At 66.4% G+C, this 115343-nt stretch carries 82 protein-coding genes, 1 tRNA gene and 1 pseudogene (2 of these 84 only partly in view); 47 read left to right on the top strand and 37 right to left on the bottom strand.

The genetic code is table 11. The features are described 5' to 3' along the window. A protein-coding gene (locus OIE68_RS34025; protein ID WP_327095064.1) for a GGDEF domain-containing protein crosses the window boundary here: on the top strand, positions 1-293 show its 3' end. 832 nt of this gene lie to the left of the window's left edge; only the last 293 of its 1125 coding nucleotides appear in the window; the start codon falls outside the window, past its left edge; it ends in the stop codon at positions 291-293. Between the two features lie 348 nt (positions 294-641). Here OIE68_RS34025 and OIE68_RS34030 read toward each other — a convergent pair whose 3' ends face one another. Next, entirely contained in the window at positions 642-2477 is a 1836-nt protein-coding gene (locus OIE68_RS34030; RefSeq protein ID WP_327095065.1) for an acyl-CoA dehydrogenase, read from the bottom strand. Positions 2478-2790: 313 nt separating this feature from the next. On the opposite strand from OIE68_RS34030, the gene OIE68_RS34035 reads away from it, so the two are divergent. Next, a complete protein-coding gene (locus OIE68_RS34035) occupies positions 2791-3387 on the top strand; it encodes an alpha/beta family hydrolase (protein ID WP_327095066.1) in 597 nt (198 codons plus the stop codon). A gap of 331 nt (positions 3388-3718) precedes the next feature. Here OIE68_RS34035 and OIE68_RS34040 read toward each other — a convergent pair whose 3' ends face one another. The 4 genes from OIE68_RS34040 to OIE68_RS34055 form a co-directional block, all read right to left on the bottom strand. Further along, positions 3719-4420, bottom strand: a complete 702-nt coding sequence (locus OIE68_RS34040) for a class I SAM-dependent methyltransferase (protein WP_327095067.1) — start codon at positions 4418-4420, stop codon at positions 3719-3721. Positions 4421-4772: 352 nt separating this feature from the next. Beyond that, entirely contained in the window at positions 4773-6020 is a 1248-nt protein-coding gene (locus OIE68_RS34045) for an erythromycin esterase family protein (protein ID WP_327095068.1), read from the bottom strand. A 122-nt stretch (positions 6021-6142) separates the two neighbouring features. Then, entirely contained in the window at positions 6143-7252 is a 1110-nt protein-coding gene (locus OIE68_RS34050; RefSeq protein ID WP_327095069.1) for a DUF4185 domain-containing protein, read from the bottom strand. 180 nt (positions 7253-7432) lie between these two features. Next, positions 7433-8182: a crotonase/enoyl-CoA hydratase family protein gene (locus tag OIE68_RS34055; RefSeq protein WP_327095070.1), complete on the bottom strand. Its 750-nt coding sequence runs from the start codon at positions 8180-8182 to the stop codon at positions 7433-7435. Between the two features lie 111 nt (positions 8183-8293). On the opposite strand from OIE68_RS34055, the gene OIE68_RS34060 reads away from it, so the two are divergent. From OIE68_RS34060 to OIE68_RS34070, 3 genes are read left to right on the top strand one after another with little or no spacing between them, the layout of a single operon-like run. Beyond that, positions 8294-9826 (top strand): acetyl-CoA acetyltransferase, encoded by a 1533-nt coding sequence (locus OIE68_RS34060; RefSeq protein ID WP_327095071.1) that lies wholly within the window; start codon positions 8294-8296, stop codon positions 9824-9826. After that, entirely contained in the window at positions 9823-10638 is an 816-nt protein-coding gene (locus OIE68_RS34065; protein WP_419150603.1) for a crotonase/enoyl-CoA hydratase family protein, read from the top strand. The genes OIE68_RS34060 and OIE68_RS34065 overlap by 4 nt, the downstream gene beginning before the upstream one ends. 4 nt (positions 10639-10642) lie before the next feature. After that, positions 10643-11290 (top strand): TetR/AcrR family transcriptional regulator, encoded by a 648-nt coding sequence (locus tag OIE68_RS34070; RefSeq protein ID WP_327095072.1) that lies wholly within the window; start codon positions 10643-10645, stop codon positions 11288-11290. Here the strand turns inward: OIE68_RS34070 and OIE68_RS34075 are convergent. Beyond that, a complete protein-coding gene (locus OIE68_RS34075) occupies positions 11274-12062 on the bottom strand; it encodes an alpha/beta hydrolase (protein WP_327095073.1) in 789 nt (262 codons plus the stop codon). The genes OIE68_RS34070 and OIE68_RS34075 overlap by 17 nt on opposite strands. A 105-nt stretch (positions 12063-12167) precedes the next feature. Between OIE68_RS34075 and OIE68_RS34080 the strand changes: the two genes are divergently transcribed. The 3 genes from OIE68_RS34080 to OIE68_RS34090 all read left to right on the top strand — a co-directional run bounded on the left by OIE68_RS34080 (position 12168) and on the right by OIE68_RS34090 (position 13120). Beyond that, a complete protein-coding gene (locus OIE68_RS34080; protein WP_327095074.1) occupies positions 12168-12392 on the top strand; it encodes a hypothetical protein in 225 nt (74 codons plus the stop codon). After that, the gene (locus OIE68_RS34085; protein WP_327095075.1) at positions 12379-12675 is read left to right on the top strand and encodes a hypothetical protein; all 297 of its coding nucleotides are present in this window, start codon (positions 12379-12381) and stop codon (positions 12673-12675) included. Before OIE68_RS34080 ends, OIE68_RS34085 begins: the two co-directional genes overlap by 14 nt. Before the next feature lie 115 nt (positions 12676-12790). Then, a complete protein-coding gene (locus OIE68_RS34090; protein WP_327095076.1) occupies positions 12791-13120 on the top strand; it encodes a hypothetical protein in 330 nt (109 codons plus the stop codon). A 649-nt stretch (positions 13121-13769) separates the two neighbouring features. Here the strand turns inward: OIE68_RS34090 and OIE68_RS34095 are convergent. Further along, positions 13770-13840, bottom strand: a tRNA-Gly gene (locus OIE68_RS34095). A 564-nt stretch (positions 13841-14404) separates the two neighbouring features. Between OIE68_RS34095 and OIE68_RS34100 the strand changes: the two genes are divergently transcribed. The 3 genes from OIE68_RS34100 to dcd all read left to right on the top strand — a co-directional run bounded on the left by OIE68_RS34100 (position 14405) and on the right by dcd (position 32912). Next, entirely contained in the window at positions 14405-31564 is a 17160-nt protein-coding gene (locus OIE68_RS34100; RefSeq protein ID WP_327095077.1) for a non-ribosomal peptide synthetase, read from the top strand. Continuing rightward, a complete protein-coding gene (locus OIE68_RS34105; RefSeq protein ID WP_327095078.1) occupies positions 31561-32235 on the top strand; it encodes a DUF6875 domain-containing protein in 675 nt (224 codons plus the stop codon). Before OIE68_RS34100 ends, OIE68_RS34105 begins: the two co-directional genes overlap by 4 nt. Before the next feature lie 104 nt (positions 32236-32339). Continuing rightward, complete coding sequence (gene dcd / locus OIE68_RS34110; protein ID WP_327095079.1) at positions 32340-32912, top strand: dCTP deaminase; 573 nt, start codon at positions 32340-32342, stop codon at positions 32910-32912. Between the two features lie 295 nt (positions 32913-33207). On the opposite strand, the gene OIE68_RS34115 is transcribed toward dcd, so the two are convergent. Next, positions 33208-33657: a hypothetical protein gene (locus OIE68_RS34115; protein ID WP_327095080.1), complete on the bottom strand. Its 450-nt coding sequence runs from the start codon at positions 33655-33657 to the stop codon at positions 33208-33210. Positions 33658-33890: 233 nt separating this feature from the next. Between OIE68_RS34115 and OIE68_RS34120 the strand changes: the two genes are divergently transcribed. The 3 genes and pseudogenes from OIE68_RS34120 to OIE68_RS34130 form a co-directional block, all read left to right on the top strand. Beyond that, a complete protein-coding gene (locus OIE68_RS34120) occupies positions 33891-35231 on the top strand; it encodes an XRE family transcriptional regulator (protein ID WP_327095081.1) in 1341 nt (446 codons plus the stop codon). Positions 35232-35577: 346 nt separating this feature from the next. Next, positions 35578-36834: a pyridoxal phosphate-dependent aminotransferase gene (locus OIE68_RS34125; protein ID WP_040697080.1), complete on the top strand. Its 1257-nt coding sequence runs from the start codon at positions 35578-35580 to the stop codon at positions 36832-36834. Positions 36835-37290: 456 nt separating this feature from the next. Beyond that, positions 37291-38559 (top strand): annotated as a pseudogene (locus OIE68_RS34130) (YibE/F family protein); the annotation flags it as partial. Between the two features lie 478 nt (positions 38560-39037). Here the strand turns inward: OIE68_RS34130 and OIE68_RS34135 are convergent. Together OIE68_RS34135 and OIE68_RS34140 are read right to left on the bottom strand one after the other, a co-directional pair. Beyond that, complete coding sequence (locus OIE68_RS34135; protein WP_327095082.1) at positions 39038-40372, bottom strand: Hsp70 family protein; 1335 nt, start codon at positions 40370-40372, stop codon at positions 39038-39040. 151 nt (positions 40373-40523) lie between these two features. Continuing rightward, positions 40524-41846: a UDP-glucose/GDP-mannose dehydrogenase family protein gene (locus OIE68_RS34140; protein ID WP_327095083.1), complete on the bottom strand. Its 1323-nt coding sequence runs from the start codon at positions 41844-41846 to the stop codon at positions 40524-40526. Positions 41847-41995: 149 nt separating this feature from the next. Here OIE68_RS34140 and OIE68_RS34145 point away from each other — a divergent pair, with 149 nt between their 5' ends. From OIE68_RS34145 to OIE68_RS34155, 3 genes are all read left to right on the top strand, one after another. Next, entirely contained in the window at positions 41996-42541 is a 546-nt protein-coding gene (locus OIE68_RS34145; RefSeq protein WP_327095084.1) for a YdcF family protein, read from the top strand. A 120-nt stretch (positions 42542-42661) separates the two neighbouring features. Continuing rightward, positions 42662-43891 (top strand): acyl-CoA dehydrogenase family protein, encoded by a 1230-nt coding sequence (locus tag OIE68_RS34150; protein ID WP_327095085.1) that lies wholly within the window; start codon positions 42662-42664, stop codon positions 43889-43891. Continuing rightward, positions 43891-45039, top strand: a complete 1149-nt coding sequence (locus OIE68_RS34155; RefSeq protein ID WP_327095086.1) for an acyl-CoA dehydrogenase family protein — start codon at positions 43891-43893, stop codon at positions 45037-45039. Before OIE68_RS34150 ends, OIE68_RS34155 begins: the two co-directional genes overlap by 1 nt. Positions 45040-45209: 170 nt before the next feature. On the opposite strand, the gene OIE68_RS34160 is transcribed toward OIE68_RS34155, so the two are convergent. Further along, complete coding sequence (locus tag OIE68_RS34160) at positions 45210-48332, bottom strand: (Fe-S)-binding protein (protein WP_327101918.1); 3123 nt, start codon at positions 48330-48332, stop codon at positions 45210-45212. A gap of 464 nt (positions 48333-48796) precedes the next feature. On the opposite strand from OIE68_RS34160, the gene OIE68_RS34165 reads away from it, so the two are divergent. Continuing rightward, the gene (locus tag OIE68_RS34165; protein ID WP_327095087.1) at positions 48797-49546 is read left to right on the top strand and encodes a hypothetical protein; all 750 of its coding nucleotides are present in this window, start codon (positions 48797-48799) and stop codon (positions 49544-49546) included. 52 nt (positions 49547-49598) lie between these two features. Here OIE68_RS34165 and OIE68_RS34170 read toward each other — a convergent pair whose 3' ends face one another. The 6 genes from OIE68_RS34170 to OIE68_RS34195 form a co-directional block, all read right to left on the bottom strand. Beyond that, positions 49599-50483, bottom strand: coding sequence for an NRDE family protein (locus OIE68_RS34170; protein WP_327095088.1), 885 nt, complete (start codon positions 50481-50483; stop codon positions 49599-49601). A gap of 177 nt (positions 50484-50660) precedes the next feature. Continuing rightward, positions 50661-51971 carry a S1 family peptidase gene (locus OIE68_RS34175; protein ID WP_327101919.1) on the bottom strand — a complete coding sequence of 437 codons (1311 nt, stop codon included), beginning with the start codon at positions 51969-51971 and terminating at the stop codon, positions 50661-50663. 112 nt (positions 51972-52083) lie between these two features. Continuing rightward, on the bottom strand, positions 52084-53448 hold the full coding sequence (locus tag OIE68_RS34180) for a S1 family peptidase (RefSeq protein ID WP_327095089.1): 1365 nt from the start codon (positions 53446-53448) through the stop codon (positions 52084-52086). 89 nt (positions 53449-53537) lie between these two features. Then, positions 53538-54668, bottom strand: coding sequence for a hypothetical protein (locus OIE68_RS34185; protein ID WP_327095090.1), 1131 nt, complete (start codon positions 54666-54668; stop codon positions 53538-53540). A gap of 44 nt (positions 54669-54712) precedes the next feature. Next, positions 54713-57448 (bottom strand): LuxR C-terminal-related transcriptional regulator, encoded by a 2736-nt coding sequence (locus OIE68_RS34190; protein ID WP_327101920.1) that lies wholly within the window; start codon positions 57446-57448, stop codon positions 54713-54715. Further along, positions 57448-59259: an Hsp70 family protein gene (locus OIE68_RS34195; RefSeq protein WP_327095091.1), complete on the bottom strand. Its 1812-nt coding sequence runs from the start codon at positions 59257-59259 to the stop codon at positions 57448-57450. Before OIE68_RS34195 ends, OIE68_RS34190 begins: the two co-directional genes overlap by 1 nt. A gap of 289 nt (positions 59260-59548) precedes the next feature. Between OIE68_RS34195 and OIE68_RS34200 the strand changes: the two genes are divergently transcribed. From OIE68_RS34200 to OIE68_RS34215, 4 genes are all read left to right on the top strand, one after another. Further along, complete coding sequence (locus OIE68_RS34200; RefSeq protein WP_327095092.1) at positions 59549-62974, top strand: IniB N-terminal domain-containing protein; 3426 nt, start codon at positions 59549-59551, stop codon at positions 62972-62974. 32 nt (positions 62975-63006) lie between these two features. Then, the gene (locus OIE68_RS34205; protein WP_327095093.1) at positions 63007-64872 is read left to right on the top strand and encodes a dynamin family protein; all 1866 of its coding nucleotides are present in this window, start codon (positions 63007-63009) and stop codon (positions 64870-64872) included. Then, positions 64869-66431: a dynamin family protein gene (locus tag OIE68_RS34210; RefSeq protein WP_327095094.1), complete on the top strand. Its 1563-nt coding sequence runs from the start codon at positions 64869-64871 to the stop codon at positions 66429-66431. The genes OIE68_RS34205 and OIE68_RS34210 overlap by 4 nt, the downstream gene beginning before the upstream one ends. A gap of 348 nt (positions 66432-66779) precedes the next feature. Continuing rightward, positions 66780-67421, top strand: coding sequence for an endonuclease (locus tag OIE68_RS34215; RefSeq protein ID WP_327095095.1), 642 nt, complete (start codon positions 66780-66782; stop codon positions 67419-67421). A gap of 3 nt (positions 67422-67424) precedes the next feature. On the opposite strand, the gene OIE68_RS34220 is transcribed toward OIE68_RS34215, so the two are convergent. Next, positions 67425-67697 (bottom strand): helix-turn-helix domain-containing protein, encoded by a 273-nt coding sequence (locus OIE68_RS34220; protein ID WP_327095096.1) that lies wholly within the window; start codon positions 67695-67697, stop codon positions 67425-67427. 66 nt (positions 67698-67763) lie between these two features. Here OIE68_RS34220 and OIE68_RS34225 point away from each other — a divergent pair, with 66 nt between their 5' ends. After that, positions 67764-68372, top strand: a complete 609-nt coding sequence (locus tag OIE68_RS34225; protein ID WP_327095097.1) for an NUDIX hydrolase — start codon at positions 67764-67766, stop codon at positions 68370-68372. A 3-nt stretch (positions 68373-68375) separates the two neighbouring features. On the opposite strand, the gene OIE68_RS34230 is transcribed toward OIE68_RS34225, so the two are convergent. The 3 genes from OIE68_RS34230 to OIE68_RS34240 all read right to left on the bottom strand — a co-directional run bounded on the left by OIE68_RS34230 (position 68376) and on the right by OIE68_RS34240 (position 71717). Next, complete coding sequence (locus OIE68_RS34230) at positions 68376-69536, bottom strand: zinc-binding dehydrogenase (RefSeq protein WP_327095098.1); 1161 nt, start codon at positions 69534-69536, stop codon at positions 68376-68378. Positions 69537-69709: 173 nt separating this feature from the next. Further along, positions 69710-70006, bottom strand: coding sequence for a hypothetical protein (locus tag OIE68_RS34235; RefSeq protein ID WP_327095099.1), 297 nt, complete (start codon positions 70004-70006; stop codon positions 69710-69712). Position 70007: 1 nt separating this feature from the next. After that, a complete protein-coding gene (locus OIE68_RS34240) occupies positions 70008-71717 on the bottom strand; it encodes an MFS transporter (protein WP_327095100.1) in 1710 nt (569 codons plus the stop codon). A 116-nt stretch (positions 71718-71833) separates the two neighbouring features. Between OIE68_RS34240 and OIE68_RS34245 the strand changes: the two genes are divergently transcribed. Next, entirely contained in the window at positions 71834-72319 is a 486-nt protein-coding gene (locus OIE68_RS34245) for a MarR family winged helix-turn-helix transcriptional regulator (protein ID WP_327095101.1), read from the top strand. A gap of 2 nt (positions 72320-72321) precedes the next feature. Here the strand turns inward: OIE68_RS34245 and OIE68_RS34250 are convergent, their stop codons facing one another. Continuing rightward, positions 72322-74022: an FAD-binding oxidoreductase gene (locus OIE68_RS34250; protein WP_327095102.1), complete on the bottom strand. Its 1701-nt coding sequence runs from the start codon at positions 74020-74022 to the stop codon at positions 72322-72324. 408 nt (positions 74023-74430) lie between these two features. On the opposite strand from OIE68_RS34250, the gene dnaK reads away from it, so the two are divergent. From dnaK to OIE68_RS34275, 5 genes are all read left to right on the top strand, one after another. Next, a complete protein-coding gene (dnaK, locus tag OIE68_RS34255; RefSeq protein ID WP_327095103.1) occupies positions 74431-76278 on the top strand; it encodes a molecular chaperone DnaK in 1848 nt (615 codons plus the stop codon). Continuing rightward, entirely contained in the window at positions 76275-76925 is a 651-nt protein-coding gene (gene grpE / locus OIE68_RS34260) for a nucleotide exchange factor GrpE (RefSeq protein ID WP_327095104.1), read from the top strand. The genes dnaK and grpE overlap by 4 nt, the downstream gene beginning before the upstream one ends. A gap of 24 nt (positions 76926-76949) precedes the next feature. Beyond that, a complete protein-coding gene (gene dnaJ, locus OIE68_RS34265) occupies positions 76950-78113 on the top strand; it encodes a molecular chaperone DnaJ (protein ID WP_327095105.1) in 1164 nt (387 codons plus the stop codon). After that, positions 78113-78514 (top strand): heat shock protein transcriptional repressor HspR, encoded by a 402-nt coding sequence (locus tag OIE68_RS34270; protein WP_327095106.1) that lies wholly within the window; start codon positions 78113-78115, stop codon positions 78512-78514. The genes dnaJ and OIE68_RS34270 overlap by 1 nt, the downstream gene beginning before the upstream one ends. Before the next feature lie 648 nt (positions 78515-79162). Further along, the gene (locus OIE68_RS34275) at positions 79163-80332 is read left to right on the top strand and encodes an FAD-binding oxidoreductase (protein WP_327095107.1); all 1170 of its coding nucleotides are present in this window, start codon (positions 79163-79165) and stop codon (positions 80330-80332) included. 443 nt (positions 80333-80775) lie between these two features. On the opposite strand, the gene OIE68_RS34280 is transcribed toward OIE68_RS34275, so the two are convergent. From OIE68_RS34280 to OIE68_RS34295, 4 genes are all read right to left on the bottom strand, one after another. Further along, positions 80776-81552: an FAD-binding oxidoreductase gene (locus tag OIE68_RS34280; RefSeq protein ID WP_327095108.1), complete on the bottom strand. Its 777-nt coding sequence runs from the start codon at positions 81550-81552 to the stop codon at positions 80776-80778. An 8-nt stretch (positions 81553-81560) separates the two neighbouring features. Further along, the gene (locus OIE68_RS34285; protein WP_327095109.1) at positions 81561-82718 is read right to left on the bottom strand and encodes an FAD-binding oxidoreductase; all 1158 of its coding nucleotides are present in this window, start codon (positions 82716-82718) and stop codon (positions 81561-81563) included. 207 nt (positions 82719-82925) lie between these two features. Beyond that, complete coding sequence (locus OIE68_RS34290) at positions 82926-83825, bottom strand: LLM class flavin-dependent oxidoreductase (protein WP_327095110.1); 900 nt, start codon at positions 83823-83825, stop codon at positions 82926-82928. A gap of 73 nt (positions 83826-83898) precedes the next feature. Beyond that, a complete protein-coding gene (locus OIE68_RS34295; protein ID WP_327095111.1) occupies positions 83899-84834 on the bottom strand; it encodes an NADP-dependent oxidoreductase in 936 nt (311 codons plus the stop codon). Positions 84835-85067: 233 nt separating this feature from the next. Between OIE68_RS34295 and clpB the strand changes: the two genes are divergently transcribed. From clpB to OIE68_RS34330, 7 genes are all read left to right on the top strand, one after another. Continuing rightward, on the top strand, positions 85068-87626 hold the full coding sequence (gene clpB, locus OIE68_RS34300; RefSeq protein WP_327095112.1) for an ATP-dependent chaperone ClpB: 2559 nt from the start codon (positions 85068-85070) through the stop codon (positions 87624-87626). Between the two features lie 584 nt (positions 87627-88210). Further along, complete coding sequence (locus OIE68_RS34305; protein WP_327095113.1) at positions 88211-89044, top strand: DUF5666 domain-containing protein; 834 nt, start codon at positions 88211-88213, stop codon at positions 89042-89044. 56 nt (positions 89045-89100) lie between these two features. Beyond that, the gene (locus tag OIE68_RS34310) at positions 89101-90234 is read left to right on the top strand and encodes a hypothetical protein (RefSeq protein WP_327095114.1); all 1134 of its coding nucleotides are present in this window, start codon (positions 89101-89103) and stop codon (positions 90232-90234) included. 64 nt (positions 90235-90298) lie between these two features. After that, positions 90299-91132, top strand: coding sequence for an SDR family oxidoreductase (locus OIE68_RS34315; RefSeq protein WP_327095115.1), 834 nt, complete (start codon positions 90299-90301; stop codon positions 91130-91132). Positions 91133-91137: 5 nt separating this feature from the next. Continuing rightward, positions 91138-91704 (top strand): orotate phosphoribosyltransferase, encoded by a 567-nt coding sequence (pyrE, locus tag OIE68_RS34320; protein WP_063044806.1) that lies wholly within the window; start codon positions 91138-91140, stop codon positions 91702-91704. Between the two features lie 148 nt (positions 91705-91852). Then, positions 91853-92911, top strand: coding sequence for a beta-ketoacyl-ACP synthase 3 (locus tag OIE68_RS34325; protein ID WP_327095116.1), 1059 nt, complete (start codon positions 91853-91855; stop codon positions 92909-92911). A 2-nt stretch (positions 92912-92913) separates the two neighbouring features. Then, positions 92914-93648, top strand: coding sequence for a lysoplasmalogenase (locus tag OIE68_RS34330; protein ID WP_419150604.1), 735 nt, complete (start codon positions 92914-92916; stop codon positions 93646-93648). A 61-nt stretch (positions 93649-93709) separates the two neighbouring features. Here OIE68_RS34330 and OIE68_RS34335 read toward each other — a convergent pair whose 3' ends face one another. The 3 genes from OIE68_RS34335 to OIE68_RS34345 form a co-directional block, all read right to left on the bottom strand. After that, the gene (locus OIE68_RS34335; protein WP_327095117.1) at positions 93710-94162 is read right to left on the bottom strand and encodes a DUF3592 domain-containing protein; all 453 of its coding nucleotides are present in this window, start codon (positions 94160-94162) and stop codon (positions 93710-93712) included. A gap of 182 nt (positions 94163-94344) precedes the next feature. After that, a complete protein-coding gene (locus tag OIE68_RS34340) occupies positions 94345-94998 on the bottom strand; it encodes a response regulator transcription factor (RefSeq protein ID WP_327095118.1) in 654 nt (217 codons plus the stop codon). Further along, positions 94995-96359 carry a sensor histidine kinase gene (locus OIE68_RS34345; protein ID WP_327095119.1) on the bottom strand — a complete coding sequence of 455 codons (1365 nt, stop codon included), beginning with the start codon at positions 96357-96359 and terminating at the stop codon, positions 94995-94997. Before OIE68_RS34345 ends, OIE68_RS34340 begins: the two co-directional genes overlap by 4 nt. A 95-nt stretch (positions 96360-96454) precedes the next feature. Between OIE68_RS34345 and OIE68_RS34350 the strand changes: the two genes are divergently transcribed. The 3 genes from OIE68_RS34350 (at position 96455) to OIE68_RS34360 (ending at position 98806) form a co-directional block, all read left to right on the top strand. Then, entirely contained in the window at positions 96455-96793 is a 339-nt protein-coding gene (locus OIE68_RS34350; protein ID WP_040696923.1) for a hypothetical protein, read from the top strand. A 126-nt stretch (positions 96794-96919) separates the two neighbouring features. Further along, the gene (locus OIE68_RS34355; protein ID WP_327095120.1) at positions 96920-97600 is read left to right on the top strand and encodes a TrmH family RNA methyltransferase; all 681 of its coding nucleotides are present in this window, start codon (positions 96920-96922) and stop codon (positions 97598-97600) included. 117 nt (positions 97601-97717) lie between these two features. Continuing rightward, positions 97718-98806: a glycoside hydrolase family 76 protein gene (locus OIE68_RS34360; protein ID WP_327101922.1), complete on the top strand. Its 1089-nt coding sequence runs from the start codon at positions 97718-97720 to the stop codon at positions 98804-98806. Positions 98807-98809: 3 nt separating this feature from the next. Here the strand turns inward: OIE68_RS34360 and OIE68_RS34365 are convergent, their stop codons facing one another. Beyond that, positions 98810-99493, bottom strand: a complete 684-nt coding sequence (locus OIE68_RS34365; protein ID WP_327101923.1) for a DedA family protein — start codon at positions 99491-99493, stop codon at positions 98810-98812. Positions 99494-99512: 19 nt separating this feature from the next. Further along, on the bottom strand, positions 99513-100169 hold the full coding sequence (locus tag OIE68_RS34370; protein WP_327101924.1) for a DedA family protein: 657 nt from the start codon (positions 100167-100169) through the stop codon (positions 99513-99515). 324 nt (positions 100170-100493) lie between these two features. Between OIE68_RS34370 and fbaA the strand changes: the two genes are divergently transcribed. Together fbaA and OIE68_RS34380 are read left to right on the top strand one after the other, a co-directional pair. Further along, positions 100494-101528 carry a class II fructose-bisphosphate aldolase gene (fbaA, locus tag OIE68_RS34375; protein ID WP_327101925.1) on the top strand — a complete coding sequence of 345 codons (1035 nt, stop codon included), beginning with the start codon at positions 100494-100496 and terminating at the stop codon, positions 101526-101528. Between the two features lie 31 nt (positions 101529-101559). After that, on the top strand, positions 101560-102678 hold the full coding sequence (locus OIE68_RS34380) for a BTAD domain-containing putative transcriptional regulator (protein WP_327095121.1): 1119 nt from the start codon (positions 101560-101562) through the stop codon (positions 102676-102678). A 4-nt stretch (positions 102679-102682) separates the two neighbouring features. Here the strand turns inward: OIE68_RS34380 and OIE68_RS34385 are convergent, their stop codons facing one another. Together OIE68_RS34385 and OIE68_RS34390 are read right to left on the bottom strand one after the other, a co-directional pair. After that, positions 102683-103015, bottom strand: coding sequence for an excalibur calcium-binding domain-containing protein (locus OIE68_RS34385; protein WP_327095122.1), 333 nt, complete (start codon positions 103013-103015; stop codon positions 102683-102685). 43 nt (positions 103016-103058) lie between these two features. Then, positions 103059-103598: an excalibur calcium-binding domain-containing protein gene (locus OIE68_RS34390; RefSeq protein ID WP_327095123.1), complete on the bottom strand. Its 540-nt coding sequence runs from the start codon at positions 103596-103598 to the stop codon at positions 103059-103061. Positions 103599-103625: 27 nt separating this feature from the next. Here OIE68_RS34390 and OIE68_RS34395 point away from each other — a divergent pair, with 27 nt between their 5' ends. Continuing rightward, positions 103626-105080: a DUF4185 domain-containing protein gene (locus OIE68_RS34395; protein WP_327095124.1), complete on the top strand. Its 1455-nt coding sequence runs from the start codon at positions 103626-103628 to the stop codon at positions 105078-105080. Between the two features lie 10 nt (positions 105081-105090). Here the strand turns inward: OIE68_RS34395 and OIE68_RS34400 are convergent, their stop codons facing one another. Together OIE68_RS34400 and OIE68_RS34405 are read right to left on the bottom strand one after the other, a co-directional pair. After that, positions 105091-106161, bottom strand: coding sequence for a fused (3R)-hydroxyacyl-ACP dehydratase subunits HadA/HadB (locus OIE68_RS34400; RefSeq protein ID WP_327095125.1), 1071 nt, complete (start codon positions 106159-106161; stop codon positions 105091-105093). Positions 106162-106277: 116 nt separating this feature from the next. Further along, on the bottom strand, positions 106278-107390 hold the full coding sequence (locus OIE68_RS34405; RefSeq protein ID WP_327095126.1) for a hypothetical protein: 1113 nt from the start codon (positions 107388-107390) through the stop codon (positions 106278-106280). A 1249-nt stretch (positions 107391-108639) separates the two neighbouring features. Between OIE68_RS34405 and OIE68_RS34410 the strand changes: the two genes are divergently transcribed. The 3 genes from OIE68_RS34410 to OIE68_RS34420 all read left to right on the top strand — a co-directional run bounded on the left by OIE68_RS34410 (position 108640) and on the right by OIE68_RS34420 (position 111147). Next, the gene (locus tag OIE68_RS34410; RefSeq protein ID WP_327095127.1) at positions 108640-109290 is read left to right on the top strand and encodes a hypothetical protein; all 651 of its coding nucleotides are present in this window, start codon (positions 108640-108642) and stop codon (positions 109288-109290) included. A gap of 201 nt (positions 109291-109491) precedes the next feature. After that, positions 109492-109941: a DUF3151 domain-containing protein gene (locus tag OIE68_RS34415; protein WP_327095128.1), complete on the top strand. Its 450-nt coding sequence runs from the start codon at positions 109492-109494 to the stop codon at positions 109939-109941. 30 nt (positions 109942-109971) lie between these two features. Further along, a complete protein-coding gene (locus tag OIE68_RS34420) occupies positions 109972-111147 on the top strand; it encodes an FUSC family protein (RefSeq protein ID WP_419150605.1) in 1176 nt (391 codons plus the stop codon). Between the two features lie 294 nt (positions 111148-111441). On the opposite strand, the gene OIE68_RS34425 is transcribed toward OIE68_RS34420, so the two are convergent. After that, positions 111442-112227 (bottom strand): site-2 protease family protein, encoded by a 786-nt coding sequence (locus OIE68_RS34425; RefSeq protein WP_327095129.1) that lies wholly within the window; start codon positions 112225-112227, stop codon positions 111442-111444. 2 nt (positions 112228-112229) lie between these two features. Beyond that, positions 112230-112904, bottom strand: coding sequence for a hypothetical protein (locus tag OIE68_RS34430; protein WP_327101927.1), 675 nt, complete (start codon positions 112902-112904; stop codon positions 112230-112232). A 518-nt stretch (positions 112905-113422) separates the two neighbouring features. On the opposite strand from OIE68_RS34430, the gene OIE68_RS34435 reads away from it, so the two are divergent. Then, on the top strand, positions 113423-114712 hold the full coding sequence (locus OIE68_RS34435) for an adenylosuccinate synthase (protein ID WP_327095130.1): 1290 nt from the start codon (positions 113423-113425) through the stop codon (positions 114710-114712). Positions 114713-114793: 81 nt separating this feature from the next. Continuing rightward, positions 114794-115343: the 5' portion of a LuxR C-terminal-related transcriptional regulator gene (locus OIE68_RS34440; protein ID WP_327095131.1), read on the top strand. The gene runs 2060 nt beyond the window's last position; 550 of the gene's 2610 nt are visible here — the first part of the coding sequence; the start codon lies at positions 114794-114796; the stop codon falls past the right edge of the window.

Below are 115343 nucleotides of genomic sequence, written 5' to 3' on the forward strand. Positions count from 1 at the left end.
CGGTGGTCGATCAGTTGGATCGCGCGGCCGCGCTGAGTCTGGGCGAGCGATTGCGCCTTGCCGTGGCGGAGACGCCCGGCATATCCGTCACCGTCACAGCCAGTGTCGGTGTCGCGGTGTGCGACGGCGGTACGGACGCGGGACGGCCGCGATTGCTGCTGCGGTGTGCTGACAACGCGATGTATCAGGCGAAACGGCTGGGCGGCAATACCGTTGTGCTGGCGGAGGATCCGGAACAACCGACGATCCATCTCGCTGAGCCCGCCCGAGAGATGGTGCACCGCACCAAATAACAACAGCGGCCCCGGAGACTCCGGGGCGGCTGTGTGCGAAACCTATTGGTTGACTTCCTCCCTACGGCTGAAGCCGGGGGATTCCAACCGGCGCTAGAACCAGTTGGTACGGTACTTCCTCGCGGGTTCCCGCTGGTTCCTGCTTCGCAGACCACCCAACGGCGAGGTCTCCACAGGCTGTCACCACCTGCCCGGCGGCGAGAACACCGACCTCGACTTGGCTATCGCCGAATACCGATGAGCGAATCGGAGGCTAGTAGAGAAACCCATTGCGGGGCAAGAACATGCGGGATCGATGCGCTTACCCCACGGATGAATCCGGGGGGTAAGCGCGCTACATTTCTCCGATCAGAACGCCGCTTCGTCCAGCTCCATGATGTCGTTGTCGAGGTTGGACAGGATGGCGCGGGTCGCGGTCAGCTCCGGCAGCACATTGCGTGCGAAGAACTGCGCAACGCCGACCTTGCCCTTGTAGAACGCCTCATCGGCACCGGTCGCGCCATTGTCGAGCGCCTTGATGGCGATGTCGGCCTGACGCAGCAGCTGCCAGCCGATGAGCAGGTCACCGACGGAGAGCAGGAAGCGCACCGAACCCAGACCGACCTTGTACAGCTCGGACGGCTGCTCCTGGGCGCCCATCAGGTGCCCGGTCAGGGTCGCGGCCATGGCCTGCACATCCTCGAGCGCGGTGGCGAGCAGCTTGCGCTCGGCCTTCAGCCGGCCGTTGCCCGCCTCGGACTCGATGAACTTCTGCACCTGGCCGGCCACGTGGGCCAGCGCGACGCCGCGGTCACGGGCGATCTTGCGGAAGAAGAAGTCCTGCGCCTGGATCGCGGTGGTGCCCTCGTAGAGCGAGTCGATCTTCGCGTCGCGGATGTACTGCTCGATCGGGTAGTCCTGCAGGAAGCCGGAGCCACCGAAGGTCTGCAGCGATTCGGTCAGGTACTGGTAGGCCCGCTCGGAACCGACACCCTTGACGATCGGCAGCAGCAGATCGTTGACGCGGAAGGCCAATTCTTTATCGGCACCGGAGACCAGTTCGGCGATATCCGCATCCTGATGCGCGGCGGTGTAGAGGTAGATGGCGCGCAGACCCTCGGCGTAGGCCTTCTGCAGGGCCAGGCTGCGGCGCACGTCCGGGTGGTGGGTGATGGTGACGCGCGGGGCGGCCTTGTCGGTCATCTGGGTCAGGTCCGCACCCTGGACGCGCTGCTTGGCGTAGTCCAGTGCGTTCAGGTAACCGGTCGACAGGGTCGCGATGGCCTTGGTGCCGACCATCATGCGCGCGTTCTCGATGACATCGAACATCTGCGCGATGCCGTTGTGCACCTCGCCGACCAACCAGCCCTTGGCGGGCACGCCGTGGCCGCCGAAGGTGACCTCACAGGTGGCCGAGACCTTGATGCCCATCTTGTGCTCGACATTGGTGACGAAGGCACCGTTGCGGTCGCCCAGGGTCTGGGTCTCGAAGTCGAAGTGCCACTTCGGCACGTAGAACAGCGACAGGCCCTTGGTGCCCGGACCAGCGCCCTCAGGGCGGGCCAGCACCAGGTGCATGATGTTCTCGAACAGGTCGTCGGAGTCACCCGAGGTGATGAAGCGCTTGACGCCCTCGATGTGCCAGGAGCCGTCCTCCTGCTTGATCGCCTTGGTGCGGCCGGCGCCGACATCCGAACCGGCATCCGGCTCGGTCAGCACCATGGTGGCGCCCCAGTTGCGATCGGCGATGATCTGCGCCCACTTCTTCTGCTCATCGGTGCCGTTGTTGTAGAACACCTGCGCGAAACCCGCACCGGCGGCGTACATCTGAGCCGGCGGGTTGGCGCCGAGGATCATTTCACCGAGCGCCCAGGAGACGGCGCTCGGTGCGCCCAGGCCACCCAGCTCCTCGCGGACGGCGACCTTGGCCCAGCCGGCGTCTTCCAGCGCGCGGTAGGACTTCTTGAACGATTCGGGGAGAGTGACCGTGTGGGTCTCGGGATCGAAGGTCGGCGGGTTGCGGTCACCGTCGACGAACGAATCGGCCAGCGGACCCTCGGCCAGGCGACGCACCTCGTTGAGCATCTCCTTGACGGTCTCGGTGTCGAGATCGCCGTAGGCGTCGCTGTCGAGGACGGCGCTGAGGCCGAGTACCTCGAAGAGGTTGAACTCCAGGTCGCGTACGTTGCTCTTGTAGTGGCCCATGTCTGTTACTCACTCTCCGTTGAGTTGGTGCGGTCGGTTGGTTGCCGTTCCCGCCCGTTGTCCGTCCACCGGGTAGCCGTGCCGGTTTCTCCGCATGCTACTCGCGGGTAACTTATGTGCCATATTACCGGTCGGTAATGGGGTCGCAAAGGCTCGAGCGGGCAAATGTGATGTGAAAAACACTCGAAGGCGTTGCCGTTCGTCTACGGCTCGCGTAGTAGACGATCGAGCCGGGTTTGCCGGCGCATTCCTGGCGGCCGACGCGCAGCGGGTGGCTGGGCGTCTCCGGATAGCTGGGGACTACCGTGGAAATGTGCGAATCGAGACGAGCGCCGGGCCCGCGGAGATCGAGCTCGACAAGCCGCGCAAAGCGGCGTTCCTACTGCTGCTCACGCACGGATCCGGCGGCGGCGTCGACGCGAAAGACCTGCTCGCCGTGCGCGACTGCGCCTACGAACTGGGCGGCGCGGTGGCGCGGGTGGTGCAGCCGTACCGAGTCGCCGGACGACGCGCCCCCGGTTCCGCGGTGAAGCAGGACGAGGCGTGGCTCGAGATCGCGACCGACCTGCGCAAGCGAGTGAAGAAGGTCCCGCTGATCCAAGGCGGGCGCAGCAATGGGGCTCGGGTGGCCTGCCGCACCGCCATTGCCGCCGACGCGCGCGGCGTGCTCGCGCTGTCCTTCCCGCTGCATCCGCCGGGTAAGCCCGAGAAGACGCGTCGCGAGGAACTACTGGCTACGGGCGATATCGAAGTCGTCGTGATCAACGGCGCGAACGACCCATTCGGGATCCCCGACCCCGCTGATGCCGCCGAGGTGCGGGTAATCCCTGGTCAGCCGCATTCGTTCCGGTCGGGATTCGATGTAATTGCCGACACGGTCGCTCCCTGGTTGCAGCGCTGGTCCCAGTAGCGCACGGTCTGGGCGTGGCGGCCGCGTGTGTACGGCCGGGCGCGACGGGCCGCTGACTGCTCCGATCTGCTCGCGTGCGGGGCCGCAGCAGGCCACTTGCGATGGTTCGATCGCCTTGCCCGGGAACGCTTCGAAGACCTGCAGATTGCGTTCGACGACCAGCGGCACCGCGCGGCCCTAGGCCATCGGGGTGCCGCGGCGTGCTCGTATGCGGCCAAACGTGTGCGGGACGTCTCGGATACCGCGCCTGCATTTGTGCGCCGCGCATGAAATGTTCGGCCGAAACGTGCGCGGCGCGCAGAGACGTGCGCGGCGCGGGCGGCAGGCTCGGCTAGCTGGGCGATGCGGGTTCGATGGCGGGCGGGTCTGCCGGGGGTTTGGTGGCGATGACCAGGGCGTCGATAGCGTCGCGTTCCTCGGTGGGGCGGTAGACGCGGTCGGCGAGGCGGACTCGGATGCGTTCGGGGTCGGTGCCGAGTTCGGCGATTATGTCATCGGGGGTGAACAGGACCGACGGGTCTTTCGGGCCGCCGAAGCCGTCGGTGAGATTGGTGGTGTCGTGGCCGAGGATCAGCAGGGTGCCCTCGGGGGCGAGCAGATCGGCGAGGCGGCGGACCAGCAGGCGGCGTTGTTCGGCGGGCAGATGCAGGAAGACCATCAGCACGAGCTCGTACGGGCCGGTGATGCCCGCGGCATCCAGATCGGTGACATCGGCGCACTGCCAACTGATCCGGCTGCGGACCGAGCGGGACAGCCTGGTCGCGATGGTGCGGCCCTTATCGACGCCCACCTGTGAATAGTCGACGGCGTGCACCTGCCAGCCGTGCGTCGCCAACCACAGCGCGTTGCGCCCTTCACCGCAGGCGAGATCGAGGGCACGCGGCAGGCTGGGCGGATCGCTGTCGGGAGTGTCCGGCACCAGCGGGGCGATCCGCTCCAGTCCGTAGACATGCTCCACCACAGTACTGTTCGGCGGTGCACCCCAAACCAGTTCACTCTGCGCATACCGCGTGTCCCATTCGGTCGCGTCCATATGCGCGAGTGTATTTCCCCCCGCACCTTGCGACCGCCGCGTATCTCGGAACTCGCCGCGCACCTTGCGACCGCTGTGCGCCTTGCGACTGCCGCGTATCTCGGAACTCGCCGCGCACCTTGCGACCGCTGTACGCCTTGCGACCGCCGTGTACTTCGCGACCGCCGTGTACTTCGCGCATCTCGGAACCGCCGCGTACCTCGTGACTGCCGCGCACCTTGCGACCGCTGTGCGGCTCCGCGATGGCTGTGCACCCTACGACCGCCGCGCGCCGCGTACCCGCCGCGCGCCGCCTACCCGATCGCGAATCCCGTCTGCCTGCGACGGGGATTATCGCGGGCGGTCGCGAGGTCTAAGAAGTTGCTTGCGGCAACCAGTGCACCGGCGAGGTCTCGCGGATGTGGACGAGCAGGTCGAAAGCATCCAGGAGGGATCGGACGCTCGTGTGGGCGGTGGCATCCTTGGCCGGATCGTAGATGCCGCTGATCGTGCGCAGCTTCGCTGGTCCGCGCAGCCACTGCTGCACCGATTCCGGTGCGTCGCTGTGTAAGTCGACGTAGAAGGCGGGCAGGTCTACCTCACCCAGCGCCGCATCGACCAGGTCAGGTAGCGGTTCCGGTGCCACCGCCATACCGAGATTTCCGTGATGGAACCCGATGGCCACCGAGATGTACCGAGCACCGAAATGTTCGCGCAAATAGCTACCGGTACCGCGGAATTCGGCGGTCTCCGCGGGACCGTCACCGAGGGGGAGGGCCGCGGTGTGGGCGATGCCGTCCCAATACACGATCTTCGCGCCGCTCTCGCGCTGCCATTCGATTACTCGGTTCGCGGCGGGTCGCTCGTCGCGCGCGAAACCACCCTGCCCGGCAACGCTCTTCTCGTGGAATTCGACGATGAGCCGCAGATGCGTCAGTGCGTTTTCGAATCCTGTTGTCACCGGGAGCTTTTCGAATAATGCCAAAGCATCGCGGGCGTCGTCGATGAACGGGCGGCCGGGGTGAATTCCCTGATGGCGCTGCACATGTTCATCTACTTGGTGCGCGGTGCGTATCGGAGCGAGGTGGGATTCTATGGCAGCCAACCGATCCGGTGCCTGCTGCCGAATATAATCCAGCACCACGTCGTAATCCGACGGTTCCGCACGCGGCGGTTCGACGCCGAAAATCCGCACGGGATCGTTCGGGTGCTCCCTGTTGAATTCGCGAATCCACACCAGTGCCGCCGCCATTTCGCCGGTACGGGTCGGCCGCCATGCACCCGCGAGCACCGATTCGGGATCACCAGCGCCGTTCCCTGCATAGGCATCGAGTCGCTCACCGGAACGCGCACTGTCCTGCACGGCGAGCGCGCGGAAACCGTATTCCTCGACAAGTACCCGGAATACCCGCTCCCGCAGTCCGAAAGTCTGTCGAGAGAACCGGGTCGACTCACCGAGTCCGACCACGGTCGCCGATCCCAGCCGCTCGGTTAATGCCGCAATATCCGATCCGGTGCTATTCGAATCCGTATCGGAAATCGGCCGCGCCTGCGCACGCAGCCATTCACGCAAATCCGAAGTGCCGGTATCTGATTCGCTGGATGCGATGGTGGTGCCCATGATCTCTCCCGAAGCTCGACTACTCAACGCGACCCAGCTTCATACCTGAAGTGCCATTGAGGTCAAGTCGGGGAACGCGAGCAACGGCACACGGCCCGCGGCCATGTGCCGTTGCGGAGGGACTAGAGGGAGGTGCGCATCAGGACGACGTTGTACTGGGTGTGAACCGTGGTGACGAAGTACAGGTCGCGTCCGGTTTGGTACGGGAAGATCGATGGAGCGTATGCGGCCGGCAGTTCACGAGTGTCGATCAGCACCTCGGGATCGCTCCACGGACCCGTGGGCGAGGAGGCCCGTCGCATGACCACCGAGTTGAACGGATCGGTGGTGAGTGAGATGAACTGGCCGAGGTACTCGTTGTACATCACCGATATCTCACCGACGCCCCACATGATCGGCGCCGCGGCATCGACATCGCCCTTCTTGCTCCAGTGCTCGCCGTCCCAGTACTCGTACTCGCCCAGGTTCGTGATACCGCCTTCGCGGACCCGCCCGACATACGCCGCCCGGTTGCGCCCGGCCTGGGTGCCGTATTCATAGACGTACCCGCCGTTCTTGACGAACGCGTTCATCTGGAAGTTGGCGTTACCGCCCTCATTCGGGCGTCTGGTCTCGGGTAGCTCGGCCCAGCTCTCGCCGTTATCGCCGGAAACAGCGAGTCCGGAGAAATTCGTGGTCCACCGGCCGACATCGTCCCAGCTCTGCACCGACATCAGGCTCATGTACTGAACGCCGCCGGCCGAAATGCCCGCGGTGGGGATCCGGCTGATCTCGATGAATGGAATCTTCGGGCTCGGAATCAGATCGCGCGCCTGGCCGAAGATATCGCGCACGACGCTGTCGAAGTAGATGCCGCTGGACGGATCGTGGGTGTGGCTGCGCACCAGAATATTGCTGCGCCACGCCCAGGTGCTGCCCGCGAGCAGATTCGGCAGGCCGAGTCCGGCGGTATCGCCGAATGCGGTCAGCATTTCGCCGTCGCCGTTGTCCCACATGATGCCCAGATCGGTGCCGAGCACGTTATAGGCCTGGGTGTTATTCGGGCTGGCCATGCCGGTCACCTGGAATATCGCCTTGGTTCGGCCGAGCAGGTTGGGGAGTCCATTGGTGCCGTTCAGCACCGGGATCGGGTTGATCGCATTGGGGTTTGCCGTGGCTGGGGTAGTCGCTACGAGGAGCAGGGACGAAGCTCCTGCCAGTGCCGAGAGCAAGGCGGACGCGGTCTTGTGCAAGTCTCAAAGCCCTCCGGTTCTGGCCGAAGTGGCACGATACGCACGCCCCCCACCTCGTGTGTCGTGCCACATTTCGGCTGGCTGGCAAATCGTTCAAAATGCTAACAGCGAAACCGGGGAAATTGGTGGCTTGTGCGATTGGTCTGGAAAGTTGTAAGCGCAGCGCTACCTGATTTGTGATCAGCGACTACGAGATATGGCCTGCCGCAGGATCAATGGCAGCTGGGTGGCCCGCTCGACGGCGAAGGTACGGCGAGCCGAGGCGTGCCAGGAGCGATCGAAGAGTTGTTTGGCTCCCGCGACGGCGTGCGGGGAGCGAATGGCGATGCGATCGGCGAGCTTTTCCGCCGCCGCGACCGGGTCCGCGGTCACCTCGGTGACCAGGCCGATCCGCTCGGCGTATGCGGCGTCGACGATATCGGCGGTCATGGTCAGCAGCAGCGCCTTGTCGACGCCGATCAGCCGGGACAGCGTCGCCGCGCCGGTCATATCCGGGACCAGACCGTACTTGGCTTCCATTACCGAGAATTCGGCGTCGGGGCTGGCTAAGCGGACGTCGGCGGCCAGCGCGATCTGCAGCCCGCCGCCGTAGCAGTGGCCGTGTATCGCGGCGATCACCGGCACCGATAGCCGACGCCAAGCCCAGCAGGCTTCCTGGAAGGTATTGGTGCCGCGCCAAGGCAGCGGGATGAAGCCGCGAATGACGGCCAGCGGATCGCGGCTCGTCCCCGCGATATCGAGGCCGCTGCTGAAACTCGGACCGTTGCCGGACAGGATGACCGCGCGGACTTCCTTGTGATCTGCGACGGTATGCGCGGTCGTGATGAGATCGCGCAGCATCTCGATGGTCAGGCCGTTGTGCTTATCCGGCCGGTCCAGCGTGACGTAGGCGCGGTCGTCGACGAACCGCAGCGCGATATTCGAGGTCATTCCTGGATCTTACCCGCGAGTCAGTTACCGGGCCATTGCTTGGGCGCATGCGCGTTTGTTCTAATCGAACGCAAGTTACCGTCAACATTGACGGTAAAGAGTGGAGGAACCATGCTGCCACCCGGATTGGATCCGCGCACGCCGGTACTCGTCGGCGTCGGACAGGTCGTGCACCGCAGCGGCGAGCCCGGTCCGTCCGGACCGGTCGAACTCGCCGCCGAATCGCTACGCTGCGCGGGCGCCGATAGCGGCACCGGGGATCGGCTATTGCGCTCGGCCGATCTGATCGCGGCCGCGGCCCCGGTCAGCAGGCCGTATCCGGATCTCGGCGCGTTGGTCGCGGCGGAACTGGGCGCCGTGCCGAAGCGCACGCTGCAATCCGCGCGATTCGGCGGTGACGCGCCGCAGCGCCTGGTCAATACCGTCGCGCAGGCCATCGTCGACGGAGGGTGCGAGGTCGCGCTGATCACCGGGGCCGAATCGGTCGCATCCTGGAATGGGGCCACCCGCATCGGCGCCGCGCTCGACTGGCCCGAGCAGGGCGAGGATGTTCGGCCGACCGAGATCATCGGCACCGAACGCGGACCCAATACCGAGATGGAGACCGCGGCGGGACTGTGGGGGCCGATCTATTTCTATGCGCTGATGGAGACCGCGCTGCGCGGACGGCTCGGCCTGAGCGAGGCCGCGCATCGCGAGCGCATCGGCGGACTGTGGTCGCGGCTCTCGGCGGTGGCGGCCCAGAATCCGTATGCGTGGCAGCCCGCCGAACAGTCGATCGAGGATCTGGTGACGCCGTCGCGCGCGAATCGCATGGTGTCGTCGCCGTATCCGAAGTTGCTCGTCGCGAATCTGTCCGTGGATCAGGGAGCGGGACTGATCCTGTGCAGTGCGGCGGCGGCCGATGCCGCGGGCGTGCCGAGGGACCGCTGGGTGTTTCCGCACGGTGGGGCGAACGCCACCGACGAGTGGTTCGTCTCCGAACGTGCGGAGATGTCCAGTTCACCGGCCATCGCTGCGGCCGGGCGGGCCGCACTGTCGGGTGCGGGTATCGGCATCGACGATGTCGCGCATATCGACCTGTACTCGTGCTTCCCGGTCGCCGTGCAGGTCGCGGCCGAGGCGCTGGGGCTGCCGATCGAGGATCCGGCGCGGCCGCTGTCGGTCACCGGCGGACTCACCTTCGCGGGCGGCCCTGGCAACAACTACGCGACCCATTCGATCGCGACGCTGGCCGGTCGGCTGCGGGATGACCCATCGGCCTACGGCCTGGCGAGCGCACTCGGCTGGTACATCACCAAGCATGCCATCGGCGTCTACTCCGCTCGACCGCCCGCGCGACTCTTCCATGCCGACGAACCGGAAGTGCCTGTGGCACGGCGCGATACGGCGCCCGGCTACACCGGACCGGCCACCGTCGAGGCTTACACCGTCGCCTATCGCAAGGGCCCCGCGCCCGAACACGCCGACGAACCCGAGGCCGTGGTGATCAGCGCGTTGACTCCGACCGGTGCCCGCATACTGATTCGAGCGTCCGATTCGGAAACCGTCGCGGCGTTCACCGACGGCGACCCGATCGGCACGGAGGCCGATGTGACCGCCGCCGATAGGCTCACCTTGCTCACCGAGAGGACCGTCAAATGAATGCATCGCACAGCGACTCCATGAGGGGTGGTGGCCGGGAGGCGGGTGGGCCCGATCTCGTGCTGGTCGAAAAGCGCGACGCGATAACGCTGTTGACCGTCAACCGTCCGGAAGCCCGCAACGCCATCAATTTGGCTACCGCACAGGCCATCGAGGCGGCGGTCGACGAATTCGAGGCCGACGATGCCGCGCGCGTGCTCGTGCTCACCGGTGCGGGCGGAACCTTCAGTGCCGGAATGGATCTCGTCGCGGCATCGAAGGGGGAGATGCCGATAACCCCCAAGCGTGGTCCGCTGGGCATGGCCGCGAAACCGCCTGTCAAGCCGATGATTTCGGCCGTAGAAGGTTTCGCGCTGGCCGGTGGTTTCGAACTCGCGCTCTCCGGTGATCTCATTGTCGCCGCGAAAAATGCCCAGTTCGGTATTCCGGAGGTCAAGCGCGGTCTGGTCGCCGCGGGCGGCGGCGTACTGCGGCTGACCCAGCGGCTGCCGCGTCCCATGGCCGCGGAGCTGGCGCTCACCGGTGGTCGCATCGATGCCGAACGGCTCTACCAGCTCGGACTGGTCAACCGGGTCACCGAACCCGGTGCGGCACTGGACGGTGCGTTGGCCCTGGCGGCTGAAATCGTCGCGGCCGCACCGCTTTCGGTGGCGGCGAGTAAGCGGATCATCGACGAATCGCCGGATTGGTCCGTCGCGGAGGGTTTCGCCAAGCAGGGCGAAATCGCGCTGCCCGCGCTGTTCTCCAAGGATGCCGCCGAGGGTGCGCTCGCCTTCGCGCAGAAGCGCGAACCCCAGTGGCAGGGACGCTGATCCGATGCCCGAACGCGTCCGGGAGACGCAGGCGCAGCGGCGCTCGCGCATGCGCACGCGGCTCCTGGACGCCGCGGTGGAGAGTCTGGTCGAGGTCGGCTACGCGGGTACCACCACGCTCGAGGTGCAGAAACGGGCCGGGGTTCCGCGCGGCACATTGCAACACCACTTCCCGACCAAGGCAGACCTGCTCGCCGGTGCCGTAGAACATCTGGCCGAGCGTCGATTATCCCAGCTGGCAAGGGAATTCGAGGCGATCGCGGCCGATGCCGATCGCCTCGAAACGGCGGTCGAGCTGACCATGCGCATGTTCACCGGGCCGTCATTCTGGGCGGCGCTGGAGATGTGGGTCGCCGCGCGCACCGATCCGGAACTGCTCGCGGCCTTCCTGCCGTTGGAGTATCGACTATTCGACCTGATGCACAACAGCATTCGCGACATCTTCCGTCAGGAATTCCCGGACGATCCGCGCGTGCCGACCATTACCGAATTCACCATCGAGATCATGACCGGCCTCGCCATGCGTGTGCTGCTCACCGGCGATCTGGACCGGAACCGAATCCTGCAGCACCGCTGGGGAAATGCGGTCCGGATCCTGCTCGGCGAGGCGGATCCGGCAACGCTGACGCGAGCGGTCAGGGACGTGGGCTGATGGTGTCGAGCAGAACCTGCGCGCAGCCGGCCGGATCGTCGAAGAACGGGGTGTGGCCGCTGCCGTGCAGCGTGACGTGGCGGGCATTGGGCAGTACGGCACGTGCCTTCCTGCTCTGGGTGACGTAGGTCAGCAGGATATCCCGGTTGCCCCAGGCGATGGTGACGGGAATGTCGGCCAGCGCACCGATTTCGTGGAATTTCGCATCGGTGAAGGAAGCGAGGGCAGGCTCGAAGCCGGGTGCGTCGGCCGCGTCGGCGGCGGTGTCGATGGCCACCTGTGGATCGAGCGCCCACGGCTTGCCGAAGATCAACGTCAGGAATGTGGTGCGGCCTGCGGCGGTGCCCAGCACGTCGGGCAGCCACCGACGCAGGACCCGGGCGAGTTGGCGGGATCTGCCGAGCGACTGTTGGCACCACACGCGGCCCGGGGTGTCCCAGAATCCGATCGGCGAAAAGGCCGTGACCGAGCGGGCCGCCCCCCGTGCGCCGAGGTTCAGGCTGATCAGTCCGCCCATCGAATTGCCCGCCAGGTGCGGGCGCTCGATGCCCTGTTCGCGGAGGAAGTCGGCGAGCGCTTCGGTGAGGGTGTCGACGGTGGTGTGCTCGATCGGCGCGGACCCCGCGAAGCCGGGCAGATCGACGGCGATGACGTCGAAGGATTCGGCGAGGGTGCCGATGATCGGCTCCCACACCTGCCAGCGGCTGCCTACGCCGTGCACCAGGACCAGCGGTTCCCCCGCTCCCACCCGGTGGTGGTTCAACGTCGTCATATCTGTGACCGTACAGCGATTCGCAGCCGTCGGACCGAGATTTCCGGCCACGACCGGACCAGATTTCCGCTGGCAGTCGGCCGAAACGCCGGTACGATAAATGGTATGGCAACGCGTAAGGTCACCCTTTCGCTGGACGAGGCATCCTGGGCCTTCGCCGAACAGGCGGCGGCCCGCGCGGGGATGTCGCCCTCGGCGTGGATATCGAAGGCAGCGCGCCGCGAGGCCGTGCGGACCGGTGTCGGTCCGGCACCCGACGTGACAGCCCTGGCCGCGGCGGACGAAGCGGAGCTGGCCGCCGCCGAGGAGGCGATGCGTGCGCAGGGGTGAAATGTGGCTCTATCACCCACACGGTTCGCCGCGGCGCCGTACCGTCGTGCTCATCAGCAGTGATGGCATCAATGAATCACCGAGGCAGTGGCTGATCGCCGCCGAGGTCGTCGACGAGGATCCGCAGGACATTCTGGCTGTGCCGGTCAAGCGGCACGGTTGGGTGCATGCCGGGAATATCGGTCGAATCTATCGCGGCTGGCTGGCCGAGCCCATCGATGAGATGGAAACGGATGCGCTGGATCGGTTGGATACCGCATTGCGCGCGGCCATGGACCTTTAACCCACTTCCTGATTGGGAAGCCGATCGCTCGGCTACCGCTAGGCGTCGTACGGCATTATCGTTGCGGCGCCACCGCGGTGGCCGTAGATACAGACTGAATCGAGAAGAGGAATCAGTGCGGACCTTCCTGATCGCCGCAGCGCTGGTCGCGCTGCCGGTACTGGCGGCGTGCGGTAACGACAAGGCCGCGGACCAGCCCGCGGTAACCCAAACGGACCTCTCCAAGTCGCTCCAGGACAAGGGACTCAAGGACAAGAGCCTGGCCGACTGTGCCGCCAAGCTCTATGTGGACCAAGGCATTTCGCAGGAGGGCCTGCGCAAGATGGTCAGCGACGAATACGACGCCAAGGCCGCCGACGCCAATAACTTCGGCATGAGCCAGTCCGATGCCGACAAGGCCCGCGAGGCCAACACCAAGATCTTCACCGAATGCCGCTCGAAATAACGGGTTGATCAGCCATTACGCGCCCCGACCAGCTGGTTCGGGGCGCGTTCGGCCGACCGATCAGGCGGCCGGGCAGTGTGTGGACGGTGCCGGAATGGCCAGGTCGATGAGATAGCGGTCGGCCGGATCGCTGGATTGCACCGGGTCACCGGTTGAGCGGCCAATGCCTGCAGATCGACGGTCGACCCCGACCAATCGGGGCGGTAAAGCCGTTGTGTCACTTTGATACTCAGATCGATCGGGCCCAATGCCCGGTTCGGATTGGCCAAGTCGCGCAGCGTTCCCTGTGCGGCCCGGTCGCGGCTGCGAAATCCCTTGTACAGGAACGAACTTCGTCGAGCTGACCATCGAGGTCGGGCATATTCGGCCGGTGCGCCGCAAGTCCGCCGTCGCAGCGCAGCAGGGGACTGCGCTGCACCCCACGCGGATCGACGCTGCTGTCGTGCGGCGGAAGACGATAACGCCGGTCGCCCAGGTGGTGCGCGTTCTCGAGGGCGCCACCCACATCCCTCCGTCGAGCCATCCCCGCACTGACACCCCGGTACTGCCGGGGGGATCCGAACGGGCTGAATCTGCTGGTGGGGAAGGGTTTTGGTGACGGTAGGCGCATAAGAAAAGGCTCCCGGCAAGTTGCCGGGAGCCTTGTCCGAGCCGATGACGGGAATCGAACCCGCGCTGTCTGCTTGGGAAGCAGAAGTTCTACCATTGAACTACATCGGCAGACCCCGAAGGGTACGTCCGAGACTGTAGCAGAATCGTCCGGTGGCCGGTAAAAGTCCAGGTAGATTTCGCTGGCCCGCTCTGAGGCGGATAGGCGGTGGCAACCCGCCGGTGGCCACTGGATCGTGGTCGTCACCGACACACCGCCGCGATGCGCAGCGAACTCACCGCGTTCGACACCGATGTGATGAAATATCTCTTCGACACCGATTCGCCGATTTCGACGAAAAAGCTAATATCGCAATGCGGCTATCGTGTGTTAACAACAGAATAGAATCTATATAGATTTGCCATGTTGTATTGCAATTCGGTCGTTTTATACATCGGATACATCATCTACGTTTAGGGTATTTAGTCATGGGATCCGGGGGCGAAGGGCCCTGTGTCCCAACGCGTCACATTCTGCCTGTCGATGCGCCGTGACTCCCGAAGAAGGGCCGGGAGATTCGCAGGTCGCCACCGCGAATCGGGTGAGAATTTCACGGTGCAGATTCCGGAATGTGGGTATACACGCGCGAATGATTCGGCTTAGACTGGCCGTGGTCGGGGTTAGAGGAAAGTTCAATGACCGTTCTGCGACCACAGCTTCATCCCGACCAGGGGTCGAGCGGAGTTACCGAGCCGGACGTGTCAGCAATATCGCAGGTACCGCTGTCCGCTGGGCAGCGTGGGTTGTGGCTGGCGCAGAAATTGAGTCCGGATGTGCCGATATGCGAGGCACAATATATCGAGTTGCGTGGCGATCTCGATGTCGATCTACTGCGCGAAGTCTCGATACAAGCCGGCCACGAGTTTCAGTCGGGCTACCTGCGGCTGGTAGAGGTGGACGGCGAGCCGTACCAGTTGTTCGACCCGGCGCTCCATACGACGGGGCCGTTGATCGATGTGCGCGGCGAGCCGGATCCTATTGCGGCGGGCTTGGAGTGGATGTATCGGGAGTACACCACACCGCTCGACATGACGCGGGACCGGTTGCTCGGATCGGCGATTGTGCAGGTCGGGGACCAACATTACCTGCTGTACCTCAAAATCCACCACGTCGCGATGGACGGCTACGCCGGTGTGCTGATGGTGAACCGCATCGCTGCGCTGTACACGGCGGCGGTGCAGGGACGGACACCGGAGCCGAACCAACCGGCGGACGTACGCACGCTCTTCGAGGCCGACCGTAGCTATCGGGAGTCGAAGCGATTCGCCGACGACCAGGAATACTGGCTGAACAGACTCGCCGATGTCGTGGACGAGTCCAGTCTGGTCGCCGGGCACGCACCTGCCCGCGCGGACAGTTCGGTCGCAACAGCCGAACTTTCGCCGGTGACGGTACAGCGGATCGCTGATTCCGCGAAAGCGTCGAACGCGAGCCCGGCCGCGGTGGTGATCGCCGCATTCGGCTGCTATCTGGCCCGGATGACCGGCCGCGACGAGGTCATGGTCAACATCCCCGTTTCGGGTCGCACCAACGCCGTACTGCGGCGCTCCGGTGGGATGTTCGTCAATGTCGCACCCCTTCCGCTCGCGTTGGGGCCGGGCGATACCGCGGCGACATCGACGCGGCGGGTGCAGTCCGATCTGGTCGGGGCATTGCGGCACCAGCGGTGCGGCCTCACCGATATCCGTGCCGCCGCCGGATACCACGGCGGACAGCGACGTTTCGCGGGCCCGGTAGTGAATGTCATGTTCTTCCACCAGGAGATCCGGTTCGGATCGATGAGCGGGGAGTTCCATATCCTCAGCTCCGGGCCGGTCGACGATTTGCTGATCGACCTGTATCAAACCGGGGACCCGCCGCGGACGATCCTGCACTTCCTCGCCAATCCCAACCTCTATACCGATGCCGCACTGTCGGCACACTGCACCAGATTCGGGGAGTTCCTCGACGCGTTCGCGGCCGATCCGGACGCCGCTCTCGAGCAGATTCACCCCGCCAGCATGCGTGCCGGCGCTCTGATCAAGCGTCGCCAGGAGAATCTGGCGTTCTGGCGAGCCGCGCTCGCGGACCTTCCCGAGGAGCTTCGCCTGCCGTTCGACCGGCCGCGGCCTGTGGTGCCGTCGAATCGAGCCGCCACCGCACGGTACCCCTTGCGTGCCGATCTGGTTCCGGCGTTGGAACGGTACACGCGGCAGCACAACTGGTCACTGTTCACCGCGATCCATGGCACGTTGGCGGTTCTGCTCGCCCGGCTGAGCGGCACCACCGACATTCCGATCGGCACACCGATCACCAAGCGCGCTGGGGCCGCGCTCGACGACGTCGCCGACGGGTTCGTCGATACTCCGGTGCTGCGGACCGAGATCGATCTCGATGAATCGTGCAGCGACCTGCTCGGCCGCGTCGAACAAGCCGATCTGGACGCCTTCGAACATGCCGATATTCCGTTCGAGCAGGTGCTGGATGAACTCGTTCCGCAGCGGTCCCGGCATCCGATGTTCCAGGTGATGTTGGCGGTGCGGAGTGTGGAGCCGGATCCAGAACTGTCGGCGGATCTGCCAGCCGAAGCATCCCGCTTCGACCTGCAGTTTCTACTGTCGGCCGACCAGGACAGCGGCGCTGCGACGATAGCGGTCACCTACGCCGTCGACCTGTTCGATGCCGCGACCATCGATTCTGTTGTCCATCGGTGGATTCGGATTCTGGAATCGATCGCCACCGATCCGACCGTTCCTGTCGGGGCGATCGACGTACTCGAACCGGCCGAGCAAGCCGATCTGCTCACCCGCTCCGGTGCGCCGTCGGCCATGCCCACCACGCTGCCGGATTTGCTGGCCGCAGCAGCCGCGCTCGATCCCGACGCCACCGCAATCGTGTGCGACGGCCAACGACTGAGTTACCGAGAGCTGGACGAACGTTCCAACCGGTTGGCGCATCGGCTCATCCAGCACGGCATCGGACCGGAAGACATTGTCGCGATCGGAATCCCACGTTCCGCGGACTCCGTGCTCGCGGTATGGGCGGTCACCAAAACGGGAGCCGCCTTCTTGCCGATCGACCCGACCCACCCCACCGAACGCATCACCCACATGATGACCGATTCGAAAGCAGCAATCGGTCTGACCGTGACATCCGTCCGCGCACAACTACCCGACAGCACCGACTGGTTGATATCGAACAACCTCGACACTTCCGACGACAAGCCGGCCACGGACGGTCGGCCCGTCACCGACGGCGACCGTATTCGTCCGTTGCGGATCGACGGCATCGCCTACGTCATCTACACCTCCGGATCAACCGGACGCCCCAAAGGCGTCGCGGTCACCCACCGCGGACTCGCCAACTGCGCCGCAGCGCACCGGGCTGCGATGGGCATCGAACCCGGCTCTCGAACATTGCATTTGGCGTCACCGAGCTTCGACGTGTCGGTACTGGAGATGCTGCTGCCCTTACCTGCCGGCGCGGCCATGGTCATCGCACCCAACGACGTCTACGGCGGGGATGAACTCGCCGCACTGCTCGACCGCGAACACATCAGCCACGTCCTCGTCACACCTTCGACACTGTCCACCATCGACCACACCCGCTGGCCACTACCGGATCTGAAGTATCTGATGGTCGGCGGCGAGGACTACGGCACCGAACTGGTCGAGCGCTGGGGCGTCGGCCGCGTCGTGCTCAATGAGTACGGTCCCACCGAAACCACTATCGCCGCGACGCTGATCTCGCCGTTGGCGGCTGGAGAGTTGGTCACGATCGGCCGCCCGATCCGCGGGGTTTCGGTATGGATTCTCGACCAGCGATTGCAACCGGTTCCCGTCGGTGTGGCCGGTGAACTGTATATCGCGGGTGATCTACTCGCCCGCGGATATCATCAGCGCGCCGACGTGACGGCTGGACGTTTCGTGGCCTGTCCCTGGATATCCGGTCGGCGTATGTACCGCACCGGCGACATCGTGCGCTGGACCAGCAGCGGAACAATCCAGCACCTCGGCCGTTCGGATTTCCAGGTGAAGATCCGTGGTCTACGCATCGAACTGGGCGAGATCGACGCCACACTCACCAGCCACGACACCGTCGCCTACGCGACCACCATCGGCTATCGCAAGGACGCTGGAACCCAATCTCTGGTCTCCTACGTCGTCGCCACCCCCGACCACACCATCGACACCACGACCCTGACCGAATACCTCACCGACCGGTTGCCGTCCTACATGGTGCCGTCCTCGATCATGGTCCTGGACCAGATTCCGTTGACACCGGTGGGCAAGCTGGACCGAAAGGCACTGCCGAAGCCGGTTTTCGCCGACCGCAAACCCTTCCGAGCACCACAAACACCAACCGAACACACGATCGCCCAGGCGTTCATCGACGTATTGGGTATCGACACGATCGGTCTCGACGATTCGTTCTTCGCCCTGGGCGGCGACAGTTTGGTCGCGACCCGCGTCGCGGCGCGACTCGGGGCCACATTGGATGCCGAGATTCCGGTGCGACTGTTGTTCGAGGCGTCCACGGTCGCGGAACTCGCCACTCGCATCGAGCACCATGCCGGTACCGGGCGCAGACGCCCACCGCTCGTCGCCGGGCCGCGGCCCGATCTCGTGCCGCTGGCACCGGCCCAACAACGGATGTGGTTCTTCAACCAGTACGACACCGCATCGGGCGCATACAACATGCCGATCGCCATTCGGCTGCGTGGCGACTTGAACATCGACGCCCTGCACGCGGCGGTTGTCGACGTGCTGGGTAGGCACGAGTCGTTGCGAACGCGGTATCCGGATCACCACGGAACGCTGATCCAGCTGATCGAGCCCGTCGAGAACGTGGACCGCGAGCTGATCGTGGTCCCGGTCGTGCCGAGCCAGTTGGTCGAGACGGTAACCGCATTCGTCGCCGACGGCTTCGATGTGACCATCCAGGCGCCCGTGCGTGCCCGGTTGTTCCGCATTGTCGGCGGCGGGGAACCGGAATACGTATTGGCCGTCGTGGTGCACCACATCGCCGCGGACGGCTTCTCCATGACGCCGCTGGCCCGCGACGTGACGACTGCTTATGCCGCCCGGATCCGCGGGGCGGCCCCGGCGTGGACACCGCTGCCGGCCCAGTACGCGGACTACGCGCTGTGGCAACAAGCGACCCTCGGCACACCCGACGATCCGGAATCGCTGTGCGCTGAACAGATCCGATACTGGACCGAGGCGCTGAGCGGCGTTGCCGAGGAGCTTCGTCTGCCATTCGACCGGCCGCGGCCGGTAGTGCTGTCGAATCGCGGCGCCACTATCGACTACTCGATGTCTGCCGGTTCGGTGCGGGCATTGGAACAGTTTGCGCGGCAGCATAATTCGTCGTTGTTCATGGCAATCCACGGCACGCTGGCGGTTCTGCTGGCCCGGCTGAGCGGCACCACCGACATTCCGATCGGCACACCGATCGCCGGGCGCGGAATGGCCGCACTCGACGACATGATCGGCATGTTCGTCAATACCCTGGTGCTGCGGATCGAGATCGATCTCGACGAATCCTTCACCGAACTGCTCGGCCGGATCAAACAAGCCGATCTGGACGCCTTCGAACACGCCGATGTTCCGTTCGAGCAGGTGGTGGACAAACTCGTCGTACAGCGGTCCCAAGCGCGACATCCGCTGTTCCAGGTGCTGCTGGCGTTCCAAAATCTGGAACCGGTAACACTGCGACTTCCCGATCTCGAGCTGTCGGCGGTCGAGCTGCCCAACGAGGTATCCCGGTTCGACCTGCAATTCATCCTGTCGGAAAACCCTGACAGCGGCGATATGAGCGTCGCGGTCACGTATGCCACCGACCTGTTCGACGCCGCGACCATCGATTCTGTTGTCCATCGGTGGATTCGGATTCTGGAATCGATAACCACCGACGCAACCATTCCTGTCGGAGTGATCGACGTACTCGAACCTGCCGAGCGAACCGATCTCCTGACCCGCTCCGGCGCACCCTCGGCACCGCCCACCACGCTGCCCGACCTGCTGACCTCAGCAGCCGCACTCGATCCCGATGCCGCCGCGATCGTCTGCGACGGACAACAGCTCAGTTACCGGGAACTCGACGAATACTCCAACCGGTTGGCACGACAGCTCCTCCGACACCGCATCGGACCGGAAGACGTTGTCGCGATCGGTATTCCACGTTCGGTGGACTCGGTCCTCGCGGTATGGGCCGTCGCGAAATCGGGAGCCGCTTTCCTACCGATCGACCCGACCTATCCAGCCGACCGCATCACCCACATGATGACCGATTCGAAAGCAGCCATCGGCATTACGACCGCATCCGTGCACGCGCGGTTACCCAACCACACCGATTGGTTGATACTGGACAATTTCGACGAGACCGACAGCAATCCGATCACAGACAGCGACCGTATTCGTCCGCTGCGGATCGACGATATCGCCTACGTCATCTACACCTCCGGATCAACCGGACGCCCCAAAGGCGTCGCGGTGACCCACCGCGGACTCAGCAACTGCGCCACCGCGAACAAGGAAGTCATCGGCATCGAACGCAGCTCTCGAACATTGCATTTGGCGTCACCGAGCTTCGACGTGTCGGTACTGGAGATGCTGTTGCCCTTACCTGCCGGCGCGGCCATGGTCATCGCACCCACGGATGTCTACGGCGGGGATGAACTCGCCGCACTGCTCGACCGCGAACGCATCAGCCACGTCCTCGTCACACCTTCGACACTGTCCACCATCGACCACACCCGCTGGCCACTACCGGATTTGGCACACCTGATTGTCGGCGGTGAAGACTACGGCAGTGAGTTGGTCCAACGCTGGAACGGCGACCGGAAGCTGTTCAACGACTACGGTCCAACCGAAACCACTATCGCCGCGACGCGGACCCTCTTGGCGGCCGGACAGCTCGTCACGATCGGCCGCCCGATCCGCGGGGTTTCGGTATGGATTCTCGACCAGCGATTGCAACCGGTTCCCGTCGGTGTGGCCGGTGAACTGTATATCGCGGGTGATCTACTGGCCCGCGGATACCACCAGCGAGCAGACGTAACAGCACAGCGATTCATCGCCTGCCCCTGGACACCCGGCCAACGCATGTACCGCACCGGCGACATCGTGCGCTGGACCGGCAATGGAACAATCCAGCACCTCGGCCGATCCGACTTCCAAGTAAAAATCCGTGGCCTACGCATCGAACTCGGCGAGATCGACACCACACTCACCAGCCACGACACCGTCGCCTACGCGACCACCATCGGCTATCGCAACGACGCCGGAACCCAATCCCTGGTCTCCTACGTCGTCGCCACCCCCAACCACACCATCGACACCACGACCCTGACCGAATACCTCACCGACCGGTTGCCGTCCTACATGGTGCCGTCCTCGATCATGGTCCTGGACCAGATTCCGTTGACACCGGTGGGCAAGCTGGACCGAAGGGCGTTGCCGAAGCCGGTTTTCGCCGACCGCAAACCCTTCCGAGCACCACAAACACCAACCGAACACATCATCGCCAGAGCCTTCGCCGACACACTCGGCGCCGACATGGTCGGTCTCGATGATTCGTTCTTCGCCTTGGGCGGCGACAGCATTATGGCGATCCAGCTGGTCGCCCGAGCCAGGGCAGCCGGTGCGGCATTCTCCGCACGCGACGTGTTCGAGCGGAAAACGATCGCCGGACTGGCCCAGGTCGCAGCCCGCGACAGCACCGCAGCCTCCCGGCTGACGGAACTGTCCGGCGGCGGCGTGGGACCGGTACCGCTGACGCCGATCATGCGAAGACTGCTCGAACGGTCCGGTTCGGACTTCGCCCGCTTCTCGCAGGCAATGATGCTGAAGCTGCCGATGGGAATCGACCTGCCGGGGCTGACGAATACGGTGCAGGCGGTCCTCGACCGGCACGACATGCTGCGCGCACGGCTGTGCTCGGACGACGATGGCCGCCGGGCGTGGGATGTGCTGCCGGTCGGAACGGTTCGCGCCGCCGATGTCATTCGCCGGGTGCCGATTCACGGAATGCCGGCAAGTGCCGAGTTCCGGACGTTGGCGGCGGCGGAGTCGACTTCCGCGGCGGACCGGCTCGATCCGGACGCCGGGACCGTGCTGCAGGTGGTCTGGTTCGATCCGGCGAATACGGCCGAACCGGGCAGGGCGCTGGTGCTGGTGCATCATTCGGTGATCGATCGGGTTTCCTGGCGGGTGCTGGTGTCGGACCTCGCCGTCGCGTGGGCGCGGATCGAGTCCGGCGAGCCACCCGAGCTGGCCCCGGTCGGGACCTCGATGCGCAGGTGGGCGTATGGGCTGATCGAGGCGGCCCGACGGCCGGAGCGGGTAGCTGAGCTCGAACTCTGGCGAGCGATGGCCGACGGGCCCGATCCGATGATCGGGTCACGGGCCCTCGACCCCGCGATCGACGTGGCCGCTAGTGCTCGGACGGTTGAGGTCGAGCTGTCCCCCGAGGTGACCGAGGCGCTGTTGACCGAGGTGCCCGCGACATTCCATGGCGAGGTAGGCGACGGGCTACTGGCCGCTCTGGCGGTCGCGCTGACGAAGTGGCGGCGCGAACGGGAGCCCGCGGCCGCAGAGCTGACGGATGTGGTGATCGGTCTCGAAGGGCACGGTCGGGAGGAAGGTGTCGTCCCGGGCGCGGACCTGACCCGGACGGTCGGCTGTTTCACCACGAGTTTTCCTATGCGTTTGGATCTGTCGGGCATCGATATCGACGACGCATGCGCGGGCGGGCCGGCGATGGGCGCAGCGGTCAAGTCGGTCAAGGAACAGCTGCTCGCCGTCCCGGACCACGGGATCGGCTACGGCTTGCTGCGGTATCTCAACGAGGACACCGGCGCGCTGCCGACGCCGCAGATCGCCTTCAACTACCTCGGCCCGGTCTCCACCAGGGTTCCCGAAGGAGAACCGGCGGTCGCATGGCGGCCGGTGGACGGCGGCGAGTTCGCCGGTGCACAGCATCCGGATATGCCGGTTTCGGCGGTACTCGACATCAATGTCTGCACCCGTGACGACGGACAAGGGCCGCAGTTGCGGGCCACCTGGTCCTATCCCGCCGAGATACTCACCGCCGCCGAGGTGCGTGCGGCGGCGGAGTCGTGGCGCCGGGCATCGATCGCGTTGACGACCCACGCCCGCCGGGCAGGCAGCGGGGGACGGACACCGTCAGATCTGGATCTGGTGCGGCTCGGGCAGGCCGAAATCGAGCGACTCGAGCACAGGTACCCGACGCTGAGCGATGTCTGGCCGTTGACGCCGTTGCAGGAGGGGCTGCTGTTCCACGCGTTGGTGTCCGAGGAGTCGGTGGACGCCTACCTGACCCAACTGGTCGTCGAGTTGCGTGGCCAGGTAGATCCGAAGCGGCTGCGCCGCGCCGGACAAGTGCTACTGGACCGACACGCGAATCTGCGCACCGCCTTCGACACCGATGTCGGTCCGGTACAGGTGGTCCAGCAAGATGTCGAGGCTGCCTGGTCGGAGCTCGACCTGTCCGGGCTCGACGACAGTGCCCGCGATCGCGAGTGGGAACTGCTTCTGGCCGCGGACCGGGCAACCAGGTTCGATCCGGCTCGTGCCCCGCTGCTGCGCTGGATGCTGGTCACCACCGGGCCGCAGCGCTATCGACTGGTACTGACCAATCATCACCTGCTGCTCGATGGCTGGTCGACGCCGCTGCTCCTGAAGGACTTGCTGGTGCTCTACGCCACCGACGGCGACGTCACCGTGCTACCCGAAGTCCGCCCGTACCGGGATTTCCTTGCCTGGATCGCCGGGCAGGACTCGGCTGCGGCGCTCGACGCGTGGGCCCGCGCGTTCGACGGCGCCGAGGAGCCGACCCTGGTAGCGCAGGCCGATCCCAGCCGCCGCTACACCGAATCACGCGATGTGCTCGGCGAGTTGACCGAGGAGCAGACAACCGCGCTGACGAATCTGGCCAGGGCCCGTGGCGTCACCCTCAACACCGTCATCCAGCTGGCATGGGCAATCGTGTTGGGCACGTTGACTTCTCGGGACGATGTGGCGTTCGGCGCCGTGGTCTCCGGACGGTCCCCGCGGATCGCGGGCATCGAATCGATGATCGGACTGTTCATCAACACCGTGCCGGTGCGCGTCCGTCTCCACGCCGACGAGAGCCTGGGACAACTGCTCGACCGAATCCAGACCGAACAGACGGCCCTGCTCGACCACCAGTTCGTCGGCCTCACCGAAATCGAGCGGGTGGCCGGGCCGGCGGCGGTGTTCGACACGATGACGGTGTTCGAGTCGTTCCCGATCGACCGTTTCGGGCTGACGGCGGACACCGATATCGCGGGCATGCGAGTAGTCGACGTCGCGGGCACGAACGGCGCGCACTATCCGCTGGGGGTGGTTGCGCGGATCGACGACAAGCGACTGCATCTCGAGATCAAGTATCTGCCCGAACTCTTCGACCACGACACGATGACCGCGACCCTGCAGCGCATCCTGCGCGTGTTCGGTGTCGTCGCGACCGACCCGGAGCTGCCGCTGGCCCGCCTGAATCTGCTTTCCGCCGCGGCATACCGGGAGTTGACGCCGGTTTCGGGCTCCCCGGCGGTGCCGGGGCGAGTGCTGCCGGAGCTGTTGGCGGCGACGGTGCGGCGGGATCCGGGCGCGGTCGCGGTGGTGTACGAGGGTCGGCAGTGGACCTACGGCGAGCTCGATGCTCAGTCGAATCGGTTGGCACGGTTGTTGATCGATCGGGGTGTGGGGCCAGAGGCCGGTGTGGCGGTGGGGCTGCCGCGATCGTTCGAGTCGGTGCTTGCGATATGGGCGGTGGCGAAGTCGGGGGCGGCATTCGTGCCGATAGACCCGAAGTATCCGACCGGCCGGATCGAGCACATGCTCACCGATTCCGGTGTGGCGGTGGGAATCACCTTGTCACAGTGGCGGTCTCGGTTGCCCGGATCGGTGCCGTGGCTGGTCCTCGACGAGGCGGTGGTCGAAGCCGAAGTGTCGGCGGCGTCGGCGGCGCCGGTGACCGATGCGGAGCGAGCAGGGCCGATCCGGCTCGATCATGCGGCGTACCTGATCTACACCTCCGGTTCGACGGGTGTGCCCAAAGGCGTGGTGGTGTCGCACCAAGGGTTGGCAGATCTGGTGGCCGAGCTGTGTTCGCGGTTCGATACCGAGCCCGGGGCGCGGGTACTGCATGCCGCGTCGCCGAGTTTCGATGCGGCCGTCCTGGAACTGCTCTGGGCGTTCACATCGGGTGGGCGGCTGGTGATCGCGCCGCCGACTGTCTACGGCGGGAACGAACTGGCGCGGATCCTGTCGAGCGAGCGGGTGACGCATGCAGCACTGTCGCCGACGGCATTGGCCACGGTCGACCCGGCCGGCCTGGAGAGCCTCGAGACCGTCCTGGTCGGTGGCGAAGCGCCGGCACCCGAACTGGTGTCACGATGGGCGCCGGGCCGGAGCTTGTGCAACGCCTACGGTCCGGCAGAGGCCACGATCCAGACGGACGCCAGTGCGCCGCTGGTGCCGGGTGAGCCGGTGACGGTCGGGGGACCGGCCCGCGGGGTCGGTCAGGTCGTGCTGGACGCATGGTTGCGGCCGGTGCCCGTCGGAATTGTCGGCGAGCTGTATCTCATGGGGCCGGCTCTGGCTCGCGGTTACCGCAACCGAATGGGGCTGACGGCCGCGCGCTTCGTCGCCGATCCGTTCGCGGAGCAGGGCCGACGTATGTATCGGACCGGTGACCTGGTGCGATGGCTGCGGCTACCGGACGGGAATCTGACGCTCGGCTATATGGGCCGGGCCGACTTCCAGGTCAAGCTCCGTGGTTTCCGCATCGAACTCGGCGAGGTCGAATCGGGCCTGCTGGCCTGCGCTGGTGTGGCGCGCGCGGTCGCGACCGTTCACCGGGACGCGACCATCGGTGACCGGTTGGTCGGGTATGTGGTGCCCGAGACCGGCGTCGTGCTCGACTCGGCCGCGGTCCTCGCGTTCGCCGAACAGCGGCTGGCCCCGCACATGGTGCCCGCGACGGTGGTGGTGCTCGACACCTTGCCGGTGACAGCGAGCGGCAAGCTCGACCGCGCCGCGCTGCCCGAGCCGGACTTCACCACGGGCCGGGCCGAATTCCGGGCGCCGGTCACCGAGGTGGAGATGACGCTGGCCGGACTGTTCGCCGAGGTATTGGGCATCGACAGGGTCGGAGTCGATGATTCGTTCTTCGCCCTGGGCGGCGACAGCATCATGTCGATCCAACTGGTGACCCGAGCCAGGGCAGCCGGTGTGGTGTTCTCCACGCGGGACGTATTCGAGCGGAAGACGGTCGCGCGACTGGCCCACGTCGCAGGCCAGGACAGCACCACGGCGGCCGCTCTTCCGACGGAGCTCCCCGGCGGCGGTGTCGGGCCGGTACCGCTGACGCCGATCATGTGCTGGATGGTCGAACGCGGCGAATTCGACGATTTCTGCCAGTGGGTGACGCTCACGCTGCCGAGCGGTATCGACTTCACCGGTATCGAGGCCACCGTTCGAGCGGTGATCGATCAGCACGACATGCTGCGGGCCCGATTGCAGCCGGAGCCCACGCACCCGTCCGGGTGGGCATTGCAGGTGCGGCCGACCGCGACGATCGCTGCCGGGCTGATCCGTCGCGTGCCGGTGGCAGCGGCGCCGGACAGCGCCGCCTTCGCCGCGATCGCCGACGCCGAGGCGCACGCGGCCGCCGAACGCCTCGACCCCGCCGCGGGCATCATGCTGCAGTTGGTCTGGTTCGACTGGGCGCAGCGGCCGGGACGGTTACTCGTTGTCGCACACCACCTGGTCGTCGATGGGGTGTCGTGGCGGATCCTGATTCCCGACCTCGCCACGGCCTGGGCCCAGATCGATGCCGGGCAACGTCCGCGGCTCGCACCCGTCGGCACATCGATGCGACGCTGGGCGCACGGCCTGAACGCCGCCGCCGAGAGCCTCGATGAGCTCGACTGGTGGCGATCCACGCTCGGTGCGGCCGATCCGCCGCTCGGCGCCCGCCCGGTCGATCCCGAGCTCGACCTACAGGCGACCGTCGCGACCGTCAAGGTGACGCTGCCGACCTCGGTGACGCGCGCTGTGCTCACCACCCTGCCCCAGGTGTTCCGCGGCAGTGTGGACGACGCCCTCATCGCCGGGCTCGCACTGGCACTGACTCGATGGCGGCAGCGCCACGGCGACAACGTGACCGAAACGCTGCTCACGCTCGAAAGCCACGGCCGCCACGACACCGTGCTCCCCGGTGCCGACCTCACCCGCACGGTCGGATGGTTCACTACCGCCTACCCGGTGCGACTCGACCTGTCCGGTATCGACATCGACGACGCATTCGCCGCGGGTGCTGCCGCGGCGGCGATCATCAAATCTGTCAAGGAACAGCGGCGCGAGGTCCCCGACCGCGGGATCGGCTACGGGCTGCTGCGCTACCTCAACGCCGATACCGCCCCTATCCTGCGTGCGCTGCCGCCCCCGCAGGTGAGCTTCAACTATCTCGGTCGTTTGGACACCGTTCCCGAGGCGTTCCGCGACAGCGGATGGCTGCCCGCCGATGGCGACACCGGCGGCGGCAACCAGAATCCCGCCGCAACCGCGGCAGCCGTGCTCGGCATCAACGCGGTCACTGCGGATACCGCGGACGGCCCCGCCTTGACCGCCGCCTGGGACTACCCGACCGGCGTGCTCACCTGCGCCGAAGTCACCGACCTCGCCGAACTGTGGCGCGACGCCGTGACGGCTCTGGCTACCCACGCGTCCCGACCCGGTGTCGGCGGGCTGACCCCCTCCGATGTCGGCCTGGTCGATCTCGACCAGGCGGCGATCGACCGGCTGGAGACTCGACACCAGGCTTTGGACGACATCTGGCCGCTCACGCCGCTGCAGGCGGGGCTGCTGTTCCATGCGCAGCTCGCCGACGGCGCACTCGACGCCTACATCGTGCAACTCTGTGTGGACCTCGGCGGACGCGTCGACGCGGACCGGCTGCGCCGCGCCGCGCAGACTCTGCTCGGACGGCACCCGAACCTGCGGACCGCGTTCGTGCGCGACGGCGCCCGCGAGCCGGTCCAGGTGGTGTACCGGCATGTCGACGTACCGTTCGCCGAGCTCGACCTGGCCGAGCGCGACGACACCGCGGCCGCACTCGAACAGGTCATGGACGGCGATCGTCATTTCGATGTGACCGCGGCGCCACTACTACGACTGACACTGATCAGGATCGCTCCTCAGCAGTACCGGCTGGTGTTGAGCATGCATCACATCCTGATCGACGGCTGGTCCACACCACTGCTGATCCGGGAACTGCTGATCCTCTACGCCGGCGACGGTGACGTCGCGGCACTGCCCCCGGTGCGTCCCTACGCCGATTACCTGATGTGGCTGAACAGCCAGGACCGGACCGGTGCGGAAACCGCCTGGGCACAGGCACTCGAGGGCGTCGCGGAGCCGACTCTGCTGGCCCCCGAGGACCGCGGCCGCCGAAACACCGCCGCACCGGGCGAAGTGCAGGTGCGGCTGAGCCAGGACCACACCGCGGCCCTGGTCGAGGTGGCCCACCAACACGAGACCACCCTCAACACCATCGTCCAAGCGGCCTGGGCGCTGGTGCTCGCCAACGCGACCGCCCGCGAAGACGTGGTCTTCGGCACCACCGTCTCCGGGCGTCCGCCACAGCTTGCAGGCATCGAATCGATGATCGGACTGTTCGTCAACACCGTGCCCGTACGGGTCCGGCTCGACCACCGCGAAAGCCTCGCCCAGCTACTGCGGCGAATCCAAACCGAACAAGCCGCGCTGCTCGACCATCACCACCTCGGACTCGCCCGGATCCAACAGGTGGCCGGTGCCGGCGCGATGTTCGACACCGTGACCGTCTTCGAGTCCTATCCGGTCGACCGGGCCGGGTTGTCCGAAGACATCGACATCGCCGGAATGCACATCCTCGGCATCGTCGGGCGAGACGCCGCGCACTATCCGCTAGGCCTGGTCGTGCACCACGACACCCGGCTGCACCTGACCTTCGAATACCTGCCCGAACTGTTCACTCGACAGCAGATCGACGCCCTCGCCGACCGGGTGCTGCGCGTCCTGGACACCGTCGCCGCGCATATCGACCTCCCGCTCACCGAACTGCAGCTGCAGTCGCCCGTCGAGCAGGCCACGCTGGTGCCCGTCCGTGGTCGGCCCGGCCCGGTGCCATCGGTATTGCCACAGGTGTTGTCGGATGCGGTCACGATGGCGCCCGGCACGGAAGCGTTGGTCTGCGACGGCGTGCGGCTGTCGTATCGCGAACTCGACGAGGCCTCCAACCGCTGGGCGCGCGTATTGATCGACATGGGAATCGGTCCGGAAGCGATGGTTGCTGTGGCGCTACCGCGCTGCATCGACGCTGTCATCGCCGTGTGGGCGGTCGCCAAGTCCGGCGGCGCGTTCGTGCAGATCGATCCCACCCATCCGCGCGACCGGATCACGCGCATTCTCACCGATTCCGGTGCCGCAGTCGGCCTGACCCGCGATACCTACCGAGAGCAGTTGCCGGACACACTCGAATGGCTCGCCCTCGACGATCCCGCCTTCGTCGCGATGACGGCGGAGACGGACCCCGCGGCGATCGATGACGCCGAGCGCGCAACCCCGTTACGGCCAGAGCATCCGGCCTACCTGATCTACACCTCGGGCTCCACCGGGACGCCCAAAGGAGTTGTGGTCACCCATACCGGGATAGCGAATCTGGCCGCCGAAATACGGGAGCGGTTCGGCCTCACTCCGGCTTCTCGGATGCTGGCCGCCGCCGCACCGACCTTCGACGTCTCGATCCTCGAATGGTTCAGCGCGACCGCCGCCGGCGCCACCCTGGTCGTAGCCCCGGCATCGGTCGTCGCCGGCGCCGCACTGGCCGAGTTGATCAATGCCGAACACGTGACTCATGCCGCCCTCACTCCCACCGTGCTCGCATCACTGCACGCCGACGATGTCGGCACCCTCGACACGCTGATCCTGGGCGGCGAGACCTGTCCACCCGATCTGGCAGCACAGTGGACGCCGGGCCGCACCGTGCTCAACGCCTACGGGGCTACCGAAACCACGATCGTCAGCTGCGGCCATGCTCCGCTGACCACAACCACGGGCGGCCCGGTGACAATCGGCGGGCCGGTGCTCGGATTCACCGCCGTCGTACTCGACCGCAGATTGCGCCCCGTCCCGGCCGGAGTGGTCGGCGAACTGTACGTGTCCGGACCGGGCCTCGCCCGCGGGTACCACCGCCAATCTGCAACCACAGCAGCCCGATTCATCCCCGACCCGTACGGACCGGCCGGGACACGCATGTACCGGACCGGCGACCTGGTCAGCTGGACTACCGATCGAACGCTGCGGTTCTCCGGTCGCAGCGATGTACAGCTCGAGATCAACGGCCACCGCATCGAACCCGGTGACATCGAGGCCGCGCTCCGCGCCCACCCCGACATCGACCATGCCGCCGTCACGGTGCGCACCGGCCCCAACGGCAGCACTCAACTCGTCGGCTACGTGGTGCCCGTTCCCCGCAGTACGACCGACGCCGCCACACTGACCGCCCACCTCGCAACGCGACTATCCACGCATATGATCCCCACGGCCATCCTGACGGTCGACCGGATACCCCTCACCCCCACCGGCAAAGTCGATTACAAGGCCCTACCCATACCCGATTGGCGGCCCGCCCGGTTCCGGCCGCCGTCCACCGCACTCGAGGGCACCGTCTGTGCCGCCTTCACCCGGACCCTCGGCATCGAGCGGGTCGGCCTCGACGACGGCTTCTTCACCCTCGGCGGCAACTCGCTTGCCGCGGCCGAGCTGGTGGCGCGCCTTGCGGAGTCGACCGGTGTCGACGTGCCGGTTCAGTGGATATTCACCGATCCGACGCCGGAGTCGCTGGCCCGCCGCATCGACATGCGTCGGCGCGGACTCGACGAGCACGACCCCGGCGATGCGCTGTCCGTCCTGCTCCCGCTGCGTGCCGCCGGAAACGAGCCGCCGCTGTTCTGCGTCCACCCCGCCATCGGATTGGCTTGGGGTTTCAGCGGACTCGTGCAGCACCTCGATCCCGACCGCCCCGTGTACGGGGTGCAATCCCCGGCATTCAGCGAGGCCGCCGCGGAGTTCGAGACGCTCGACCAACTCGCCGCCCGCTATGTCCAAGAGATCCGGGCTGTCCAGCCGCACGGCCCGTACCACCTGCTGGGCTACTCGCTCGGCGGCACCATCGCGCACGCGATCGCGGTCCAACTCCGCGGCGACGGCGAGTCCGTCGCCACCCTGGCCATGATGGACACTCGCGTCGTCACCGCCGACACCGTCCGGGTGCCCACTCCTTCCATCGCGCAGCTGCTCGCCGAGTTCGCCGGCCTCGACGTGCCACCGGGCGCGGCCGATCTCACCGCGGCGGCCGCGGCCGAGCTGCTTCACCGACAAGGCGGACTCTTCACCGCCGTGACCCCCGAGCACCTCGTGATCCTGCACGATGACTACACCCGGCTCGTCGACCTCACGTGGAACCATCGGCCGACTCCCTTCGACGGAGACTTGATCTATTTCAGCGCCGCCGCCCACACAGACGACGGCCCCTCGCCGGCCCTGGCATGGCACAACCTGATCAACGGCCGGATCACCGACCATCACATTCCGGTCCGGCACGAGCGGATGATCGAACCCGAGTCGCTGCGCGCGATCGGACTCGTCCTCACCGAGCACTTCCGCTCAGCCGGGACCACCCCGATGGAACCCGCCGCCTCCGCAAGGACAAGCCGATCATGAACCCGTACCGAATCGTCGGGACACGTTCCGGCATCGAGCCGGTCAACCTATTCGCTCCCGATCCGGCGCCGCATATCGCCCCGCACCCCCGTACTGCCGAATTACGTAGGTGGACTTGCGAATACCTGTGTCGGCCGCACCCCGACCTCGGCCGATCCGGTCCGGTTTGTCCTTACACCAGCCACGCCATCGCAAACCAGTCGCTCTGGGCCGTATTCGTCGAAGGCCCATCCGTGGACGCCGAGTGCCTGACCGCGATCATCGACGATCTGTACGACATGTTCCCAGCCCTGCCACCCCAGGATGAACCCGAGTGCAAGTTCAAGGCCGTCGTCGCGGTCTTTCCGGACCTCACCGATTACGCCGACATCGACGCGGTGCAACATGACCAGAAGTCGCGGTTCGTCGCGAAGGGGCTGATGGTCGGTCAGTTCTATCCGGGCTGCACCGTCCCGGGGCTGCGCAACCCGGCCTTTCCCGCACTCGACGCGCCTCTACCCATGCTCGCCATTCGCCATATGGCCGCCACCGACTTCCCATTCCTCAGCAGCCGCCATGAATGGGTGGACTCCTATCTCAAAATATTCGCCCCCGCGATCCCCAAGTTCATCATCAGCGCCATGTCCGAAAGACTCGTGCAGACCACCGAAGCTGCGGACGGAAATCACTGAGATCGGGTCCGGGACAAGGCAACCGAGCCATCGACAACGTGGCGGCAGCTCGTCAGCATGCGGCGGCTGAGCAGCGGTATCGAGCAGGCGCTACGCTCGTCGGCGTGCTGCTTTCCGATCGTGACATCCGTGCGGAGATCGCCGCTGGGCGTCTCGGCGTCGAGCCGCTCCTGGAAGAACTGATCCAGCCGTCGAGTATCGATGTGCGGCTGGATGGGCTGTTCCGGGTATTCGACAACACTCGATACACCCATATCGATCCCGCGCAACGTCAGGATGAGCTGACCAGTCTGGTCGAGCCCGACGCGGGGGAGCCGTTCGTGCTGCATCCCGGCGAATTCGTGCTCGGCTCCACGCTCGAGGTGTGCACGTTGCCGAACGATCTGGCCGGTCGGCTGGAAGGTAAGTCCAGTCTCGGACGGCTCGGCCTGCTGACTCACTCGACGGCGGGCTTCATCGATCCGGGCTTCAGCGGCCACATCACACTGGAACTGTCGAATGTGGCGAATCTGCCGATCACTCTGTGGCCGGGTATGAAGATCGGTCAGCTGTGCCTGTTGCGCCTGACCAGTCCGGCCGAGAACCCCTACGGCAGCACCAGCGCGGGTTCCAAGTACCAGGGCCAGCGCGGACCGACCCCCTCCCGGTCATATCTGAACTTCCCGCTGCCCACTTAGTTTGTGGCAGTGCGGGTTGCGGCGGGCCGGAAGTAGTTGCATCCGGCGGCAGGCACTTTCGGCAGCGACCCGTACGCCTCGGCGTCAATCCGAACGAGCTTCCTCGTCTCGCTCGGATCTCGCAGATGCGTACGGGTTTCGGCTCCAGGACGCAACCCCACTGCCCTTTCGCTGCCTCTTCGTCCACGCTGGATCGCGCTGCACCGGCCCGGAAACAGCCGACCGAGCCCGTCCCTGTCGACTGCCAGTAGAGGGGCGGACTCGGTAGGCCCGGCGGCGGGGACCGACGACGCATTCAGTCCCCGCCACCCGCCCCCACCGCGAGTGCCGTCGTGATGACGACGGATAACGGTGGGAGCGTGTCGCCGCGACTCGGTGGGTTGACCCAGAAGCACCCTTCCCGGGTCCACCGCCCGAGCCCGGTCGGCAACATCACGGCACTGCCTATGGCCGGGATGCCTATATCGAGACGGTTCAGTACCTCCAATACCTGCGCGCCCGGCCGACTGTCCGGCTCGGCGAGGAAGCTCCAGCGAATCTGCCTGGCCAGCATGGGGCCCCTCGTCCCCTGCTGTTCCAGTGCGGCCCTGACCTTTTCGGCCCGAGCCGTCGGCAGATGGACAACGCAGACCCGGCCGGTGATGGGCAGCATCACGAACCCGCCGCGCTCGGTGACCGGTAATCCGAACTCGTGCCGGTAATAGGCCACCCAATCGTCGACTGTTCTGAGTTTCTCCACGTTCACGGCCAACTCCTTGCCTCCTCTATCCAAGGGTCCTGTGCCGGACGGCGATTCGGGAATTGCCCACCCGCTCGCCTTCTACTGCCATTCCGCTGCCTCTGATAGCGGAAGGCTTTTGCCTGTGGCCGCACTCACAAAGCACTCGTACCCTGGGAAGGAGTTCGTTCGGAAGGGATGACGTCGTGGTCCGGCAGTGGTCAGGTAGAGAGGCCCGTGCCCTTCGCGATGCCAGGCGGATGAGTATCCGGGAGTTCGCGGCACATCTGGGTGTGCACGAGCGGCTCGTATCGAAGTGGGAGGCCGGCGGCGCGCGGGTCCATCCACGTCCGGTGAATCAAGCCGCCCTCGATACATCCCTGGCCAGGTCCGACGATGTTGTGCGGGCGCGGTTTGCGGCCATGATCGATCAACCCGTATTCGATCGACCGACCGCGCCCGGATTCGAAAGGCGGGCCGATGCTTCGGCTCGCGCCAATTATTCGAGTGACGCGGACCTTTTGGCTCTCATAGACGCCGGTGCGATGAGAGGTGATGCGTTAGCGGCGATTTCGGAGAGGGATCTGATCATGGCGGCTGCCCACGAGGCGAGCGAGCACGCCGGCCAGGCCGAGAGCACCAATGTGGGTGCCACCACCTTGGAGCAGCTCGATGCTGATGTCACGCGCATCGCGAACGATTATGTGCACATCCCGCCGGTACCGATGATGGTGGAGATGCTGCGAGTGCGACGCCGGGTGTACCGGCTGCTGGAGGGGCATCAGCGCCCCGCCGATACCAGCCACCTGTATCTGCTGGCAGGCACACTGTCGGGATTGCTCGCCAATGCGAGCACCGACCTCGGCTATCTCGATGCCGCGGGCGAGCAGATCAGAGCGGCCTGGGCCTATTCGGAATTGTGTGGTCACAACGGGTTGCGCGCCTGGACCCGCGGCATGCACGCGCTGATCGAATACTGGTCCGATCGACCGCGTCGGGGAGTGCTGCTGGCACAGAGCGGGCAGGACTTCGCCGAATCGGCTACGGCCAAGGTTCGACTATTGAATATCGAGGCCAGGATCTGGTCTCGGTTGGGCAGTGACGCCGATGCCGATCGCTGTATCCGGGCCGCCGACGATGCCCGCGAGGTGTCCGATACCGACTCGCTGCACGACGAGGTCGGCGGCGTCTTCGGCTTCAACGAGGCCAAGGCCTACTACTACGCGGGCGCGACCTACATCCATCTCGGTCAGGCCGAACCCGCATTGGCCGCGACGCAACAGGCTATCGAGTTGTACGCCAACGGCCCGTCCGAGCGGCGTTCCTATGGCACCGAGGCGATGGCCCGGGTCGACAGTGCCGCGGCGCATCTGATCAACGGCAGTCTGGACGGTGCGGCTGCCGCGCTGGTTCCGGTGCTCGGCCTGGCCGAGGACAAGCGCATCGCCCAACTGGAGGAACGGCTCGTCGGACTGCGGCAACGGATCGCCGGACCGGAGTTCCGCGATGCCGTCGAGGCGCGGTTCCTCGACGAGAAAATCGAAGAGTTCTGCGGAACCACTGCGGCCAAAGGCATCCCACCGGGCAACTCGACGACTTGATACGGCGGAGCGCTGGATCAAACTGCGGCTACAAGCAATATCGCCCACAACGGAGCGAGTCTTACGAGCGACCCCGTTCGCGGCCCGTCTCGCGTCCGAGTGGCCGAAGCGCATGCGCCGCAGGCGCGAGTCTCGACCATCCAGCACGCGTACATCGGGTGCCGAACGCCCCGCTATTACCGACGACCACGGAGCGAGTCTTACGAGCGACCCCGTTCGCGGCCCGTCTCGCGTCCGAGTCGTCGAAGCGCATGCGCCGCAGGCGCGAGTCTCGACGGCTCGGACGCGAGACACCAGGGGGCCGCGAACACGCCGCGGCCACGCGGCCAATAACACAGATGGCACCATAGGCAGGGTGAGTCCTAGCCATCTACCGCATCACCCGCCGCGCGTGCTGGAGCAATCCACGAAGCTGCAGAACGTCCTCTACGAAATTCGTGGACCGGTGGGCGCGCATGCGGCACGGTTGGAGGCGGAAGGGCATCGCATCCTCAAGCTGAATATCGGCAATCCCGCGCCGTTCGGGTTCGAGGCGCCCGATGTGATCATGCGCGACATCATCGCCGCGCTGCCCTATGCCCAGGGCTACTCCGAATCAAAGGGCATTCTCTCGGCCCGGCGCGCCATCGTGACCCGCTATGAGCTGGTTCCCGGCTTTCCCGAACTCGATGTCGACGACGTCTACCTGGGCAACGGCGTCTCCGAGCTGATCACCATCACCATGCAGGCGCTGCTCGACAACGGTGACGAGGTGCTGATCCCGGCGCCCGACTATCCGCTGTGGACCGCCATGACCAGCCTGGCGGGCGGCACTCCGGTGCATTACCTGTGTGACGAGTCCAACGGCTGGCAGCCCGATATCGCCGATATCGAATCCAAGATCACCGATAAGACCAAGGCGCTGCTGGTCATCAATCCGAACAATCCGACCGGTGCGGTGTACTCCACCGAGGTGCTGCAGCAGCTGGTCGACCTCGCGCGCAAGCATCAGCTGCTGCTGCTCGCCGACGAGATCTACGACAAGATCCTCTACGACGACGCCAAGCACATTTCGCTGGCGACGCTCGCGCCCGATCTGCTCTGCCTGACCTTCAACGGACTCTCCAAGGCCTACCGGGTCGCGGGCTACCGCTCCGGCTGGTTGGCGATCACCGGACCGAAGGAGCATGCGGCTGGTTTCCTCGAGGGCATCGATCTGCTCGCCTCGACCAGGCTTTGCCCGAATGTGCCTGCGCAGCACGCGATTCAGGTGGCACTCGGCGGACATCAGAGCATCGAGGATCTGATCCTGCCCGGCGGCCGACTGCTCGAGCAGCGTGATGTCGCGTGGGAGCGGCTGAATATGATTCCGGGCGTTTCCTGTGTGAAGCCGAAGGGTGCGCTCTACGCGTTCCCGAAGCTGGATCCGAACGTCTATGAAATCCACGATGATTCGAAGTTGATCCTGGATCTGCTGCTGCAGGAGAAGATCTTGATGGTGCAGGGCACCGGGTTCAACTGGCCGAATCATGATCATTTGCGGATCGTCACGCTGCCGTGGGCACGGGATCTCGCGGTGGCGATCGAGCGCTTCGGGAACTTCCTGTCGAGTTACCGGCAGTAGCGACTGGACGGTCCGGACCCCCGACTCAGCGTGCGCTGGGCTACCGGATCGCCCCGCTTCCGGGGGCGAAACATACCCCGTGTACGGATAGTTGCGAGTTTTGGTTACTAGCTAGCGCTAAACGAGACTTTTTGTGTACAGTGTCTCTTGGCACTTCGAGTGCCCGGTCAAGTTGTCTACCCCCCCTGGACAACCTGACCTCGGGTTAGGCTGCCTACCCCCCTGGGCGCCAACCTGCGGGCGGCGGAGACATCCCCCTGCTCTCCGCCGCCCCCTCCCGATTTTCCCCACCGGTACAGCATCGCGAAGCGATTCGATGAGGTGGTCGGGCGACGGGTGGGCACCTTTTCATGACTCATCGTTGGTCGCTGTCGGTCCGTGAATCCGATCTTGAAAATGAAATCCTTTAAGCTCGCACCCTGGACTACAGATGAAAAGGTAGGAGTCCGGTGAGCCATGAGTGATCATCACCATCACCACGACCATTCCGGCCCCATCGCGATCGGCGCGACCGCGGCCCGTGTTGTCGTCGGGCTGCTCGCCGCGATCGGTGTCGTGGTCGTGATCGCCGCGATTGTGCTGTGGCCGAGCAGCCAGCACATCGATATCCCGCTGCCGATGCAGAACGCGGGCGGCGGCGCGGTGCAGACCGAGGCCGGAACCGTGGTGATGCAGGACGTCGGCGCGTGCGGCAGCAGTTCGATCGGCAAGGTGTTCATCGATAAGCCGGAGCAGCCGCGCGCCGCCGGCTATACCTGTCAGCGCAGTCTGATCAGCATCGATTCCGGTCCGCACCAGGGCAATCACACCCTGTTCGAAATCGCGCCCGGTCCAGGACAACCCGATCTGCATGCCGGTGACCACATCCGGATCGTGCGGCAGACCGATCCGAGCGGGATGCCGCTGTACTCGTTCGAGGACTACTCGCGCGGGCTGCCGCTGACCCTGATCGTGCTGGCCTTCGTGGTCGTGGTCATCGTGGTGGCGCGCTGGCGCGGGTTGCGGGCGTTGCTCGGGCTGGTCTTCGCCTTCGCGGTGCTCGTGCTGTTCATGCTGCCCGCACTGCTGGACGGTAAGCCCGCTATTCCGGTCGCGCTGGTCGCGGGCGCGATGATCCTGTATGCCGTGCTGTACTTGGCGCACGGTGTGAATCTGCGCACCAGTTCGGCGCTGCTCGGCACGCTGACATCGATGATCGTCGCGGCGGTGCTGTCCTGGGTCGCAATCGAGGTCACGCATCTGACCGGGCTATCCGAGGAACAGAACACCAACGTCGCCACCTACATCGAGCACGTCAGCATTACCGGTCTGCTGCTGGCGGGCTTCATCATCGGTTCACTCGGTGTGCTCAACGATGTCACCATCACCCAGGCCTCGGCCGCCTTCGAACTTGCCGCCATCGATGAAGCCGCTTCGCGCCGTGAGGTTTTCGCAGCCGCTATGCGCGTCGGCCGGGACCACATCGCGAGCACGGTCTACACCCTGGTGCTGGCCTACGCGGGTGGCGCGCTTCCGTTGCTGCTGCTGTTCAGTGTGGCGGGCCGCTCCATCCGCGACGTCCTGACCGGCGATGCCGTCGCCATCGAAATCGCCCGGTCCTCCGTCGGCGGTATCGCGCTGGCCCTTTCGGTCCCGTTGACCACCGCGATCGCCGTTATGCTCGCCCGCCCCTTCGGGCACAAGCCCGAACCCGCGGCCCCCGCCCGGCACTCGCGGCATGCGAAGTCCGAGGCGTCCGCACCTTCCCGTCGTTCGCCGTCCCGATCCTCCGCCGCCGCTCCCAGCCGCCAACGAACCTCAACCCCGACCCGGGATGACGAGCCGGGCCCGGCTGCCTGGAACGACCAACCCTCGAATCCCGGGACATACGAACGCAGTCGGGGCTACCGCAGCGCCGACCCACGGGACTACGAACCCGAGTACGACACCGACCCCCGCGGCTACCGCCGCCCGGATCCGCGTGGATCCTGGGACGACGACGGCCCTGCCTCTCGGTAACCGCCGCCCGGATCCGAGAGCGCGGGGGGCGACGAAGGGCTCGCCTCTCGGCAACTGTCGCAGGGTTCAGCCCAACTATCCACCGCCCTACACTCTCGCAAGTCGAGTGCGCACCGCGCTACCGGGTGTGCACTCACCACAAAGGGCGTGCAATACGAGACCTACTGCCGCATAGCCTGCTTCGCTGGGAGTACAGGTCACCAGTTCAGCGCGGCGCGGGTGGCGGGAAGGGGAGGATCACGGGCGGAATCGTCGGCACCACGATCGGCGGAAGTCCTGGCACGACAATGGTATTCGGGCCGGGCGTGGGCGAGGGCGGCTCCGTGGTCGTCGCACGGTACGGTGGCGGGGCGGCCACCGACTCAGCGGACTCGGTGGTGCTGGCCGGGGCGACGGCGATCTGCGGGTCCAGGGTGGTGGTGCGCGGCGGGCTGGTCGGCGAGACCGAGGTCGGGTGGTCACTGCTCTGCGAATCGCGCGTGAGAACCTGTGGGCCGTAACCGAGTCCGAGTCCGATCGCCGCGACGACAGCCAGTGCACTGACAGTAAGCACCGCACCATTGATTTCCCGCTTGCCGCGGCGCCGCTTGGGCGGTGCGGATAGCCAGGCGGGTGCGAGCTCATCGTCATCGACCAGCGAACCTGCGGCGGGTGCGTGCTGCTGCGGGGTCTGGACGACCGTGCGCACCGGACGCGCCATCAGGGCGGCACCGCGGGTGACCACCGTCTCCGGGCTGTCGGGCACGATGACCGGCACACCCATCCAGCGTTCGAGTACCTTGGCGATCAGCGGAATTCGCGAACAACCGCCGATCGCGAGCACACCGTGCACCGGACGATCCGAGCGCACGATGACATCGCGCGCCATCCGCGCCGACGATTCGATGGCCAGCATGATGAGGGCCTCGAAATTCTCCTGGGCCAGCAGCACCAGCCCTTGTTCGCTGGGCAGTGCCACGGCGGTATTCGAGGACAGTTGCTCCTTGGCCTCGCGGCACAGTGCGTCCAGGGCGGCCAGCCCCGCCGAATCCGGCGGATGCGCGATCCGGCCCGAGGCGATCTGCTGTTCGCGGATCAGCGAATCCAGGTAGTCGCCGCTGATATCGCTGGTGCGTTCACTGTGGCGGGTCTCACGGGTCTGGGTGTCGACGACGCTGACTGTCAGTCCGGAGCTGCCGAGGTCGTAGACGACGAGTGAGGAGATGCCGCGAATATCCCCGGTGGCCTGCGCGAATTCGACCGCCGCGACAATTTCGGGCACCAGTTCGTAATTGGTGAGCTGCTGACGGGCCATGGCCGCGCGCAGCGCCTTGGCATGCTGCTCACTGCGGTAGGCGATCGCGGTGGCCGCGATACCGGGCATGGATTCCAGCGTCACGCCGATCGCCTCGGCGGCCAGCTCCTCCACCTGGTGCTCGACAACCGGAATGGTCTGTAGATCGAACGAATGCGGTGCGATGGGGCCGTGGGGGCTCGCGGTGTGTGGTCGCGCCATACGGACGGCGCCGGCCCCCACCGAAACTCCCAGAACCGAACTCATCAGCTGCCCATCCCGTTTCACACATCACGACATGCGAGCCTGCGTCGCCCGCCGGGGAATCGGCCCGCTCTCGGGACCCTACCGCCGATGTCCGACAGACCCGAAGGCAGGACCTGATCGTCCCGGTGTCGCCCCCGCGTCGCAGGCAACTCTACGGTGTGCCGAGTCCGGCGTACACCCATCCGGCGTCTCTCCAGGTGGCTCGATTGAGACAGTTCCGACCGTCGATGATCGACCGTTTGCGAACCACCGGATCGAGATCTTGCGGACGCAATGCGACGAATTCCTCCCACTCGGTCAGCACCAGCACCACATCGGCGCGATCGCAGGCCTCGGTCACCGAGGTCGCGTAGTTCAATGTGGGGAAGACCCGTCGCGAATTCTCCGCCGCCTTCGGGTCGTACACCGTCACCACCGCGCCGTGCAGCTGGATCATCCCGGCCACATTCAGCGCGGGTGAGTCACGCACATCGTCGGATTCGGGTTTGAAGGCCGCACCCAGCACCGCCACATTGGCGCCGAGCAGCGATCCGCCGCAGGCCCGCGCGGCCATATCGACCATCTTGGTGCGGCGGCGCATATTGATGTTGTCGACCTCGCGCAGAAAGGCCACCGCGTGATCGGCGCCGAGTTCGCCGGAGCGCGCCATGAACGCGCGGATGTCCTTGGGTAGGCAGCCGCCGCCGAAACCCAGTCCGGCATTGAGGAATCGGCGGCCGATCCGCGCGTCGTAACCGAGTGCGTCGGCCAGCATGGTCACATCGGCGCCGGTCGCCTCGCAGACCTCGGACACGGCGTTGATGAAGGAAATCTTGGTCGCGAGAAAGGCATTCGCGGAGACCTTGACCAATTCGGCGGTGGCCAGGTCGGTCAGCAGGAACGGCACCTCGGCTGCGATCAGGTCCGCGTAGATCTCGCGCACCAGTTCCTCGACCCAGGCGGCGCTTTCGCGCTCGCGATCCACGCCGAGCACCAGTCGATCGGGACGCAGTGTGTCCTTCACCGCGAAACCCTCACGCAAGAACTCCGGATTCCACGCCACCTCGACCTCGGCGTCGGTCAGCGCGCGGGCCCGCGTACCCAATGCGGCGGCGGTTCCCACGGGCACCGTCGACTTCCCCACGATCACCGACGGCCGCTCCAACAGCGGTGCGAGCGTATCGACCACGGCGTGCACATATTTCAGGTCCGCGGCGTACTCGCCCTTCTTCTGCGGTGTCCCGACCCCGAGGAAATGCACCTGGGCGTGGTCGGCCGCCTCCGCGTACGAGGTGGTGAAGCGCAGCCGACCGGCGTCCAGGTTCCGGCGCAGCACCTCCTCGAGCCCGGGTTCGTAGAACGGCACCACACCATCGGACAGCTTCGCGACCTTGCCCGGATCGATATCCACGCCGATCACATCGTGTCCGAGCTCGGCCATGCACGCCGCGTGCGTGGCCCCGAGGTACCCGGTTCCGAAGACTGTGCATCGCATAATCGATTGATAGGTCCCGTCGATGGCCACCCCACGTCAGCGAGGCAAGGGTCTCGGCAACAGCAGATGTACATGTGGCGACATGAATTGCGGATAGCCCCGCTGACCTGCGCAAATTCATCCGTGGCGGCCCGGTTACGATCGATCTTGTGCGACGCCGGCGCAGTATCCGAGCCCGCAGCGCCTGGGTGGTACTCGGCGTTGCGGTGGTGGTTTCGGTCGCGGGCCTGTGGCCGGTTTACGTCCGGCCACAGGTGGACGCACCCGCGAAAGCCGATGCGATTCTCGTGCTCGGCGGCGCGCACGATGGGCGCGAGAAGCTGGGGCTGCGGCTGGCCAGTGCGGGGTACGCACCCCGGGTGCTGTTCTCGGACCCGTATGAGAACAGTGCGCTGATGAATCGAATCTGCCACAGCCGCTACAGCTTTCAGGTCACCTGCTTCGATCCGTCGCCGCGCACCACGCGTGGTGAGGGTCGTGAACTCGCCGAACTCGCCGCAGCGCAAGGTTGGCGTCGCGTCATCGTCATCACCTTCACGCCGCATATCTCGCGGGCCCGCTACATCCTCGGGAAATGCTGGGACGGTGAGGTGCTGATGGTGGATCCGCGGCCGCGTCTTTCGGTCGCCAGGTGGGCCTACGACTACTTCTACCAGTCCGCCGGATACGTCAAGGCGTTCTTCGAAGACTGCTAGCGCCCACAAGTGCAGGCAGGTGGCATCAGTTTGATTTTCGGCGTGCGACAGACGTACATTGCGTCTCGTGGGGCCGCAGAGCGACCCGATGCAATGACGCAGATCCCTCCGGGAGGGCAGATGGATTACGACTGGTCAGCGGCCGATCTGGACTTTCGCGACGAGGTTCGCGCATTTCTCGACGAGAAGCTGACGCCGGAGCTGCGGCGGGCCGGGCGCTTGGCGACGAGCGTGTACCCGGACCACGAGGCGAGCATGCAATGGCAGCACATCCTGCACGAGCGCGGCTGGGCCGCACCGGCCTGGCCGGTGGAACACGGCGGCTGCGATTGGAGCCTCACCCAGCACTACATTTTCAATCGCGAGTCGATGCTGGCCGGTGCGCCGTCGCTCTCGCCGATGGGTATCCGGATGGTCGCGCCCGCGATCGTCGCATTCGGTACGCCGGAGCAGAAGGCCTTCTATCTACCGCGCATCCTGACCGGGGAAGTCTTCTTCTGCCAGGGCTATTCGGAACCGGAGGCCGGTTCGGACCTGGCCGCGCTGACCATGGCCGCCGTCGATGACGGCGCCGATTTCGTCTGCACCGGCAGCAAGATCTGGACCACCCATGCGACCGAGGCGAATTGGATTTTCTGCCTGGTCCGCACCTCGCGCGAGGGGAAGAAGCAGCAGGGCATCACCTTCCTGCTGATCGATATGACCACGCCGGGCATCGAGATCCGCCCGCTGGTGATGACCTCCGGCGAACAGGTGCAGAACCAGGTCTTCTTCGATAACGTCCGGGTGCCGAAGGCGAATGTGCTCGGTCGGATCGATGACGGCTGGACCGTCGCGAAATATCTGCTCGTGCACGAGCGAGGCGGTGCGGCCGCGCCGATGCTACAGGTCATGGCCCAAGATGTGGCCACCGCGGCGGCCGAGCAGACCGGACCCGACGGCAATCCCCTGATCGATGACGCGGCCTTCGCGGCGAAGTTGGCGGAGGCTCGAATTCGCACCGAGGTGCTCGAAATCCTGGAGTACCGCACGCTGTCGGCGATGGCGCAGGGCAAGAATCCGGGGCCGGCGTCCTCGATGCTCAAGATCCTGGCCACCGAATTGAGTCAGCGGCTCACGGAATTGGCGCTGGAGGCGGCCGGTCCGCGCGGCCGGGTTTATCAGCCGCATGCCACCGCGCCGGGTGGGCCGATCGCCGAATTCACCCCGCCCGCCGACGGCTATCGCAGCGGCGCGGACTGGCAGGCCGTCGCGCCGCTGCGCTACTTCAACGACCGGGCGGGCTCGATCTATGCGGGCAGCAACGAAATTCAGCGAAATATCCTCGCCAAGGCAGCATTGGGGCTCTGATGGACTTCACCTTCACCGATGAGCAGGAACTGCTCCGCGACGCGGTGGCCGGATTCCTCGGCGCCCGTTACGAATTGGCCAAAAGCCGGGGCGCGGCGAAATCCGATGCCGGTTGGCAGTCGAGCATGTGGCGCGGATTCGCCCAGGAGCTGGGCATTCTCGGCGCCACGCTGCCCGAGCGGGTCGATGGTATGGGCGGTGGTCCGGTCGAGTTGATGATCATCACCGAGGAACTCGGCCGTGCGCTGGTCGTCGAGCCGTATGTCGACACCGTGGTGGTCGGTGCCGGTCTGCTGAATCGCACCGGTGGCGAGCGTGCGGATTCGGTACTGCGCCAGATCGTTTCCGGTGCGGCGCGGACAGCGTTCGCGGCGCTGGAGCCGAGCTCGGGGCAGACGCTGCACGACGTATCGACCACCGCGCGTCGCGATGGTGACGCGTGGGTGCTCGATGGCGTCAAGACGGTCGTGACCAGTGCACCGCTGGCGACGCATCTGCTCATTAGCGCGCGCACCGCCGGTGATCGGCGCGATAGGGACGGAATCTCGCTATTCCTCACCGAATTCGATGCCGCAGATCTGCCCGCCGGTGTCGAGGTGCATTCGTATCGGACGATCGACGACCGGGTCGGCTCCGATATCACCTTCACCGGCTTCCGATTGCCAGCCGATGCGCTGCTCGGTGCCGAGGGTGCGGTATGGGACGCGATCGATGCAACGGCGGACGAGGCGATCGCCGCGATCGCGTCCGAGGCTGTCGGCTGCATGCGAAAGGTGTTGGCGGACACCGTCGAATACGCCAAACAGCGGCAGCAGTTCGGCCAGCCGATCGGCAGTTTCCAGGTGCTCCAGCATCGCATGGTCGATATGTTCATCGAGCTCGAGCAGGCCATTGCCGCGGTGTATCTGGCCGTCTACTCGTTGGGTGCTGCCGCGCCGGACCGGGCGCGGGCGGTCTCGGCTGCGAAGGTCACCATCGGTCGTGCCGCGCGCTTCATCGGCCAGAACGCCGTGCAACTGCACGGTGCTATGGGCATGACCGAGGAACTCGCGATCGGCCACTACTTCAAGCGACTGACCGCGATCGAATACGAATTCGGTTCCAGCGACCAGCATCTCGCTCGTTATGCGGCGCTGACGAGGCCATAGTCGTGTCCGAAAGGGCCACCGCCATGGTCGAGCTGCTCATCTCCGGAAAAGTAGCCACCGAACTCCCGTCCCTGGACGATTGGTTGGCATAGCACCGGGCGGTCAACGAAAAGCGAGCGGCCCGGGTGCGCATTGTGCACCCGGGCCGCTCGCTTGTTTCCGCTTACCCGTCAGTTCTTGCGGCCGGGGGCCTTGGCGCCGGATTTGAAGCCGAGGCCGCCGGGCTTGGCCGGCGGGGGTGCCACGGCGGGGGTGCCGTTGCCGTTGGTGGGCTGGTCCGGTTCGTCGGCGGGTTCCGTTGCGGCTTCCGGTGTGGTGGAGGCCGGTTCAGCGGGGGCTGATGGAGCCGAGCCAGCCGTGCCGGGGGCCTTGGGGCCGGGGCGTTTGAAGCCGGACTTCATGGCCAGGCCCTTGGCGGGGATGGACGGCTTGGTTTCGGTTGGGGTCGAAACCGGTTCGGTGGCGGGGGTTTCCGCTGCCGGGGCCACTTCGGCGGGGGTCGAGGCTTCCGGTGCCTTGGCTCCGGGTGCTTTCGCCGCGCCCTTCAGGGCGAGCCCCTTGCCCGGTGCCTTCGCCGGACCCTTCATTGCCAGACCCTTGACCGGCGGTGCTGCCGGTGCCTCGGCGGCGGGTGCTGCTTCGGTCGCGGCGTCGGGAGTTGCCTTGGCGCCGGGTGCTTTCGCCGCGCCCTTCATGCCGAGGCCCTTGCCCGGTGCCTTGGCGGGGCCCTTCATCGCGAGGCCCTTGACGGGCGCTGCCGGAGCAGTCGCCTCTGCCGCGGTGTCCTCGGCCGCAGCCGGGGTCGCCTTGGCGCCGGGTGCCTTCGCGGCGCCCTTCATACCGAGACCACCACCTGGTGCCTTGGCCGCACCCTTCATACCCAGACCACCGGGTGCCTTGCCGCCGCCCTTCATCGCCAGACCGCCACCGGCCGGAGCCGCCTTCGGTTCGGCGGGCGCTACATCATCGGGAAATGCCGGTTCGGGTTCGGCGGCAACCGGTTCCGGCTCGGGGGCCTGCTTCGGTTCCTGCACCACGGTCAGGTTCTCGGTGAGCTTCGACGAGTCGACCCGGTCGATGGCGTCGAGCATCAACTGCGCGACATCGACCACCTCGACGCCCTGGCCGACCTCGCCGCCGTCCTTGCGGGCGGTGACACCGTCGGTGAGCATGACGCGGCAGAACGGGCAGCCGGTCGCGATCTTGGACGGTTCGTTGCCACCGTTCAAGGTGGACAGCGCCTCGTCGACGCGATCGATATTGATCCGCTTACCGAGCTGCTCTTCCATCCACATCCGCGCGCCACCGGCGCCACAGCACATGGAACGTTCGCCGTGCCGGGGCATTTCGACGAGGGTGGAGCCGGAGGCCTCCATCAACTCGCGCGGCGCATTGTAGACCTTGTTGTGGCGGCCCAGGTAGCACGGGTCGTGGTAAGTGACATTCTGCGATACCGAGGCGACCGGGATCAGCTGCTTGGTGCGCACCAGCCGGTTCAACAGCTGGGTGTGGTGCACCACCTCGTAGGTGCCGCCGACCTGCGGGTACTCGTTGTTCAGCGCGTTGAAGCAGTGCGCACAGGTGACGACGATCTTCTTGCGCGACTGCTCGACGCCCTCGAATACCGAGTTCAACAGTTCGATGTTCTGCTGCGCGAGCTGCTGGAACAGGAATTCGTTACCCGCCCGGCGCGCGGAGTCACCGGTGCAGGTCTCGTCGGCGCCGAGCACCATGAACTTCACGCCCGCGGTGGCCAACAGCTCCGCGACGGCCTTGGTGGTGCGCTTGGCGCGATCCTCGTACGCACCCGCACAGCCGACCCAGAACAGGTACTCGTACCCGTCGAAGGAGGCAATCTCTTCCCCGTTCGGGGCGGACTGGCCGAAGACCGGGATCTGGAAGTCGAGTTCGTTGATCCAGTTCAGCCGGTCCTTGGCGTTCTGGCCCCACGGATTGCCCTTGTTCTCCAGGTTTTTGAACAACCCGGCCAGCTCGGAGGGGAACTCCGACTCGATCAACACCTGGTAGCGGCGCATATCGATGATGTGATCGACATGCTCGATATCGACCGGGCACTGCTCGACGCACGCACCGCAGGTGGTGCAGCTCCACAGCACCTCGGGGTCGATGATGCCGTTGACATCCTCGCCGCCGACCAGCGGGCGCTCGGCCTCGGCCTTGGCCAGCTCGGAGATCTTGGCCAGCTTCGCCTCGTTGGGCTTGCCGTCGCCATCGACCAGACCGACCTCGTCGCCGCCCATGTCTTTGCGGCCACCGGCCAGCAGGTACGGGGCCTTGGCGACACCGTGGTCACGCAGCGACATGATCAGCAGCTTGGGCGACAACGGCTTACCGGTATTCCAGGCCGGGCATTGCGACTGGCAGCGACCGCATTCGGTGCAGGTGGTGAAGTCCAGCCAGCCCTTCCAGGAGAAGTCCTCGATCCGGCCCGCGCCGAAGGTGTCGGCATCCGGGTCGGCGGTCTCCATATCGACCGGCTTGCCCTTGGACATCATCGGCTTCGCGGCACCCAGTGCGACGCCGCCGTCGTCCTCGCGCTTGAAGTAGATATTGAAGAAGGCCGCGAACCGGTGCCAGGCCACACCCCAGTTGATATTGCGACCGACCAGCAGCAGGAAGGTGCTGCCCGAAACCATCTTGATGAACGCGAAGATGGCGACCATCGCCACGCTGGACGGCAGCAGTTTGGCCACCTGCATGGTGAAGAAGTCGGTCCACGCCTCGGAGTGGCCGTAGGTGGCGATCTTGCCCGCCTTCACCATGACCATGCCGATGCCCTCGAGGAACACGATCGCCTCGATGACGTACGCCGGGGCGAACCGGGAACCGCTGAATCGCGACAGCCGCGCGGGCACCCGCGGGTGGTTGAGCTGGCGAATGACGATCAGCACCAGGATGCCGATCACGGTGCCGATGCCGAGCAGTTCGTCCCACAGGTGGTAGATGCCCCAGCTGCCGATGATCGGCCAGTGGAATTCGGGATCGAAGGTCTGCCCGTACGCCTCGAAGTACAGGATGAAACCGCCGAGGAAGCCGATCATCACCAGCCAGTGCGCCCAGCCGACCGTGCGGAATTTGTTCATCCGGGTGTGGGCGAGGAATTCGACGATCATCGTCTGGAGGCGCGGTAAGAATGGTCGCCAACGATCCGGCGCGGGCTGGCCGATCATGATCGCGCGGGTCATTTTGCCGACGCCACCGACGAATGATGCCCAACCCAACAGGCTGAACGCCACACCAATCGTGCCCAGCGTCAATGTCAGGGCATTCATGTCGCGACCTTTCTTTTGAGGCAACACGAGCGTGGGCGGCGATCTGGCCGCCCGGTTGGCTCGTATACTAACTGCAGGTAAGTTACCCACCGGTAACTTACCTGTCTATCGTACGATCGGCGGTTGGATCTTGCCCCCTCTTCCTGGGGCTTGACCGGATTTTCGCCTGTGATGGATTTCACGAAGATCGTGCGATCCGAGTGTGACTCGGGGCGACAACCACCGTAAACAGTGCGCGGTGCGCATTTGGCGGTAAGGACAGGCTTAGTCACGCCGAGATCACAATGTGAAAAACCAATCTCGCATCTTCATGTCGGTTCGATTACGCTCACGACGTTCTGTTCGCTGTGCCTGTCTTTCACACTGCTCGGGGAGAATCCGGGGTCCGACCACCTCGGGTTGATGAGCGCTCTCGCGTGTACGGAAGCGGCGCGCGAACAACCTGATGATGGATTGGAAACTGAATGAATCTCCGCAGCACCACCGCGGCTGCCACGATGGTCATCGGCGCTATGACTGTCGGATTCGGAGTTGCTCACGCCGAGCCTGCCCCTGCGGCCGCTCAACCGATCAGCTACTCCGTCAAGCTCGTGGACAAGACCGTCGTCGCGACCCTCAAGGGAGGGACCTTCGAGCTGACGAAGTCCGACGAGGAATTGAAGGACCCGGACCTCTACACCGTCAAGGACGAACTCGGTAACGCCGTTCTCTCGGTGCCGCTCGACGTCAACGTGGGCGATGGCGATAACCAGACCCCGGTCGACGTCAAGCCGGTTGTGAAGGACGACGGCAAGGTGCTCGAACTGACGCCGGATCAGAGCGTCAAGGTCGAGCAAAAGGCGAATACGGTCAACGCCATCGCCAAGCCGATCGCCTCCCCGGATGAAGACCAGCGGGCAATGAACGAGTTCTCTACTCAGTTCGGCATCGCCACGGCGGTCGGTGGCTTCGTCGGCACCGCCATCGGTGTCGTCGCCGGTGGTGTCATCGGCTGCATCCTCGGCCTGCCACTGCTCGGTGTCGGCTGCATTCCGGCCGCTATCGCGGGCGCTGGTATCGGTGGCATCCTCGGCACCCTCGCCGTCGGTGGTCCGATCCTGACCCTCGCGGGCATCGACCTGATCAACACCCTGCAGGCGGCGCCCGGCACCACCAAGTTCGCCGAGAAGTCGGTGCCGGCCCAGCAGCCTGCGCCGGCCCAGCAGCCGAACTGATCTCGATCGAACTCGACCGGCCCGCTCCCACCAGGAGCGGGCCGTTTGCGTTTCAGGCCTGATGCTCGCGCAAATCCAAACTGCCGCTGAAGGTTTCCTCGCCCTTGTGCCGTCCGAACCGCCCGAAGGAACGCTCGGCCATCTCGAACGAACCGTCCTCGCGCACCAGCAGGACCGTGCTCGCCCTGGTCCCGTGCAGTGCATTGGCGATGAATCTGGCCGAGAGCGTGCGCTCGCGCCGCAGCGGAACTCCGGTGTGCGGCAACAAATCATCGGGCGCCTCGGTGCGATCGGCCAGCACCTCGAAGTAGCGCGCGACATTGCCGGGATCCGATTCGACCACCGTGCGCAGGTCGGTGAGACCGCCGCGCACCTTGGGCCAAATGGGTTGGGGCGCTTCGAATGCCGCCCCCGGGCCGGGTGCGGCCGAGGCGATGAACATGCCGTTGGATACCCCGTGGAAGCCCGGTGTCAGCTCCTGGGGCGGTCGTGCGCTGCGGTTGGAGTGCCACCACAGTGATTCGAGATCCGAGACCAGCACGTTGTAGCCGTTGTAGTCGTCGGGGGCGGCGGCTACGTCGAGCACATAATTCTCCGGGGTCAGTAGTTCACGCTGGTCGCCGGTGCCGCGCAGGAAATCCATCAGCAGCGCGCCGCGCGAACGGGCATCGCCGCGTTCGTCTTTCGGATTGCGCACATTGGTGACGGTGGCGAATCGATTGCGGCCCTTGTCTTCCCGTGTCAACCCGAGCCAGGTACCCGGCGGATCGCCCGCAACCTTGCGTAGCGCCCCGAGATCGCGCCCGGCCAGCAGTCCGGGCACCTCGGACCACCATCGCATCGACTCGGTCGGGCGGGAGTAGAACTCGTCGCGGTTGGCCGCGACGATCAACCGATACTCCGGATGGACCCGCCAACCGATCAACACCAAACACATGCATTCCAGGATGCCGGAAGGTCGCCGGGCCCCACAGGGCATTGCTGACCTTTTCGAGCGACCTGCAAGCAGCCGCCAGCAGCGCACTCGGGCAACGCGAGTTCAGTGGATCGGGCCCGAGGACAGCGAAAAGGCCGACAGCGTCGCCGCTGTCGGCCTTTTCGCGGGTTCTGCTAGTTAGTTGACCTTGAGACCCGGGTTGTCCGAAAGAACCACGCTGACCGGCTGGGCGAACAGCTGCGGGGCATTGCCGGTGAGAGCACCGATCAGATTCGGGATCTCGCAGATCGGGAAGTCGGCTACCGACGACGCGCTGGAGATGCCCAGTGCCATCCGGCCGGACACGATCGCGCCGCCGCTGTCACCGGGCAGGGCGCAGATGTTGGCGGAGAAGGCCTGGGTGAGCTCCCGGTCGCCGACCTGCACGGTCTGGTCGACGGCGTTCACGATGCCGCAGCTGAAGCCGGTGCGCGCACCGGACTTGCAGACCGGAGCACCGACCACCGGCACGGCAACGCCCTCGACCGCGACCGGCTGGCCGGGCTGGCGCACGAAGTTGTTGCTGAACCGGTCCTTGGCCTGGTCGTTGATCCGGATGATCGAGTAGTCCTGGGAGCCGAGCACCGACTTCTGGAACGCGCCCACTTGCGCACCCGCCCGATCGCCGGCCAGCTCGTAGACGCCGGCCGCATTCCCCGAACCCGCCGACGAAATGTCCGGATTGCAGTGGCCCGCGGTGATGTTTACGACGTTGCCGGCGCGGTCGGTGCCGTTGAAGCCGAGCGAGCAGCGCAGCGACGTCTTTCCGGCGATCGAGGCGAAGCCGTCGCCACCGGCCAGCGGACCGGTCTGCATCGCACCCGCGACCGGGGTGGTCTGCAGCTGCTCACCGGCGATCGGCGGGACCGTCACGATGACCCGCGACGGGTCGACGAAGTTCGGCATCGGCAGGCCGGCCTGCTCGACCCGCACCGCGATGCTGTTGTTGACGGGATCGACCACCACACCGCGCACGAGCGCGGAGACCGCCTCGGGCTGCCCCTCCAGCCAGCGCTCGAACGCGCTCTTCTCGCCGCGCAGCGCCGCCTCGCTCTTGGCGACATTGCGGACCTCGAATCCGGCCGACGTGGCCGCCTGGCGCGCCTCATCGGCACCGGGGCCCTGCGCGAGCGCCACCACCGCCTTGCCGCCGTCATCGAGCCACGAACCCGCGAAGACCTGCGGGAACTGACGCTGCGCCGTGGTGGCGAAGGCTGCGAGCTGCTGTGCCAGATCGGCCCGGTGCAGGTACTCATCGGGGGAGATCTTCAGATCGCGCGCGACCGCGGTGATCAGGTCGGCGGGCAGAGCCGGCTGGTCGGGTTGTGCGTTCGCCACTGCTGCCGTTGGACCGAACAGCAGAATCGCCGCCGAGGCGGCGATAACTGTTTTTCGGACCCGGGTCTGTCGCGCAGCTGATCGGAACTGACCTATACGTGGCAGGAGCATGCCCATACCTTAAAGTGTCCGGCCGGTTATGCCTACTTATGTCCGGATGTTGTTCGGCCCACTAATCGACCGGCGGTCGGTTTATCGGAAATACGGTGTCCGACAAGCCCTCTCACCCGGCGTTCGGACGGGTCCGCAGCGCGATGCCGGTACCGACGCCGCCGCCGGCGGACGCGTCGATATCGGCCAGGATCGAGCGGATCGGGATGCCGAGGGTCGCGGTGCCGCCATATTGCGCGAGTGCGATATTGGCCTCGTTGCAGTCGGGCGCGTCGGCGGCATTGGAACCGCTGGTGATGCCGAGGGCCAGCGTGCCGGAGACGATCGCGCCGCCGCTGTCACCGCCGAGCGTGCAGGCCGAGCTGGCGAAGCCACGCACGGTCTTGCTCACGCCCTCGGCGGTGTACAACTGGGTTTCGACCCGATCGGCCACCACGAACCCGCAGGTGAAGGTGGAGGACTGGCCCGACTTGCAGATCGGGGCGCCGGTGACCGGCTCGGCAGTGCCGGTGATGGTCAGCGTGGTCCCATTGGAGCCGCGCACCGACGGCTGGTCCATGCCCGCATTGACCGAGCGCTCGTTGAGCTTGATGACGGAGTAGTCGAGCGCGGTCGGTCCGCCGAGGCGCGCCTTGACGAAGTTGCCGAGCTCGATGCTGTTCGGGATGTCCCTGACATTGGGCAGGTAGACCGCAGCGTGCTGGTCGTCCTTTTCCAGGTTCGGGTCGCAGTGGCCTGCGCTGATGTTCAGCGCGTTACCCGCCGCGTCCACGCTGTTGAAGCCGAACGAGCAGACGTCGACGCCGCGCAGCGAGGTGTCCTTCAGCGAGGTCGGCGCGGTGATGTAGGTGTCGCCGCCCATCGGACGGCGTTCGATCGGGCCGCCGCTATTGGGCGAAAGGATGACCTTGACATTGGCGATCAGGGTCGGCAGGTTCAGCGCGTGGCCGACCGGCGTATTGGCGACCGACAGCACCAGCTGGCTGTTCAGGAAGTCGACCGCGACGGAGTTGATCGACTGGGAGATCTCCTTGGGCAGCGTGTTGACCCACTGATTCAGCTGCATCAGCGAGTTCTCCAGGCCGTTCGCCGAGATCGGGGCCAGATGGGTCTGGTAGCCGTCGGCCGCGGCGATCTTGGCGGCGTCGACCGAGGTGACCGCGACGACCGGCTTACCGTCGGTGCCGAGCCAGGCACCCGCGTAGGTGTCGGGGCGCTCGCTGCGGAACGACTCCGCGTATTCGCTGAGCTCCTGGGCCTCGGCGGAGCGTTCCAGATACTCCGCGGGCGTCATCTTCAGATCGCGGGAAATGGCCTCGACGAGTTCGGGCGGCAGGTTCTCGGCGGAAAGCTGCCCGGGTGCTGTCGGTTCGGCCGAAGCGGCGTTGGTGATGAGCAGGGGTGCGATGAAAACGGTCGCGGCGAATCCGATCGAGGCTGCCTTGACCGCGGCGCTGCGCGCCACCAACTTGCGCATGAAGTCCCTTCGTCGGCACGGGATGTGCCAGCCACTACACCGGTCAGCGGATCACTTTAAGGCACAAACCCGGGTAGGTCGCTACGAAATCAACCAGGAGGTGCCAACTCGAACGGAATCGGTTGCTGCCACGGCAGTTGCGTCCAGGTCGGAGGCGTCCACATCGGGAAGCCAGGACGGGTGGTCGTGGTCCGGCTCGGCCGGGTGGTGGTCGGCGGTGTCGTCGTGGTCGGTGCGGGCGTGGTGGTCGGTGGTGTCGTGGTCGGCGGCTCGGTGGTCTCCGGTTCGCTGCTGGTGATGACGACGGGCGGTTCGGTGGTCGGCGGCGTGGTTTCCGGCACGGTCGGTAGGTCCACCGGCGGCTGCGGGGTCGGGCTCGTCGAGACCTGGTCGGATTTGGCGTCGCGCACCGGCGGCACCGGGGTCGAGCCAGGATCACGGAACAGCACGGCGACACCGATGCCGCCGAGTATCAGGCCGATGCCGACCGCGACCGCGATCAGCAGTGGTGTGCCGCGGTCTTTCTTGGGTGTCGCGGCCGGCGGCGGCTCCGGCGTGGTCGCCTCGACCGCGGTCGGCGCGACCAGCGGTGCGGCGACCGGCATCGCTGCCGAATATGCCTGCGGTTGAACCTCGGGCGTCGGCACCGCCGGGATGACATCGGTGACCACGGTCGAGTTCTCGGCATTGCTCGGATCCGGCGGGGTCGCGCCCGCCGGGGTCGCCAGCACCGCGGCCAGCGCGGCGCGTGCGGCGTCATAGGCGTAGGCGTTTTCCGGTGCGACGGCATCGCTGCCGGGAAGGTCGCCTTCGCTGACCAGCAGTACCGACTTCAGGCCCAGGTAGTCCAGTGCGTCGCGGAGCGAGAGCACGTACTCCGACGGCCAGCCCGCGGGATAGGTCGCATAGAACTCGGCGGCGCCGTTCAGATGCTCGGCGGTCACATTGATCAGGCAGAACAGTGCGGTCGCGACCAGATCCTCGGCCCGATAGGCCTCGCCGGCGTCGACGGAGATACCGGCCGGATCGCCGACCGCGGATGCGAAACCGGTGATCGAATGCGTATGACCGGCCGGGGCCGGTCCACCGAGGACGGTGTCGCCGTCATCCGACATATGCAGGATCGACTCGCGGACGATGAACGTCGGTTCGCCGTTATCGGTGACGATGGCCGCTGTGCAGTTGTCCTCGGCGATGCGCAGGCCCACCCCAGTGGCCATCCTCAATACCTCGCTTCGGCGTCACGGATCGGGCCGCACCCCGATCACACCAGCAGCGAGCCGTGTCCCATGGCGCGGAGCATCGACAATAACTCCGAACGGGAACGGGCACCGATCCGGCGTCGGATCCGGGCGACATGATGCTCCACCGTCTTGGCGGAAATGTACAGGCGAGCGCCGATCTCCCGGTACGTCAAACCGAGTAGGACGAGTTCGGCGACCTCGCGTTCGCGTTCGCTGAGAATCGCCGCGTGGGCGACCGGTTCCGGGTCGGCGGCCTGACCGTCGCCCGAGGTCGCGGCCGTTCCGGTCGGCCGAGCGGGCTCCTGCGGACGGGCGTCGGCCCGGACGGTTCTGGCCAGTTTCAGCAGCGTGGTCGCGGTCGTGGAATCGGCGGCGGCGAGTGCGGCCTCGCTCGCGAGCCGGGCGGCATCCCAGGTCAGCCCGATCTCGCTGAGTCCGGCGACCGCCGCCTGCACCGGAGCCGCGGCGACCTGACCGCGCAGCACCAGCACCCAGGTGCGGCCCGCGTCGGCGAGGATCGCGGCATGCCGGTCACCGGCCTCGGCCGCGGCCTTGAGCAGCCGGGCGTGCGGGAGCAGTTCCTCCGGACTCTCGTGTGCGATCGCGGCCTGCACGCCGTACCAGTGGAAGGCATTGGCCCAGGCGGGCGGCTGGTCGATTCGGCGAAGCAGCGCGAGACTGGCGTCGACCAGCGGTGCGATCCGGCGCTCGTCGCGCAGCCGGATGCCCGCGAGCCACAGTTCGCCGATCGGCAGCAGGGTGAGCAGGTCGGCGTCTACATCGTCGAAGAGCGGATAGGCGGCCTGCCAGGCGCGGGTGAGTGCGGCGTGATCGCCGCCGCGACGGGCCAGACCGACCGCGACACCGTGCGCGAGCAGGCGGTCGCGGATATCGAGGGAATCCATTTGCAGCGCGGCGGTGGTGGTCGCGGCGGCCTGTTCGTCGCCGCCGAGCATCGCCGCCCAAGCAGTCAGCACCTGCAACTGGTGGCAGCGCAGGCCGCTGGTGGTGGCCCGGCGCAGCGCCTCACCGGCACGGCGCGGTTCGCCGGTGCTCAGGCACAGCAGCGTCGCGATGGAGACCGCGGTGCACGGCAGGAACCGATCGGTGCCCGCATCGGCCTGGGCGGCCTGGATGAGCGCGGATACGGCTGTGGCCGTGCCGGTTTCGTGTCCGACGATGGTGCGCGCGAGTGCGGTGGCGATCAGGCGTGCGTGCGCGTTGGCCTCGGTCGGCGGCCACTGCGTCGCCGATTCGGACAGCTGCGCGGCGGCGGTCACCTCACCGGCGAGATACTGCACGGTCGCGCCGACCGCCCAATCCGCGCCGATCCGATGCGCGCCGAGCCAGGAATACAGTTGCGCCGCGCGCCCGACCAGACCGCGGCGGGTCAGCACCGCCGCGCAGATCCGCACGGCCGCAGCCAGTTCCGCGCCGGTGACACCGGGACGAGCCAACACCGGTTCGGCAAGCCGCATGGCGGTATCGCCGTCGCCGGTGCATGCGGCCGCCTCCGCCCAGCGCAACGCGATGACGTCCGGATCTGCGCCGGTCGCCGCCGCGGCGGCGTAGTAGCGCACGGCCTCGCGTCCCGCCTTTTCGGCTGCGGCGCAGAGGAATTCGGCGAGACGCTGGTCGCGGACACCGGATTCGGCGAGCAGCAGCGCGGTGTGATCGCGCAGCAGGCCCGCATCCAATCGCGCGTTGAGCAAACGACGCTGTACGGCCACGAAGCGGCGGTCGCCGAGCAGGGTGCGCAGCGGTGTGACGGCGGGTTCGAGCAGCAGGTCGGCATCGGTGACCAGCGCGCTGGCCCTGGCCCGGTCGATCAGTTCTTGGGCAGCGGCGGTGTCCACACCGAGGACCTCGGTGAGTTCGGAGGAGTCCAGGCCGGTGCCGGTGGTGGCGACGACCAGGGTTTCCAGCAGATCGGGTTCGAGGTTGTCCAGGAGGGCGCGGGCCCAGGCGGCGACGGCGTCGTCGACGGCGCGGATTCCGGCATCGAGGCGGGCCGAGCAGGCGGCGGTCAGCGCGGCCACCACGCCGCCGCGGCTGCCCGCGGTCTGACGATGGATGTGCTGGGCGACCGGGCGCGGCACCGCCATACCCAGCTCGCGGGCGAACGGGGCGATATCGGAGACGCCGAGCGCGCGCAGATCGGCCACCCGACCGCGGCGGGCCATGGTGTCGGCGAGTGTGCGCAGCTGTGGATCGTGCGGGCGCGGCTGGGTCGCGACAATCACCGTGTAACGGCCGGATTCGATGGTCGTGCAGAGGGATTCGAGATCCGAGTCGCTCAGGGTGTGGGCGTTGTCGATGATCACGGCCGGGCGCGGTGTGCGCGGGTGTGCGCCGTCGGGGCGGTGGATCGGATGCGCTCCGTTACCGGTGCGCTGGATGATGTCGGGTTTCTCCGCGGTTCGGGTTCCGTGGCCGTCGCCGGTGGCGTTGGCCGCGCCGACGGTATGCGCATCGCCGTGGTCGGGGTGCCGCCCGTCGGCACGGTTGGCGTCTGCCATCGCATGCGCTCCGTTGACCGAGCTGGCTTGCGCTGCAAGGTATTCGGGCATTACAGGATCGTCTCGGAACGGGATGCCGTGGGCGCGCAGGCGGGCCCGGATCACCGAGAGGAGGGTGGATTTGCCGGAGCCGGAGCGGCCTCTGATCAGATAGACGACCGGTTCCCGGTCCGCGGAGTCCAGTTCGCGGAAGATATCGCGTGCGCAGGGCAGCGTGTCGAAGGCGATATCACCCATCATCTGCCTCCGGGAATCTTGGGCAGTGCGGATACGACGCCGCCGACGGTGTCGCCCAAGGTGTTCGTCGGCAGCGACGGCACGGTCGGGACCTGCACCTGCGTCTGCGGGGCTGGTTGCGGTTGTGGCGCGGGTTGGGTTTGCGTTGCCGGAGCTTCCGCCGTCGGCTGCGTGGCCGGTTGGCCGGGAGCCGGTTGGCTCTGGGTGGTCTGGCCGTCGGTGGACTCGCCTGCGACGGGTTGGCTGCTCGCCGCCGCGACGGTGCTCGTCGCGGCGGAACCCGGTTGTCCCGCGGCGGGTTTCGGGTTCGGACTACCAACGGGCGAATCCTTCGCCGATGTCGTCGCCGAGCCGGTGGGATTGCCGTCACTGGTCGCCGCGACGACCGATGCGCCCGGCGTTGTCGTCGGATCCGAACTCGCCGGTGAGGTCGGACCGGGCTGCGCGCCGGTGCCGATGGCGACGGTGCCGGTCGCGAGTGCGCCGAGCACCAGTGCCGCACCCGCGATGATGGCGGCGCGCTGGCGGCCGCTGAGCCTGCGGCGGGGCCGGTCGCTCGTGCCGGGCAGGGTCTTCTTGGGCACGGTGTCATCGTGGGAAAGGCCGCCGCTTGCTACTGCACTGCTGGTCACGCGGGAGCTGTTCGCGGACTTTTCGATCGGCCGCGGCACGGTGGGCAGTTCCTCGGTTTTCGCGTTGCTGCCCATGGCTGCGACCGGGGTGCGATCCACGGTGACGGACAGCAAGTCCGCGGCCAGTTCGGCGGCGCCGAGCGCGCTGGTGAGCCGCGGTTGCGGCGCCGCAACCACGGGGAGTGCGAATTCGGTGGAGATCAACTCCGCCACCAGCGGGATCGCACCGCCGCCGCCGGTGAGCAGCACCCGGCCGATATTGCCGATATCGAGTCCAGCGCGATGTACCGCGTCACGGATGAGATCGAGCGAGGTCAGTAAGGGCCCGCGCAGTAGGTCCTCGAGTTCGTCGCGGACCAGCCGGATGTTTTCGGCGTGATCATCGTCCGGGTTCAAACGGACCGGGACAACCGTCGCGGTATTTGTGGAAAGCTCTTCTTTCGCATACCGGCAGCGATCGCGCAATGCCGACAATTCCCGTTCCACCACCGGATCGAACGGATCGAAATCATTTCCACGCAAGGCATTAGCCAGGACATAGCGCATGGTCAACAGATCGAATTCGGCGCCGGCGACATCGGTGGTGCGCAATGGCGCGCCGAGCACGGCCGCCTGCGCGCCGGTGCGGACCACCGAGACGGTGAGGCCGGAAGCGCCGAGGTCGTATACGACAACCGTGCCGTCGCCGAGCGGGCCGTGCGCGGCCTCCAGCCAGCGCACCGACGCGGTCGGCTCCGGAACCAAGGTCACCTCGCGCAGACCCGCGCGATCCAGCGCGGCCCGCTGCACGTCGACGGTATGTCGCGACCACCACGCCGGATGGCAGGCGACCATGGAGTGCGCGGCGCCGGCACCGATCTCATCGATCAGACAGCCGACGGCGGTGGCCACGAGATCCGCTGCGGAGTGGGCGGTTCCGTCCTCGGCGAGGATATCCACCGGATCACCGACCCGGGCGAGGAAGCCCTCGAGTACCACGTCACTGGAGTGCCTGCCGGTGGGGCGAGCGCCGCTCCCGAACGCGGGCGCCGCCTGCGGGGCGAGGCGCAACACACTCGGATGGGTGATGACAGTGTCGCCGGAGTGACCCCTGTCATAGTCGCTGCCGTCCCCCGGGGTCGCCACGGCGACCGAATTCGACGCTCCGACAGTGATGCCGAGCGCCAGACGCTCTGTCATTCGAGAACCCCGTTCGAAAACTGTGTGGCCCGGTAGTCGCTGTTGTATAGACGGGAAGGCGGAGTGGACCTGCCAGCCGCAACACTTCTGTCGGTTGCTGGGCGTCAGCCGTTACTCAGTCGGGGAAGGTGCGGGGAAATTCCCCTAATGGTTCGGGGGTCCCTAACGGGAACGTGCGGTTCGTAGTAGGGGTGCGCCCCGTTTCGGAGTAACGCCGGGCGTCCTTAGCGTGAAAAGCATTCCAACGACTGCGGATCGCGAGGGTCCGCTCATCCAGGAGATGATTTCGATGACACCCAACGCGATTCTGGAGTTCATTCTCAACCTGCTCCGCGACCACGAGGCTGCGGTGGGTTATTGCGCCAACCCCGGCCAGGCGCTGGCAGCTGCCGGTTTGCCCGCCGTGACGCCGGAGGATATCGCCGCCGTCGCCCCCATGGTCGCCGAATCGGCCCTGATCGCGGGCGGGTCACAGCTGTCGGCGATCGTGGCGGCCGGTGGCGCCGATGCCGGTGCCGCCGCCAGCGCCAATACCGCCGCCGCGGTTGGACTCGGTGCGGCCGCCGACGCGGGCGTGGACCTCGGCACCGATATCGACCTCGGCGTGGACCTCGGCCTCGGTGTCGGCACCGGGCTCGACCTGGGTGCCGGGCTCAACGGCGCGATCGGTGCGGGCCTGCAGGCCGGAGCCGACCTCGGCGCCGGTCTCGGCAGCATTGTCGGGGCGGGCGCGGATCTGACCGCCGGCCTGGGCGGCGTCATCGGCGCCGGTGTGCAGGCCGTGACGGGTCTCGGCGGTGCGCTGGGTGGCGCGCTCGGCACGGGAGCGCAGGCCGGCGCCGATCTCACCACTGGTCTGGAGGGTGCGCTCGGTGCCGGAGCGCAGATCGGCGTGGGTCTGGAGGGGGCTCTCGGCGCGGGCCTGAACGGCGGCGCGCAGGTGATTTCGGGCTTGGAGACGGGCCTCGGTGGCGCAGTCGGCGCGGGTGCCGATCTCGGCGCCGGGCTGAGCGGCGCCATCGGAGCAGGCACCCAGTTGGGTGCCGACCTCGGCGGTGCCCTTGGCGCCGGTGCCCAAGCGGGCGCTGACCTGGGCACGAGCCTTTCGACCGGCCTCAACGGCGTTGTGAATGCGGGCACGCAGGTCGGCGCGGGTCTGGAGGCGGGTCTCGGTGGTGCTGTGGGTGCGGGTGGTCAGGTTGGCGCGGATTTGGGTGCTGGTCTGGGTGGTGTGGTTGATGCGGGTGCCCAAGCCGCAACGGGTCTCGGTGGCGCGGTCGGTGCGGGTGGTCAGCTCGGTACGAATCTCGGTGCTGGTCTCAACGGCACGATTGGTGCAGGGGCACAAGCGATTTCGGGCTTGGAGACCGGGCTCGGCGGCGCCGTCGACGCGGGCGTAGATCTCGGCGGCAGCCTGGGGGGCGCACTCGACGCCGGTGCCCAGGCATCGACCGGATTCTCCAGCGCAATCGGCACCGCAGCCGACGCGAACGCTGATCTGTCCACAGGCCTGACCAGCGCGGTAAACGCTGGTGCGCAGGCAGGGGCCGATCTGGGTGGCAGCTTGTCCACCGGTCTGGGTGGTGCCGTTGATGCGGGCGCCCAGGCGTCTGGTGGTCTGGAAACCGGCCTGTCCACCGGAATCGGTGGCGCGCTCGGCGGCGGTGCACAGCTGGGATCGGATCTGGGTGGGAGTCTGTCGACCGGTTTGGAAGGCGCGGCAGGCGTCGGCGCCCAGGCAGGTACTGATCTGTCCACAGGTCTGAGTGGCGCGGTCGGTGGCGGCGCGGAACTGGGGACCAATCTCGGTGCCGGGCTGTCCACGGGTCTCGGCGGGGCTGTCGATGCCGGTGCGCAGACAGGTGCCGATCTGGGCGGCAGCTTGTCCGCTGGTCTGGGTGGTGCTGTTGACGCTGGTGCGCAGGCTGGTGGTGGTCTGGGGACTGGCTTGTCCACAGGAATTGGTGGTGCGCTTGATGGTGGTGCGCAGCTGGGTTCTGAGCTCGGTGGCAGTGTGTCGACTGGTCTGGAGGGCGCGGCAGGGGCCGGTGCTGGCCTTGGTGGCGGTTTGTCCACAGGTCTGGGCGGCGCTGTCGGCGCTGGTGCGCAGGCCGGTGCTGATCTCGGTGGCGGTTTGTCCACAGGTCTCGGTGGTGCTGTTGACGCTGGTGCGCAGGCTGGTGGCGGTCTGGGGACTGGCTTGTCCACAGGAATTGGTGGTGCACTTGATGGTGGTGCGCAGCTGGGTTCTGAGCTCGGTGGCAGTGTGTCGACCGGTCTGGAGGGCGCGGCGGGTGCAGGTGCTCAGGCCGGTGCCGGACTGGGTGGTGGGTTGTCCACAGGGATGAACGGTGTTGTTGATGCTGGGGCGCAGGCGACTTCGGGGATCGAAGGGGCTTTCGATGCGGGGGCGCATGCGGGTGGGCTCGGGGGTGGGCTGGATGCCGGGCTCGGTGGTGTGGTGGATGCCGGGGCTGGGCTCGGTGGCGGGGTGTCGAGTGGGGCTTCGTCCGCGATCGGTACCGGTGCACAGGTGACGACGGGGCTGGAGTCGAGTTTGGCTACCGGTGCGGCGCTCGGTGCGGGTGCTGAGCTCGGTGGCGGGTTGTCGAGCAGTCTCGGTGGTGCTCTCGGCGGCGGTGCGCAGGTCGGATCGGATCTGGGTGACGCTGGTGCGCACGCTACGTCCGGGTTCTCCAGTGCCATCGGTGGCGCGGCTGATCTGGGCGGCGGTTTGTCCACGGGTCTGGGCGGTGCGGTCGGCGCCGGGACACAGGCCGGTGCGGGGCTGTCCACGGGTGTCGGCGCTGGTGCACAGGCTGGTGCCGATCTCGGTGGCAGCCTGGCGTCCGGACTGAGCAGTGCGGTCGGCGCCGGTGCGCAGGCGGGCGCCGATCTCGGTGCGGGCCTGTCCTCGGGTCTGAATGGCGCGGCCGGTGCCGGTGCGCACGCGGGTTCGGAACTCGGTGCGGGTGTGAGCGGTGCGGCCGGTGCCGGTGCGCATGCGGGTTCGGAGCTGGGTGCGGGACTCTCGTCGGGTGTGAGCGGTGCGGTCGGCGCCGGGACGCAGGCCGGTGCGGGCTTGTCCACAGGTTTGGGCGGTGCTGTTGATGCCGGGGGCCATGCGGCTACCGGTCTGGAGACGGGGCTGTCCACCGGGGTCGGTGCGGCCACCGGTCTCGGCGGCAGCGTGTCCACCGGAGCGCAGGGTGCCGTCGACGCCGGAACACATCTGGGGACGGGTCTGGAGACCGGTCTTTCCAGCGGAATCAGCAGTGGCGTCCAGGCAGGCAGTGGCCTGGAAACCAGCCTCGGCGGTGGTGCGCACGCCGGAACCGGTTTGGCCACAGACCTTTCCACCGGTGGCTCGGCGGATGCGGGCCTCGGCGGCGGACTCTCGTCGAGCGTCGACTCCACGGTGCACTCCGGCGCCGCGGCACAGGGCACCGCCAACGGCGCCGCGGATCTGGGCGGTCACGCCGGTTCGACACTGACCGGCGGCGCCGCCTCGACCGTCGGGTCCACCGCGAATACCTGGTCGTCGCTGGACGTTTCGAATGCCTTCGGTTCCGGACTCGACAGTTCGGCCGGATCGCATCTGGACACATCGGTCACCGGACACAGCGAATCCAGCCTCTTCACCGATACTCATGCGGGTACCGATCTGGCCGGACATGCCGGCGGCGATCTCGGCGGCGACGCCTTCCTGCACTAAGCGGCAGCGGATATTCGTACGAAAGAGGTTCGATGGGGACACCCGCAGTCAATGCTCAACCGCCCGCGGTACCGCTGCTGACGGTATTGGGTGAAACCATCGCCGCGGCGCGCGCCGCGGGTCGCAATGATCTGGTCGGTCGCCTGGAAATGGCGGCCGACCGGGTCCGCGATCCGCGGCGCCGCATCGTGATCGTCGGACAACTCGGTCAGGGCAAGAGTTGTTTCGTCAATGCCCTGTTGAATCTGGAGATCTGTCCGGTCGGCGATGACGCGACCACCGCTGTCCCGACCTTGCTCGCCCACGGTCCCGAACCATATGCCGAACTGGTGCTCGCCGGTCCGAGCGGAACCGAGGAGGCACGAGTTCCATTGCCGGTCGACGAGATCGGCATGATCAACGTCCGCACACCGCAGGCACATGGCCGACGAGTGCTGCGCATCGAGATCCAGCTCCCGAATCCGCTGCTGGCCGACGGCATCGTCCTGGTGGACACACCGGGCGTCGGCGGCCACGGAAGTGGTTATGCGGCAGGCGTACTCGGCCTGGTCGCGACCGCCGACGCGGTCCTGGTGCTCTCGGATGCCTCCACCGAACTCACCGAACCGGAACTGGCCTTCCTCCGGCAGGTCCGCGAACTGTGCCCGACCACCGCACTGCTGCTCACCAAGCTCGATCTGTATCCGCATTGGCGTCAGGTGCATCAGGCCGACGAAGGCCATCTGAGCCGAGCGCGAGTCGAGGTGCCGATCATCCCGGTTTCCGCGGTATTGCGCAGGCACGCGATGCTGCTGCAGGACGAGCAGCTGGGCGCCGAATCCGGCTTCGGTGTGCTGTATCAGTTCCTCCGCGAACAGGTCGTGGCTCGCGACCAAGCCGCGACCCTGCTCGCGGTGTCCCACGATATCCAGTCCGCCGCAGAGCATTTGGCGCTCGCACTCGGCAGTGAACTGGTCGCCCTGCGCGATCCCCGCCAGGGCGCGATGGCGGTCCGCGAGCTGCAAATTGCGAAGACCACCGCCGAGGATCTGCACCGGCGCACCTCGGCCTGGCAGCTGACCCTCTCCGACGGCATCACCGATCTGGCCGGCGATGTCGATCACGATCTGCGCGAACGCCTGCGCGAGATCGCCCGAACCGGTGAGGAATGGATCGATAAACACGATCCGGGCCGCCATTGGGAACGGATTGCCGAATGGCTCACCGGCGATATCGACACCGCCCTCGGCGACAACCTGCTCTGGACGCACACCCGCGCGGTGGAACTCGCCGAGCGGGTCGCTGAGCACTTCACCGAGATCGGCATGGTCGAACTGCCCGATGTCAGCTCCGGCCTGCACACCGAGGACAGCCGCGCCGGCGGGGGCACCCTCGCCGATCTGGAGCCTGATATCGGCTTCGGCAGCAAAATTCTGGTCGGCATGCGGGGCTCCTACGGCGGCGTGCTGATGGTCGGGCTCGCGACCACCTTCGCCGGGCTGGCGATGCTCAATCCGATCTCCATCGGCGCCGGTGTCCTGGTGGGCGGCAAGGCTTTCCGCGATGACAAGCAGGCCAGGCTGGCCCGGCGCCGCAACGAGGCCAAGGTCGCCATCCGGCGCTTCATCGATGACGTCGCCTTCCAGGCGGGCAAGGAATCCAAGGACCGCCTGCACCGCATCCATCGGGCGTTGCGCGATCACTACACCGGCGTCGCCGAACGCAGCCTGCGCTCCATCGACGATTCGCTGCGGGCCGCGCAGGAGGCGGCGAATATGGAGACGGCTCGCCGGACCGAGCGCTGCGCGGTGCTCGACCGGCAGCTGCACATGGTCGCCGAGCTGCGACGCTATGCGGATGCTATGCAACCTGCCATCGCCGCGCCGCGGAAAGGGGCCGCCGGTACGGTAACCCCGTGAGAAGAGACGTGACCCGGCATGATGCTCGGCGGGCGCCCGGCATTGTCGCCGAGGCGCATCAGCTGGTCGCCGCGGCCAGGCAGGCATTTCCCCGCGAGCCGCGACCGCGTGCGCTGCTGGCCGACTGTGCCCGCCGCCTGGATCAACCGCTGCGGGTGGCGCTGGCGGGTTCCTTGAAGGCGGGCAAGTCGACTCTGCTCAACTCCCTGGTCGGCCAGGACATCGCCCCGACCGATGCGACCGAATGCACGCGCGTGGTCACCTGGTACCGCAACGGCTCGACCCCGAGCGTCACGGCCTACGCATCGGACGGCTCGACGGCGAATGTGGTGGTGCGCCGCGGCAGCGGCACGCACGGGCTCACCTTCGATCTGGAACGACTGAACTGGAATGCGCCGGGCCCGCGCGAGGTCGACCACCTCGAGGTCGAGTGGCCCGCCGCCGCACTGGCGAATACCACCATCATCGATACCCCGGGCACATCGTCGCTGTCGCGGGAGGTGTCGTTGCGGACCGCGCGACTGCTCACGCCCGGTGACGCCGACGGCGACCGTGGCATGGCGGCCGTATCTATTCCGGGCGCGGACGCCGTGGTCTATCTGCTGCGTCGGCTCGACGACGCCGATGTCCGGTTCCTCGAACAGGTCGGTGCTGGAACCGCTGGTGCACAGGGTATTTCGGGTCCGCTGGGTGTTATCGGAGTGGTCTCGCGTGCCGACGAGATCGGGGCGGGCCGAATCGACGCACTGCACTCGGCTCGTGATGTCGCGACACGTTTCGCGGGCGAGTTGGAGCGAACGGGACTGTGCCAGGCCGTAATTCCGGTCGCCGGCCTGCTCGCCTTCGCCGCGGCGACCCTGCGTCAGCAGGAATTCACCGCCTTCGAGGCGCTGGCCCGGGTCCCGGTCGACGAGCTGGCCGCCGCACTGCTCTCGGCAGATCGCTTCGCCCGCCCCGATATTCCGCTCCCGGTCCCGGCCGAACTCCGTGCCCAGCTAGCGGCCCGTTTCGGCCTGTTCGGAATTCGCATGGCGGTCACGCTGATCCGCCTCGGTGTGCGCGACTCCGCCACGCTGGCAGCGGAATTGACCAACCGCAGCGGTGTGGACGAACTCCGCTCGGTACTCGACGTCCAATTCGGCCAGCGCGCCGACCAACTCAAGGCGCACTCGGCCCTCACCGCCTTGGCCCGCGTCCTCACCGCATACCCCGGTACCTCCGCCGACCAGCTGCTGCCCCGAGTCCGCACCCTGCTCGCCGACGTGCACGGTTTCGCCGAACTCCGCCTCCTCGGTCGCCTGCGCACCGATGAATTAGCCCTTCCCGCACCGGATCTCGCCGAATTACACCGCCTGATCGGCGGCTCCGGCGTCGCCCCGCACCTACGCCTCGGCCTGCCTTTCGGTACCGACTCCGCCATACAGCGCGCCGAGGCCATGGCCGCCGTGCGCAAATGGCGTGCCCGCGCCCGCCACCCCCTGGCCGACCAGTTCACGACCACTGCCTGCCTCACCGCAGCTCGCAGCGCCGAAGGCACCCTCAGCCTGCTGCCGGAGTAATTCTGCGATCAGCCTCGATCTGCGCGCGATTGCGCGGGTAGCGGATCGGCGGCGGTGCCGCACACCCGTCGGTGCGGCCGCACACCTGGGGTGCGCGGCTGTGACAGTGGGCCCGCTGGGATGGGTGTGTGCGGGTCAGCCGGTGATTCGGCGTAGGGCGTCGGCCAACTCCTTGCCCGACGGCGCGTGGTCCGGATCGATCAAACCTGGGCGGCCAACCCCGTCAGCAGTGCCTGATAGAGCGACCCGATGGCGCGCCCGCCTTCGGTATACGCGGCGTAGGTTCGGTCGCGGGTGTGGACCCGCGACCCCTGGGTACGCCCCGGATATCGAACCCAGGAGTATGCGATGACTCAAAAAGATTTGGTGAAGGCTTTGCTGGACCGGGCGGGCAGCGGCTATGCGGCCGAGGCCGGTATCACGCTGGCCGATAAACCCGCTCCGCTGTTCCAACTCCTCATGCTCGCCGAATTGCTCAGCACCCGTATCTCCGCCGATATCGCGGTCGCCGCGGCCAAGGAACTGGTGCGCACCGGATATCGCACCCCGGACCGGGTCGCGGACGCCGATTGGCAAGAACTCGTCGACGCACTCGGTCGTGCCCATTACAAGCGCTATGACGAAAGTACGGCGTCGCGGCTGGGTGCCAACGCGTCTCGCGTGCTGGATCGCTACAACGGCGACCTGCGCAAACTCGCCGATGAAGCCGAGCACGACCCGTCTCGTGCGGCCGAACTACTGCAACAGTTCCAGGGCATCGGCCCGACCGGCAGCGATATCTTCCTGCGCGAGGTCCAGGATGTTTGGACCTGGGTCCGACCGCATTTCGACGAACGCGCGCTGCGCGGCGCCGAACGCGTCCGACTTCCGGCCGATCCGGATCGCTTGGCCGAGCTGGCCCCGGAAAACCACACCGCCGACCTGGCCGCCGCATTGGTCCGGGTCACACTGGACCGCGAGATCGCCGATCAGGTGCTCGCTACTACCTGAGGATCAGGTGATCTGCACCTGTACCCGCAGACCGGCCGCGGCGATCATATTGACCAGCGCGTCCAGGCTGAACAGCTGCGTTCGGCCGCCGAGCAGATCGGAGATCCGCGCGGCGGTCACACCTAGGTGCTCGGCGGCGGCCTCCGGACTCCAACCCTTGGCGGCGATCCGGTCGGTCAGTTCGAATATCAACTGCGACCGCAGCCGCATATTCTCGACGTCGCCGCGGATGTCATCGATCGCATCCCACACGATGTCGAAGATCTTCTCGGCCATGCTTAGCCCACCTTCTCGAGCTGTTCGAGGACGTATGTGCGCTGCTGGTGTACAAGTGGAGAGACCGTGCCCATCGTCGCAGCAGGCGCGGCCAAACGGCGGCAACTCCGCCGAACCCGCGTATTTCCGGACCCGGCGAAGGAAGGTCGTGAGGTGATGTCGGACCGTGACGCGAAACCGTTCGCCCAGGTGGGACTGGCTGCCGGAGCTTTGTTCGTGCGCGGCGAGGACGTGCTGCTGGTCCATTCGGTCGATCGGGGCTGTTGGGACATTCCGGGCGGCATTGTCGGGCCCGGCGAATCGCCCGCAGCGGCCTGTCGCCGTGCGATCGGCGAAGAGCTCGGCCTCGACCGCCCGCCGCAGCGACTGCTCGTGCACGACTGGACGCGCAAACCGGCCGGCGACGAGATCCGCTACATCTTCGACTGCGGCGAACTCGGCGACGAATCGGCCATCCAACTGCGGGAAAGTGAAGACCGCTGGCAGTTGGTCCGCGTCGATACCGTGGACACCCTCGTCGGACCCGAGTCGGCCCGCCGCATCTGGCAGGGTTTCCGTGCCCGCATGGAGGGCCATGCCGTCTACCTCGAACATGGCGAACCCGCGCTCAGGTACCCGGATACCGCGCCCTCATGGCTCGATCGGCAGCCCGACCGCGACCGGCACCTCGGCTGAGCGTCAGGGCGTCGTTGCAGTACTGGCCGGGTCGATCAGGATCTTCGCGTGCTGTTCCGGATCGGCCAACGCGGAGAACGCATTGTCGATACCGTCCAGCCCGACGGTACCGGTGATCAAGCGAGCCGGGTCGACCTTGCCGTCGGCGATCATGTGCAGTGTGTCGCGGAATTCTCCCGGGTCGTAGCCGAAGGCGAAGCGAAGTTCGATTTCCTTATTGATGGCCATCGCCGGTTGGAAGCGGTCGGTCTCCATACAGACGCCGACCACGACCACGCGCGACAGCGGCGGCGCGGCCGCGATGATCTGATCGATAATGCCCGGCACGCCAACGCATTCGAAAATGACCGGACCTGCCGGGCCCGCATTGAGCGAGTGCGCCAGCCGGAAGACATACCACCACGGCAGATTCGGGACCCGGCGCAGGCGTTCCATGGTGTCGAAACCGAGGCTGAGAATGTCGGTGACGCCATTGATCCGCCCGCGCTTCGGCGCTGCCTCCCACGGTGATTCGGTCGCGGGATCGACGACGATATCGGCACCGCAGCCGACCGCGAGTTCGCGGCGGCGCGGTGAGAAGTCACTGGCGACAATTGTGCGTACGCCCGCCGCCTTCAACATGCTGATGACGGCCAAACCAATAGGGCCGCAGCCGATTACGAATGCCGTCTGGCCCTTGCCGACCCGCCCCTTGCGTACCGCGTGCCAGGCGACGGCCATCGGTTCGGTCAGTGCGGCATGTTCGGCCGAAAGCCCATTCGGGATAGGCATTGTCATGGATTCCTGCACAACCACCTGCTCGGCATAGGCGCCGGGCGCGGCCGTGGATAGCCCGGTCAGCTGGGGTGCGCCGTCGTGGCGCACGATCGGTAGGGCCACCACCGGCGTACCCGCCCGCCAGCGTTTGCGGCAGCCAGGTCCGTAATCGACTATCTCGCCGCTGAATTCGTGTCCGAGCACCACGCTCTGATCCGACCGCATGAATTGGTCGTATCCGGTGCGTGTGGCCAGCTCGGCCATTTCGTCGGCATGGGTGCGGGCGTGCAGATCGGACCCGCAGATGCCGCATCGCGACACGTTGATCAGCACCTGCCCGCGCCCGGGCGCCGGTGTCGGCAACTCCTCCACCGAGAATTTGGTATTGGTGACGACGGCGGCCCTCATAGACGACTCCTCGGATCGGCGGCGGCGAAAGCCTCCCCTCTGCCGCCACCCTACTGCCGCGCTAGTCGGGCACAGCGGAAATCGAATGACCACCACAACCCCATCATTCGACGACATCGGCCGTCGATGAGAATGGCGGTTCCCGCATCGAGCCGGGAACCGCCGTCTCGATCCTACTGACGCTCCAGCGTCGGAATGACCACGTCGTTCAGGTACTCCTCGATACCGCGTCCGCCGCGCTTGGCCTCGTGCACAGTGACGTGCTGGTCGGCCGCCTTCTGCTTCAGTGCCGCACGCGAATCGGGTTCCACCCCGCCGCCGATGATCAGATCGGTGATCTCGCCGGTATCGAGTACGCGCAACGCTTCGGCGTCGGCGATGGTGCCCACGGCCGCAAAACCATTGGCGCGCAACAACTTGGTCGCGGTGTCCACAATCTCCGGGCCACGGCCGATAGCAAGTACTTTCATCTCAGACTCCTGTCGGTACCAGTTCCAAAGGATCATCGATTTCGTGGTGCTCGAGTCGTGCGTTCTTGGGCAGCACTAGAAAACCGAGGCACATGACGGCCAGCAGGCCGATCCCGTACCACAGCGTGTAGCGGAAGGTGTTGGCGAAATTCACCGCGTTGGCCCGTTCGCCCGCATCGGTGAGCACCTGTGCCACAGCGTAATTGCCCGCATCGGAGCCCTGGCAACTGGCCGGAATCGCGGTCGGATCCACCTGTGCCGACCGATCGTGAACGCAGGCAAGGAAATTCGCGATGATCTGGTCCTGTGCGGGTTCGGGAAGTCCGATCGTCGAGAGTTCGGTGCGCACCTGCGGCGTGACCGCCTCGACTCCGCGCGTCGAATCATGGTCCAGCTGACCGAAGAACACCACGCCGACCAATGCGACACCGAGCGCGGTGCCGAGCTGCTGTCCGGTATTGAGCAGCCCGGACGCCGCCCCCGCCTCGCGCGCGGGTACTTGACCGAGCAGCAGGTCGATGGTCGGCGCGACCACCATGCCGAATCCGACACCGGTGACGATCAGCGGAATCACCATCTGCCATGACGTGATCGACGCACCGTAATGGGCGGCCAGCCATCCATATAGCGCGAATCCGCCGGCATTCACCACACCTCCGGCGACCAATACGATGCGCCCGAACCGCGGCGCGAGCACACTCACCGAAACCCCGGCCCCGATGCCCGCGCCGACCGCGAAGAAGACTGCTGTGAGACCGGCACGCATCGCCGACCAGCCCAGGCCTGCCTGCATGAACAGCGTCCAGATCAGGAAGAACCCGCCGAGGCCGATCCAGAACAGCAACCAACTCGCGAGGCCGACGGTGAACGGACGGGACCGGAACAGGTCCAGATCGATCAGCGGGGATCCGACGGTCCGCGCCCGCCGTCGCTCGAAGGCGACGAATAGAACGAAGGCCAACCCGGCAGTGGCCATCATGATGAAAGTCCATGCGGGCCAACCCAATCGGCGGCCCTCGGTGAGCGGATAGGCCAGCAACAGGACCCCGGAGATCGCCAACGCCATCCCGATCGGATCGAGCCGGGGTGCGGTGTCCGAGCGCGAATCCTTCATCACGATGGTCGCCGCGATCAGCGCCGCGATTCCTACCGGAACGTTGACCAGGAAGATCGGCCGCCAGTCCAGATCGAACAGATTCCATTGCACCAGCAGTCCACCGAGTGACAGGCCGACCGCGGAGGCCGAGCCGCCGACACCGCTGTAGATCGCGATGGCCTTGGCACGCTCTTCCTTCGGGAAGGTGGCTCGGATGATGGCGAGGATCTGCGGCACCATCAGCGCCGCCATCGCGCCCTGGACGAACCGGGAGGTGATAAGCATGGTCGGATCCGAGCTGAAGCCGCAGGCAGCCGAAGCCAGTGTGAAGCCGGTCATGCCGATCAGGAAGATCCGCTTGCGACCGTAGATATCACCGAGCCGGCCACCGGTGATCAGCACCGCGGCGAAGGCGAGCACATAGGCCGCGATGATCCATTCGATCTGCGAATACTGGGCGCCCAGATCGGTCTGAATGCTCGGCACCGCGACATTGACGATGGTGACGTCGAGTAGATCCATGAACCCCGCGGCCAGCACCACCGCGAAGGCGATCCAGCGGCGCGGGTCGAGGTGTGGGGGCGCGTCCGCGCCCGGAGAGATGTCGGTATCCACGAGAAGTCTCTTTTCGAATCGGTGGAGTAGGGCGACACCTCAAACTATGCACATGAAGTGATTATCAATCAAGTGTGCAATCATTAAGAGTGCATTGATCGGGGTATGCTTGGTGAGTGACCGATCCGACCTTCGTGCCGCTGGCCGAGCACCCCGCCTTCCTGCTCGGCCAGCTCGGGTTCCATGTCGCTCAGCGCTTCACCGACCTGCTCGCGCCGCTCGATATCAGCCCGCGCCACTACGGCACGCTGCGAATATTGAGCGCCAATGACGGTCAATCGCAGCAGCAGCTGTGCGAGGCGCAGCGGATCCACCGCAATGTGATGGTCGGGCTGGTGGACGAACTGGAGAAGCGCGGACTCGTCGAGCGCCGCAAACATCCGACTGACCGGCGCGCACACGCGGTGTATCTACTCCCCGCGGCGCACGAGCTGCTCACCCGGGCCGAGGCGATCGTGACCGGATTGGACGCGGACGTCACGGCTGCGCTCGAACCCGACGAGCGCGCCACCCTGGTAGACCTCTTGCAGCGCACCGCGGCGGCGAACGGACTGATCCCGGGCATTCACCCGGGTCTGGCCCGCCCAGCGGACAAGTGCTGAGCTCAGATCAGCACGCCGGGATTGAGGATTCCGGCCGGATCCAGCGCGGATTTGGCCGCCCGCAACGCATTCGCAAACGGGTCGGGACGCTGGCGGTCGTACCAGGGTCGGTGGTCTCGGCCCACCGCGTGATGGTGGGTGATGGTCCCGCCCGCAGCCGAGAGTGCCTCGGAGACAGCGGTTTTGATGTCATCCCACTGCGCGGGTGTGCTACCCCAGCGACCGGCGGCGTAGATGCCGAAGTACGGCGCCGGACCGTCCGGATACACATGGGTGAAGCGGCAGGTCACCACGCCGGTGGCGCCGACGGATCGGATGGCCGCATTCGCGGCCTCGGTCACCATTGCCTTCAGATTGTCGAATTTATCCCAGGTGCAGGCGGTTTCGAAGGTTTCGGTGATCATCGACCGGGCCGCGAGGGCATCGCGTTGATAAGGCATCCTGAGGAATGACGAACGCCAGGTGTCGGCTGCGGCCGAACCTACTCGGTGCTCGGTCGATTCGGTGTAGCGCGCGGGTTCAGGAAGGGTGCCGCCGTGGTCGGCGGCGAGCTCGAGCGTGCGTTCCATCCGGGTGCGCGTTGGGTGATCGGCGGATTCGAATCCGAGCACCAGCACGCCGCCGCTCGTCGCGGCACCGGCATTGAGAAATGCCTCGGCCGGATCGAGCAGCCGGCAATTGGTCGGGTAGAGGCCGGACTGCGCGATGGCCCTGGTCGCCGCCACGGCCCGGGTGTAGTCGTCGAAGTGCACGGAAGCCGTTGCGCGCCAACGCGGCCGGTCCTGCAAGCGCATCCACGCCTCGGTGATTATTCCCAGGGTTCCCTCGGATCCCAGGAACATCCGATCCGGTGACGGCCCAGCCCCCGATCCGGGCAGCCGCCTCGATTCGCTTGTGCCCGTCGGGGTTACCACTCGCATCGACTCGACCAGGTCATCGATATGGGTGTACAGCGTCGCGAAATGTCCACCGGCCCTGGTGGCCAGCCATCCGCCGAGCGTCGAGAATTCGAACGACTGCGGAAAATGCCGCAGCGTCAGATTCGCGCCGCGCAGTTGATCCTCCAGCGCCGGACCGAAGACTCCGGCCTGAATTCGCGCCGCCCGGCTGGTGCGATCGATCTCCAGCACCCGATCGAGACGACCGAGGTCCAGACTGATTGCCCCCGCGAATTCGTCCGACCCGTTTCCGGAATCGCTCGGCCCGGTCGATTGCGCGATCCGGCCGGGCAACCTGGGCTCGACCCCGCCCACCACGGAAGTCCCACCACCGAACGGGATTACCGCGATATTCGCCCCGGCCGCCCAGTCGAGCACGTCGACGATATCGCTTTCCGTGCGCGGCCGAATGATCAGATCCGGCGCATTGCGCACCTCGCCGAGCAGATTGCGCACCACATCGCGGAATGCCTGACCGTGTGCGTGCGCCGCCCGATCGGCGGGATCCGTCGACACCAACTCGGCGAGTGAGTCCGGCGCGCACACCCGTGGTTCGGGCAGCCCGAGCGATTCGACCGAAGGCGGTTCATGTGGTGTGAGATCCGCACCGGGCAGAATCGCCGCGACCCGCGCGGTCAGTGCTTCCCGCTCCGCGCCGACGACCGCGTCCTCGACATTGCCCCAGCCCCACCACGACCGCGTCTTCGTCGACACATCCACTCCTCTCGGCGGATCGACGGCGATCGGCGCCGCCGTCGCCGCCATCCTCGTGGACCACCGGATCCCCGGGCAACCTGCACGCGGCGGATCTAGCGACCGTTGATCACAAATGACCATCACTCGTGGCTCGGACTCTCGACCCCTCACAGCAATGGCGGGCGGCCCCTTTCTTCCTGGTTCGGGAATAGACCGCGTGGGCCGTCGGTTGAGCTGTTCGACAATATTGAGTGTATTCGGCTCAAGTTTCAGTTGACGTCCGGCGCTGAATGGGTGCAGGATTGAGCCGACCACGCTCAGCGTTGCTGGGACCGTGCTCCGTGAGGTGCTTGGGGCGAGGTCTCGCGGCACCCGCCCCGGCAGTCCCGGGCGGAGGTCGCAGAGCGGGTAGATCGCCCGAAAACCGCGATTACCCAGCACCGACACAAGTAGTTACACCAACTAGGAGGAACCACCATGGCTCGTGCGGTCGGAATCGACCTCGGGACCACGAACTCGGTCGTCGCCGTTCTCGAAGGCGGCGAGCCGGTCGTCGTCGCGAACTCTGAAGGATCGCGCACCACCCCATCGATCGTCGCGTTCGCCAAGAACGGAGAGGTTCTGACGGGCCAGCCCGCCAAGAACCAGGCGGTCACCAACGTCGACCGCACCATCCGCTCGGTCAAGCGCCACATCGGCACCGATTGGTCGGTGGCCATCGACGACAAGAAGTACACCGCGCAGGAGATCAGCGCGCGCGTGCTGATGAAGCTGAAGCGTGACGCCGAGTCCTACCTGGGCGAGGAGATCACCGACGCGGTCATCACCGTGCCCGCGTACTTCGAGGACTCGCAGCGTCAGGCGACCAAGGAGGCCGGTCAGATCGCCGGTCTGAACGTGCTGCGCATCGTCAACGAGCCCACCGCGGCCGCACTCGCGTACGGCCTGGACAAGGGCGACAAGGAACAGACCATCCTGGTCTTCGACCTCGGTGGCGGCACCTTCGACGTCTCGCTGCTGGAAATCGGCGAGGGCGTCGTCGAGGTCCGCGCCACCTCCGGCGACAACCACCTCGGTGGTGACGACTGGGACGAGCGCGTCGTGAGCTGGCTGGTCGACAAGTTCAAGGCCAGTGCGGGCATCGACCTGACCAAGGACAAGATGGCCATGCAGCGCCTGCGTGAGGCGGCTGAGAAGGCCAAGATCGAGCTGAGCTCCTCGCAGAGCACCTCGATCAACCTGCCCTACATCACCGTCGACGCCGACAAGAACCCGCTCTTCCTCGACGAGCAGCTGACCCGCGCCGAATTCCAGAAGATCACCTCGGACCTGCTCGACCGCACCCGTGCGCCGTTCCAGTCCGTGATCAAGGACGCCGGCATCAATGTCGCCGATATCGACCATGTCGTGCTCGTCGGTGGCTCGACCCGTATGCCCGCCGTCTCGGACCTGGTCCGCGAGCTGACCGGCGGCAAGGAGCCCAATAAGGGCGTGAACCCGGACGAGGTCGTCGCCGTCGGCGCCGCCCTGCAGGCCGGTGTGCTCAAGGGTGAGGTCAAGGACGTCCTGCTGCTCGATGTCACCCCGCTGTCGCTGGGTATCGAGACCAAGGGCGGTGTGATGACCAAGCTCATCGAGCGCAACACCACCATCCCGACCAAGCGCTCGGAGACCTTCACCACGGCCGATGACAACCAGCCGTCGGTGCAGATCCAGGTGTTCCAGGGTGAGCGCGAGATCGCCTCGCACAACAAGCTGCTCGGCTCCTTCGAGCTGACCGGCATCCCGCCGGCCCCGCGTGGTGTGCCGCAGATCGAGGTCACCTTCGATATCGACGCCAACGGCATCGTGCACGTGACCGCGAAGGACAAGGGCACCGGCAAAGAGAACACGATCAAGATCCAGGACGGCTCCGGCCTGTCCAAGGAGGAGATCGACCGGATGGTCAAGGACGCCGAGGCGCACGCCGCCGAGGACAAGGCCCGCCGCGAGGAGGCCGAGACCCGCAACCAGGCCGAGTCGCTGGTGCACCAGACCGAGAAGTTCATCAAGGACAACGAGGACAAGGTCCCCGCGGACGTCAAGACCAAGGTCGAGGCGGCCATCGCCGAGGCCAACGAGGCGCTCAAGGGCACCGATATCGCGGCCGTGAAGTCCGCGGTGGAGAAGCTCGCGACCGAATCGCAGGCGCTGGGTCAGGCGATCTACGAAGCATCTGCCGCCGACCAGGCCGCGTCCGGTAACGGCGCGTCGAGCTCCGCAAGCGATGACCAGGTCGTGGATGCCGAGGTCGTTGACGAGCCGGTCGACACGGAGAAGAAGTGAGCGAGGGAAACTCCGAACAGGAGCCGATCACCTTCGTCGACAATCGCAAGATCGATCCGGAGACAGGTGAAATCCGGGAGCCCGCGGCGGCCGCCGCCGCGGGGCCCGGTCCCGAAGCCGGGAACGGCACCGAACCCGTCATCGGTTCCGATGCGGGAGCCGAGATCCTGGCCGAGACCATCACCAAGGAGCTGGCCGAGCGCACCGCCGACTTGCAACGGCTGACCGCCGAATACGCCAACTACCGGCGTCGGGTCGAGCGGGACCGGCAGGCCACCATCGATGCGGCCAAGGCGGCCGTGGTCTCCGAATTGCTCGGCGTACTCGACGATCTCGATCGTGCGCGGGCGCACGGCGATCTCGATGCCGGACCGCTGAAGTCGGTCGCGGATAAGCTCGCCGACGCGCTGCACAAGCAGGGGCTGCAGGAATTCGGTACGGAGGGTGAGCCTTTCGACCCGACCCTGCACGAAGCCGTGCAGCACGAGGGCTCCGGACACGATCCGGTGATCGGCCTTGTCATGCGCAAGGGCTATCGGTTCGGCGATCGAGTGCTTCGGCACGCGCTCGTCGGGGTAACCGATGGCGTGGCCGATCTGGTCGAAGAAGAGGCATCGGATGTTGATGCCAATGCGAACAACCAATAGGAACCCGAGAGGAGGAGATGCCCGGTGAGCCAACGGGAGTGGATCGAAAAGGACTTCTACAAGGAGCTGGGTGTCTCCTCCAGCGCCTCGCAGGACGAGATCAAGAAGGCGTACCGCAAGCTCGCACGTGACCTGCATCCGGATGCCAATCCCGGCGATACCAAGGCCGAGGAGCGGTTCAAGTCCGTCAGCGAGGCGCATGCCGTGCTGTCGGATCCGGCCAAGCGCAAGGAATACGACGAGACCCGAAAGCTGTTCGCCGGTGGCGGATACGGGCGCGGTGGCTTCACTCCCGGTGCGGGCGGCGGCTTCTCGCAGGACTTCAATATCGGGGACATCTTCGGCCAGGCGAATGCCGGCGACGGTGGCCTCGGTGACCTGCTCGGCGGCCTGTTCAACCGGGGCGGCACGCGCACGGCGAGCCGCCCGCGCCGCGGCGCCGATGTGGAGACCGAGACGACCCTCGGCTTCCGCGAGGCCGCACAGGGTGTCACGGTTCCGCTGCGGATGACGAGTCCGTCGCCGTGTACGACCTGTCACGGCAGCGGCGCCAAGCCGGGTACCAGTCCGCGAGTCTGCCCCGTCTGCAATGGCAACGGCGTGATCAGCCGCAACCAGGGCGCGTTCGGCTTCAGCGAGCCGTGCGACGAATGCCGTGGTACCGGTTCGATCATCGACGATCCGTGCGTCGACTGCCGCGGCAGCGGCATCCAGAATCGGACCCGCACCATCACGGTGCGGATTCCCCCTGGTGTCAGCGATGGGCAGAAGATCCGACTGGCCGGACAGGGCGAGGCCGGACTGCGTGGTGCGCCCTCGGGTGACCTCTATGTGACCGTGCACGTCAGCCAGGACAAGGTCTTCGGCCGCAACGGCGACGACCTGACCCTGGTGCTGCCGGTCAGTTACAGTGAATTGGTGCTGGGCACAACGGTTTCCGTGCCTACGCTGGAAGGGCGCGTCGGTGTCAAGGTGCCTCCGGGCACCGCGGACGGTCGCATCCTGCGGGTGCGCGGCCGTGGCGTGCCCAAGCGCGGTCCCGGCGGCGGGGCGGGCGATCTGCTCGTCACCGTCAAGGTGGCCGTGCCGCAGAAGCTGGACGACAATGCCGCCGAGGCGCTCAAGCGCTACGCGGAGGCGGAGAAGACCAGCGGGTTCGATCCACGTGCGGGATGGGCAGGTGCGTGATGTCCGATAATCCGAAGCAGGCAGCCGGCGGGGCGTCGCGGGCGGAGTTCTTCATGATCTCCGTGGCGGCCCAATTGGCGGGCATGCACGCGCAGACACTGCGTACGTATGACCGCCTCGGACTGGTTACGCCGCAACGGACTTCGGGTGGCGGTCGACGTTATTCGGCACGGGACGTCGAACTGCTCCGCGAGGTGCAGCGGCTATCCCAGGACGAGGGCGTCAACCTGGCGGGCATCAAGCGCATCATCGAACTCACCAATCAGGTCGAGGAACTGCAACAGCGCGTCGTCGATATGGCGGCCGAGCTGGACCGGCTGCGCGCGGGGTATCGCCCCGATCTCACGCCGCCGCAACGCAGTACCGCACTGGTGGTGTGGAAACCGCGCAATAGGCGCTGATAGGCGCGAAAGGCTCCGGGATTCGGTTTCGACCGAGCTCGGAGCCTTTTGTCATTTCGTGCCGATAAGTGAATGCGTTATGTCGCATATCGGGTTGTGGACTCGAATAACCGCTGGCAGTGCTCGAGCAAACTCCGGAACCGGGTATCATTACCCGACAGTCGGTTCAGCCCCTCGTAGGTGTCGGCATGTGGTTCGGAAGGGTTGCCAACGATGTGCTGAGCTGCGAGGTTTGCTGCGGCCCTTGCTTCAGCAAACAATGCGCCGGATCGGCCTGCCGATTCCGTCCGTCGCCAGGTCGGTCGACGCCTGCGGTTTGCTCGAGCCGGATGGGCGGTCCAGGATCGCGGGTTGCCGCACGATCGCTCCGAGATCCCGAATGGGACGAATCTTGCAAAGCGGGCCTTCCGAATTCGATAGGTATAGGGCGGATTTCGCCGTCGTGTTCGTTCTTTCGGTTTGTTTTCAAGGGTTTTCGTGGTGCGGATCCTCGTTTCAGGGGAATTACATACGTGATGTTCAGTCGACTGATTCCGTAGCTGGCAAACCTCGCCTACACTCATTCGCATCGGCTGCTGTCGAGTGTCCCGCAGCACATCACTCGCCGGCACGGGTTTGTGTTCGAGTGCAAAAGGGGTTGTGACACAAATGGACTCGCGGACGGTCGCTTTGATAAGAACGACGTTCAAGGCGGTTGCTGCGGAGGAGGGGGGCCCGGCCAAGCTAGCCAGTTCGTTCTACGCAATTCTGTTCACGGACTATCCCGCCGTCCGGGATTTCTTCCCCGCAGCGATGGATTCCCAGCGTGACAGATTGGTCAAGGCCATCTCCTACGCGCTGGATCGGCTCGAGGAGCCGAATAAGTTATTGCCATTCCTCGCCCAACTCGGACGCGATCACCGCAAGTACGGGGTACAGGCCGCGCACTACACCGCCGTGGCGACCTCGTTGAAGTCCGCGATGCGGATCTTCGCGGGCACCGAGATGTGGACCGACGAGGTCGACCGGGCCTGGGACGAGGGCCTGAAGATCATCGGCGACACCATGATCGGCGCGGCCGAACAGGAATCGGCGCCGCCGGTCTGGAGCGGGACCGTCGTCGAGCGCCGCGAGGTGCTGCGCAATCTCGCCGTGGTGCGGCTGCAATTGAATCAACCGATGCAATACGCCGCAGGCCAGTACATCAGCGTGCAGATCCCGGCCCGGCCGCGCATGTGGCGCTATCTGTCCCCGGCAGTGCCCGCGAATACGAACGGGGAGATCGAATTCCACATCCGCGGAGTACTCGGCGGCTGGGTCAGTCCGGCCATTGTCGGCCACACCAATATCGGTGACCAGTGGCTGCTCGGTTCACCGCTCGGCGGACTCGGCGTGCCGCGCAATGTGAAACGCAAAATGCTGATGGTCGGCTGCGGTACCGGCATCGCACCCCTGCGCGCCCAGCTCATGGCGATGGCACAGCGGCGCGTCAATCCGCGGGTGCATCTGTTCGTCGGCGGCCACCATCCGTGTGACCTCTACGATCTGGAGATCCTGAGCCAACTGGCCACCGCCAATAAATGGCTCACCATCACACCGGTCACCGAGAGCGATGAAAACCCATGGTGGTACCTGGATTCCGGCGAACCGGAGCACACCTGGCCGGGTCTCGAAGCCCGGATGACCGGCCAGATCGGCAAGGTCGTCGCGAGCTACGGCTCCTGGTCCGACCGGGATGTGCAGATCGTCGGATCACCCTCGATGGTGCAGACCACCAAGTTCCGCTTGATGGCCGCCGGAACGCAGACCAAGAACATCCGCCACGATCCGCTCTTCTGAATTATTGGCCGCGGCTCCGCCGCGGCGTGTTCGCGGCCCCTGGTGTCTCGCGTCCGAGTCGTCGAGACTCGCGACTTCGTCGCATGCGCTTCGACGACTCGGACGCGAGACGGGCCGCGAACGGGGTCGCTCGTAAGACTCCCTCCGTTGTGGTCGGTGATGGCGGATCGTTCGGCACCTGATGCCCTCATGCCGGGGGGTGGAGTTCCGCGCCTGTGGGCGGATGCGCTTCGGCCACTGGGCTGCGAGACGGGCCGCGAACGGGTCGCTCGTAAGACTCGCTCCGTTGTGGTCGGTGATGGCGGATCGTTCGGCACCTGATGCCCTCATGCCGGGGGGTGGAGTTCCGCGCCTGCGGCGGATGCGCTTCGGCCATTGGGACGCGAGATGGGCCGCGAACGGGTCGCTGGTGAGACTCGCTCCGTGGGGGTCGAGTTCGCTGGTTACAGTCCTTCGAATTGTATTGCCGCAGCGGGGGTTCCGGTTTCCACCAGGCGATCAAGGGTGACCCGGACCATATTGGGTGAACCGCAGACCAGCACCTGATGGTGGTCGAATGCGCCGTGTGAACCGACGACATCGGCGAGCGTGCCGAAGAGCATATCGTCGAGCGGGAAGCCGATATCCACGCGCGACTGCTCGTACCATTCGTCGACCCAGCCGGGATCCTCCGGACCCTCGATCACGGGAATCACCGTGAGCCAAGGTAATTCGTTCGCCAGCAGGAACAGCATGTCATCGGCGTAGAGGTCGCGCGGGGAGCGCCCGCCGACGAACAGGTAGGTGGGCGGCGGATCCTCGTGGCGGGCGAGGTCGAGAATCTGGGAGCGCATCGGGGCCAGCCCGGTGCCGCCCGCGATCATCACCACCTCGTCGCCGTACGGATCCACGGCGAGGGTGCCGAGGGGAGCGCTGATCTGCCATTCGTCGCCCAATTGAGTGTCGGCGACGATACTGCCGCTGCACCAGCCGCCTGGCACGGCGCGCACGTGGAATTCCAGCTTGCCGTCCAGCGACGGCGGCAGCGCGGGGGAGAGCCGACGGCGCATCCCCGGATGCTGCGGCACTCGGACCTCGACCGACTGTCCCGCGAGAAACGGGACGTACTCACCGATCAGACGGATAACCGCGATGTCGTGGCGCAGCCGGTGGTGACCGACGACGGTCGACTTCCATTCGGGCGCCGCACCATTGCTGTGCGGGCTCGGATCAATTGTCATTACTTCTCTCACACGGGATCTGAGCTGATTACCGACTCAGGGGTACCCACCGCCATCAGGGCGCGACGGGTGTCGGCGATCATCCGGGCCGAACCGGCGATCTGGATCTGCCGGTCGGCCCATGAGCCGAAGCTGGCGACAACCGCGCCCAGATTACCGATCAGGCGGCGGTGCATGCCGTACGGCTCGTCCTGCGGTGGATGCGGATACCACCACGGGTTGGTCTTCTGTTCGCAGACCGGGACCACGGTGAGCCACGGATTGCTCTGCGAGAGCTGCCACATATTCTCCACGTCGTACAGATCGCAGGGGTAGCGACCGCCGATGAAGAAGTGCACGCGCGGATTGATGCCACGCTGACCCATCTCGATCAGCTGCGCGCGCAACGGGGCGATGCCGGTGCCCGCACCGATCAGCAGCACGTCACGGCCGCTGTCGCGATCGATGTGCAGACCACCGAGCGGACCCGCGATCATCCACCGATCGCCGACCCTAGTCTCGTTGACGATCGCCGGGCTCACCCAACCGCCGCGGATCTTGCGGACGTGGAATTCGATCTCGCCGTAGGGATTCGCGGGAATCGCGGGCGAGAGGTAGCGCCACATCTTGGGGCGCTGGGGCAGCGAGATCGGTACGTACTGCCCGGCCTGATACGGAATCGGGCTGTCGGTCTGCAGCCGCACGATGGCCAAGTCCTCGAGCACCCGGCGATGGCCGACCACGGTCGCATCCCAGTACGGCTGCGATTTATCGGAATTGGCGCCGATGGCCATGGAGGCGGAGATGAGGATGGTGATATCGCGCCAGCCCTCCTCGAGCGCGCGATTCCACATCGGACCGTTGAAGACCCGGAAGGCGGCCAGCAGCGCCCGCCCCGCGATGTCGTAGTGCGCGGCGATGACACCGTACTTGCGGTGATCGCGCGCCAACTGTTCCAGGAACCTCTGCGCCCGCCCCCAGTCCTCGAGATTGTCGAGCACGTAATGGATGGCGGTCACCACCCGCTTCGCCTGCATCTCCATCGCGGGCGGGAACAATTCCCGCAACTGCGGCTTCTCCGCAAACAGGTGACCATAAAACGCACTGATCAACCGCTCGGGTCCGTTCGGTGACTCGATCACCGATCGGAAGTTGGCGCGGACCAGCGCTGCCGAACGCGCATCCACGACGTGGAGCTTCCTTTCCCTCAAAATCTGCCCAGGGACATATCCGTAACCGGCGGTCCTCCGCCGACAAGTATCCCTGAAAATCACGTGGTCGTGTGGGTATGGCCGATCACGCCCGCGCTCACGGTAATCCGTGGGCAAATCGGGGCTGCTCTGGGCCGGACATGCAGGATATCGCGACCTTGCTCGCTCCGGGTTACCGCCGGGTCAACTCGCGACGTTCGTGCGCACCGCGGGCGCGACCAATTCGGCGTAGCGATGTACCTGGTCGACGGGGTCGCCCTCGGTCGGCCAGAAGATGAAGCCGTCGATGCGCTGGTCACGATGCAGCGTGGATAGGTCGTCCACCCAGCGCTCGGGTGGGCCCTCCAGGAACCCGTAGTCCGTACCGTCGGCGGTGATGGTGCCGGAGAGGTTGTAGACCCGGCGGATGGCGCGCGGATCGCGGTGCGCCGCGGCGGCGGCATCGTCGATGCGCTTACCCGCCTCGGTCAGGAATTCGGGCGGGGCCCAGGCAGCCGAGGGCAGCCAGCCGTCGGCGCGCTGTCCGGTCAGGGCGAGCATGCGCGGTCCCTTCGCGCCGAGCCAGATGCCAGGATCGTGCTGCGGCTGCGGTCCGGGGTGGGCACCGGCGAGCAGATGATAGGTGCCGGGCACCCGGACCGAACGTTCGTCGCTCCACATAGCCCGGATGACCGCTATGCCCTCGGCCAGCGCCTGGACCGACTCGCCCGCGCTCAGGTGGTAGCCGCCCATGGCGGCGATGGCAGCCCAGAACGCGCCGGCGCCGAGTCCGAGGTGGATCCGGCCGCCGGTCATTATGTCGAGGGAGGCAACGGATTTCGCGAGTACCGCGGGATTGCGCAGGGGCAGGTTGGCGACGTCGGGAAAGAAGGTGAGTCGCTCGGTCCGCATGGCCAGGGCGGTGATCAGGGTCCAGGTGTCGAGGAAGCGTCGCTGGTAGGGATGGTCCTGGACGCCGATCAGGTCGAGTCCGGCACTTTCGGCATATGTCGTCAGCTCGGTGAGCTGCTGGTAGTTATCGGCCTCCGGAATCAGGAAGAGGCCGAATTCAGGTGGGCGTGAGCCCTTTTTGCGGGCGCTCACGACTCCGCCTCGCTGGCGCTCGGCTGCGCCGTGACCGCCCCGGCGGCTGTGCTTATGGTTCGCTCGCTCACGCTCAGATGGCTAGCACGGTTTTGCCCCGCGCGCCCGCCGCGCCCATGACCGAGGGGCCCTGGTCCAGCGGGACGGTCACGTCGATCGGCACGACGACATCGCCGGCGGCGACCCGAGCGAGCAGGCGGGTCAGTTCCGGTCCGCGCCCGGAGGATTCGATATTTCCGCCTTTGATGCCGCGATCGCGCAGTGCGTCCGGATCGGCGGACCAGATGGTGGAGTAGACGGTGCCGCCGTCGCGGACCAGCGCCGTCAGCTCGGCCAGCACCTCGGGTGGACTCACCAGATCGAACAGTGCGTCGACGCCGTCGGGATGCGCGGCGGCGACCTGTTCGGCGACCGGACCCCGGGTGTAATCGATGGTCTCGGCAGCGCCGAGCCTGGTCATCTGATCGGCGACTGCTCCGCGCGCCGTCGCGATGACGTGCGCTCCGGCGATATTCGCCAGCTGCACCAGGAAGGAGCCGACGCCGCCGGTGGCGCCGACGATCAATACCTTCTGGTCCGGTTCGAGCTTGGTGGCGTCCACGATGTCCTGCGCCGTGATGCCCGCGGTCGGCAGGGCGGCCGCCGCGACGGTCGGCACCCGGTCCGGGATCGGGACCAGGGTGGCGTCCTCGGGCAGTACCGAGTACTCCGCGAAGCTGCCGTGGCCCGCGGGCGGGACCAGGAATTTGCCGACGACGCGGTCACCGACGCCGAATTTGGTGACGCCGGGGCCGACCGAAGCCACCGTGCCCGCGCCGTCGACGCCGAGGATCATCGGGAAATCGTGCGGCAGCTTGCCATCCAGAATGCCGCCGGCCATCTTCTGGTCGAAGGGGTTGACACCGGCCGCCTCGACCTGGATTCTGACCGCACCCGCGCCGGGTTCGGGGGTCGGCATTTCGGCCAGTTCGGGTGTTGCTCCGAAGCTTCGTACCACGATCGCGCGCATCCATCGCTCCTCGAGTCGGGCTGGATTTGATGCATCAACCAACGGCCAAGGCCATCGTAGGCATCGCGGTCCCGTAGACCCTGCGATTGATGCCATTCGGCAGTGTCGCGGCGTAGCGTTCGAGGCGAGTCTGTTCGGGTGTCGAGCGGTCCGGTCGAGAAATTAAGTTGAGTGGAACAGACTCAACCTTTCGGACGTTGGATAGTGCGAATCGACTAGTAGGAAGGTGACTTGTGGACTCGTTCAATCCCACCACCAAGACCCAGGCGGCCCTGACCGCCGCCCTGCAGGCCGCCTCGGCCGCGGGCAATCCGGAGATTCGTCCGGCGCACTTGCTGGTGGCGTTGCTGGATCAAACCGATGGCATCGCCGCCCCCTTGCTCAAGGCCGTCGCGGTAGATCCGGCGACGATTCGACGCGAGGCACAGGACATCGTGGACAAGCTGCCACGCGCGACCGGTGCGACCACCACACCCCAACTCGGCCGCGAGGCCCTGGCGGCGATCACCGCCGCCCAGCGCCTGGCCACCGAACTCGGCGACGAATACGTCTCCACCGAACACGTCATGGTCGGCCTGGCCGAGGGCGATTCGGAGGTGACCATGCTGCTGAAGAAGTACGGCGCGACCCCCGACGCGCTGCGCGAGGCATTCACCACCGTACGCGGCGGCGCGCGCGTCACCAGTGCCGATCCGGAGGGCAGTTACCAAGCGCTGGAGAAGTATTCGACCGATCTCACCGCGGCGGCCCGCGCAGGCAAGCTCGATCCGGTCATCGGGCGTGATACCGAAATCCGCCGTGTCGTACAGGTTTTGAGCCGTCGCACCAAGAACAACCCGGTGCTGATCGGTGAACCCGGCGTCGGCAAGACCGCGATCGTCGAAGGCCTTGCCCAGCGCATCGTGGCCGGTGACGTGCCGGAATCGTTGCGCGGCAAGTCCGTCGTCTCGCTCGACCTGGGCGCGATGGTGGCCGGTGCGAAGTACCGCGGCGAATTCGAGGAGCGGCTCAAGGCGGTACTCGAAGAGATCAAAAGCAGTGCAGGACAGATCATCACGTTCATCGATGAGCTGCACAACATTGTCGGCGCGGGCGCGACCGGCGAATCGGCGATGGATGCGGGAAATATGATCAAGCCGATGCTCGCCCGCGGTGAGCTGCGCCTGGTCGGCGCCACAACGCTGGAGGAATACCGCAAGTTCATCGAGAAGGACGCCGCCCTGGAGCGCCGCTTCCAGCAGGTGCTGGTCGGCGAGCCGTCGGTGGAGGACACCATCGGCATCCTGCGCGGCATCAAGGAGCGCTACGAGGTGCACCACGGTGTGCGCATCACCGACTCCGCACTGGTCGCCGCCGCCACGCTCAGCGACCGCTACATCACCTCCCGGTTCCTACCGGATAAGGCGATCGACCTGGTCGACGAGTCGGCGTCGCGGCTGCGCATGGAAATCGACTCGCGCCCAGTGGAAATCGACGAGGTCGAGCGTGCGGTGCGCAGGCTGGAGATCGAAGAGGTCGCGCTGGAGAAGGAGACCGACGCGGCATCCAAGCAGCGCCTGGACAAGTTGCGCCAAGAACTCGCCGACGACCGCGAGAAGCTCAACCAGCTGATGACCCGCTGGCAGAACGAGAAGAGCGCCATCGACCAGGTGCGCGTCCTCAAGGAGGAATTGGACTCCCTGCGCGGTGAATCCGAACGCGCCGAGCGCGACGGTGATCTTGGCAAGGCCGCCGAATTACGCTACGGGCGCATACCGGCGCTGGAGAAGCAGCTCGCCGAGGCCGAAAAGGCCTCCGCCGCAGCCGCTGACGGCGAAGTGATGCTCAAGGAAGAGGTCGGCCCCGACGATATCGCCGAGGTGGTCTCGTCCTGGACCGGTATTCCGGTCGGCCGGATGATGGAGGGCGAAACCCAGAAGCTGCTGCGGATGGAGCAGGAACTGGGCAAGCGTGTGGTCGGCCAGACCGAGGCGGTGCAGGCGGTTTCCGATGCGGTGCGGCGGGCGCGCGCCGGCGTCGCGGATCCGAACCGGCCGACGGGTTCGTTCATGTTCGTCGGCCCGACCGGTGTCGGTAAGACCGAGCTGGCAAAGGCGTTGGCGGACTTCCTGTTCGACGACGAACGCGCCATGGTCCGCATCGATATGAGCGAGTACAGCGAGAAGCACTCGGTCGCTCGGCTCGTCGGCGCCCCGCCCGGCTATGTCGGTTACGACCAGGGTGGTCAGCTGACCGAGGCGGTTCGACGTCGGCCCTACACCGTGGTGCTCTTCGACGAGATCGAGAAGGCGCATCCGGATGTCTTCGACATCCTGCTCGCGGTACTCGACGAGGGTCGCCTGACCGACGGCCAGGGCCGCACGGTCGACTTCCGCAACACCATCCTCATCCTGACCTCGAATCTGGGTGCGGGTGGCGATCCGGAGTTCGTCATGAACTCGGTGCGCTCGGCCTTCAAACCGGAGTTCCTGAACCGCCTCGACGATGTGGTCATGTTCCACCGCCTCGACGAGGAGCAGCTGGAATCCATCGTCGATATCCAACTCGACCAGCTGCAGAAGCGGCTGTCGCAGCGCAGGTTGAAGCTGGACGTCAGCGATTCGGCCCGGTTCTGGCTCGCCGTGCGCGGCTACGACCCGGTCTACGGCGCCCGCCCGCTGCGCAGGCTGATCCAGCAGGCCATCGGCGACACTCTCGCCAAGGAACTGCTCGCAGGCGAGGTCACCGACGGCGACACCGTCGCGGTCAACGTCAGCCCGAACGGCGAGGGCCTCATCGTCGGCCGCGGCTGACCCCCACGTGCCCCACGCATCTGCCCTTGCGGCCCGGCTCGCGATAGAACCGCAGCCGGGTCGCCTCCGTGAGGCTGCACCGCACCGCCGGTCTCGCCCGGCATAAGTCAGGCGCCGCACGATCCGCTCATTGCCGACTACCGCGGAGCAAGTCTTACGAGCGACCGTTCGCGGCCCGTCTCGCGCCCGAGCCGTCGAAGCGCATGTGCAGCAGGCGCGGGACTTGACCATCCGACGCGTGTGCCTCGTGTGCCGAACGACCCGCCACCGGCGACCACCACGGAGCGAGTCTTACGAGCGACCGTTCGCGGCCCGTCTCGCGCCCGAGCCGTCGAAGCGCATGTGCAGCAGGCGCGGGACTTGACCATCCGACGCGTGTGCCTCGTGTGCCGAACGACCCGCCACCGGCGACCACCACGGAGCGAGTCTTACGAGCGACCGTTCGCGGCCCGTCTCGCGTCCGAGTCGTCGAAGCGCATGCGACGAAGTCGCGAGTCTCGACGGCTCGGACGCGAGACACCAGGGGGCCGCGAACACGCCGCGCCGAAGGCGCGGCAAAAACAACAGAGCCTACCCTGGAGGCCATGAGTAGTCCCAACGATCCCTGGGCACAGCGACCGGAGGATGCGCCGACGGAACACATCGGTCCGTCGGGTGAGTCGGGATTTCAGCCTTCGCCGCATACGGCGGAATACACCGGCGCGTATGGCCACGGCGATGCGACCTCGGTCTATCCGTCGACCGAACAATACGAGCCGTGGGGGCCGCCGCCGGTCAATGCCACCAAGGAGTTCCCGCCGTACGACAGCCAGGTCCAGTGGGGCGGGCAGGAAAGTGGTGGGTGGCAGGAGCCGACCCAGGTCGGTGCATACGGCCAGCCCGGCGCGCAGTATCCGCCCGGCCCGCCGGGTGGAAACCTACCCTCGGATCAGCAGCCGCCGCGCAAGCGGAATACCGGCCTGTGGATCGCCCTCGGACTCGGGGTGATCCTGCTGATCGGCGCGGTCGGCGTGCTCGCGGGTGTGCTGATGGGCGATAAGGACACCTCGTCGAGTTCCGCCGCGAGCACCTCGGCCTTCCCGACCGCGGGCCGACCCACCGGCACCGCGCCCTCGGGCGGTCCATCGTCCCCCCCGGTCCTGCCGAGCATTCCGGGCCTCGGCGGCATCGATAACCTCGGCGCGACCATGGGCACCATCACCGCAAACGCCGGTGGCCAATTGACGCTCGACACCGTCGGCGGATCCGCCGTGACGGTGCGCACCACCGATAAGACCCAGGTGATCTCCTTGACCGGGTCCAAGGCATCCGATCTTCCGGTCGGCGACATGGTCGTGGTGCAGGGCGATAAGGTCGCGGACGGTTCGATCGACGCGAAGATCATCATCAGTACCGCACTGCCCGGGGGCACGCGGTGAAATATCAGCGGGCAGTGATGCGCAATCGCCCTGTCGGCTCTATAGGGTAGGCGACGATGACGGCAATGTGGTTCGGGTTGGCGGCGATCGCGCTCGTTGGTGCGATCGTGCTGCTGTATTTCGATCGGGTCCAGCGACAGCGGACCGGTCATGCGCGCCAGGTGTGGGCGAAGGCCCAGGGCTATACGTATGTGTCGGTGGAACCGGCGCTGGCGTCCACCTGGCGCCGCGGTGCGTTGGCCAAGCTCGGCTACCTGTCCGCGGTGGATGTGGTGTCCGGCATCCGCAAGGGCGAGAAATTCGTCCTCTTCGATCTGGAAGATGCGGCGACGCTGGTCGCGGTGCGCAGGCAGATCGGCTCCGATATCGATGTGGATATGCGGCTCAAGACCGCGTCCCCGCCGAAGGACGCCGATTTGGAACTGCTCGGCGCGATCGGCGATCGGGTGGTGTTCGCGACGAATCCGGAGATCGCCAGGCACGCCGTCGACCAGCGCATGGTCGCCTTCATCGAATCGCTGCCCGATAGCGTGCAGATGTTGTGGAGTGAGGGCAATTGGACCCTCGGCATGCTGAATGTCGGGACGGTGGCCAAGGATTGGGAGACCGCCATCGATGCGGTGCTTCGCCTGTCCGGTCTGCTGCATGTGCTGCCGCCGGTGAGTGATGTGCGCGGGGTGGATTCCGGTGGGCACAATCCGGGACGGCCGCATCCGCGCAAGCGCTCGGATGAGCGGGAAGAGGCCGACAGTCCGGTGGCCGCGCGGGTCGCATCGGCGGATCTGCGCAAGGGCGAGGGTTTCGACGACGACTACGAGGCCGCCGCCTACGACGAATCGTCTTATGACGAAGACGATTTCGACCGGCCGAAGTACCGCGAGTACTCCGACGACGACTATTACGACGACGAACCGGCCGCCGAACCGGTGACCCCTGAGCCGCCTCGCCGCCCCAGTCTCGCCGTCGTCCCGGACTCCCGCTCGCGGGCCCGCGACGAGCGCTGGGCAGCGGAACCGGAGGACGACTGGTCACCGGAGGACCGCCCCGCCCAGCGCAAACCCGCGAAGCCCGAGCCCGTCCGGTCCGAGTCGGATGCGGACGATTGGTCTTCGGCCGAGCACACACCGGAACCGCCCGGCGGTCCGTTCCACCCGGGATTCCGCCCATATCAGGGACCCGTGCCGCAGTGAGCGGGCATGACGCCCCTTCGACGACCCGGATTGCGCAATGAATGCAGGATCGCGGAGCGATTCCATGAGGGGTGGTGGCCGGGAGAGGGGCGGGCCCGACGGTCATGTGCGCCTGCCCGGTGCCACCCGTCCCGTCGCGCTGATCACCGGACCGACCTCCGGCATCGGGCACGGATTCGCCGTGCGTTTGGCCACGCTCGGCTATGACCTGGTGCTCGTCGCCCGCGACAAGGACCGGCTGAATGCACTCGCCGCGGAATTCGAGCGGAAATTCGCGACCCGTTCGGAGGTGCTCGTCGCCGATCTGGCCCAGGCCGACGATCGGGATCGGGTGCTGGCCCGCGCCGCCGACGGCATCGAATTCCTGGTCAACAATGCCGGATTCGGTCAGTCGGGGGAGTTCTGGACGCAGCCGCCCGCCGAGGTCCAAGCCCAACTCGATGTCAATGTCACCGCGGTGGTGCAGCTCACCAGGGCCGCGCTACCGTCGATGATCGCGGCCGCGAAGGGTTCGATCGTCAATGTGGCCAGCGTCGCGGGCCTGATCCCCGGACGCGGCTCGACCTATTCGGCGTCCAAGGCCTACGTCGTATCCTTCACGGAAGGGCTGGCGGGTGGACTGGCTGGAACGGGAGTCCGGGTCCAGGCCCTGTGCCCCGGATTCGTGCACACCGAATTCCACGAGCGGGCCGGTATCGAGATGTCCTCGCTGCCGAAAAGGCTGTGGCTGAGCGTCGACCAAGTGGTCGCCGGTTCGCTACGTGATCTGGAGAAGGACCGGGTGCTCAGCGTGCCCGGTGTGCAGTACAAAGTGCTCACCACCGCCGCCGGGATGATCCCGCGAGCCCTGGCGGCCCGACTGAATCGCGGCATATTCAACGCACGCGGAAGGACTTGACAGACATGATCGACCAGGCGAACAAGGCCACCGTTTCGACTGACGACCGAGATAGATTGGCCGCACTCGTGCGCGAGCTCGCCGTCGTGCACGGCCGGGTCACACTGTCCTCGGGCAAAGAGGCCGACTACTACGTCGACCTGCGCCGCGCTACCCTGCACCACGGCGCCGGACCGCTCATCGGCAAGCTGCTGCGCGAACTCGTGGCGGACTGGGATTTCGAGGCCGTCGGCGGGCTCACCATGGGCGCGGATCCGGTCGCACTGGCCGTCATGCACGCACCCGGCCGTCCGATCGACGCCTTCGTGGTGCGTAAAGCCGCCAAGACCCACGGCATGCAGCGCCAGATCGAGGGCCCGGACATCGTCGGCAAGCGGGTGCTCGTCGTCGAGGACACCACGACCACCGGAAACTCGCCGCTGACCGCCGTGCGCGCACTGCGCGAGGCCGGTGCGACCGTCGTCGGCGTCGCGACCGTGGTGGACCGGGAGACCGGTGCCGATCAGGTGATCGCCGCTGAGGGCCTGGAGTACCGGTCCATCCTTGGATTGAAGGATCTCGCCCTCGGCTAAGCTGCAAATATGCGGTCCCGGGTCGCAATCGCTGGTGGTCGGAGCTTCGAATCGCTTGAAACGTCGACAGCGGTGCGACCCGATAAGGGGGACGCATACGCCGAGCGCAGCGAGGCGGTCGAGACAGTGAAGGGTCGTGGAGTTACCTGTGGTGAGCATTGCAGTCAATAAGAGCCGTGCGAATGTCGCGATGCTCGGCATCGGTGCTTACCGTCCGAAACGCCTGGTCAGCAATGAAGAGGTGTGCGAGGTTCTCGACTCGACCCCGGAGTGGATCTATGAGCGCACCGGTGTGCGCAACCGTCGGTGGATCAGCGGTGACGAAACGCTGCAGTCGATTTCGGCGGCCGCCGGTGAGCGGGCGATCATCAACAGCGGCATCGACCGCTCCAAGATCGGCGCACTGATTCTCGCCACCTCGAGCTGGTTGACGCTGACCCCGCACGGCGCCCCCAAGGTCGCCAACGACCTGGGGATGAACGGGATCGCGGCCTTCGATCTGACCTCCGGCTGCGGCGGTTTCGGCTACGGCCTCGGCGTCGCCGCCGACCTGATCCGAGCGGGCTCGGCCGAATATGTGCTGCTCATCGGTGCCGAGACGATGACGGTCGGACTCGATCCGACCGATCGCGGCACCGCGATGATCTTCGGCGACGGTGCGGGTGCGGTGGTGGTCGGCCCGAGCGAGGAGAACGGCATCTCCCCGACGGTGTGGGGCAGCGACGGCGAGAATGCCTCGGCGATCGAGCAGGACGTCAACTTCCTCGAATACATGGAGAAGGCACAGCGGCTGCAGGGCACCGATCCGGCCGTCGAGCCCATCGGCCGGATGTCGCTGCGGATGGAGGGACCGCGGGTATTCCGTTGGGCGGCGGTCACTTTGCCGCGCGCGCTGGCCTCGGCGCTCGAGGTCTCCGGTGTCTCCAAGGACGATATCGAGGTCTTCATTCCGCATCAGGCCAATGCGCGCATCAACGAGCTGATGAAGAAGAACCTCGGGCTGGCCGATGACATCCCGGTGGCCAATGACATCGAGAACACCGGCAATACCTCCGCCGCCTCCATCCCGTTGGCGATGGAGGAAATGTTGGTTACCGGTAAGGCCAAGGGCGGCCAGGTGGCGCTGCTGCTCGGTTTCGGTGCGGGGCTGAGTTATGCGGGCCAGGTTGTCACGCTGCCGCCCGCCCCGAAAGAGCCGAGCTTTTGACGGTGTCTGATTCGCGGCGCTCCCGGCCGGGCCCGTCGCGCACGCTGCGGCGTCCGTTCCGAGCCGCATTTCTGGCGGCTGCGGCGGCGACCGTGTACGGCGCGGTCACCGGCCGTGAGAAGGTGCAGTGGGTGGCGAAGCCGCTGCTGATGCCGCTGTTGGCGGCGGATGTGGCGACCGATCGAGCGGTGTTGGATCCGGCTGATCGGACGGTTCTGCTGGGTTCCCTCGGTGCCGCGACCATCGGTGATGTGCTGCTGATCGAGCCGGACAATGATCGGCGGCTGATCGCGGGAGCGTCCTCGTTCGCAGTGATGCAGACCGGATATTCGGTGCTGTGGTGGCGGCGCGGTGGGCGGCCACGTCCGGAGATCGCGGTGCCACGGGTGCTGGCCTGGCTCGGTGCCGCACTGCTGATGCGAGCCAAGGCGCCGACCGTCGCGGCTCCGCTGACGGCCTATGGTGCGACGCTGGGCAGTGCCGCGGTGCTCGCCTCCGATCCCGGATTGGCTTCCGGCGCGAAAAACATTGCCGGACTGAATATTCCGAGCTCCGATCCGCGTAGTCGGCTCGGTCTGGGCGCATTGCTGTTCACCGTTTCCGATGGGTTGATCGTGCTGCGCCGGCTGTTCGCGCGCAGTGAGCGTTCCCGGCGGGTCACCGAGGGTGTCATCCTGGCTACCTACGCGGCCGCGCAGTATCTGCTCGCGGACCCGAGAGCGCACGCGCGGGACTGACCTCGCGCCCGTCGATTCGGCGAAACGCGGGATCGGCCGGTGTCGGCCGGGTGGTCGAAAGTTATTGCCCCAGAACGAGAATGATCCGATCGCGGTTTTGCGGATCGACCCGGATGGAGATGGTCTCGCCGACCGCGAGCCGCGGCTTATCGGCCGGGGTGACATCGAAAACGATAGTGCCACGGTAACTTTCGGATCCCGGCACAACGAGCTCCAGATCGAATTCGGTCAGTTCGGTGTGATGATCGGTGCGCTGCAGCGTATGCGCACCCTCGATGGTCGCCCACCCCTCCAGCCCGTGCCGCCACAACTGCCGATCCGCCCGCGATGGCCGAGCCGCCAATAGCATTCCGACGCCCACGCACGATCCGAACAGACCGACCAGCGCGACGATCTGGAATGGCTCGGTCCCCGGCGGCGTATGCGGTAGTAGCCAGCCCAGCCAGAATCCGAGCACGATCAAATACCCGGTGGTCACCCCGAGCACTGTGCGGAGAATGCGTGCGTGATCCATGCCAGCCTCCACCCGACTGCCCTGTACCTCCAGAATAGGACCGCCCACCCCACCGTGAACCCGCCTTGACCACAAACGTGACCTGGCCGTCCCCTCCGCGTCCCAACAGCCCATTTCCCGCCCCGATGAGCGACCGAATGCCCGCGAGCCGGGATGAGGTCGGCGAGTTTCGGTGAGCAGGTTCAGCCCTTCAGGCGCAGGACCGCGAGGACTCGGCGGTGGTGGGTGTCGGAGGGTGGGAGATCTAGTTTGGTGAAGATATTGCCGATGTGCTTTTCGACCGCACGCTCGGTGACCGTGAGTGCGGATGCGATCGCATTGTTCGACAGTCCCTGTGCCATCAGTTCGAGGACCTCGCGCTCGCGGGGTGTCAGCCGGGCGAGCGAATCCTGTTGGCGTGAGGCACCCATCAACTGACTCACCACCTCCGGGTCGAGTGCGGTGCCGCCGGTGGCGACGCGGTCCAGGGCGTCGACGAAGTCGCGGACATCGGCCACCCGATCCTTGAGCAGATAGCCGACACCGCTCGCGCCGCCGGCGAGAAGTTCGGTGGCATAGCGGGTTTCGATCCACTGCGAGAACACCAGCACGCCGGTGAGCGGATATTTGCGGCGTAACTCGATCGCCGCGAGCAGTCCCTCGTCGGTGAAGGTCGGCGGCATCCGCACATCCACCACGGCCACGTCGGGGTTGTAGGTGCCGACCACATCGCTCAAGGTGGTGGCATCGCCGACGATGGCGACCACCTCATGGCCGCGCTCGGTCAGCAGTCCCGCCAGCCCGTCGCGCAGGATCGCATTGTCCTCGGCGATGACCACCCGCAACGGCGTACTCATCGTGGCCCGGCCGTCGGCAGCAGGATGGTCACCACGGTCGGCCCGCCGGTCGGACTCTGCACGGTCAGCGTGCCGTCCACCGCACGTGCCCGCGCGGCCAGTCCGGAGAGTCCGCTGCCCGCAACGTGTTCTCCGTCCATCGGCTGCAGTACACCACCGATTCCGTTGTCGCGCACGGAGACCGCGATGGTGTGCGCATCGCTCGGCACGACCGACACCCACGCACTGCTGGCACTCGCATGTTTGACCACATTGGTGAGCAGTTCGGCGACCGAGAAGTAGGCGATCGCCTCGATGGCCGGATTCGGCCGCTGCGACAGATGGACGCGCAGCTCCACCGGCACGGCACACCGCGAAGCCAGTGTCTCCAGTGCCGGCTCGAGCCCCAATTCGAGTGCGGGCGGATGGATTCCGCGCACCAGTTCACGCAATTCGGTCAGCGCCTCCTTGGCATTGGCGTGTGCGTCGGCGATCAGATCGCGAGCGTCACCGCCGAGGGATATCCGCTCCTCGGCCCGGCCCAAGGCCATGGCGATGGTGACCAAGCGCGCTTGCGTGCCATCGTGCAGATCGCGCTCCACCCGACGCAGCGTCGCTGCCGAATCCTCGACAGCCGCACGCCGACTCGCACGCAACTCGACCAATTGCCGGTCCCGCGTCGTCGCCGACAGCAAGGCGATGGTGAGCAGTCCGTGCACCCAGCACACCGCGCGCAGCAGCCACGGCAGTGCGAAGCAGCAGATGATGCCGACCGCGGACATCAGCAAGACCCTCGGCCAAGTGTCGATATAGAAGGATCCGAACTGGGCCAGCGAATGGTGCTCGACGCCGTTGTCGTCGATATTCGTGGGGTTGAACAGCACCCACGGGATGGGCGAGAGCGCGGTGAATACCGTCACGGCCACCACGATCAGCACGAGATAGCCGCCGACCACACCGAGTACGGCCTGCGCGAACAGAAACAGAATGGCCCGCCAACTCGCGCGATCGGTGAACGCGCTCTTCAGAAATCCGAAAAAGCCCGGCTGCGAAACATACGGCGGCGGCGCGTCCACCGGCGTATCCAGCAGATCCCTGGCCAGCGCCCGATACACCTTCGCCCAGAGCCGCGCGCCCAGCATCACCAGTGCCAGGATCGGGATGCCGATCAGGAAGATCGAGGCATACAAACCGCCGCCGAAACCGAAGAACAGATAGCAGACGGCGAGCATGCCGATCGCGAAAACCGTGAATACATAGACGAGTTGCTTCCAGGTCCGGGCCTGGATCGGCGCGCGCAGCACCGCGCGCAGCACCTCTCGCGCGTCCGGACCGGTCTTGCCGATGGGCGCGTCGAGCACGAGGGTTTGTGTCTCGGTCATGGACTCCATGGTTGTCGCGGTCGCGGCGGCATTCGATCGAGCTGGCCGCCGAATCCGAGGTGTGGCCAGCCACACCACCAACTACCATCCTGCGCATGAACTATCCGCCGCCACCGCAGTACGGTTCGCCGTACGGCTACCCAGCCTATGGTCCGCCACAGGATCATCCGCAGGCCATCACGATCATGATCCTCGGCATTCTCGGGCTGCTGCTGTGCCAGTTCCTCGGCCCGGTCGCGTGGGTGATGGGCAAGAAGGCGCTCAACGAGATCGATGCGTCCGGCGGCGCCATCGGTGGTCGCGGCAGCGTTCAGGCCGGATATATCTGCGGCATGATCGCCTCGATACTGCTGATCCTGACCATCCTGTTCATCATCCTGATGGTGGTCCTCGCCGCTGTCGGCGTCCTCGGCTCCTCGTCCTCGACATACTGAATCCGGCCACCCGAAGGTGGCGGTGTTCCCTTTGCGGCATTCGCGGGGCCTGTCTCTGATTCGCGGCGCTACCGCCTCCGGACCCATCGCGTATGCCGCGGGGCGGCCGGAATTAGCATCGTCGGAGTGAACCACCCCGCGCCGGATACGGCCGAGCAGCCAGGACCCACCGAATGGGGCGAGCATCCGCACGGTGTCGGACCATGGGCGCAGGAGCACGGGGAAGCCCCGCCGGAGGATCCCCACTACGATCCGGAGCTGCTTGCCGGCGGTGACCGCCGCAATGTCGTCGATGCCTACCGCTACTGGAAGCGCGAGGCGATCATCGCCGATATCGACCGCCGCAGGCATCCGTTCCACGTCGCCATCGAGAACTTCGGCCACGATGCGAATATCGGCACCGTGGTGCGCACCGCCAACGCCTTCGCCGCGGCCGCCGTGCACATCGTCGGCAGGCGGCGCTGGAATCGCCGCGGCGCCATGGTCACCGACCGCTATCAGCACATCGAACATCACACCGATATCGGCGAGCTACTCGCCTTCGCCGAGCGGGAAAACCTGACCATAGTTGCCGTGGACAATGTGCCCGGGTCGGTTCCGCTGGAAACCGTCGAGTTGCCGCGCCGCTGCCTGCTGCTTTTCGGGCAGGAAGGGCCAGGTGTCACCGAACATGCCAAGGGTGCGGCCGCACTGACGGTTTCGATCGCGCAGTTCGGTTCGACCCGCAGTATCAATGCCGGAGTCGCGGCCGGTATCGCAATGCACGCATGGATCCGGCAACATGCCGATTTGACGTCAGCTTGGTAACGAAAAGACCGGTATTAATCGGCTCGCAGCTGGCACCATTGACCCATGACCTCGCGGAGCCCGGAAACCGGGCGCGATGCTGACCCCACCCCCGCGCTGTGGTCCGAGCGCGCGGATATGGCCGAATCCGCGATCGTCTCTCGGCACCTACGCGCGCTATGGGCGGTGCCAGGAACCGAATTGGGTGTCGTCGGTTGGCCGGCGACCCGTCGTGAGCGGGCCTTCGCATCCTGGCACTACTGGTGGCAGGCGCATCTGATCGACTGCGCGGTCGATGCCGCCAACCGGGTGCCGACGCCGACGCGACGCAAGCGCATCGCCGCGATCGCGCGGGCGCATCGGCTGCGCAATATCACCGGCTGGACCAATAACTACTACGACGATATGGCCTGGCTGGCAATCGCTTTGGAGCGTGCCGAGCGAACCCAGGGCATCACCGAGGCGCGCGGCGGATTGATCGCGCTCGAGAAGGAGCTGTACGGCGCCTGGGATCCGGCGCGTGGCGGCGGTGTGCCGTGGCGGGTCGGCGCGGACTATTTCAATGCCCCCGCCAACGGACCGGCCGCGATCGCGCTGCTGCGCCTCGGCCGCCACGTCCGCGCGCAGGAAATGGCCGACTGGATCGATGCGACGTTGTGCGACAAGGAATCCGGCCTGATCCTGGACGGCATCCACCTGCCCTCCGGCGAGATCGAGCGCCCGACCTTCACCTACTGCCAGGGCGTGGTGCTCGGCCTGGAAGCCGAACTCGCGGTGCACACCGGCGAGCCGCGCCACAGCGAACGGGTGCACCGGCTGCTCACCGCGGTCGAAGAGCAGATGACCACCAATGGGGTGATCAATGGCGGCGGTGGCGGCGACGGCGGCCTGTTCAACGGAATCCTGGCCCGCTATCTCGCGGTGGTCGCGCTGATGCTGCCGGGCGATGAGCGCGAACAGGTGGCCGATCGCCGGACCGCGGCTGCCATTGTGCGCGCCAGCGCCGCGGCAGCCTGGGCGAACCGGCTCGAGGTCGAGGGCGAGCCGCTGTTCGGGCACGACTGGAGCAAACCCGCCCAGTTACCCGGCGGCCGGTCCGGTGCCGGACATTTCACCGCAGGCGGTTCGGTGACCTCCTCGCGGGTGCCCGAACGCGATATGTCGGTGCAACTGTCGGGCTGGCTGCTGATGGAAGCGGCCTACCAGGTCAGCGCCGCCGGACTGTAGGCATCAGCACTCGGACTCCAGCACGCCGGTGGGCGCGGTTTCGAAATCGAAATCCTCGGCGGGTTTGGCGATTTCCTGGCGGTAGTGCCGGATGCCGACGGCGGTTCCGATGATCAGCCCGACCACCAGGGTGCCGATGACACCTGGCATCAGCCACGGGACACGGTCCAGGAAACTGCCCGCGTAGTAGCCGATGAGCAGCAGTACCGGAGCCCAGATAATGGCGCCGACCGTGCTGGCGACGGTGTATTTGCGGTGATCCATCCGCGCCGCGCCCGCGACCATCGGGCACAGCGTGCGCACCCACGGGATCCAGCGCGAAATGAGTACGGCGAGGAAACCGTGCCGCTGCAGCAATTCGGTGACCCGCTGCAGGTTGCGGGTGTTGATGTAGCGGCCGTTCTTCCTGGCCACCAGATGATGGCCGGTGCGATGCCCGATGACATAGCCGACCTGGTTGCCCGCGATGGCCGCGATCATCGCGCCGATGGACAACGCCCAGACATGGGCCTCGCCCGCGGCGTTGGAGGCCATCACGATGCCCGCGGTGATGAGCATCGAGTCGCCGGGCAGGAACAACCCGATGATCAACGCGCATTCGAGGAAGACGAAGGTCAGCACCACCGTCCAGACGAGCGCGGGGCCCGCCGAGGTCAGCGGATCGAAACTGCCCACTGCTAGGGGCAACTGCGCCGTTGACACCGGCTCAGTGGGTCGGCTCGTTCGTCGAGGCAGTCAGCGCGGCGTCGTGCTGAGCGGCCTCGTCCACACCGCGGTTGAGCACCTTCTTGGCCACCGCGATGATGCCGGGCAGGATCGAGATAAGAACGATGAGCAGGAAGATCGGCTCGATGTGGTCGCGGATGAACGCGACGTTGCCGAGGAAGTAGCCGAGCACCGTGACACCGCCGCCCCACAGGATGGCGCCGACGATGTCGAAGGTGACGAACTTGCGGTAATCCATCTTGGACACACCCGCCAGCACCGGCATGAACGTGCGCACGATCGGCACGAATCGGGCCAGGATGATCGTCTTCGGCCCGTGCTTTTCGAAGAAGGCATGCGTCTGGGTGACGTAATGCTTCTTGAACAACCGGGTGTCTTCCTTGTGGAACAGTGCGGGCCCGATCGCCCGGCCGATCCAATAGGCGCATTGATCACCGGCGAAGGCGGTCACCATGACGGCGGGCAACAGCACCCAGATCGATACCGGCGGATTGTCCGTAGCGGACAGCAGGCCGCCGGTGAACAGCAGCGAATCGCCCGGGAGGATCGGGAAGAGCAGACCGGTCTCGATGAAGACGATCACCAGGATCGCCGGGAGTACCGCGTTCTTGAGCCACGTCTCCGTAAGCAGGTGCATCGGGTCCAGCAACTGGGTCAATGCGACGTTGCTCGTCACCGATTCTGTCGCTGCCAGCAGAATCACGCGGCCTCCTGTCCCGGGTACGGCTGGCCTATATCGCTTGCCACCGCATCGGAAGCTGCCAGCGCAATTACGCGGCCAACAGTACCGGGTCCAACTGAGAAACCTCTTGCTGTGCGAAAAGTTCGCATCGTCCGACCGGCCGGTCCGTATTGTCAACCCGCCTCACAGAGCGGTCCCCGCACATCGCGCGAAAGCCCGCTGGCCTACTCTGTGGGCTGACAGAATTGTCTTTTGCCGCACAACACGGAGGTCTTCACAGTGCCCATCGCGACTCCGGAGGTCTACGCCGAGATGCTCGGTCGGGCCAAAGCGAACTCCTTTGCCTTCCCGGCCATCAACTGCACCTCCTCGGAAACCGTCAACGCGGCCATCAAGGGCTTCGCGGACGCGGGCAGCGATGGCATCATCCAGTTCTCCACCGGCGGCGCGGAGTTCGGTTCGGGCCAGGGTGTGAAGGATATGGTCGTCGGCGCGGTCGCGCTGGCCGAATTCGCGCATGTGATCGCCGCGCGCTACGACGTGACCATCGCGCTGCACACCGACCACTGCCCCAAGGACAAGCTGGACACCTTCGTGCGGCCGCTGATCGCCATCTCTCAGGAGCGGGTGAACGCGGGCAAGAACCCGCTGTTCCAGTCGCATATGTGGGACGGTTCGGCAATCCCGATCGACGAGAACCTGGAGATCGCCAAGGAGCTGCTCAAGGCGACCAACGCCGCGAACATCATCCTCGAGGTCGAGATCGGCGTCGTCGGCGGTGAAGAGGACGGTGTCGAGGCCGAGATCAACGAGAAGCTCTACACCTCCCCCGAGGACTTCCAGAAGACCATCGATGCGCTCGGCTCGGGCGAGAACGGCAAGTACCTGCTCGCCGCGACCTTCGGCAATGTGCACGGCGTGTACAAGCCGGGCAATGTGGTGCTCAAGCCCGAGGTGCTGGCCGAGGGGCAGCGCGTCGCGGCGGCCAAGCTGGGTCTGGCGGCGGACGCGCAGCCGTTCGATTTCGTCTTCCATGGCGGTTCGGGCTCGCTGAAGTCGGAGATCGAGGATTCGCTGCGCTTCGGTGTGGTGAAGATGAACGTCGACACCGACACCCAGTACGCGTTCACCCGGCCGGTCGCCGCGCACATGTTCACCAACTACGACGGTGTGCTCAAGATCGACGGCGAGGTCGGCAACAAGAAGGCCTACGATCCGCGCGGCTACCTGAAGAAGGCCGAATCGGCCATGGCGGCACGTGTCGTCGAGGCGTGCAATGATCTGAAGTCCGCGGGTCGCTCGATCAGCGCCTGACCCTATTTACCCTTCGGGGGGCATTGAGCACATGGTTCTGGATGTGCGCGTGCTCGGGCCCGTTCGACTGCTCGTCGGTGGTGAACCGGTGGCGGTCGGCGGGCCCAAGCCGCGAGCCTTGCTCGCCGCGCTGACCGTCAATCGACGGCGCGCGGTGGCTTCGGCTGCGCTGGCCGATATGGTCTGGAACGAGGATCCGCCCGATTCCTACGCCGCCAGCCTGCAGGTATTCGTCTCGAATATCCGTAAGGCCCTGCGTAATTCGGGTGTGGATCCGGCGCTGGTGTTGCGCACCGAATCATCCGGTTATCGACTCGAGATCCCGGAGGATGGCTGCGATCTCGGCCGCTTCGAGGCGGCCAGGGATGCGGGCGCGCGGGCCGCCGAGGTCGGTGACCATGTGGGCGCGTCGCAACTGTTCGGAAATGCGTTGCGCGAGTGGAGCGGTCGGGCACTGGCCGATTTGGCCGGCTTGCAGTTCGCCGACGGTTTCGCCACCGCGATGGACGAGGAGCGGCTGCAGGCCGCCTCGGCTCGTATCGATGCCGAAATCGCCTGTGGCCGTGCGTCGTCGGTGATCGGCGAGTTGGTCTCGATGACCAATGAACATCCGCTGCGCGAACCGCTGTGGGGTCAGCTGATCACCGCGCTGTACCTATCCGGCCGACAGGCCGATGCGCTGGACGCGTGCCGTCGGGTGCGCACGGTGCTCGCGGACGAACTCGGTATCGATCCGGGCCCGGTCCTGGTCGATCTCGAACAGCGGGTGCTGCGGCAGGAACCGCTGAGCACGATGGAGCTCAAGCGCACCGAGCGGCTGGCCGCGGCGATGACCGAGACGGTCACCGAGATGCCGCGTGCGGTCCGCAGCGGTCAGCTGCGCATGCCGGACGGCCGGGTCATGGCGATCGCGCAGGGCGGCATGCGAATCGGCCGAATGACCGATAACGATCTTGTCCTCGACGATCCGAAGGCCAGTCGCTACCACGCGCATATCATGCCGAGCCGGGCCGGACTGCTGATCAAGGATCTGCATTCGGCCAACGGCGTGTACGTCAACGACGAGGCGATCGAGAGCGGCGCGCTGCTCGCCGACGGCGACAATATCCGCATCGGCGCAACGGTTCTGGTGTTCCAGGCCGTCCAGTAGTCGCTCAGTCGCAGGCGATGCCGTCCCCATCCGGATCGAGATACGGGTTATATCCGGGCTGACCGCGATAGAGCGGCAGCTTGCCCTCGGCCCGAACCTGATCGCAATCGGTGTAATACCTCGGCGACTCCTCCTCATTCGACTTCTCCGGCGGCGGCACATTAGACCCTTTCGGCCCCGGCCGATAGGACGGCACCGGAAGCGAACTATCGGGCCCGGCAACGAATTGGACGGAATCGGCGGCGGCGATCGGCGACGCGATCGCTATACCGCCGATCACCAGACAGGCGGCGCCGAACGCGGGTACAGCGCGGCGATAGATCAGTGCAGCTTTCACATTCTCCATCCTGCTCCGCTTTCCGCGCCGGTGTCAGTGCACTTTATTCGCAGGCGATTCCGTCGTTGTCGCGGTCCAGGTGGGCGGCGTATCCAGGGTCACCGCGGTGCAGCGGCGCCTTTCCGGCCCGGCGGACCTCGTCGCAGTTCTTGTAGTAGGGCGCCGGTTGGGTCTGCGGTGGTAGTGCCTGGGGCGGTTGTGCCTGGGGCGGCGGGTTGTTCGGCAAGTTCTGTTGCGGTTGGGTGGGCGGGCAGAACTGGGCGGAACCCGAGTTGCACAGCAGGTCGGTGAGCGGGTCGGCGGTGGCCGTCGGTGCCGCGAATGAGAACCACCGGAGGCCCTTTGCTCCCCCGGTGGACGGCCACTCACCCCGACTCGAGTTGTCGTGTCGTGGACGGTAGCAGGGCGGTCGGGCTGCGGTCCCGAAAATGGAGTAGGAGTTTCCTGTTAATTCTGGATATCCGTGCGGCGCATGGGTGAATCGCTCGGTAAGTCGGACCGGGCGAAGAGGACAAAACGGGTAGGGTCGGGCGCTGGTGCACAGCATCGCGGAGAGCTTTGATGCGGCGTGACGGGTGTCCATTTTGCGCGAGATATCGAGGGGTTGCGGATGACTCGGCGGTGGGTGGCGGTGTTCGGTGCGGTCGTATGTGCGGCCGGGACGTTGACGTGCGCGGCAGGAGCCGGTGCCACGCCGGAGGAGGCCGGGCCGGTGGCCGGGCCGTGTGTGACGGATCCGCCCGCGACACATGAGGGGCTGGTGCCAAAGACGCTCGACGTGCCGATTCCGTATCCGGTGATCACCGTGCTGCCGCCGGATCGGCCCGAACCCGCGCCGGTTCGGACGCAGATGCAGTTGCCGTCGGATCCCTGCACGAATCCGTGCCCTGATCTGACCGACTTACCGGCACTGCCACCGAGTCCGGCGAGCCAACTCGGTATTCCGGAAATTCTTTTGAGCCCCAAGCCTTTCCACTTCGCGATTCCGGGACCGGGACCGGATCCCGGTCAGGTGCCGCCGCCTCCGCCGCGGGTGGATCCGTCGATCGAACCCGCTCCTTTGACTGCGGCTCGGCCGACGCCACGGGTCGGCGCGGTCACCGAGGTGGCCAAGCAGACCGGCGCGAGTTCGGTCAATCGGACCGATAAGCGCTGGCAGGTCGATGGCACCGATCTCGGCATCATGTGGGAGAGCGCGCCGGGGGAGATCGCGACCGCCTTCGGTGACACCATCGGACGCGGCTTCCACCCGCCGGGCGGAATGGGTTTGGATTGGCGCAGCAATGTGCTCGCATTCAGCACCGATCGCGATCTCACCGACGGCATGACCTACGACCGGATGGTGACCGACGACCGCTGCCACGCGGCCGAGGTGCTCTCCAGCCGCAAACTCGACAATGTCGAGGTCACCACGATTCCGACCTCCGGATTCGCACTCGGTGAGCGGCAGTACCTGAGCTACATGTCGATTCGCACCTGGAACAGCATTCCGGGCACATTCTTCACCAATTACGGCGGCATCGCCTATTCCGATGATCACGGTCAGACCTGGACCAAGGATCCCTATGCGCGTTGGGACAACATCTTCGGTCTCGCGAATTTCCAAGTGAGCGCGATGGTTCCGCAGGGCGACTACGTGTACATGTTCGGCACGCCCAATACCCGCCTCGGCTCGGTCGGCCTTGCGCGAGTGCCGAAGGATCAGCTCCTCAACACCACCGCCTACCAGTATTGGCGAGACGGAAACTGGACTCCGGTAGGTGGATTCGGCTCCGCGAGCCCGATCGTCGACGCGCCCGTCGGTGAGTTGTCGGTGCGCTTCGACGCCTCCCGAAACGTATGGCAGATGAGCTATTTGGATACGGCGAAAGCGGCACTGGTGGTCCGCGAAGCGAATTCACCACAAGGAGTGTGGTCCGATGGCGCACCGACGGTGACGGTGCGCGAATATCCGGAGCTCTACGGTGGATTCATCCACCCCTGGTCGTCGGGTTCGGACCTGTACTTCAATATTTCGACCTGGAGCGACTACAACGTCTATCTCGTGCACACGACCATCGAATGAGGTTGCGCCGCTAGGCGAAGCGAACCTCGGCGATGGCCCGGCCGAAGAGTTTGCGTCCCTCCGAGCTTCCCGCGAGCACAACGGTCGCGGTCCGTCGGTGCGGATCGAGCGATTTGATCTTCCCGCTGAATTCGACGGCGCTCGGCGCCTCGGCGGTCACCGGAACGAATCCGGCGAACCGCACGCTGAACTTTTCGATTGCCGTCGGATCACCGAGCCAGGAGGTCAGATAATCACCGGCCAGGCTCATGGTCAGCATGCCGTGCGCCACCACGGTCGGCAGTCCGGCCAACTGGGCCGCGCGCTCGCTGAAATGAATCGGGTTGGGATCGCCGGAAACTCCCGCATAGTTGGCCAGATCACCGCGCGTCACCTGCGCGGTCTCGGCCGGGAGCTGATCGCCGACGGCTAGCCGGTCGAAGTCCGGGAGCGAGCGCACGGATGCGCTCCGCACCGCAGGCTGTCCGGGGGCCGGGGCATCCGCGGGCAAGGCGACCAGCGGGCCGCTGTTAGTCGCCGTGATATCACCGACGGTGACCGGGCGCGCGTGCATCATGATGTTCTCGACGGCGGCCGCGATATTCGGATCCACCTCGACACCGCGGCGCGCCACGATGGTGGTCGAACCCGATTGCACGATCTCGCCGTGCTGGTTGGTCAGCGAGAACGTCACCAGGATGAAGTCGTTGTCGCCGAACTGGCGAATCGAGTCGATCACGATCTCGGTGCTGAGCCGGTCGCCCGCCAGGATCGGGCGGGTGAGCTCGAAGACCTGGTCGGTCTGCAGGATCTGGGACAGGTCGTATTCGGTGAGTACGGAATCCAGCAGGGCCCTGGTCGCATTGATGCCGATGACCGAGGCGAAGGTCGGCGGCGCGACGATGCCGTCGTAGCCGAGTTCGCGCGCATCGGGTTCGGAATAATGCGCACCGTGCCGACTCTGCGTCGCGCGGGCGAACTCACGGACCTTCTCCCGGCCGACCGAATAGTGTTCGCGCACCCGGAACCGGCTTCCCGCCAGCGTGGCTGTCTGCTCGACCACTTCGACTTCCGGCTTTTCGATTGTCTGCTCCCTGACCATGATCCGGGCCATGCTACTGGCGAACCGGTCCGATGACCAGGTAAGTGTGACGTTCGCTACCGGTTAGAGGGCTTACCTTTTGGATATGTCCTGCCGGATTCGGCGTCACCTTTCGGCTAGGGCGTCCCGGCGCTCGGCGGGTCGCAGACTTTCCAGCCGTCGGCGGTCTGCTCCAGATCGAAAGTCCGCGCCGAGCGCTTCGTCGGATCCGCGTCGGTGTACACGGTGGCCTGCGCGATCGCCGTCTTATCTGTGATCTTGATCGCATCGACGCTGGCCACCGCGGGAATGTTCTTGCGATCCATCGACAGCTGGTGCACGCCCGCGAACTGGTCCGCCGGAATGCCCTGATAGAAGTCGTGCAACTGTCCGCAGGTGGTATTGCGCAGCGCCGCGAGATCGCCGGATTTCAGCGCCTGGGTGTAATCGGTGATGGTGGCGCGCACCTTGGCCTCCGGGGAGTTGTCGCCCCGGCCCCCGATGAGCGCGACCGCGAGCCCGATCACCGCGATGAGCGCCACCGCGGCCGCGCCGATGAACAACCAGCGCTTCGAGCGCTCGGCCGGTGCCTCGGCGGCCCCCGGTTGCTGACCGGGCGGCGTGATCCGCTGCGGCTGGGCCATCGCCCGTGATCCGGTGACCGGCTGCGCGGGTCGAGTCTGCTGGGTGTCCGCGGGTGACGGGGCCGACGCGACCTGCCGCGGCCGCGCTGGCCCCCGCGGTGCCGAGGGTGCGGTCTCCTCGACCCCCGGCCCACTCTGCGAAGGCCCTTGCGCCCCAGCCTGTTTCGGACCGGCCGCCGGACGTGGTGTGCTCGGCGGCTTGGTGATCGGACCGGGCCGCGCCGCGGGCGGAACGACTCGGTCGGTACCGGGCTTGGTCCCGGCATCGGTCCGCATTCGCTCCGTGGCGTCCTTGTCGACCGGCTTATCGGCCGGCTTCTGAATCGGCAGTGCGACGGTTTGCTCAGCATCCAGCTTCGAAACCACCGGCATGGCGACGGTCTTGTCGTCCGCGCCCGCCAGATCCGGCTCATCTTGCGTCGGAGCGGCAGTCGCTCCCTTGCCCGTCGACTCGGCCTTTGGATCGATCCGTCGCATCACCATGGTCGCCGCATCCGCACCCGCGGCATCGTCGACCTTGTCGGGTGCTGCCGCAGACTTGGCCGCAGCCGAATCCCGCTGAATTACAGCGGTTTCCGCAGCGGATCCGGTCGCCGATACGGGCACGTCACCTGGTGACGGGGTTTCAGACGGTGGCTCAGCTCCAGTCGGAGTGGTCGATTTGGCGGCACTTGATGCGGTCGCCCCTGCGGTGGGTGCCGCGGACTCATCGGCTACCGCTTCGGCCGGGGCAGCGTCGGATCCTGCAGCGGCAGTTCCGCCGGCCGCAGCAGCAGCAGACTTCGCCGTACCGGCAGCAGACTGGGCGGCGGGACCGCCCCGTTTGATCACGACGGTCGGTGCATTCGGCCCGGAGCCGGTATTGGCTGCTCCGCCGGAGCCGGCAACTGGCGTCGCCTGACCCGGAGCCGCCGCGCCCGGCGCCTTCGTGGAAGCCGCCTTGCCCTCGACGCCACCACGCGAGATCTCCGTGGTCTTCACCTCGGAATTCGCCGCGTCACCCCCGGAACGTGTGGAATCGGCAGCTGCACCCGGTTTCGCGGAACCGGGCGCAGACGAGGCCGCACCGCCATCCCGCTGGCCCGCGCCACCAGGCCTAATTCCACCGCCGGGCGCTGGAGCAGGCGAGGCAGCGCCGCTGTCTCGTCGGCCTGCACCGCCCGCCCCGGTTGCGCCGCCGGGCGCTGGAGCAGATGAAGCTGCGCCGCTGTCTCGTTGGCCCGCGCCGCCCGGCTTTGCTGCGCCGCTGTCGCGCTGGCCTACACCGCCTGGCCTGGTTGCGTTACCCGGTGTGGGAGCAGACGGGGCAGTGCCGCCATCTCGCTGGCCCGCGCCGCCGGAGTTGGCTGCGCCGCCCGGCGCGGGGACGGATGAGGCGCCGCCATCTTGTTGACCTGCGCCGCCCGGCCTGGCTGCGCCGCCCGGTGTGGGAGCAGATGGGCTGCCGTCACCTCGCTGGGCCGTGCTGCCCAGGTTGGCTGCGCCGCCCGGTGCGGGAGTAGACGAGGCTGCGCCGCTGTCTCGTTGGCTTGCGCCGCCCGGCCTGGCTGCGCCACTCGGCGTTTGAACGGATGGTGCTGCGTCGCCACCTTGTTGGCCCCCGCCGCGCGGCTTGGCTGTGTTGCTCGGCGCAGGAGCAGGCGAGGCGCTGCCGCTATCTCGTTGGCCCGCGCGGCCTGCCGCGGTTGCGTTACCCGGCGCGGGAGGCGAGGCTGCACCGGTATCTCGTTGGCCCGCGTTGCCCGGCCTTGTTACGCCACTCGGCGTCTGAGCGGATGGGGTTGCGCCGCCGGCCCATTTACCGGGGCCACCGGGCTTGGGGGTGCCGCCAGGGGCGGATGTTGATGACGGCGCGTTGGCTGCTCCGCCCGACTGGCTGGGTGCCGCGGGCTTCCCGAGCGCGGCGATATCCCCGGTCGCCGCACCCGACCCGCCCGACTGCCCGGCACCGGACGACGGCTGCTTCGGCGACGATGCTGCAGGAACTGGCCGCGTCGGTGCGCTCGCCGCCCCTTCTTTCGCAGCCGAACCACTTCCCGATGGCGCGCCGGATCCCAGGGATACGCTCGGCCCCGACGAGGCGGGAACCGGTCGAGTTGGAGCAGCCGCCGAGCCGGCGCTGCCTCCCGAAGCACCGGGACCCGAGGAGTCGCCTGGCCCGGAGGGTGTGCCGGGTCGCGAGGGTATGCCGGAGCCGGTGGCTGGACCAGGGCGGGTGGGGGCGTTGGATCCCGACGAGCCGGGCCCTGACGATGAGGGGAACGGCCGGGTCGCGTCAGCCGCGCCTTCCTTCGCGCCGGCCCCGGCTCCCGAGGAGTTGGCCGGTCCCGACGGGGTGCGGGAGCCAGTGGCCGGACCGGGGCGCGAGGGCGCGCTCCGTTCGGAGGGGTTGGGCGAGGTGGGTGTCCGGTCTGCGGGTGCGGCTGGGCGCGGGTCGGCTGCCGCTTCGGCGGGGCGGCCGGGATTTTGTGCCGGGCTCTTCTCGTCGTTCGGGTCGGACACCTAATAACCCCTCGGTCGGGCGGAACAGTTGAACTCGACGGCCAGCCTAGCCAGCAATTCGGTCGACTGTGAGGATTCCCCCGCGCCGTACTCCGCCTCGTCCGGCTCGACAGCGGCGGGTGGGCGGGAGAGGTGGGCTGGGCACTGCTCAGCCAGAGGAACGCCGTGTCGGCGCAACATGCGCGCGCAGTGCACAATGAACCGCATGACCTCGTTCGGTGACTTGCTCGGACCGCAACCGGTACTCCTGCCCGAAGACTCCGATGCGGAGGAGGCGCTGTTGAACAATGCCGATCCGGTGCAGGTCGCGGCCGCGCATCCGTCGGCTTCGATCGCCTGGGCCCATCTCGCGGAGGCCGCGTTGCAGCGTGGCGGGGCCGAGGGCGATACCCAGGTGGTCAATCACGACATCGTCGCCGCGTACGCGTTCGCTCGCACCGGCTACCACCGCGGCCTGGACTTACTACGGCGCAATGGCTGGAAGGGTTTCGGGCCGGTGCCGTGGAGCCACGAACCCAATCGCGGTTTCCTCCGCAGTGTCGCCGCGCTGGCCAGGGCGGCCAGGGCGGTCGGCGAGACCGAGGAGTACGCACGCTGCCTCGACCTGCTGGAAGACTGCGACCCGCGCGCCGCGGGTGAGCTCGGCCTCGACTAACTAGTGATTGCAGCATTGCGGAGCGATTCGATGAGGGGTGGTGGTCGGGCGACGGGTGGGCTCGATCCGAATTCCCCGGTGGGTGTCGCCCGCGCCAGCAGCATGGAGAAGTTGCGCAGCTCGTGGGCGCGGTTGCGACTGTCCGCGCTGCCGATTCTGCAGTGCGCGGTCGGCGCGGCGCTGGCCTGGTTTATCGCGCACAAGATTGTCGGGCACACCCAGCCCTTTTTCGCACCGACCGCGGCCGTGGTCTCGATCGGCATTTCGTTCGGCGCCCGGCTGCGCAGGTCGGTGGAGTTGGTAGTCGGCGTCGCGGTCGGCATCGGTATCGGCGACCTGTTCATCACCCGCGCGGGGACCGGCGTCTGGCAGATCGCCCTCGTCGTCGCGGTGGCCATGGCGCTGGCAGTATTCCTGGACGGCGGTTCGATCATCACCATGCAGGCCGCCGGTTCGGCGGTGCTGGTCGCGACGCTGCTGCCGCCGTCGGCGGGCGGCGGCTTCTCGCGCATGATCGACGCGCTCATCGGCGGGTTGGTCGGTGTGGTCGTGGTCGCATCGATACCACTGCACCCGGTGCGTCGGGCCCGCGAGCAAGCCGCGGAAGTCCTTGCGGTACTGGCGAAGTCGCTGCACGACTGCGCCGACGGTCTGCTCGAACAGGATCCGGAGAAGATCCGCACGTCCCTGACCGCGGCCCGCGCGACCCAGCCCCAGATCGATAGACTGCGCTCCACCCTGGAGGGCGGCCGCGAGATCAGCCGGATCTCTCCGCTCTATTGGAATTCCCGCCAGCGCCTCGACCGCATCCGCGCCACCGCCGACCCGCTCGACAATGCCGTCCGCAATACGCGGGTGCTGCTGCGCCGCTCCCTCACCCTGGTCCAGGACGACGAAATCCTCGACCCGCGACTGATCGAGGAACTGGAGCGCCTGGCCCAAGCCGTCGAGGTGGTGCGCCGGATGATGCTCGCCGATCCCGGCCAGCAGCCGGATCAGGCCGAAGCCGCCCGGGTGCTGCGCGGCATAGCGAAGGCCGCGCGACCGGAACTCGTTGAGGGCGCGGGACTTTCGGCTCATGTGGTCTTCGCGCAGATGCGCTCCATGCTGGTCGATCTCATGCAGGTCTGCGGCATGCAGCGCATCTCGGCCATGGCCCTGCTGCCGCCGACGGTCCCGAATCCGCACGTGCCGCCGGAGAAATGAGCAGACTACTCAGCGGATTTCGGACATATTGCGCCGCTGCGGGACAGCGTGCTCGGCCCCCGGTACCCGAATCATGATCTTCACGTAGTCCGCTACTCGTGTTCGCAGCTGCCCGCGGTCATAGCCTCGAGAGGCAACCGCGGTTACGAGGGGTAGCGCGGTTGAGACGCTTCGCCTGACGGCGAACCGCCCTACCGGCCATAAGGTGTGGTGGCCGGGCGGGTAAGGGCGCGCAGCGGTCGTGCGAAGAGGTCGCCCGGTCCGGGAGGTCGGACCGGGCGACCGGTATATCGGCTAGGTCCAGAATCGCGTCAGCCAGCTGCCGTACCGCGACCAGTCCGCATCGACCCCGGACAACTCGTACAGCGAGTACACCGCATCGAAGAACACCTTGTTGATCGACGGCGTGAACAGCAGCGCGAACAGGATCAGCATCCCGAACGGCTTGAACTGATCGAGCGCCCGCCGCGTCTGATAACTCAGCGACGGCTCGACCACGCCATATCCGTCCAACCCGGGCACCGGCAGAATGTTCAAAAGCGTTGCGGTGATCTGCAGAAACGCCAGAAAACTCAGGCCATACCAGAACGCGCGATGCGAAGTATCACTGCCGAAAAACCGCACCACCACCAGCAGCAGCATCGCGCACACCGCATTCACCGCAGGCCCGGCACCGCTGATGATCCGCTGCATGCGCGCGCTCACGTTATGCGTGTGCACGTACACCGCACCGCCGGGCAAGCCGATACCGCCGAGCGCGATGAACACCATCGGCAATACGATCGACAGCAGCGGATGGCTGTATTTCAGCGGATTCAGCGTGAGATAGCCCCGCAACTCCACCTCGCGATCGCCCGCCCGCCACGCCGTGTACGCATGCGCGAATTCGTGCAGACACAGCGTGACGATCCAGCCGAATACGACGAGCAGAAATACCCCGAACTTCGCCCGCGTCGACTGCACATCGGCGTCCCATGCGAGCACGCCACCCGCCACCGCGATCGCGATCACCAGCAGGAATATCGGGCTCGGCCGCCGCGAAACACCCAATGCGGGGCGGCCGTCTCTCGGAAAACGCATCATCAACGCACCAGCAGCCAGTTTTCGTGATGCCGATAGAACGACGACCGCGGCAGCACCCGATCGTTGGCGATGCCGTCCCTGGTCACCACGGCCCCCGGCGTGCCGAGCTGCGCCGCCCGCCCTTCCAGCCAGCGGCGCCTGCGGATGATGTTCTTCTGCACGCTGGCCCGCACCCCGGGCATATCCAGCATGGGGGAGACGACCATCGCGTTGACCTTGCCGGAGAACAACTGGACGTCGTCCACATAGGCTTCGCCCTCGAGCTTTTCGCCACCGGGCCCGGTGATCTCGGCCCGGCCGACCAGCACGGTTCCGGTGTCGTCGCGAATCAGCGGGGTTTCGACGGGCCGACCCTCCACCGCCCGCTTGGCGGCGGCATTGCCGGTGCCGGTCTGGTAGGCGCGCGAGCCGTAGGTCTTGTCGACGGGCACGTACCCGATCTCCACATGCAGCCGCTCGGTCCGCATCAGATGGGTCAGCACGGAGGCCAGGGCGGCGTCGTCGCCGAGCACGATCAGCCGCGGCAGGCTGTCGGCGGCGAGTACGGGCAATAGCTCATCGATGACGCTGTTTTCCGGGATGGCGGTCGTCTGCGAGAGCGGCAGCGACGCGAGGGCGATGGGTACCGGTGCGCCGTCGCAACGGAGAACGTGGGTACTCAAACTGCCGTACACCCTCCTCGGTTCGGCCGACAACCCGTCGGTCACCCTCGCCACCTGTCGGCGGACCACCGGTCCGCCAGTGCCTCGCAACCATAGCTGTGTTTTTGGCGGCGCGGGCGCCGCGGGTTCGCGGCCCATTCTGTCTCGCGTCCGAGCCGTCGAGACTCGCGACTTCGTCGCATGCGCTTCGACGGCTCGGACGCGAGACGGGCCGCGAACGGGTCGCTCGTAAGACTCGCTCCGTTCGGGTCACCGATGGCGGATCGCTCGGCCGCCCAATGCGCACGCAACGGATGGTCGAGCCGTTACACGTGCGGCGCATGCGCTTCGGCTACTCGGACGCGAGACGGAACGGGTCGCTCGGAAGACAGCTCCGTTGTGGGTGCGTAGACATCGACCGGCGCCTGCGATCCGGACGGTGGCCGGGACGCAACTGGGCGTTGGGTAGACTGTGCTTCCGGCCACCGCCTCAATACGGCAGGTAGCTGCAACAGATGGCTGTTGCGCGTCGAACCGTAGGAGACACGACCATGCCGGCAATCGTCCTGATCGGCGCCCAGTGGGGCGACGAGGGTAAGGGCAAAGCAACCGATCTGCTCGGTGGCAGGTTGCAATGGGTGGTCCGGTACCAAGGCGGTAATAACGCCGGTCACACGGTCGTTCTGCCCAATGGCGACAAGTTCGCGCTGCATCTGATCCCGTCCGGCATTCTCACGCCGGGCGTGACGAACGTCATCGGCAATGGTGTCGTGGTCGATCCCGGCGTCCTGCTCGCCGAGCTGGCCGGACTGGAGGAGCGCGGCGTCGATACCTCCGGACTTCTGCTCTCGGCCGACGCGCATCTGATCATGCCGTACCACGTGGCCATCGATAAGGTCACCGAACGCTTCCTCGGCAATAAGAAGATCGGCACGACCGGTCGCGGCATCGGTCCGTGCTATCAGGACAAGGTCGCCCGGGTCGGCGTGCGCGTCGCGGATGTGCTCGACGAGAAGATCCTGACCCAGAAGGTCGAGGCGGCCCTGGAGTTCAAGAACCAGGTCCTGGTGAAGATCTACAACCGTCGCGCATTGGACCCGCAGCAGGTGGTGGACGAGGTACTCGGACAGGCGGAGAGCTTCAAGCACCGCATCGCCGACACCCGCCTGGAACTGAATCTGGCGCTCGAGCGCGGCGAAACTGTACTGCTGGAGGGTTCGCAGGGCACCCTGCTCGATGTGGACCACGGCACCTACCCGTATGTGACCTCGTCCAACCCGACCTCGGGTGGTGCGGCGGTCGGCGCGGGTGTCGGACCCAACAAGATCACGACTGTGCTCGGCATCCTGAAGTGCTACACCACCCGCGTCGGCTCGGGTCCGTTCCCGACCGAACTGTTCGACAATTTCGGTGAATTCCTGGCCAAGCAGGGCGGTGAGGTCGGCGTGACCACCGGCCGGGCCCGCCGCTGCGGCTGGTTCGACGCGGTCATCGCGCGCTATGCGACTCGGGTCAACGGCGTCACCGACTACTTCCTCACCAAGCTGGACGTCCTGTCGAGCCTGGAGCGGGTGCCGATCTGCGTCGCCTACGAAATCGATGGCAAGCGGGTCGAGCAGATGCCGACCACACAGACCGAATTCCACCACGCCAAGCCGATTTACGAAGAGATGCCCGGTTGGTGGGAAGACATTTCACATGTCGAGACCTTCGAGGAATTGCCTGCCAACGCCCAGGCCTATGTCTTGCGTCTGGAGGAGCTGTCCGGCGCCCGCATCTCCTGTATCGGTGTCGGACCGGGTCGTGACCAGACCATTGTCCGTCACGACGTGCTCGGTTAGGCGCCGAAACAGCGGAGCCGGTGCGCCCGTTCATGGTTCGTTGTCGTCGATCATGATCCGTGACGAACTACAGTAAGAGCTATGGCTCGGAACTGGCCGATGATCGAGCGCGAGACCGAGTTCGAAGCGATCCGCGCGGCACTCACCGGAACCGAATACGTCGGTGCGGTATTGACGGGCGACGCCGGAGTCGGGAAGACGACGCTGGCGAGACAGGCGACGGCTGCGGTAGGCGGCAATGTCCGGTGGGTGGCGGGTACGGAATCGGCCCGCAGCATTCCACTGGGCGTATTCGCCCATATGGTCGGCGTTTACACGGCGCACGATCCGGTGACATTCATGTCCGCCGCGCGCGAGGCACTGCTCGCCGACGGGCACGCGATCATCGGTGTCGACGACGCGCACCTGCTCGATCAGCTTTCGGCCACACTGCTGTTGCAGCTGGCCATCGATAAGGCCGCGCATATTGTCGCGACCGTGCGCAGCGGGGTGCAGGTGCCCGATGCGGTGACCTCGTTATGGAAAGACGGCCATCTGCTGCGCATCGACCTCACTCCGTTCACGCAGCGGCAGAGCGTCGATCTGGTGGAGTCGATGCTCGGCGGGCAGTTGGAAGGCTTCACGGCCAACC

The organism is Nocardia vinacea (assembly GCF_035920345.1).
Lineage (GTDB): Bacteria > Actinomycetota > Actinomycetes > Mycobacteriales > Mycobacteriaceae > Nocardia > Nocardia vinacea_A.

What these genes read in the sequence shown, in the direction of transcription:
- OIE68_RS34105 (WP_327095078.1), top strand. Translation starts at nt 31,561, where the DNA reads ATGAACCCGTACCGAATCGTCGGGACACGTTCCGGCATCGAGCCGGTC.
- OIE68_RS34045 (WP_327095068.1), bottom strand. Translation starts at nt 6,020, where the DNA reads ATGGGCACCACCATCGCATCCAGCGAATCAGATACCGGCACTTCGGAT.
- OIE68_RS34075 (WP_327095073.1), bottom strand. Translation starts at nt 12,062, where the DNA reads ATGACGACGTTGAACCACCACCGGGTGGGAGCGGGGGAACCGCTGGTC.
- OIE68_RS34150 (WP_327095085.1), top strand. Translation starts at nt 42,662, where the DNA reads ATGGATTACGACTGGTCAGCGGCCGATCTGGACTTTCGCGACGAGGTT.
- OIE68_RS34310 (WP_327095114.1), top strand. Translation starts at nt 89,101, where the DNA reads ATGACGGCAATGTGGTTCGGGTTGGCGGCGATCGCGCTCGTTGGTGCG.
- OIE68_RS34360 (WP_327101922.1), top strand. Translation starts at nt 97,718, where the DNA reads ATGGCCGAATCCGCGATCGTCTCTCGGCACCTACGCGCGCTATGGGCG.
- OIE68_RS34165 (WP_327095087.1), top strand. Translation starts at nt 48,797, where the DNA reads ATGAATCTCCGCAGCACCACCGCGGCTGCCACGATGGTCATCGGCGCT.
- OIE68_RS34345 (WP_327095119.1), bottom strand. Translation starts at nt 96,359, where the DNA reads ATGACCGAGACACAAACCCTCGTGCTCGACGCGCCCATCGGCAAGACC.
- OIE68_RS34395 (WP_327095124.1), top strand. Translation starts at nt 103,626, where the DNA reads ATGACTCGGCGGTGGGTGGCGGTGTTCGGTGCGGTCGTATGTGCGGCC.
- OIE68_RS34190 (WP_327101920.1), bottom strand. Translation starts at nt 57,448, where the DNA reads ATGGGTGATATCGCCTTCGACACGCTGCCCTGCGCACGCGATATCTTC.
- OIE68_RS34160 (WP_327101918.1), bottom strand. Translation starts at nt 48,332, where the DNA reads ATGAATGCCCTGACATTGACGCTGGGCACGATTGGTGTGGCGTTCAGC.
- dnaK (WP_327095103.1), top strand. Translation starts at nt 74,431, where the DNA reads ATGGCTCGTGCGGTCGGAATCGACCTCGGGACCACGAACTCGGTCGTC.
- OIE68_RS34205 (WP_327095093.1), top strand. Translation starts at nt 63,007, where the DNA reads ATGGGGACACCCGCAGTCAATGCTCAACCGCCCGCGGTACCGCTGCTG.
- OIE68_RS34305 (WP_327095113.1), top strand. Translation starts at nt 88,211, where the DNA reads ATGAGTAGTCCCAACGATCCCTGGGCACAGCGACCGGAGGATGCGCCG.
- OIE68_RS34100 (WP_327095077.1), top strand. Translation starts at nt 14,405, where the DNA reads ATGACCGTTCTGCGACCACAGCTTCATCCCGACCAGGGGTCGAGCGGA.
- OIE68_RS34420 (WP_419150605.1), top strand. Translation starts at nt 109,972, where the DNA reads ATGAGGGGTGGTGGTCGGGCGACGGGTGGGCTCGATCCGAATTCCCCG.
- OIE68_RS34435 (WP_327095130.1), top strand. Translation starts at nt 113,423, where the DNA reads ATGCCGGCAATCGTCCTGATCGGCGCCCAGTGGGGCGACGAGGGTAAG.
- OIE68_RS34390 (WP_327095123.1), bottom strand. Translation starts at nt 103,598, where the DNA reads ATGGACACCCGTCACGCCGCATCAAAGCTCTCCGCGATGCTGTGCACC.
- OIE68_RS34340 (WP_327095118.1), bottom strand. Translation starts at nt 94,998, where the DNA reads ATGAGTACGCCGTTGCGGGTGGTCATCGCCGAGGACAATGCGATCCTG.
- OIE68_RS34220 (WP_327095096.1), bottom strand. Translation starts at nt 67,697, where the DNA reads ATGGCCGAGAAGATCTTCGACATCGTGTGGGATGCGATCGATGACATC.
- OIE68_RS34070 (WP_327095072.1), top strand. Translation starts at nt 10,643, where the DNA reads ATGCCCGAACGCGTCCGGGAGACGCAGGCGCAGCGGCGCTCGCGCATG.
- OIE68_RS34080 (WP_327095074.1), top strand. Translation starts at nt 12,168, where the DNA reads ATGGCAACGCGTAAGGTCACCCTTTCGCTGGACGAGGCATCCTGGGCC.
- OIE68_RS34280 (WP_327095108.1), bottom strand. Translation starts at nt 81,552, where the DNA reads ATGACAATTGATCCGAGCCCGCACAGCAATGGTGCGGCGCCCGAATGG.
- OIE68_RS34065 (WP_419150603.1), top strand. Translation starts at nt 9,823, where the DNA reads ATGAATGCATCGCACAGCGACTCCATGAGGGGTGGTGGCCGGGAGGCG.
- OIE68_RS34175 (WP_327101919.1), bottom strand. Translation starts at nt 51,971, where the DNA reads ATGCTCCTGCCACGTATAGGTCAGTTCCGATCAGCTGCGCGACAGACC.
- OIE68_RS34350 (WP_040696923.1), top strand. Translation starts at nt 96,455, where the DNA reads ATGAACTATCCGCCGCCACCGCAGTACGGTTCGCCGTACGGCTACCCA.
- OIE68_RS34200 (WP_327095092.1), top strand. Translation starts at nt 59,549, where the DNA reads ATGACACCCAACGCGATTCTGGAGTTCATTCTCAACCTGCTCCGCGAC.
- OIE68_RS34415 (WP_327095128.1), top strand. Translation starts at nt 109,492, where the DNA reads ATGACCTCGTTCGGTGACTTGCTCGGACCGCAACCGGTACTCCTGCCC.
- OIE68_RS34335 (WP_327095117.1), bottom strand. Translation starts at nt 94,162, where the DNA reads ATGGATCACGCACGCATTCTCCGCACAGTGCTCGGGGTGACCACCGGG.
- OIE68_RS34140 (WP_327095083.1), bottom strand. Translation starts at nt 41,846, where the DNA reads ATGCGATGCACAGTCTTCGGAACCGGGTACCTCGGGGCCACGCACGCG.
- OIE68_RS34180 (WP_327095089.1), bottom strand. Translation starts at nt 53,448, where the DNA reads ATGCGCAAGTTGGTGGCGCGCAGCGCCGCGGTCAAGGCAGCCTCGATC.
- OIE68_RS34270 (WP_327095106.1), top strand. Translation starts at nt 78,113, where the DNA reads ATGTCCGATAATCCGAAGCAGGCAGCCGGCGGGGCGTCGCGGGCGGAG.
- OIE68_RS34400 (WP_327095125.1), bottom strand. Translation starts at nt 106,161, where the DNA reads ATGGTCAGGGAGCAGACAATCGAAAAGCCGGAAGTCGAAGTGGTCGAG.
- OIE68_RS34185 (WP_327095090.1), bottom strand. Translation starts at nt 54,668, where the DNA reads ATGGCCACTGGGGTGGGCCTGCGCATCGCCGAGGACAACTGCACAGCG.
- OIE68_RS34215 (WP_327095095.1), top strand. Translation starts at nt 66,780, where the DNA reads ATGACTCAAAAAGATTTGGTGAAGGCTTTGCTGGACCGGGCGGGCAGC.
- OIE68_RS34170 (WP_327095088.1), bottom strand. Translation starts at nt 50,483, where the DNA reads ATGTGTTTGGTGTTGATCGGTTGGCGGGTCCATCCGGAGTATCGGTTG.
- OIE68_RS34230 (WP_327095098.1), bottom strand. Translation starts at nt 69,536, where the DNA reads ATGAGGGCCGCCGTCGTCACCAATACCAAATTCTCGGTGGAGGAGTTG.
- OIE68_RS34120 (WP_327095081.1), top strand. Translation starts at nt 33,891, where the DNA reads ATGAGTATCCGGGAGTTCGCGGCACATCTGGGTGTGCACGAGCGGCTC.
- OIE68_RS34250 (WP_327095102.1), bottom strand. Translation starts at nt 74,022, where the DNA reads ATGGCGGCGACGGCGGCGCCGATCGCCGTCGATCCGCCGAGAGGAGTG.
- OIE68_RS34370 (WP_327101924.1), bottom strand. Translation starts at nt 100,169, where the DNA reads ATGCACCTGCTTACGGAGACGTGGCTCAAGAACGCGGTACTCCCGGCG.
- OIE68_RS34135 (WP_327095082.1), bottom strand. Translation starts at nt 40,372, where the DNA reads ATGAGTTCGGTTCTGGGAGTTTCGGTGGGGGCCGGCGCCGTCCGTATG.
- OIE68_RS34425 (WP_327095129.1), bottom strand. Translation starts at nt 112,227, where the DNA reads ATGCGTTTTCCGAGAGACGGCCGCCCCGCATTGGGTGTTTCGCGGCGG.
- OIE68_RS34295 (WP_327095111.1), bottom strand. Translation starts at nt 84,834, where the DNA reads ATGCGCGCGATCGTGGTACGAAGCTTCGGAGCAACACCCGAACTGGCC.
- OIE68_RS34195 (WP_327095091.1), bottom strand. Translation starts at nt 59,259, where the DNA reads ATGACAGAGCGTCTGGCGCTCGGCATCACTGTCGGAGCGTCGAATTCG.
- OIE68_RS34055 (WP_327095070.1), bottom strand. Translation starts at nt 8,182, where the DNA reads ATGACCTCGAATATCGCGCTGCGGTTCGTCGACGACCGCGCCTACGTC.
- OIE68_RS34275 (WP_327095107.1), top strand. Translation starts at nt 79,163, where the DNA reads ATGGACTCGCGGACGGTCGCTTTGATAAGAACGACGTTCAAGGCGGTT.
- OIE68_RS34380 (WP_327095121.1), top strand. Translation starts at nt 101,560, where the DNA reads ATGGTTCTGGATGTGCGCGTGCTCGGGCCCGTTCGACTGCTCGTCGGT.
- OIE68_RS34235 (WP_327095099.1), bottom strand. Translation starts at nt 70,006, where the DNA reads ATGAAAGTACTTGCTATCGGCCGTGGCCCGGAGATTGTGGACACCGCG.
- OIE68_RS34030 (WP_327095065.1), bottom strand. Translation starts at nt 2,477, where the DNA reads ATGGGCCACTACAAGAGCAACGTACGCGACCTGGAGTTCAACCTCTTC.
- OIE68_RS34060 (WP_327095071.1), top strand. Translation starts at nt 8,294, where the DNA reads ATGCTGCCACCCGGATTGGATCCGCGCACGCCGGTACTCGTCGGCGTC.
- OIE68_RS34040 (WP_327095067.1), bottom strand. Translation starts at nt 4,420, where the DNA reads ATGGACGCGACCGAATGGGACACGCGGTATGCGCAGAGTGAACTGGTT.
- pyrE (WP_063044806.1), top strand. Translation starts at nt 91,138, where the DNA reads ATGATCGACCAGGCGAACAAGGCCACCGTTTCGACTGACGACCGAGAT.
- OIE68_RS34315 (WP_327095115.1), top strand. Translation starts at nt 90,299, where the DNA reads ATGAGGGGTGGTGGCCGGGAGAGGGGCGGGCCCGACGGTCATGTGCGC.
- OIE68_RS34155 (WP_327095086.1), top strand. Translation starts at nt 43,891, where the DNA reads ATGGACTTCACCTTCACCGATGAGCAGGAACTGCTCCGCGACGCGGTG.